This is a genomic window from Pseudomonas sp. TE3899, assembly GCF_056279105.1.
The window spans coordinates 5940985-6054743 of sequence record NZ_JBWBQR010000001.1 but is presented as its reverse complement, the minus strand read 5'-3'; the positions used below and the strand labels follow the sequence as shown (position 1 = coordinate 6054743).

Annotated in this window: 105 protein-coding genes, 4 tRNA genes and 1 pseudogene (2 of these 110 only partly in view); 54 read left to right on the top strand and 56 right to left on the bottom strand. The window is 60.5% G+C overall.

The genetic code is table 11. From position 1 onward, the window contains the following. The 3 genes from ACZ89E_RS27575 to ACZ89E_RS27565 form a co-directional block, all read left to right on the top strand. Position 1: a 1-nt sliver of a pentapeptide repeat-containing protein gene (locus ACZ89E_RS27575; protein ID WP_149661078.1), read on the top strand. The gene continues 344 nt to the left of window position 1, outside the view; just 1 of its 345 coding nucleotides falls inside the window; the start codon falls outside the window, past its left edge; the stop codon is cut by the window's left edge — 1 of its three bases falls inside, at position 1. A gap of 243 nt (positions 2–244) precedes the next feature. Then, positions 245–517 carry a TfoX/Sxy family protein gene (locus ACZ89E_RS27570; RefSeq protein WP_007971093.1) on the top strand — a complete coding sequence of 91 codons (273 nt, stop codon included), beginning with the start codon at positions 245–247 and terminating at the stop codon, positions 515–517. 15 nt (positions 518–532) lie between these two features. Beyond that, complete coding sequence (locus tag ACZ89E_RS27565) at positions 533–1333, top strand: Crp/Fnr family transcriptional regulator (protein ID WP_476256785.1); 801 nt, start codon at positions 533–535, stop codon at positions 1331–1333. A gap of 219 nt (positions 1334–1552) precedes the next feature. Here the strand turns inward: ACZ89E_RS27565 and ACZ89E_RS27560 are convergent, their stop codons facing one another. Genes ACZ89E_RS27560 through ACZ89E_RS27545 form a run of 4 tightly spaced genes read right to left on the bottom strand, consistent with a single transcriptional unit; the run spans position 1553 to position 5099 of the window. Beyond that, entirely contained in the window at positions 1553–2404 is an 852-nt protein-coding gene (locus ACZ89E_RS27560; RefSeq protein ID WP_476256784.1) for a ChaN family lipoprotein, read from the bottom strand. A 21-nt stretch (positions 2405–2425) separates the two neighbouring features. Beyond that, positions 2426–3193 (bottom strand): heme ABC transporter ATP-binding protein, encoded by a 768-nt coding sequence (locus ACZ89E_RS27555; protein ID WP_476256783.1) that lies wholly within the window; start codon positions 3191–3193, stop codon positions 2426–2428. Then, on the bottom strand, positions 3193–4176 hold the full coding sequence (locus tag ACZ89E_RS27550) for a FecCD family ABC transporter permease (protein ID WP_178129235.1): 984 nt from the start codon (positions 4174–4176) through the stop codon (positions 3193–3195). The genes ACZ89E_RS27555 and ACZ89E_RS27550 overlap by 1 nt, the downstream gene beginning before the upstream one ends. A 50-nt stretch (positions 4177–4226) precedes the next feature. Further along, positions 4227–5099 (bottom strand): heme/hemin ABC transporter substrate-binding protein, encoded by an 873-nt coding sequence (locus ACZ89E_RS27545; protein ID WP_476256782.1) that lies wholly within the window; start codon positions 5097–5099, stop codon positions 4227–4229. A 163-nt stretch (positions 5100–5262) separates the two neighbouring features. On the opposite strand from ACZ89E_RS27545, the gene ACZ89E_RS27540 reads away from it, so the two are divergent. Continuing rightward, positions 5263–5580 carry a Rieske (2Fe-2S) protein gene (locus tag ACZ89E_RS27540; RefSeq protein WP_149661072.1) on the top strand — a complete coding sequence of 106 codons (318 nt, stop codon included), beginning with the start codon at positions 5263–5265 and terminating at the stop codon, positions 5578–5580. Here ACZ89E_RS27540 and sfsA read toward each other — a convergent pair. Continuing rightward, on the bottom strand, positions 5577–6290 hold the full coding sequence (gene sfsA, locus ACZ89E_RS27535) for a DNA/RNA nuclease SfsA (RefSeq protein WP_476256781.1): 714 nt from the start codon (positions 6288–6290) through the stop codon (positions 5577–5579). The two genes, ACZ89E_RS27540 and sfsA, sit on opposite strands and share 4 nt — an antisense overlap. Beyond that, positions 6290–7462: a pyridoxal phosphate-dependent aminotransferase gene (locus ACZ89E_RS27530; RefSeq protein WP_133837726.1), complete on the bottom strand. Its 1173-nt coding sequence runs from the start codon at positions 7460–7462 to the stop codon at positions 6290–6292. The genes sfsA and ACZ89E_RS27530 overlap by 1 nt, the downstream gene beginning before the upstream one ends. A gap of 598 nt (positions 7463–8060) precedes the next feature. On the opposite strand from ACZ89E_RS27530, the gene dksA reads away from it, so the two are divergent. From dksA to ACZ89E_RS27450, 16 genes are all read left to right on the top strand, one after another. Next, complete coding sequence (gene dksA, locus ACZ89E_RS27525) at positions 8061–8501, top strand: RNA polymerase-binding protein DksA (protein WP_149661070.1); 441 nt, start codon at positions 8061–8063, stop codon at positions 8499–8501. A 206-nt stretch (positions 8502–8707) separates the two neighbouring features. Further along, entirely contained in the window at positions 8708–9598 is an 891-nt protein-coding gene (gluQRS, locus tag ACZ89E_RS27520) for a tRNA glutamyl-Q(34) synthetase GluQRS (RefSeq protein WP_476256780.1), read from the top strand. A 77-nt stretch (positions 9599–9675) separates the two neighbouring features. After that, positions 9676–9852: a hypothetical protein gene (locus ACZ89E_RS27515; protein ID WP_003176118.1), complete on the top strand. Its 177-nt coding sequence runs from the start codon at positions 9676–9678 to the stop codon at positions 9850–9852. Further along, entirely contained in the window at positions 9836–12790 is a 2955-nt protein-coding gene (locus tag ACZ89E_RS27510; RefSeq protein ID WP_185058163.1) for a sensor histidine kinase, read from the top strand. The genes ACZ89E_RS27515 and ACZ89E_RS27510 overlap by 17 nt, the downstream gene beginning before the upstream one ends. Before the next feature lie 22 nt (positions 12791–12812). After that, complete coding sequence (locus ACZ89E_RS27505) at positions 12813–14249, top strand: sigma-54-dependent transcriptional regulator (RefSeq protein ID WP_149661067.1); 1437 nt, start codon at positions 12813–12815, stop codon at positions 14247–14249. Between the two features lie 738 nt (positions 14250–14987). After that, positions 14988–16388, top strand: a complete 1401-nt coding sequence (locus ACZ89E_RS27500) for a polynucleotide adenylyltransferase PcnB (RefSeq protein ID WP_149661065.1) — start codon at positions 14988–14990, stop codon at positions 16386–16388. A gap of 3 nt (positions 16389–16391) precedes the next feature. Beyond that, positions 16392–16877 (top strand): 2-amino-4-hydroxy-6-hydroxymethyldihydropteridine diphosphokinase, encoded by a 486-nt coding sequence (gene folK / locus ACZ89E_RS27495; RefSeq protein ID WP_149661064.1) that lies wholly within the window; start codon positions 16392–16394, stop codon positions 16875–16877. A gap of 331 nt (positions 16878–17208) precedes the next feature. Further along, positions 17209–18009 (top strand): 3-methyl-2-oxobutanoate hydroxymethyltransferase, encoded by an 801-nt coding sequence (gene panB / locus ACZ89E_RS27490; protein WP_463258492.1) that lies wholly within the window; start codon positions 17209–17211, stop codon positions 18007–18009. Then, positions 18006–18863 carry a pantoate--beta-alanine ligase gene (panC, locus tag ACZ89E_RS27485; protein ID WP_476256779.1) on the top strand — a complete coding sequence of 286 codons (858 nt, stop codon included), beginning with the start codon at positions 18006–18008 and terminating at the stop codon, positions 18861–18863. The genes panB and panC overlap by 4 nt, the downstream gene beginning before the upstream one ends. Positions 18864–19056: 193 nt before the next feature. Further along, the gene (gene panD, locus ACZ89E_RS27480) at positions 19057–19437 is read left to right on the top strand and encodes an aspartate 1-decarboxylase (RefSeq protein WP_084323050.1); all 381 of its coding nucleotides are present in this window, start codon (positions 19057–19059) and stop codon (positions 19435–19437) included. Positions 19438–19666: 229 nt separating this feature from the next. Next, positions 19667–21331 (top strand): glucose-6-phosphate isomerase, encoded by a 1665-nt coding sequence (gene pgi / locus ACZ89E_RS27475; RefSeq protein WP_149661061.1) that lies wholly within the window; start codon positions 19667–19669, stop codon positions 21329–21331. A gap of 175 nt (positions 21332–21506) precedes the next feature. Beyond that, on the top strand, positions 21507–23444 hold the full coding sequence (acs, locus tag ACZ89E_RS27470; RefSeq protein WP_149661059.1) for an acetate--CoA ligase: 1938 nt from the start codon (positions 21507–21509) through the stop codon (positions 23442–23444). Positions 23445–23507: 63 nt separating this feature from the next. Continuing rightward, positions 23508–24380 carry an oxygenase MpaB family protein gene (locus ACZ89E_RS27465; RefSeq protein ID WP_463258495.1) on the top strand — a complete coding sequence of 291 codons (873 nt, stop codon included), beginning with the start codon at positions 23508–23510 and terminating at the stop codon, positions 24378–24380. 134 nt (positions 24381–24514) lie between these two features. Continuing rightward, a complete protein-coding gene (locus ACZ89E_RS27460) occupies positions 24515–25531 on the top strand; it encodes a class I SAM-dependent rRNA methyltransferase (RefSeq protein ID WP_149661057.1) in 1017 nt (338 codons plus the stop codon). 116 nt (positions 25532–25647) lie between these two features. Further along, entirely contained in the window at positions 25648–28590 is a 2943-nt protein-coding gene (locus tag ACZ89E_RS27455; RefSeq protein WP_476256778.1) for a DUF748 domain-containing protein, read from the top strand. Next, entirely contained in the window at positions 28590–28886 is a 297-nt protein-coding gene (locus ACZ89E_RS27450; RefSeq protein WP_149661055.1) for a DUF2845 domain-containing protein, read from the top strand. The genes ACZ89E_RS27455 and ACZ89E_RS27450 overlap by 1 nt, the downstream gene beginning before the upstream one ends. Before the next feature lie 242 nt (positions 28887–29128). Here the strand turns inward: ACZ89E_RS27450 and ACZ89E_RS27445 are convergent, their stop codons facing one another. Together ACZ89E_RS27445 and ACZ89E_RS27440 are read right to left on the bottom strand one after the other, a co-directional pair. Then, on the bottom strand, positions 29129–29479 hold the full coding sequence (locus ACZ89E_RS27445; protein WP_149661054.1) for a BON domain-containing protein: 351 nt from the start codon (positions 29477–29479) through the stop codon (positions 29129–29131). Positions 29480–29824: 345 nt separating this feature from the next. Next, positions 29825–30238, bottom strand: coding sequence for a pilin (locus tag ACZ89E_RS27440; RefSeq protein WP_149661053.1), 414 nt, complete (start codon positions 30236–30238; stop codon positions 29825–29827). A 225-nt stretch (positions 30239–30463) separates the two neighbouring features. Here ACZ89E_RS27440 and pilB point away from each other — a divergent pair, with 225 nt between their 5' ends. From pilB to yacG, 5 genes are read left to right on the top strand one after another with little or no spacing between them, the layout of a single operon-like run. Beyond that, on the top strand, positions 30464–32164 hold the full coding sequence (pilB, locus tag ACZ89E_RS27435; RefSeq protein ID WP_476256777.1) for a type IV-A pilus assembly ATPase PilB: 1701 nt from the start codon (positions 30464–30466) through the stop codon (positions 32162–32164). Between the two features lie 2 nt (positions 32165–32166). Then, positions 32167–33384 carry a type II secretion system F family protein gene (locus ACZ89E_RS27430; protein ID WP_149661051.1) on the top strand — a complete coding sequence of 406 codons (1218 nt, stop codon included), beginning with the start codon at positions 32167–32169 and terminating at the stop codon, positions 33382–33384. Between the two features lies 1 nt (position 33385). Continuing rightward, positions 33386–34258, top strand: coding sequence for a prepilin peptidase (locus tag ACZ89E_RS27425; RefSeq protein ID WP_476256776.1), 873 nt, complete (start codon positions 33386–33388; stop codon positions 34256–34258). Beyond that, positions 34255–34878, top strand: a complete 624-nt coding sequence (gene coaE, locus ACZ89E_RS27420; protein WP_429512516.1) for a dephospho-CoA kinase — start codon at positions 34255–34257, stop codon at positions 34876–34878. The genes ACZ89E_RS27425 and coaE overlap by 4 nt, the downstream gene beginning before the upstream one ends. Further along, complete coding sequence (gene yacG, locus ACZ89E_RS27415) at positions 34875–35075, top strand: DNA gyrase inhibitor YacG (protein ID WP_149661048.1); 201 nt, start codon at positions 34875–34877, stop codon at positions 35073–35075. The genes coaE and yacG overlap by 4 nt, the downstream gene beginning before the upstream one ends. A 9-nt stretch (positions 35076–35084) precedes the next feature. Here yacG and ACZ89E_RS27410 read toward each other — a convergent pair whose 3' ends face one another. From ACZ89E_RS27410 to ACZ89E_RS27400, 3 genes are all read right to left on the bottom strand, one after another. After that, entirely contained in the window at positions 35085–35300 is a 216-nt protein-coding gene (locus ACZ89E_RS27410) for a hypothetical protein (RefSeq protein WP_008033212.1), read from the bottom strand. A 63-nt stretch (positions 35301–35363) separates the two neighbouring features. Continuing rightward, positions 35364–36053, bottom strand: a complete 690-nt coding sequence (locus ACZ89E_RS27405) for an energy-coupling factor ABC transporter permease (protein ID WP_476256775.1) — start codon at positions 36051–36053, stop codon at positions 35364–35366. Next, positions 36050–36517 (bottom strand): FAD/FMN-containing dehydrogenase, encoded by a 468-nt coding sequence (locus ACZ89E_RS27400; protein WP_149661046.1) that lies wholly within the window; start codon positions 36515–36517, stop codon positions 36050–36052. Before ACZ89E_RS27400 ends, ACZ89E_RS27405 begins: the two co-directional genes overlap by 4 nt. Positions 36518–36644: 127 nt before the next feature. Between ACZ89E_RS27400 and ACZ89E_RS27395 the strand changes: the two genes are divergently transcribed. The 5 genes from ACZ89E_RS27395 to ACZ89E_RS27375 all read left to right on the top strand — a co-directional run bounded on the left by ACZ89E_RS27395 (position 36645) and on the right by ACZ89E_RS27375 (position 40076). Then, on the top strand, positions 36645–37271 hold the full coding sequence (locus ACZ89E_RS27395; protein WP_008154887.1) for a DUF1780 domain-containing protein: 627 nt from the start codon (positions 36645–36647) through the stop codon (positions 37269–37271). Further along, the gene (locus ACZ89E_RS27390; protein ID WP_476256774.1) at positions 37268–37795 is read left to right on the top strand and encodes an MOSC domain-containing protein; all 528 of its coding nucleotides are present in this window, start codon (positions 37268–37270) and stop codon (positions 37793–37795) included. The genes ACZ89E_RS27395 and ACZ89E_RS27390 overlap by 4 nt, the downstream gene beginning before the upstream one ends. Before the next feature lie 54 nt (positions 37796–37849). Then, on the top strand, positions 37850–38023 hold the full coding sequence (locus ACZ89E_RS27385) for a DUF3094 family protein (protein WP_054051322.1): 174 nt from the start codon (positions 37850–37852) through the stop codon (positions 38021–38023). A gap of 60 nt (positions 38024–38083) precedes the next feature. After that, entirely contained in the window at positions 38084–39382 is a 1299-nt protein-coding gene (locus tag ACZ89E_RS27380) for an NAD(P)/FAD-dependent oxidoreductase (RefSeq protein WP_149661044.1), read from the top strand. A gap of 295 nt (positions 39383–39677) precedes the next feature. Next, positions 39678–40076, top strand: a complete 399-nt coding sequence (locus tag ACZ89E_RS27375) for an HvfA family oxazolone/thioamide-modified RiPP metallophore (protein WP_149661043.1) — start codon at positions 39678–39680, stop codon at positions 40074–40076. A gap of 62 nt (positions 40077–40138) precedes the next feature. On the opposite strand, the gene ACZ89E_RS27370 is transcribed toward ACZ89E_RS27375, so the two are convergent. From ACZ89E_RS27370 to rluD, 9 genes and pseudogenes are all read right to left on the bottom strand, one after another. Further along, the gene (locus ACZ89E_RS27370) at positions 40139–41002 is read right to left on the bottom strand and encodes a methyl-accepting chemotaxis protein (protein WP_372242363.1); all 864 of its coding nucleotides are present in this window, start codon (positions 41000–41002) and stop codon (positions 40139–40141) included. Beyond that, a pseudogene (locus tag ACZ89E_RS27365) lies at positions 40994–41764 on the bottom strand (MCP four helix bundle domain-containing protein); the annotation flags it as partial. The pseudogene ACZ89E_RS27365 and the gene ACZ89E_RS27370, both read right to left, overlap by 9 nt. A 153-nt stretch (positions 41765–41917) precedes the next feature. Continuing rightward, a tRNA-Pro gene (locus ACZ89E_RS27360) sits at positions 41918–41994 on the bottom strand. A gap of 97 nt (positions 41995–42091) precedes the next feature. Continuing rightward, positions 42092–42167 (bottom strand) — tRNA-Lys (locus ACZ89E_RS27355). 5 nt (positions 42168–42172) lie between these two features. Beyond that, a tRNA-Pro gene (locus ACZ89E_RS27350) sits at positions 42173–42249 on the bottom strand. Positions 42250–42258: 9 nt separating this feature from the next. Next, positions 42259–42334: transfer RNA gene (locus ACZ89E_RS27345), tRNA-Asn, on the bottom strand. Positions 42335–42631: 297 nt separating this feature from the next. Next, the gene (gene clpB / locus ACZ89E_RS27340; protein WP_463258503.1) at positions 42632–45196 is read right to left on the bottom strand and encodes an ATP-dependent chaperone ClpB; all 2565 of its coding nucleotides are present in this window, start codon (positions 45194–45196) and stop codon (positions 42632–42634) included. Between the two features lie 131 nt (positions 45197–45327). Further along, positions 45328–46053 (bottom strand): peptidoglycan editing factor PgeF, encoded by a 726-nt coding sequence (gene pgeF, locus ACZ89E_RS27335; RefSeq protein ID WP_476256773.1) that lies wholly within the window; start codon positions 46051–46053, stop codon positions 45328–45330. Further along, a complete protein-coding gene (gene rluD, locus ACZ89E_RS27330) occupies positions 46050–47012 on the bottom strand; it encodes a 23S rRNA pseudouridine(1911/1915/1917) synthase RluD (RefSeq protein WP_007942311.1) in 963 nt (320 codons plus the stop codon). The genes pgeF and rluD overlap by 4 nt, the downstream gene beginning before the upstream one ends. Positions 47013–47163: 151 nt before the next feature. Here rluD and ACZ89E_RS27325 point away from each other — a divergent pair, with 151 nt between their 5' ends. The 4 genes from ACZ89E_RS27325 (at position 47164) to ACZ89E_RS27310 (ending at position 51467) form a co-directional block, all read left to right on the top strand. Further along, entirely contained in the window at positions 47164–48186 is a 1023-nt protein-coding gene (locus ACZ89E_RS27325; RefSeq protein WP_476256772.1) for an outer membrane protein assembly factor BamD, read from the top strand. Positions 48187–48311: 125 nt separating this feature from the next. Beyond that, a complete protein-coding gene (locus ACZ89E_RS27320) occupies positions 48312–48545 on the top strand; it encodes a PP0621 family protein (protein WP_133837696.1) in 234 nt (77 codons plus the stop codon). Further along, entirely contained in the window at positions 48535–50124 is a 1590-nt protein-coding gene (locus ACZ89E_RS27315) for a sensor histidine kinase (RefSeq protein ID WP_463258505.1), read from the top strand. The genes ACZ89E_RS27320 and ACZ89E_RS27315 overlap by 11 nt, the downstream gene beginning before the upstream one ends. A 2-nt stretch (positions 50125–50126) precedes the next feature. Next, the gene (locus tag ACZ89E_RS27310) at positions 50127–51467 is read left to right on the top strand and encodes a sigma-54-dependent transcriptional regulator (protein WP_463258506.1); all 1341 of its coding nucleotides are present in this window, start codon (positions 50127–50129) and stop codon (positions 51465–51467) included. Positions 51468–51601: 134 nt separating this feature from the next. Here the strand turns inward: ACZ89E_RS27310 and thiO are convergent, their stop codons facing one another. From thiO to ACZ89E_RS27275, 7 genes are read right to left on the bottom strand one after another with little or no spacing between them, the layout of a single operon-like run. After that, positions 51602–52702, bottom strand: a complete 1101-nt coding sequence (gene thiO, locus ACZ89E_RS27305; RefSeq protein ID WP_463258507.1) for a glycine oxidase ThiO — start codon at positions 52700–52702, stop codon at positions 51602–51604. Between the two features lie 56 nt (positions 52703–52758). Continuing rightward, positions 52759–53154: a type IV pilin protein gene (locus tag ACZ89E_RS27300; RefSeq protein WP_149661035.1), complete on the bottom strand. Its 396-nt coding sequence runs from the start codon at positions 53152–53154 to the stop codon at positions 52759–52761. A gap of 15 nt (positions 53155–53169) precedes the next feature. Beyond that, on the bottom strand, positions 53170–56277 hold the full coding sequence (locus ACZ89E_RS27295; protein ID WP_476256771.1) for a pilus assembly protein: 3108 nt from the start codon (positions 56275–56277) through the stop codon (positions 53170–53172). Beyond that, positions 56264–56728 (bottom strand): pilus assembly PilX family protein, encoded by a 465-nt coding sequence (locus ACZ89E_RS27290; protein WP_256672371.1) that lies wholly within the window; start codon positions 56726–56728, stop codon positions 56264–56266. Before ACZ89E_RS27290 ends, ACZ89E_RS27295 begins: the two co-directional genes overlap by 14 nt. A gap of 29 nt (positions 56729–56757) precedes the next feature. Further along, complete coding sequence (locus ACZ89E_RS27285) at positions 56758–57471, bottom strand: PilW family protein (protein ID WP_476256770.1); 714 nt, start codon at positions 57469–57471, stop codon at positions 56758–56760. Next, positions 57468–57917, bottom strand: a complete 450-nt coding sequence (pilV, locus tag ACZ89E_RS27280; protein WP_476256769.1) for a type IV pilus modification protein PilV — start codon at positions 57915–57917, stop codon at positions 57468–57470. The genes ACZ89E_RS27285 and pilV overlap by 4 nt, the downstream gene beginning before the upstream one ends. Beyond that, the gene (locus ACZ89E_RS27275) at positions 57914–58387 is read right to left on the bottom strand and encodes a GspH/FimT family pseudopilin (protein WP_463258512.1); all 474 of its coding nucleotides are present in this window, start codon (positions 58385–58387) and stop codon (positions 57914–57916) included. The genes pilV and ACZ89E_RS27275 overlap by 4 nt, the downstream gene beginning before the upstream one ends. A gap of 130 nt (positions 58388–58517) precedes the next feature. Between ACZ89E_RS27275 and ACZ89E_RS27270 the strand changes: the two genes are divergently transcribed. Beyond that, the gene (locus tag ACZ89E_RS27270; protein ID WP_463258513.1) at positions 58518–59075 is read left to right on the top strand and encodes a GspH/FimT family pseudopilin; all 558 of its coding nucleotides are present in this window, start codon (positions 58518–58520) and stop codon (positions 59073–59075) included. On the opposite strand, the gene ispH is transcribed toward ACZ89E_RS27270, so the two are convergent. The 6 genes from ispH to murJ form a co-directional block, all read right to left on the bottom strand. Next, complete coding sequence (gene ispH, locus ACZ89E_RS27265) at positions 59044–59991, bottom strand: 4-hydroxy-3-methylbut-2-enyl diphosphate reductase (protein WP_149661028.1); 948 nt, start codon at positions 59989–59991, stop codon at positions 59044–59046. The two genes, ACZ89E_RS27270 and ispH, sit on opposite strands and share 32 nt — an antisense overlap. Before the next feature lie 235 nt (positions 59992–60226). Continuing rightward, positions 60227–60664, bottom strand: coding sequence for an FKBP-type peptidyl-prolyl cis-trans isomerase (gene fkpB, locus ACZ89E_RS27260; protein WP_178129233.1), 438 nt, complete (start codon positions 60662–60664; stop codon positions 60227–60229). Positions 60665–60671: 7 nt separating this feature from the next. Next, positions 60672–61184: a signal peptidase II gene (gene lspA / locus ACZ89E_RS27255; RefSeq protein WP_149661026.1), complete on the bottom strand. Its 513-nt coding sequence runs from the start codon at positions 61182–61184 to the stop codon at positions 60672–60674. Further along, on the bottom strand, positions 61177–64008 hold the full coding sequence (gene ileS, locus ACZ89E_RS27250; RefSeq protein ID WP_463258514.1) for an isoleucine--tRNA ligase: 2832 nt from the start codon (positions 64006–64008) through the stop codon (positions 61177–61179). Before ileS ends, lspA begins: the two co-directional genes overlap by 8 nt. Then, a complete protein-coding gene (gene ribF, locus ACZ89E_RS27245) occupies positions 64009–64959 on the bottom strand; it encodes a bifunctional riboflavin kinase/FAD synthetase (protein WP_149661024.1) in 951 nt (316 codons plus the stop codon). A 129-nt stretch (positions 64960–65088) separates the two neighbouring features. Continuing rightward, positions 65089–66627, bottom strand: a complete 1539-nt coding sequence (murJ, locus tag ACZ89E_RS27240) for a murein biosynthesis integral membrane protein MurJ (RefSeq protein ID WP_149661023.1) — start codon at positions 66625–66627, stop codon at positions 65089–65091. Positions 66628–66879: 252 nt separating this feature from the next. On the opposite strand from murJ, the gene rpsT reads away from it, so the two are divergent. Then, complete coding sequence (rpsT, locus tag ACZ89E_RS27235; RefSeq protein WP_008154937.1) at positions 66880–67158, top strand: 30S ribosomal protein S20; 279 nt, start codon at positions 66880–66882, stop codon at positions 67156–67158. Between the two features lie 165 nt (positions 67159–67323). On the opposite strand, the gene ACZ89E_RS27230 is transcribed toward rpsT, so the two are convergent. From ACZ89E_RS27230 to rplU, 5 genes are all read right to left on the bottom strand, one after another. Further along, a complete protein-coding gene (locus tag ACZ89E_RS27230; protein ID WP_149661022.1) occupies positions 67324–67785 on the bottom strand; it encodes a CreA family protein in 462 nt (153 codons plus the stop codon). Between the two features lie 11 nt (positions 67786–67796). After that, the gene (gene proB / locus ACZ89E_RS27225; protein WP_476257074.1) at positions 67797–68915 is read right to left on the bottom strand and encodes a glutamate 5-kinase; all 1119 of its coding nucleotides are present in this window, start codon (positions 68913–68915) and stop codon (positions 67797–67799) included. Positions 68916–69052: 137 nt separating this feature from the next. Beyond that, positions 69053–70276, bottom strand: coding sequence for an Obg family GTPase CgtA (cgtA, locus tag ACZ89E_RS27220; protein ID WP_123514524.1), 1224 nt, complete (start codon positions 70274–70276; stop codon positions 69053–69055). 194 nt (positions 70277–70470) lie between these two features. Then, positions 70471–70746, bottom strand: a complete 276-nt coding sequence (rpmA, locus tag ACZ89E_RS27215) for a 50S ribosomal protein L27 (protein ID WP_007901871.1) — start codon at positions 70744–70746, stop codon at positions 70471–70473. Between the two features lie 34 nt (positions 70747–70780). Continuing rightward, the gene (gene rplU, locus ACZ89E_RS27210; protein ID WP_003176051.1) at positions 70781–71095 is read right to left on the bottom strand and encodes a 50S ribosomal protein L21; all 315 of its coding nucleotides are present in this window, start codon (positions 71093–71095) and stop codon (positions 70781–70783) included. A 240-nt stretch (positions 71096–71335) separates the two neighbouring features. On the opposite strand from rplU, the gene ACZ89E_RS27205 reads away from it, so the two are divergent. The 3 genes from ACZ89E_RS27205 (at position 71336) to ACZ89E_RS27195 (ending at position 73291) form a co-directional block, all read left to right on the top strand. After that, positions 71336–72304, top strand: a complete 969-nt coding sequence (locus ACZ89E_RS27205; RefSeq protein WP_133837677.1) for a polyprenyl synthetase family protein — start codon at positions 71336–71338, stop codon at positions 72302–72304. 181 nt (positions 72305–72485) lie between these two features. After that, positions 72486–72827, top strand: a complete 342-nt coding sequence (locus ACZ89E_RS27200; RefSeq protein WP_010467527.1) for a zinc ribbon domain-containing protein YjdM — start codon at positions 72486–72488, stop codon at positions 72825–72827. 206 nt (positions 72828–73033) lie between these two features. Then, complete coding sequence (locus ACZ89E_RS27195) at positions 73034–73291, top strand: PA4570 family protein (RefSeq protein WP_163911706.1); 258 nt, start codon at positions 73034–73036, stop codon at positions 73289–73291. Between the two features lie 153 nt (positions 73292–73444). Here the strand turns inward: ACZ89E_RS27195 and ACZ89E_RS27190 are convergent, their stop codons facing one another. From ACZ89E_RS27190 to ACZ89E_RS27180, 3 genes are all read right to left on the bottom strand, one after another. Beyond that, positions 73445–74062, bottom strand: a complete 618-nt coding sequence (locus ACZ89E_RS27190; RefSeq protein ID WP_149661019.1) for an FKBP-type peptidyl-prolyl cis-trans isomerase — start codon at positions 74060–74062, stop codon at positions 73445–73447. Positions 74063–74182: 120 nt separating this feature from the next. Continuing rightward, complete coding sequence (locus tag ACZ89E_RS27185) at positions 74183–74494, bottom strand: DUF6482 family protein (protein WP_149661018.1); 312 nt, start codon at positions 74492–74494, stop codon at positions 74183–74185. 213 nt (positions 74495–74707) lie between these two features. Further along, complete coding sequence (locus ACZ89E_RS27180; protein ID WP_133837673.1) at positions 74708–75196, bottom strand: TIGR00645 family protein; 489 nt, start codon at positions 75194–75196, stop codon at positions 74708–74710. A gap of 160 nt (positions 75197–75356) precedes the next feature. Between ACZ89E_RS27180 and ACZ89E_RS27175 the strand changes: the two genes are divergently transcribed. Beyond that, positions 75357–77186, top strand: a complete 1830-nt coding sequence (locus tag ACZ89E_RS27175; RefSeq protein ID WP_476256768.1) for a hypothetical protein — start codon at positions 75357–75359, stop codon at positions 77184–77186. On the opposite strand, the gene ACZ89E_RS27170 is transcribed toward ACZ89E_RS27175, so the two are convergent. Both ACZ89E_RS27170 and ACZ89E_RS27165 read right to left on the bottom strand, forming a co-directional pair. Continuing rightward, positions 77180–77521, bottom strand: coding sequence for a PA4575 family protein (locus ACZ89E_RS27170; protein WP_133837671.1), 342 nt, complete (start codon positions 77519–77521; stop codon positions 77180–77182). The genes ACZ89E_RS27175 and ACZ89E_RS27170 overlap by 7 nt on opposite strands. Positions 77522–77969: 448 nt before the next feature. Beyond that, positions 77970–80408 carry a Lon protease family protein gene (locus ACZ89E_RS27165; RefSeq protein ID WP_149661015.1) on the bottom strand — a complete coding sequence of 813 codons (2439 nt, stop codon included), beginning with the start codon at positions 80406–80408 and terminating at the stop codon, positions 77970–77972. 278 nt (positions 80409–80686) lie between these two features. Here ACZ89E_RS27165 and ACZ89E_RS27160 point away from each other — a divergent pair, with 278 nt between their 5' ends. The 4 genes from ACZ89E_RS27160 to ACZ89E_RS27145 all read left to right on the top strand — a co-directional run bounded on the left by ACZ89E_RS27160 (position 80687) and on the right by ACZ89E_RS27145 (position 84232). Next, complete coding sequence (locus ACZ89E_RS27160; RefSeq protein WP_054051400.1) at positions 80687–81175, top strand: DUF3015 domain-containing protein; 489 nt, start codon at positions 80687–80689, stop codon at positions 81173–81175. Positions 81176–81268: 93 nt separating this feature from the next. Further along, positions 81269–83122 (top strand): Lnb N-terminal periplasmic domain-containing protein, encoded by a 1854-nt coding sequence (locus ACZ89E_RS27155; protein WP_149661014.1) that lies wholly within the window; start codon positions 81269–81271, stop codon positions 83120–83122. 188 nt (positions 83123–83310) lie between these two features. Next, positions 83311–83667 carry a hypothetical protein gene (locus ACZ89E_RS27150; protein WP_463258517.1) on the top strand — a complete coding sequence of 119 codons (357 nt, stop codon included), beginning with the start codon at positions 83311–83313 and terminating at the stop codon, positions 83665–83667. 70 nt (positions 83668–83737) lie between these two features. Then, complete coding sequence (locus ACZ89E_RS27145; protein ID WP_476256767.1) at positions 83738–84232, top strand: GreA/GreB family elongation factor; 495 nt, start codon at positions 83738–83740, stop codon at positions 84230–84232. 263 nt (positions 84233–84495) lie between these two features. On the opposite strand, the gene ettA is transcribed toward ACZ89E_RS27145, so the two are convergent. Then, on the bottom strand, positions 84496–86160 hold the full coding sequence (gene ettA, locus ACZ89E_RS27140; protein ID WP_149661011.1) for an energy-dependent translational throttle protein EttA: 1665 nt from the start codon (positions 86158–86160) through the stop codon (positions 84496–84498). Positions 86161–86437: 277 nt separating this feature from the next. Here ettA and ACZ89E_RS27135 point away from each other — a divergent pair, with 277 nt between their 5' ends. The 5 genes from ACZ89E_RS27135 to ACZ89E_RS27115 all read left to right on the top strand — a co-directional run bounded on the left by ACZ89E_RS27135 (position 86438) and on the right by ACZ89E_RS27115 (position 94824). Continuing rightward, positions 86438–90286, top strand: a complete 3849-nt coding sequence (locus tag ACZ89E_RS27135) for a sensor domain-containing protein (protein ID WP_476256766.1) — start codon at positions 86438–86440, stop codon at positions 90284–90286. A gap of 210 nt (positions 90287–90496) precedes the next feature. Next, positions 90497–91750: a serine hydroxymethyltransferase gene (glyA, locus tag ACZ89E_RS27130; protein WP_123404839.1), complete on the top strand. Its 1254-nt coding sequence runs from the start codon at positions 90497–90499 to the stop codon at positions 91748–91750. A 287-nt stretch (positions 91751–92037) separates the two neighbouring features. Beyond that, positions 92038–93351 carry a C4-dicarboxylate transporter DctA gene (locus tag ACZ89E_RS27125; protein WP_149661009.1) on the top strand — a complete coding sequence of 438 codons (1314 nt, stop codon included), beginning with the start codon at positions 92038–92040 and terminating at the stop codon, positions 93349–93351. 54 nt (positions 93352–93405) lie between these two features. Then, on the top strand, positions 93406–94110 hold the full coding sequence (locus tag ACZ89E_RS27120) for a FadR/GntR family transcriptional regulator (protein ID WP_149661008.1): 705 nt from the start codon (positions 93406–93408) through the stop codon (positions 94108–94110). A 24-nt stretch (positions 94111–94134) separates the two neighbouring features. After that, positions 94135–94824 (top strand): GntR family transcriptional regulator, encoded by a 690-nt coding sequence (locus tag ACZ89E_RS27115; protein ID WP_476256765.1) that lies wholly within the window; start codon positions 94135–94137, stop codon positions 94822–94824. A gap of 99 nt (positions 94825–94923) precedes the next feature. Here the strand turns inward: ACZ89E_RS27115 and yjiA are convergent, their stop codons facing one another. The 3 genes from yjiA to ACZ89E_RS27100 all read right to left on the bottom strand — a co-directional run bounded on the left by yjiA (position 94924) and on the right by ACZ89E_RS27100 (position 98298). Beyond that, positions 94924–95895, bottom strand: a complete 972-nt coding sequence (gene yjiA, locus ACZ89E_RS27110; RefSeq protein ID WP_463258522.1) for a GTPase — start codon at positions 95893–95895, stop codon at positions 94924–94926. A gap of 123 nt (positions 95896–96018) precedes the next feature. Further along, positions 96019–96216, bottom strand: coding sequence for a YbdD/YjiX family protein (locus ACZ89E_RS27105; RefSeq protein ID WP_008154232.1), 198 nt, complete (start codon positions 96214–96216; stop codon positions 96019–96021). Between the two features lie 15 nt (positions 96217–96231). Then, on the bottom strand, positions 96232–98298 hold the full coding sequence (locus ACZ89E_RS27100; RefSeq protein WP_149661005.1) for a carbon starvation CstA family protein: 2067 nt from the start codon (positions 98296–98298) through the stop codon (positions 96232–96234). A 160-nt stretch (positions 98299–98458) separates the two neighbouring features. Between ACZ89E_RS27100 and ACZ89E_RS27095 the strand changes: the two genes are divergently transcribed. Further along, the gene (locus ACZ89E_RS27095) at positions 98459–98827 is read left to right on the top strand and encodes a PilZ domain-containing protein (protein WP_149661004.1); all 369 of its coding nucleotides are present in this window, start codon (positions 98459–98461) and stop codon (positions 98825–98827) included. A 146-nt stretch (positions 98828–98973) separates the two neighbouring features. On the opposite strand, the gene radA is transcribed toward ACZ89E_RS27095, so the two are convergent. Genes radA through ACZ89E_RS27080 form a run of 3 tightly spaced genes read right to left on the bottom strand, consistent with a single transcriptional unit; the run spans position 98974 to position 102543 of the window. After that, a complete protein-coding gene (gene radA, locus ACZ89E_RS27090) occupies positions 98974–100341 on the bottom strand; it encodes a DNA repair protein RadA (RefSeq protein ID WP_123404825.1) in 1368 nt (455 codons plus the stop codon). Between the two features lie 45 nt (positions 100342–100386). Further along, a complete protein-coding gene (locus ACZ89E_RS27085; protein ID WP_149661003.1) occupies positions 100387–100941 on the bottom strand; it encodes an ankyrin repeat domain-containing protein in 555 nt (184 codons plus the stop codon). A gap of 60 nt (positions 100942–101001) precedes the next feature. Then, positions 101002–102543, bottom strand: coding sequence for a catalase (locus ACZ89E_RS27080; RefSeq protein WP_476256764.1), 1542 nt, complete (start codon positions 102541–102543; stop codon positions 101002–101004). Positions 102544–102829: 286 nt separating this feature from the next. Here ACZ89E_RS27080 and mscL point away from each other — a divergent pair, with 286 nt between their 5' ends. After that, positions 102830–103243: a large-conductance mechanosensitive channel protein MscL gene (gene mscL, locus ACZ89E_RS27075; RefSeq protein WP_463258526.1), complete on the top strand. Its 414-nt coding sequence runs from the start codon at positions 102830–102832 to the stop codon at positions 103241–103243. Positions 103244–103287: 44 nt separating this feature from the next. Here mscL and ACZ89E_RS27070 read toward each other — a convergent pair whose 3' ends face one another. Continuing rightward, complete coding sequence (locus ACZ89E_RS27070; RefSeq protein ID WP_463258527.1) at positions 103288–104064, bottom strand: ferredoxin--NADP reductase; 777 nt, start codon at positions 104062–104064, stop codon at positions 103288–103290. Between the two features lie 348 nt (positions 104065–104412). Here ACZ89E_RS27070 and ACZ89E_RS27065 point away from each other — a divergent pair, with 348 nt between their 5' ends. Both ACZ89E_RS27065 and ACZ89E_RS27060 read left to right on the top strand, forming a co-directional pair. Then, on the top strand, positions 104413–105126 hold the full coding sequence (locus tag ACZ89E_RS27065; RefSeq protein ID WP_149660999.1) for an autoinducer binding domain-containing protein: 714 nt from the start codon (positions 104413–104415) through the stop codon (positions 105124–105126). A 176-nt stretch (positions 105127–105302) separates the two neighbouring features. Next, positions 105303–106427: a methyltransferase gene (locus ACZ89E_RS27060; RefSeq protein ID WP_476256763.1), complete on the top strand. Its 1125-nt coding sequence runs from the start codon at positions 105303–105305 to the stop codon at positions 106425–106427. A 69-nt stretch (positions 106428–106496) separates the two neighbouring features. On the opposite strand, the gene ACZ89E_RS27055 is transcribed toward ACZ89E_RS27060, so the two are convergent. The 3 genes from ACZ89E_RS27055 to ACZ89E_RS27045 all read right to left on the bottom strand — a co-directional run bounded on the left by ACZ89E_RS27055 (position 106497) and on the right by ACZ89E_RS27045 (position 109244). After that, positions 106497–106664, bottom strand: a complete 168-nt coding sequence (locus tag ACZ89E_RS27055) for a DUF2474 domain-containing protein (RefSeq protein WP_149660997.1) — start codon at positions 106662–106664, stop codon at positions 106497–106499. Positions 106665–106796: 132 nt separating this feature from the next. Next, a complete protein-coding gene (cydB, locus tag ACZ89E_RS27050) occupies positions 106797–107804 on the bottom strand; it encodes a cytochrome d ubiquinol oxidase subunit II (protein WP_149660996.1) in 1008 nt (335 codons plus the stop codon). A gap of 3 nt (positions 107805–107807) precedes the next feature. Beyond that, positions 107808–109244, bottom strand: coding sequence for a cytochrome ubiquinol oxidase subunit I (locus tag ACZ89E_RS27045; RefSeq protein WP_476256762.1), 1437 nt, complete (start codon positions 109242–109244; stop codon positions 107808–107810). Positions 109245–109814: 570 nt separating this feature from the next. Here ACZ89E_RS27045 and ACZ89E_RS27040 point away from each other — a divergent pair. Further along, the gene (locus tag ACZ89E_RS27040) at positions 109815–111053 is read left to right on the top strand and encodes an MFS transporter (RefSeq protein ID WP_463258531.1); all 1239 of its coding nucleotides are present in this window, start codon (positions 109815–109817) and stop codon (positions 111051–111053) included. On the opposite strand, the gene ACZ89E_RS27035 is transcribed toward ACZ89E_RS27040, so the two are convergent. Further along, on the bottom strand, positions 111050–113251 hold the full coding sequence (locus ACZ89E_RS27035) for a xanthine dehydrogenase family protein molybdopterin-binding subunit (protein ID WP_476256761.1): 2202 nt from the start codon (positions 113249–113251) through the stop codon (positions 111050–111052). The two genes, ACZ89E_RS27040 and ACZ89E_RS27035, sit on opposite strands and share 4 nt — an antisense overlap. Then, on the bottom strand, positions 113251–113759 hold the 3' portion of the coding sequence (locus ACZ89E_RS27030) for an FAD binding domain-containing protein (protein WP_463258533.1). Its footprint extends 478 nt past the window's final position; the window shows 509 of its 987 coding nt (coding positions 479–987); its start codon lies off the right edge, out of view — the gene reads right to left on this strand; the stop codon is at positions 113251–113253. The genes ACZ89E_RS27035 and ACZ89E_RS27030 overlap by 1 nt, the downstream gene beginning before the upstream one ends.

Here is a 113759-nt window from a genome sequence, read left to right as displayed (position 1 = left end):
AAAACGACCGTCACCTGACAAGTCCAGCGCTCTCGCCTTGCGCTGGACGCCGCGCGTTATCTGCCGTAATCACTGCTTCCCTGCACCTTCTCCTACTGCGTCCGCAGACCATTCTTGCGCGCCAAGCGCTTTCCTCTTAGAAGCTTTTGCCTCGAAACCGACCAATCAATCACGCTTTTCCTACTGATGGCTACACTCCTCAAAGGCTCGCCCACGCACCGTTCGGCTGTCGCAAGGAGGCTTGATGAATGATGAACTGCAACACCTGAAGAATCTTGGCAAGACGTCGGCACAGTGGCTGCATGCCGTGGGCATCCACAGCGCCTCGGACTTGCGTCGCCTGGGGGCGGTCGATGCTTATCGGGCCGTGCGCACACGCGGGTTCCGGGCGTCGAAGGTGTTGCTGTATGCAATCGAAGGCGCCCTGATGGACGTGCACTGGAACGACATTCCCGCTGAACGCAAGGAAGCCTTGAACAAACAACTGGAAGCCATCTCTTCACGCCACAAGAATTGAACAGGCGCCATCGCCATGTATCTGCTCGGGGAACAACCCGCTTACGCCGACACGCTGATCAATCGACTGCAAAACATGCCCGCGCGGTTGCTGGAGGGGTTATCGCCCTGCGGCCCGGCGCTGGAGTTTGCTGCCGTCGACGACCTCGCGACGCTGCTGCCCGGCAATCAGCTGTTTTTGCTCGACAACGGCCTGTTACATGGCTGCGTCGACCATCGCCCCTTGTTCTATTTGCATGAAGGCGATCTGGTTGGTCTGCGCCAGGATGTTGCGCTGCCGCATTGCCGCTTGCGCAGCGACGGCCCGCTGTCCTTGATGCCTTATCTGCGCGTCGAGGTGTTTCAGCATATTTATGCCGAGCCGCAGCGCTCGGAGCTATTGCTGCAATACCTGATCGGCCAGACCGCCCTGCTGTACGACGCGGTCGCCCGCCTGAAACAACCCGAGTACCGCAGCACCCACGGCTTTCAGCGCGTGCCCAGCGGCGAAGTGCTGATCAGGCAGGGCGATGAGGCCGACCATGTGTTCGTCATCATCGAAGGCCATGCAGAAGCATTTGTCGACGGCCATAAAGTCGGCGATGTGCCCAAGGATGAGATTTTCGGCGCCATGGCGGTGTTCACCGGCGAGAAACGCAACGCCAGCGTGATCACCAACGAACCTTGCACATTGATGCTGATTCCCAAGGACCAGTTTCTGAGCCTGACGCAAAACAATCCGAAGATCGCCCACAGCCTGATCGAGAGCATGGCGCGGCGCATTGATCTGTTGAACAAGCAGGTCACCCAACTGAGCGCAGCTAAAGCTTCAGGCTGAAGCTCAATGATTTCGGGGCCTACAGGCTAATCTGGAATAAATGAGAAATCAGCGGTTGACTTGGTAATGAGAATCGCTATGATTATCACAACTGGTCGCGAGACTGGTCGATATTCTGAAAAGCCCTTGGTTCGGACTCTCAGATTATCTCCTCATCAGGCTAATCACGGTTATTTGACCCGGCTCTTGCCGGGTCTTTTTTTGCCTGTGGAAAAGTGTTTACTGGCTCATCTGCTTGCGCATCTCTGCGCAATAATCCGGCGACGGCGTGGCAGGTGTGTACCAGACGTAATCGGCCATGCCCGCCGTGACCTCGCTGCCCTGCTGCGCCAGCATCAACACCGTGGGGGCTTCGGATTCGCCCAGGTCCAGCACATGCAGCGGCACGCCGACATCCTTGCGCGCATGGTAGGCACCGGCCAACAGCATTGATGGTGTGGGTGCCGCGATCAGCCGCTCAGCGATGCGCCGGTCACGCTGCTGCTGCACCGCCAGCATCGCCGGCATTTGCGATTGGGGCAGCAGGCCGCAATGGGAGCCGCTGATTTGCGCCAGCAGCTCTTTCTTGACCGATGGGGCATTGCTGCGCGAACCGCTCACGGCCGTAGGCTGGGTGTAGAAACCCCGAACTTCGCTGTTGTCGAGGTTGGCCGCCAGCAATGGATAAGGCTGGCCGAGGGCGAAACGCACAATCGGCCCGTACATTTCCCAATCCCAGCCCGATGGCCAGGCCAATGCGCCGGGCAGGTCAGTTGGAAGTGTCGAGGCATGGCGTGCGTTATCAACGCGCGGTTGTTGATCGGGCGTGAGCATCTCCAGCAGCAGGCTGCCTTGAGGCCGCTGCTGCCCCAGCGCCTGGAGCAACCACAATTGCAGTTGATGGTGATCGCGGTTGTCGTGCTGTTCACCAACAATCAGCCGTGACGGCTTGGCCAAGCGTATGACCAGTTCTTGCGCCGTCAACGACTGACCGCTGCGTAAATCGCGGATATCCCCGGTGATCGGTGGCGGCGCCGCCACATGCTGACAAGCACTCAGCAACAACGCCGCCAGCAGCAGAATCCCTCGCATGTTCTCACCTCGATGAATGACTCAGCGGGCGATGATCAGCGGATGCCCACGCTCCGGGTGCGGTTGCACCAGCACTTCCAGGCCGAACACCGCTTTGAGCGGTTCCGGCCGCAGCACCTGCTCCGGTGTATCCAACGCCACCGGGCGCCCGCCTTCGAGCAGCAAGATGCGGTCACAATAACGCGCCGCCAGATTCAGATCATGCAGGATCACCAACACCGCCGCACCGCGATCAGCAAACTCGCGCACCGCTTGCAACGTGGTGTGTTGATGCAGCGGATCAAGCATCGAAGTCGGCTCATCCAGCAGCAAGGTCTGCCCCACCTCCCCCGGCCAGAGTTGCGCCAGAACCCGCGCCAGATGCACACGTTGACGTTCGCCACCGGACAGCGCCAGATAACTGCGACCGCTCAGATGCCCGGCATCGGCGGCGCCCAATGCCGCGGCGATGATTTCATCATCGCGCACCCGGCCACTCTGATAAGGCAAGCGGCCCATGCCGACCACTTCCTCGACGCGAAAGGCGAAGTCCAGGGTCGACACTTGCGGTAACACTGCCAGTCGTTGGGCACGCTGGATACCGGCGCAGTGCCGCAACTCCTGTTGGTCGAGCCAGACGCGTCCCTCATCCGGATGCAGTTCGCCGCACAATGCGCCGAGCAACGTACTCTTGCCGGCGCCGTTCGGTCCCAGCACACCAAGGACTTCGCCCGGTTTGAGTTCAAGATTGATGTCCGCCAGCACGGTTTTGCCGCCGCGACGAACCAACAGGTTTTCCGTGCGCAGCATCAGGCAGGCCTCCTGAGCAGCAGGAACAGGAAGAACGGCGCGCCAATGAACGCTGTGACGATACCGATCGGCAATTCGGCCGGCGCCAGGGCCAGGCGCGCCACCAGATCGGCGAACAACAGCAGGCTCGCACCGGCCAACACCGAGGCCGGCAGCAACACTCGATGATCAGGCCCGGCCAGCAGCCGCACCAGATGCGGCACCACCAACCCGACAAACCCGATCATCCCCGCCGCCGCCACCGCTGCGCCGACACCCAACGCGGTGCAAAACACCAGTTCACGCTTGAGCCCTTCGACATCGATGCCCAAGTGACCCGCTTCCGATTCCCCGAGCAGCAACGCATTCAAAGCGTTGGCCCGGCGCGGCAACCACAGCGCCACCCCGACCGTGACCAGCAGCAACGGCCAGAGCCGCGCATAACTGGCGCCATTGAGACTGCCCAGGTTCCAGAACGTCAGCGTGCGCAGGGTCGCGTCGTCCGCCAGATACGTGAACAAACCCACGGCCGAGCCGGCCAATGCAGTCAGTGCGATCCCGGCCAGCAACATGGTTGCGACATTGGTTTGCCCATTGCGCCGCCCCAGTCGGTACACCAGCGCCGTCACACCGAGGCCACCGAGAAACGCACACAACGACAAAAGATAAGGCCCGAACGCCTCCGGCAAACCGCCAAACGCCGAGCCGCCGACAATCGCAATCGCCGCGCCCAACGCCGCACCACTGGACACCCCGACCAACCCCGGATCCGCCAATGGGTTGCGAAACAAACCCTGCATCGCCACGCCTGACAACGCCAACACACCGCCGACCGCCAAACCCAGCAGAGTTCGCGGCAGACGAATCTGCCCAAGAATCAATTCAGCCTGCTCCAACCCATCCGGGGCAATCGGCACACCGAGCAGCCGCAACGCCGCGCGCAAGGTGTCGAGCAGCGGCAGGCTCACGGGCCCAAGGGCCAGCGACAACCAGATCGCCAGCAAACACAGCAGGCTCAAGCCAATAAACAGCGCGCGAGGTTTAACCAGCGTGGTCATTGGCCGGTCGCGCCGGGATAGAAACCGTCAGACAGTTTTTTCAGCGCCTCGGGCAAGCGCGGCCCCAGACCGCCCACCAACAAGGTCGGATCAAGCTCCATGACCCGTCCGTCCTTGGCTGCACGGGTCGAGGACAGGATCGGATTTTCCTTGAACAACGCCGCACGGGCCGCGTCGCCGGTCAGTGCACGATCGGCGAACACCAGCACTTCGGGATTCAGACTGGCCAGGGATTCATTGGAAAACGGTTTGTAGCCGGTATGGGTCGCCAGGTTGTGGCCGCCGGCCTGTTGCAGCAGCCAATCGGCGGCGGTGTCCTTGCCGGCGATCATCGGCTTGCCGCCCATATGGCCGAGCAACAACAGCACGCCTGGCGCCTTCTGCTTGAGCTGCGCCTCGCTGACCCGCGCCTTCTGCTGATCCAGTTGCTGGTGATACGTCTGCAAAGCTTTCGAAGCCTGATCTTCCGCGCCAAGCAGCTTGCCCAGATGCTCCAGGTTACTTTGCAGCGCCGGCAAATCCGGCTGGGCCGAGAACAATTCAACCTGAACGCCAGCACTGCGAATCTGCGACAGCACCGGCGGCGGCCCCATTTCTTCGGTGCCGACCAGTATCTGCGGGCGCAGGCTCAAGATGCCTTCGGCCGACAATTGCCGCTGATAGCCGATGCTCGGCAACGCCTTGAGGGATTCGGGATGCTGGCTGGTGGTATCGACGCCGACCAGTTTCGACTCACCGCCCAACGCGCTCACCCACTCCGTCAAGGCACCACCGGCACTGACCCAACGTTGCGGCAATTCGACGGCGCTGGCCTCGTGACTGACCAGCAGTCCGACACACAGCGCGACAACGCGGGTACTCAGGCGCATAAACAGCTTCCTTGAAGGGTTTTCCCGGGCATCCGGCGGACAGGCCAAGTATCCTCGGCAGATCGCACGCGCCCCATGGGCGGGCGGCCATTTGATAATTGTTTGCATTTGCGCGTCAAGCCCGGACATATCTCGTCACGCGCCGCGACACTAGAGGATAGACATGAAGTTTCTTTGCCAAGGCTCAGAATTGGCCGACGCCAGCAGTCGCGGTTTCGACATCGACGGCCAGAAGCTCTTCGCCGTGCGCCGGGCGGGTCAGGTTTACGTCTATATCAACCGCTGCCCGCACCGGGGCGTCGGCCTGGAATGGAAGCCCGACCAGTTCCTGGACCCCAGCAACAGCCTGATCCAGTGCGCCACCCACGGCGCACTGTTTCTGATAGAGGACGGCGAATGCGTCGCCGGCCCCTGCGCCGGGCAATCCCTGACCGCTGTCGACTGCCGCGAAGACGCGCAAGGGATCTGGGTCAGCCTTTAACCGTTGAGCAGCACGTCCAGACGTCGATCCACCATCATCCCTTCGTGGCTAAGTTGCACGCCATAAGCCAGCACCTCAACGCCGCACGCCACCGCCTCACGCAATGCGGCGGCGTAGGCCGAATCGATTTCTTCTGCAGGACGCACGGCCTCGATACCGCTGAGATTGACGCAATACAACTGCACCGCACGAATCCCGTCCCGCGCCAGATGCGCCAGTTCCCGTAAATGCTTGGCCCCGCGCTGGGTCACCGCATCGGGAAACGCCGCCACCGCTGTCCCGTCATAACCCAGGGTGACGCTTTTGACTTCCACGTACGCCGGCCCGCTCGGGTAATCGAGGCGAAAATCGATACGGCTGCTTTCCTGACCGTAGGCCACTTCCCGTTTCAGTTCGGTAAAGCCGTTCAGCTCGCTGATCACACCTGCGCGCAGCGCTTCTTCGATCAAACCGTTGGCGCGCCCGGTGTTCACGCAAAACAGCCGGCCTTGCGGGGTTTCGCCGATTTCCCAGGTGCCGGGCAACTTACGCTTGGGGTCGTTGGAACGACTGAACCAGACCTTCCCGCCCTCGACCTGACAATTAAGCATCGAGCCAGTATTAGGGCAGTGAATAGTCAGCAACTCGCCGGTAACGGTTTCGATGTCGGCGAGAAAACGCTTGTAACGGCGGATCAAACGACCTTCTTCGAGGGGAGGATGAAAACGCATCAGCCTTGCCAGCTCTTCAAGCCGCGCGCGATGCGCTCCACCGCTTCTTGCAAGCGCGGCAGGCTTTGGGTGTAGGCAAACCGCACGTGATGCCCGGCCTGATACCGCCCGAAGTCCAGGCCCGGGGTGATCGCCACATGCTCGGTTTCGAGGAAGTGTCGGCAGAACGCGAAGGCATCGCCGCCGAATTGGCTGATATCGGCGTACAAGTAGAACGCGCCCTCAGGTTCCACGGCGATACCGAAACCGAGTTCACGCAGGGCCGGCAGCAGGAAATCGCGACGACGACCGAATTCGGCGCGGCGCTCTTCCAGGATGGCGATGGTGGCGGGCTCGAAGCAGGCCAGCGCGGCGTGCTGGGCCATGCTCGGCGCGCTGATGTAGAGGTTTTGCGCGAGTTTTTCCAATTCGCCGACCGCCGCTTCCGGCGCCACCAGCCAGCCGAGGCGCCAACCGGTCATGCCGAAATACTTGGAAAAACTATTCAGGACGAAGGCGCTGTCATCGACTTCCAGCACACTGGCCGCGTCAGTGCCGTAGGTCAGGCCGTGGTAAATCTCGTCGACCACCAGATGGCCGTGGCGCTGCTTGATCGCCGCCGACAGCCCGGCCAGCTCATCGCGGGTCAGGATGGTCCCGGTCGGATTGGCTGGCGAGGCCACCAGGGCGCCGACGCTGTCGTGATCCCAATGCCGCGCCACCAGGTCCGGGGTCAGTTGATAGCGCACGTCCGGGCCGACCGGCACCAACTGCGCCGCGCCTTCCACCAGGCGCAGGAAGTGTCGGTTACACGGGTAGCCCGGATCCGCCAGCAGCCAGTGTTTGCCGGGGTCGACCAGCAAGGCGCTGGCCAGCAACAATGCACCGGAACCGCCCGGCGTCACCAGAATTCGCTGTGGATCAATGTTCAGCCCGTACCGCTGCTGGTAAAAGCCGGAAATGGCCTCGCGCAGTTCAGGAATGCCCCGGGCCGCTGTGTAACGGGTCTTGCCCGCAGTCAGCGCAGCCTGGCCGGCCTGGATGATCGGCTCGGCGGTGGTGAAGTCCGGTTCGCCGATCTCCAGGTGGATCACATCGTGGCCGGCGGCTTGCAGTTCATTGGCCCGCGCCAGCAGCGCCATGACATGGAATGGTTCGATCGCACGACTGCGCGCACTGTAGGACTGAGCCATTAGCCTTCCTTCAACGGGGAAAAGAATCGATTCTACCTATCCGCTGGAACGAGGGAGAACCTAAAGCGGTCACAGCCGTATAACCGGGGCTGCAAACGACTCAAGCGAGTGTCTCAGCTTTGACTAAAATCAATATTTGATTAGGGTCTGTTGACGTTTGGTGGCGGGCCGCGACGGAGGCCCATTTGGCGCAGGGCAAGGCGCGAGGAACGCAGTTTGGTTGTTCCAAATAAGTTCCGAGTAACGCAGCCCTGCGCCAAATGGGCACCGTCCCTTCGGGTTGTGCGCCAAATTGCGCGAGGCTGCGTTGCGGGATTTGCCAAGGGAACAACCATGGGCGGCATCCCGCGCCTTGCCTCGCGCAATTTGGCGCGCAACGCGGCCCACCACCAAACGTCAACAGACCCTAGGCCTCCAACACCACCAGACAAGGCTTTGCAATCATTTGCAAGCACCCTGGGCCACTACCTCGACATCCGGGAGTAGCGCGGCCCGTTTTGATCTGGTAAGTTCGCCCGCTTGCAGCCGCAGGGCCGGCAGGTGTCGGTGATGGAGCAATCCTGCGCAATGGATTACAAGAGTAGAGGCGGTCCATTTCATGCCCACCCAAGCAAAGCAGCAAAACCAGTCGATCAGCGGCTTCGAACCCTACGTAGAAGTAAAGGGCGAGGAGTACATGGGCAAGCCCATGCGCGCTCACTTCACCAAGATCCTGAATAAGTGGAAACAGGACTTGATGCAGGAAGTCGACCGTACGGTTGATCACATGAAAGACGAAGCGGCCAACTTCCCTGACCCGGCAGATCGTGCCAGCCAGGAAGAAGAATTCAGCCTTGAATTGCGCGCCCGCGACCGTGAGCGCAAGTTGATCAAGAAGATCGACAAGACGCTGCAATTGATCGAAGACGAAGAATATGGCTGGTGCGAGTCCTGCGGCGTCGAGATTGGCGTCAAGCGACTGGAAGCCCGCCCTACCGCCGACATGTGCGTTGACTGCAAGACCCTGGCGGAAATCAAGGAAAAGCAAGTCGGCAAGTAATCTCGACTTGAATTAAAAACGGAGCGTGCGAACGCTCCGTTTTTGTTTCTGACAGTTGCTGGCGCCTATGGCGAATTCGAAATCGCTTTCGCGAGCAAGCTTCGCTCCTACACAGGCTTGCGCCGCCCTTTGTAGGAGCGAAGCTTGCTCGCGAAGGCGGCTTCAAGCCGTGCCCAAAACGATTGAACAGCCTAATATCGGCCCTTATGACTGCCTCCGCCCCCTACATCGGCCGCTTCGCCCCCACGCCCAGCGGCCACCTGCACTTCGGTTCGCTGGTCGCCGCGCTGGCCTCGTACCTCGACGCCCGCTCCGTGGGGGGGCGCTGGCTGATGCGCATGGAAGACCTCGACCCGCCCCGGGAAGAACCTGGCGCTCAGGCTGCGATTCTCAACGCGCTGGAAAGCTACGGTTTCGAGTGGGACGGTGAGCTGGTGCGCCAGAGCGATCGTCACGACGCCTACGCCGAAGTGCTCAATCGCCTGTTCAATCATGGCCTGGCCTACGCCTGCACCTGTTCGCGCAAACAACTGGAGCCGTATCACGGCATTTACCCGGGCCTGTGCCGCAATGCCGGGCATGGCACCGAAGACGCCGCGATTCGCCTGCGCGTGCCGGAGCTGGAATATCACTTTATCGACCGGGTACAAGGCGAATTCCGTCAGCACCTGGGCCGGGAGGTCGGCGATTTCGTGATTCGTCGCCGCGACGGGCTCTACGCCTATCAACTGGCCGTGGTCCTCGATGACGCCTGGCAGGGCATCACCGATATCGTGCGCGGCGCCGACCTGCTCGACTCCACGCCACGCCAGCTCTACCTGCAAGAACTGCTCGGCCTGCGCCAACCGCGCTACCTGCATGTGCCGCTGATTATCCAGCCCGATGGCAACAAGCTCGGCAAATCCTACCGTTCGCCGCCGTTGGCGGAAGATCAGGCCACGCCACTGTTGCTGCGGGCCTTGCGGGCGCTGGGGCAGAATCCGGGGGCTGAACTGGCCTACGCCACGCCCCGGGAAATGCTGGATTGGGGCATTGCCCACTGGGATGCATCGAAGATCCCGCGCACACTGACCCTGCCCGAAGCGCAACTGCAGTGATGGCACTTGCAGTCGCGCTGCCATCCGTTACCATCGCCGCACGTTTTCGGGCACGCGCATAAAAAAGAGAGGCCGGGATGTACATCTATCGCTTGGTCCTGCTTTTGGTAGTGGGGATTTACCTGTTCTCCCCGGCCATCATGGATTGGTGGATCGACGCCACGGGTGCCTGGTATCGGCCGTATCTGCTCTGGTTGATCCTGATTGTCGTGACCTTCATCCTGCAGAGCCAAAAAGATGCCGATGAGCTTTAGCCTGACCCAGATGATCCTGATCAGCGCCGCGTACCTGGCGGTGCTGTTCGGCGTCGCCTGGATCAGCGAACGGGGCATGATCCCGCGCGCGATCATTCGCCACCCGCTGACCTACACCCTGTCGCTGGGGGTTTACGCCAGTGCCTGGGCGTTCTACGGCACGGTCGGCCTGGCCTATCAGTACGGCTACGGCTTTCTCTCCAGCTATCTAGGTGTCTCCGGTGCATTCCTGCTGGCGCCGGTGTTGCTGTACCCGATTCTGAAGATCACCCGCACCTATCAACTGTCGTCGCTGGCGGACTTGTTCGCCTTCCGCTTCCGCAGCACCTGGGCCGGCGCGCTGACCACGATTTTCATGCTGATCGGCGTGCTGCCGCTGCTGGCGTTGCAGATTCAAGCGGTGGCCGACTCCATCGGCATCCTCACCCGCGAACCGGTGCAGCACCGCGTGGCCCTGAGCTTCTGCGCGCTGATTACCCTGTTCACGATCTTCTTCGGCTCGCGGCACATTGCGACGCGGGAGAAACACGAAGGCCTGGTGTTCGCGATTGCCTTTGAATCGGTAATCAAGCTGATCGCCATCGGCGGCGTTGGCCTGTACGCGTTGTACGGCGTGTTCGACGGCCCGCAACAGCTGGAACTGTGGCTGCTGCAAAACCAGACCGCCCTCGCCGCCCTGCACACGCCGCTGCAGGAAGGCCCGTGGCGCACGTTGTTGCTGGTGTTCTTCGCCTCGGCGATCGTGATGCCGCACATGTACCACATGACCTTTACCGAAAACCTCAACCCGCGCTCGCTGGTCAGTGCGAGCTGGGGCTTGCCGCTGTTCCTGTTGCTGATGAGTCTGGCGGTGCCGCTGATTCTCTGGGCCGGGCTGAAACTCGGCGCCACGACGAATCCGGAATACTTCACGCTGGGCATCGGCATCGCCGCCAACAACAAGGCGTTGGCGCTATTGGCCTATGTCGGCGGTTTGTCGGCGGCCAGCGGCTTGATCATCGTCACCACCCTGGCGCTGTCCGGGATGGCGCTCAACCATTTGGTGCTGCCGCTGTATCAGCCGCCGGCCGAAGGCAATATCTACCGTTGGCTGAAGTGGACCCGCCGGGCGCTGATCGTCGCGATCATCATGGCCGGCTACGGCTTCTACCTGCTGCTGGGCGCCGAGCAAGACCTGGCCAACCTCGGCATCGTCGCTTTCGTCGCCACCCTGCAATTCTTGCCGGGCGTTCTTTCGGTCCTGTACTGGCCGACCGCCAACCGTCGCGGCTTCATCGCCGGTTTGCTCGCCGGGATCCTGGTGTGGATGGTGACCATGCTGATGCCGCTGGTGGGCAATCTGCAGGGTTTCTACATTCCGCTGCTGAACATGATCTACGTGCTCGACGACACCAGTTGGCACATGGCGGCGATTGCCTCGCTGGCCGCCAACGTGCTGATGTTCACCCTGATTTCGCTGTTCACCAACGCCAGCCCGGAAGAGGCCAGCGCCGCCGAAGCGTGTGCGGTGGACAACGTTCGTCGCCCGCAACGTCGGGAACTGCACGCCGCCTCGCCACAGGAATTCGCCACCCAACTGGCCAAACCCCTGGGCGCCAAGGCTGCACAGAAGGAAGTCGAACAAGCCCTGCGCGATCTCTATCTGCCCTTCGACGAGCGCCGGCCGTATGCCTTGCGTCGTTTGCGTGACCGCATCGAAGCCAACCTCTCCGGCCTGATGGGACCGAGCGTCGCCCAGGACATGGTGGAAACCTTCCTGCCTTATAAGGCCGGCGGCGAAAACTATGTGACCGAAGACATTCACTTCATCGAAAGCCGTCTCGAGGATTACCACTCGCGCCTTACCGGCCTGGCGGCTGAACTCGATGCCCTGCGCCGTTACCACCGCCAGACCTTGCAGGAACTGCCGATGGGCGTCTGCTCCCTGGCCAAGGATCAAGAGATCCTGATGTGGAACAAAGCCATGGAAGAGCTGACCGGGATCGCCGCGCAGCGCGTGGTCGGTTCGCGCCTGAGCACCATTGGCGATCCGTGGAAAGAATTGCTCCAAGGCTTTATCAACCTGCCCGACGAGCACTTGCACAAACAGCACCTGGCCCTCGATGGCCAGACCCGTTGGCTGAACCTGCACAAAGCGGCTATCGATGAACCGCTGGCGCCGGGCAACAGCGGCCTGGTGTTGCTGGTGGAAGACCTGACCGAAACCCAGATGCTCGAAGACAAACTGGTGCACTCCGAGCGCCTGGCGAGCATTGGCCGGTTGGCGGCGGGCGTGGCCCATGAAATCGGCAACCCGATCACCGGCATCGCCTGCTTGGCGCAGAACCTGCGCGAAGAGCGCGAGGAAGATGCCGAGCTAACGGAAATCAGCGGACAGATTCTGGAGCAGACCAAACGCGTGTCGCGCATCGTCCAGTCGTTGATGAGCTTCGCCCACGCCGGTAGTCATCAGCACAGCGACGAGCCCGTCTGTCTGGCGGAAGTGGCCCAGGATGCCATCGGCTTGCTGGCCCTGAACCGGCGCAATTTCGAAGTCCAGTTCTATAACCTGTGCGACCCCGATCACTGGGTCGAAGGCGACCCCCAGCGGCTCGCCCAGGTGTTGATCAACCTGCTCTCCAACGCCCGCGACGCCTCACCGCCGCACAGTGCGGTACGGGTCAAAAGCGAAGCCGGCGAACACACGGTCGACCTGATCGTGGAAGACGAAGGCAGCGGTATTCCGAAGAACATCATGGATAGATTGTTCGAACCTTTCTTCACCACCAAGGATCCTGGCGAAGGCACCGGTCTGGGCCTTGCACTGGTCTATTCCATCGTTGAAGAGCATTATGGACAAATCACCATCGACAGCCCGGCTGATGTTCAAAGCCAACGCGGTACCCGTATCCGGGTGACTTTGCCGCGTCATGTCGAAGCGACGTCCGCTGTGAACTGAGACCGTCGAGAGTATCGAATCAATGCCGCACATTTTGATCGTCGAAGACGAAACAATTATCCGCTCCGCCTTGCGCCGTCTGCTGGAACGTAATCAGTACCAGGTCAGCGAAGCCGGATCCGTGCAGGAAGCACAAGAGCGTTTCAGCATTCCCTCGTTTGACCTGATCGTCAGTGACCTGCGCCTGCCTGGCGCACCGGGCACTGAACTGATCAAGCTCGGTCAGGGCACTCCGGTGCTGATCATGACCAGCTACGCCAGCCTGCGTTCGGCCGTCGATTCCATGAAGATGGGCGCGGTGGATTACATCGCCAAGCCTTTCGATCACGATGAGATGCTCCAGGCCGTTGCGCGCATCCTGCGTGATCGCCAGTCGTCCCCCGCCGCAGGTGAACCTGTGGTCGGCAAAGCTGCCAATGGCGCGGCGAAACCGGGCGTCGATAACAGCAATGGCGAGATCGGCATCATCGGCTCCTGTCCGCCGATGCAGGACCTGTACAGCAAGATCCGCAAAGTCGCCCCCACCGATTCCAATGTCCTGATCCAGGGCGAGTCCGGTACCGGTAAAGAACTGGTGGCTCGCGCCCTGCACAATCTGTCGAAACGCGCCAAGGCGCCGATGATTTCGGTGAACTGCGCGGCCATCCCGGAAAGCCTGATCGAGTCCGAACTGTTCGGCCACGAAAAAGGTGCGTTCACTGGCGCCAGCGCCGGGCGTGCCGGGCTGGTGGAAGCGGCGGACGGCGGCACCCTGTTCCTCGATGAAATCGGCGAACTGCCCCTCGAAGCCCAGGCCCGCCTGCTGCGCGTGTTGCAGGAAGGTGAAATCCGCCGGGTCGGTTCGGTGCAGTCGCAGAAGGTCGATGTGCGCCTGATCGCCGCCACCCACCGGGACCTCAAGAGCCTGGCGAAGATCGGCCAGTTCCGTGAAGACCTTTATTACCGTCTGCACGTGATTGCCCTGAAACTGCCGGCCCTGCGCGAGCGCGGTGCCGACGTCAACGAAATCGCCGAGGCCTTCCTGAAGCGGCAGAGCGCGCGGGTCAACCGCACCGACCTGAAGTTTGCCCCGGATGCCGAGCAGGCAATTCGTCACTACACCTGGCCGGGGAACGTGCGCGAACTGGAAAACGCGGTCGAACGCGCGGTGATCCTGTGCGAGAGCCCGGAAATCTCCGCCGAGTTGCTGGGCATCGACATCGAACTGAGCGATCTGGACGATGACGATTTCATTGGGCTGCCCCCACAACAGGGCAACGCCGCCGGTAACAACAGCCATGAGCCGACCGAAGACCTGTCGCTGGAAGACTACTTCCAGCACTTCGTCCTCGAGCATCAGGACCACATGACCGAAACCGAACTGGCCCGCAAACTCGGGGTCAGCCGCAAATGCCTGTGGGAACGGCGCCAGCGCCTGGGCATTCCACGGCGCAAGACCGGTGTCGCCAGCGAGAGCTGAACGTCACCTGTCAGGTGTGCGGGTAACACGTGATTGTGTGAAAAAACTGTTACCCCAGTCTTTTCACGTAACAGAAGCCGGGGCTTACGGTAACGAAGCCACGGTTTTTTTTGGCCCCGAAAAACCTTGTTACCTGGCCTAACCCCTTGTTTTGCTGGGCTTCACAAAAGTTGGCACGCACCCTGCTATATGTTTAGTACAAGAACAATAACAAGCAATGCACAAGACAATAAAAATAAGACGAATCGACTCACGCACAATAAAAACAAGACGGCGAGAGGCGCAGCTAACTGATTCTTTTGGAGAGGCGTTGTATTTGGGGCTTGCCCCACGACCAGGCCGAGAACAACAAAAACTGTCCTAAGACAGAGCCTGAACTGGTTGGATCGCAAGATCACTGCAACACAGCGACCAAAGCAATCCGTTTGCTCTTGGCTCCCGATTGGGAGGGTCATGAAGGAAAAACTTCATGACGAGGGCACTTAACAAAAACAAAAAGCCCGAAACCAATAATAAAAATAGAGCATGCAACTACTTCTTGGGGAGCTTCGGCTCCCCTTGTAGTTTCTGCGATTTGATAAAAACGCCCCAAGCGCCCGTCGCTGGCAGCTTAAAGCTTGCGGCTTACAGCTCATATTTGCTGTGTCCTACACCATCCCCCGACTAAATGCTAGAATCCCGGCCCATCATGCGGTCATTCTTCGTTATGGCCGAACATTCCTTCAAACAGTGCATCCCATGCTGAAGAAGCTGTTCCAGTCATTCCGTTCTCCCAAGCGTCATACGCAACACATCCGCAGCACGCCTGAAGTGCTTAACAGCGGCCAACATTCGCTGCAGAAGGCGCAATTCAGCCGTTACGCGGTGAATATCGTCGAACGCCTGCAGAACGCCGGTTACCAGGCTTACCTGGTCGGCGGTTGTGTGCGTGACATGATGCTCGGCATCACGCCGAAGGATTTCGACGTCGCTACCAGTGCCACCCCTGAACAAGTCAGGGCCGAATTCCGCAATGCGCGGATCATCGGTCGTCGCTTCAAACTGGTGCACATCCACTTCGGTCGCGAAATCATTGAGGTCGCGACGTTCCGCGCCAATCATCCGCAAAACGATGAAGAGGAAGACAGCAACCAGTCTTCCCGCAACGAGAGCGGGCGCATCCTGCGCGATAACGTCTACGGCACCCTGGAAGAAGACGCGCAACGCCGCGACTTCACCATCAACGCCTTGTATTACGATCCGGTCAGCGAGCGCATTCTCGACTACGCCAACGGCGTACACGACATCCGCAATCACTTGATCCGCCTGATCGGCGACCCGAAGCAACGCTACCAGGAAGACCCGGTACGGATGCTGCGGGCCGTGCGTTTCGCCGCCAAGTTGAATTTCGGTATCGAAAAACACAGCGCCGCGCCGATCCGCGACCTGGCGCCGATGTTGCGCGAGATTCCGTCGGCGCGCCTGTTCGAAGAAGTGCTCAAGCTGTTCCTCTCCGGCCATGCCGCGGACACTTTCGAGATGCTGGTCGACTTGCAGCTGTTCGATCCCCTGTTCCCGGCGAGTGCCGAGGCGTTGGAATACAACCCGACGTACACGCACACGCTGATCAGTGAAGCGCTGATCAACACCGACCTGCGGATCAAGCAGAACAAACCGGTGACCCCGGCGTTCCTGTTTGCAGCCTTGTTGTGGCCTGCCCTGCCGGCTCGTGTGTTGCGTCTGCAAGAGCGTGGCATGCCGCCAATCCCTGCGATGCAGGAAGCGGCCCACGAGCTGATCGCCGAACAGTGCCAGCGCATCGCAATTCCGAAACGCTTCACCATGCCGATCCGCGAAATCTGGGACATGCAGGAGCGTCTGCCACGTCGCAGCGGCAAACGCGCCGACCTGTTGCTCGACAACCCACGGTTCCGTGCCGGTTACGACTTCCTGCTGTTGCGCGAAAGCGCCGGCGAGCAGACCGATGGCCTGGGCGAATGGTGGACCGACTATCAGGACGCCAACGACAGCGAACGTCGCGACATGATCCGCGACCTCAGCGGCAAAGATGAAGGCACCGGCGCCCCGCGCAAGCGTCGTCGCAGTGGTGGCGCCAAGCGCAAACGCACGGCTGGCGCCCCGAGCACCACGGGCGAGTAAGTCATGGAACGCATCTACATCGGCATGGGCAGCAATCTGGCTGACCCCGCCGAACAGTTGCGCAGCGCCGTCGAGGCGCTGGCGCGGTTGCCGAAAACCGAACTGGTCGGCGTCTCCGCGTTTTACCAAAGCGATTCGCTGCTGCCCGGCCAACCCCGCTACACCAACGCCGTCGCCGCCCTCGACAGTGACCTCGCGCCACTGGAACTGCTCGATGCGCTGCAAGCCATCGAGAACGAACAGGGCCGCGAACGTCTTGAACGTTGGGGGCCACGCACGCTGGACCTCGACATCGTGTTGTTCGGTGATCGCCTGATCGACGAGCCTCGGCTCAAGGTGCCGCATTACCACCTGCAGGAACGTGCCTTCGTGCTGTATCCGCTGGCCGAACTGGCGCCTGTGGATTTGCGGTTGGCGGATGGCCGGACTCTCAGCGAATTGCTCGCCGCCTGCCCGTTCATCGGGTTGGAGCGCCTTTCCCAAAACTGACGCAAATCCCCCGTAGGAGCAAAGCTTGCTCGCGATTGCGGCCTGACATTCAGCCCCCATGCCGACTGACCGAACGCCATCGCGAGCACGCTTTGCTCCTGCAAGCGTCTATTTCCCCCGGTAACACCCCCACCGTAACAACGCGGTAACACACACAATTGACTTCCCGAGTCCTCCTCACGACTATAGGCGTCCCGCTGCCGCCAACGCGGCGCTAAAGGGCGCAATCCAGGCCTTATAAGCACGACAAAAGACCGTGCGCCTGAGTAAATGAAGAATCACGCGCGTTACTCGCAGTAGTTTCCATAGCGCCTGAACGAGGATTTTTTACATGCCAGCCATCACCCTGACCACGCTCCAGAGCCTCAAGCAGAAAGGTGAAAAAATCACCATGCTGACCTGCTATGACGCGACCTTCGCCCACGCCTGCAACGAGGCCGGTGTCGAAGTGCTGCTGGTGGGCGACTCCCTCGGCATGGTTCTGCAAGGTCACGACAGCACCCTGCCCGTTACCACCGCGGAAATGGCCTACCACGTGGCCTCCGTTAAACGCGGCAACAGCGACGCCCTGATCCTCGCCGACCTGCCGTTCATGGCCAACGCCACCCTCGACCAAACCATGATCAACAGCGCCACGTTGATGCAGGCCGGCGCGCACATGATCAAGGTTGAAGGCGCCCTGTGGCTGGCGGACTCGATCCGCCTGCTGGCCGAACGTGGTGTGCCGGTGTGCGCGCACATGGGCCTGACCCCGCAAGCGGTCAACATCCTGGGCGGCTACAAAGTCCAGGGCCGCAGCGAAAACCAGGCCCGGCAGATGCGCGCCGACGCCATCGCCCTGGAACAGGCCGGTGCCTCCATGCTGCTGCTCGAATGCGTACCGAGCGAGTTGGCGCTTGAAATCACTCAGGCCGTGGGCATTCCGGTGATCGGCATTGGCGCTGGCAGCGGCACCGACGGCCAGGTCCTGGTGCTGCACGACATGCTCGGCCTGTCCATCACTGGGCGCGTGCCGAAGTTCGTGAAGAACTTCATGAATGGCCAGGCCAGCATTCACGCAGCCTTGAGCGCTTATGTCGCTGAAGTCAAAGCCGTCTCTTTCCCAGGTATCGAACACGGATTCTCTGCATGAACACCGTCAAAACCGTCCGCGAACTGCGGGCTGCCATCGCCCGTGCCCGCGGTGAAGGCAAGCGAATCGCCTTCGTCCCGACCATGGGCAACCTGCACAGCGGCCACGTCGCGCTGATCACCAAAGCCGCGCAACGGGCGGATTTCGTGGTCGCGAGCATCTTCGTCAACCCGCTGCAATTCGGCGCCGGCGAAGACCTCGACAAGTACCCGCGAACCCTGACAGCCGACCAGGAAAAACTGCTCCAGGCCGGTTGCCACTTGCTGTTTGCCCCCACTGTCGAAGAAATGTACCCCGACGGCATGGCCGGCCAGACCCGGGTCAGCGTGCCGCAACTGTCCGAAGGCCTGTGCGGCGCCAGCCGTCCGGGGCATTTCGAAGGCGTGGCGACCGTAGTCAGCAAGCTGTTCAACATGGTCCAGCCGGACCTGGCGATCTTCGGCCAGAAAGATTTCCAGCAATTGGCGGTGATTCGCGCGCTGGTGCATGACTTGAACATGCCAATCCAGATCATCGGCGAACCGACCGTACGGGCCGCCGATGGCTTGGCGCTGTCGTCGCGCAATGGCTTCCTCAGCCAAGAACAACGTGCGACCGCGCCGGTGGTGTACCGCACGCTGGCGACGATTGCCGAGGCCATTAAACAGGGTGAGCGCGATTATCCTGCGCTGATCGACGGGCAGGTTAAACAGCTCGAAGCGGCGGGTTTGCGTAGCGACTACCTGGAAATCCGCCATGCCGTGACCTTGCGTCCGGCGACCCCGGAATATCGGGACCTGGTGATTCTGGTGGCGGCGTTCCTCGGCACGACGCGGTTGATCGACAACCTGCACCTGAACCTCGACGCGTCCTGACACCGCAGAAACCTGTAGGAGCGAAGCTTGCTCGCGAAGGCGTCCTATCCGTCGATGAAGATGTCGAACGTGACGGCCTCTTCGCGGGCAAGCCTCGCTCCTGCACGCTCCCGCGCGGCTTCGCCCTGTATTGCCGCCCCTCAAGCCTTCGGGCAATATGCCCGCCGTTCGATTCCGACCTGGGACACCACTCATGCACGCCATCATGCTCAAGGCCAAGCTTCACCGCGCCGAAGTCACCCACGCAGTTCTCGATTACGAAGGTTCTTGCGCCATCGACGGCGAATGGCTGGACTTGTCCGGCATCCGTGAATACGAACAGATCCAGATTTATAACGTCGACAACGGCGAACGTTTCACCACCTACGCGATTCGTGGCGAAGCAGGCTCGCGCATGATCTCGGTCAACGGCGCTGCGGCGCACAAAGCCAAGGTGGGCGACCGGGTGATCATCTGTGCCTACGCGCATTACAGCGAGGCCGAACTGCTCAACTTCAAGCCGCGCATGTTGTACATGGCGCCGGGCAATGAGCTGAGCCACACCAGCAACGCCATCCCGGTTCAAGTGGCCTGATCGCAGCCTCCGTCCGTCTGTCGGGGGATTTGCGGTTTGAATGTTAAAAAAGTACAGAAAACCAGTCATACAAAGCGAAGACAGATCCACACGCGAGGTTTACTGTTACCGCCCTGCGCTATTTAATCGTGTCCACGCAGATTGACCGGACGTAGCCCTCCCAATGGACGGGACATTCCGGGATCTTCAGTGTCTTAAAGGCAGTTCAAGTAAAAGGAAAATCGCAGCGATGGCGTACTACCGCACTCCTCACGACGTTACCGCTCTGCCCGCCTGGCAAGCGTTGAAAGACCACCGCCAAGCCATGCAGGATTTCAGCATGCGCGAAGCCTTCAATGCCGACCCGCAGCGCTTTACCCAATTCACCCTCAGCAGCTGCGGTCTGTTTCTCGATTATTCGAAGAACCTGATCAACGCCGAGACCCGCAACCTGTTGGTGGGCCTGGCCAACGAAGTCGACCTCAAGGGCGCAATCAAAGCGCTGTTCGACGGCGAAATCGTCAACTCCTCCGAAGGTCGCCCGGCGCTGCACACTGCATTGCGTCGTCCGGTGGGCGACAAGTTGTCGGTCAACGGCGTCAACGTGATGCCGGAAGTGCACAAGGTACTGAACCAGATCACCGACCTTGTGGGCCGTATCCACGACGGTCTGTGGCGCGGCTACACCGAGAAGCCAATCACTGACGTGGTGAACATCGGCATCGGTGGCTCGTTCCTCGGCCCTGAGCTGGTGTCCGAAGCACTGCTGTCCTACGCCCAGAAAGGCGTGCGTTGCCACTACCTGGCGAACATCGACGGCAGCGAGTTCCACGAGCTGACCATGAAGCTGCGCGCCGAGACCACGCTGTTCATCGTCTCGTCGAAATCCTTCAACACCCTCGAAACCCTGAAGAATGCCCAGGCCGCACGTGCCTGGTACCTGGCCCAGGGTGGTTCGGAAGCCGAGCTGTATCGCCACTTCATCGCGGTATCGAGCAACAACGCCGCAGCCGTGGCGTTCGGTATCCGTGAAGAGAACATCTTCCCGATGTGGGACTGGGTCGGCGGGCGTTACTCGCTGTGGTCAGCCATCGGTTTGCCGATTGCCCTGGCCATCGGCATGTCGAACTTCAAGGAACTGCTCTCCGGTGCCTACACCATGGACCAGCATTTCCAGAGCGCGCCATTCGAACAGAACATGCCGGTGCTGCTGGCGTTGCTCGGTGTCTGGTACGGCAATTTCTGGGGCGCGCAAAGCCACGCGATCCTGCCGTACGACCACTACCTGCGCAACATCACCAAGCACCTGCAACAGCTGGACATGGAATCCAACGGCAAGAGCGTGCGCCAGGACGGCACGCCCGTGTCCACCGATACCGGTCCGGTGATTTGGGGTGGTGTGGGCTGCAACGGTCAGCACGCCTACCACCAGTTGCTGCACCAGGGCACCCAGCTGATTCCGGCGGACTTCATCGTGCCGATCGTCAGCTTCAACCCGGTGTCCGACCACCATCAGTGGCTGTACGCCAACTGCCTGTCGCAAAGCCAGGCCCTGATGCTCGGCAAGACCCTCGCCGAAGCCGAAACCGAGCTGCGCGACAAGGGCCTGAGCGAAGAAGAAGTGCACAAACTCGCACCGCACAAGGTGATCCCGGGCAACCGCCCGAGCAACACCCTGGTGGTCGAGCGCATCAGCCCGCGTCGTCTCGGCGCATTGGTGGCGTTGTATGAGCACAAAGTCTTCGTGCAAAGCGTGGTCTGGGGCATCAACGCCTTCGACCAGTGGGGCGTGGAGCTGGGCAAAGAACTGGGCAAAGGCGTTTACAACCGCCTGGTCGGCAGCGAAGAAACCCCGGCTGACGATGCTTCGACCCAAGGCCTGATCAACTACTTCCGTGGGCGTCACCGCGGTTGATTCTGTAGGAGCCAAGCTTGCTCGCGAAGAACGATGACGCGGTGTATCTGATACACCGCGTCGTCTGCTTCGCGAGCAAGCTTGGCTCCTACACGGCTCGCTTGTCTGCGCTCTTGAACCCATTCGTCACTCGGCGCATCTTAATCTTGTCGCAAAACAAGAATAAGGAACCGTCATGTTCGATATCAGCACGTTCCCCAAAGCCGATGCCGTGCGCCGGGCTGCCAATCTGAGTCAGGACGACTACCATCGCCTGTACCGACAATCCATCGAACACCCCAGCACCTTCTGGGCCGAACAGGCCACGCGCTTTCTCGACTGGAGCACGCCGTGGCAAACCGTCCAGCGCTATAACCTGAAAACCGGCGAAGCCAGCTGGTTTGCCGGGGGCAAGCTGAACGTCAGTTACAACTGCATCGATCGTCACCTGGAAAAACGCGGCGATCAGACTGCAATCATCTGGGAAGGCGATGACCCCGTCGAATCCGCCCAGATCACCTACAAAAAACTCCATCACAACGTCTGCCGCCTGGCCAACGTGCTGAAAAGCCGTGGCGTGAAGAAAGGCGATCGGGTGTGCATCTACATGCCGATGATCCCCGAAGCCGCCTACGCCATGCTCGCTTGTGCGCGGATCGGCGCGATTCATTCGGTGGTGTTTGGCGGATTTTCCCCGGACTCCGTGCGCGACCGCATCCTCGACGCCGACTGCCGCACCGTGATCACCGCCGATGAAGGTGTGCGCGGCGGCAAGTTCGTGCCGCTCAAGGAGAAGGTCGACAAAGCGCTCGAGAGCTGCCCGAACGTCAGCACGGTGATTGTGGTCGAGCGCACCCAGGGCGAAGTGAACTGGGTCGAAGGCCGGGACATCTGGTATCACCAGGCCCTGCGCGATGTCAGCGACGATTGCCCGCCGGAACCGATGGACGCCGAAGACCCGCTGTTCATCCTCTACACCTCCGGCAGCACCGGCAAACCCAAAGGCGTGCTGCACACCACCGGCGGTTACCTGCTGCAAGCGGCGATGACCTTCAAATACGTGCTCGACTACCGCGACGACGAAGTGTTCTGGTGCACCGCCGACGTCGGCTGGGTCACCGGCCACAGCTACATCGTCTACGGGCCATTGGCCAACGGCGCGACCACGCTGATCTTCGAAGGCGTGCCGAGTTACCCCACCAGTTCACGCTTCTGGCAGGTCATCGATAAACACCACGTCAACATTTTCTACACCGCGCCGACCGCCCTGCGCTCGCTGATGCGCGAAGGCGCCGAGCCGTTGAAGGAAACGTCGCGCGCGAGCCTCAGATTACTCGGCAGCGTCGGTGAGCCGATCAACCCGGAAGCGTGGGATTGGTACTTCAACGTCGTGGGCGAGCAGCGTTGCCCCATCGTCGATACCTGGTGGCAGACCGAAACCGGCGGGATCATGCTCAGCCCGCTGGTCAGTGCCCAACGGATCAAACCGGGTTGCGCCACACAACCGATGTTCGGCGTGCAACCGGTATTGCTCGATGAAACGGGCAAGGAAATCAAAGGCGCCGGCAGCGGCGTACTCGCCATTAAATCAAGCTGGCCGGCGCAGATCCGCAGCGTCTACGGCGATCCGCAACGCATGGTCGACACCTACTTCAAGCCCTACCCCGGCTACTACTTCACCGGCGACGGCGCACGGCGCGACGAGGATGGCGACTACTGGATCACCGGGCGCATCGACGATGTGATCAATGTTTCCGGACATCGCATCGGCACCGCCGAAGTGGAAAGCGCCCTGGTACTGCACGACAGCATCGCCGAGGCTGCCGTGGTCGGTTACCCCCATGACGTCAAGGGCCAGGGCATCTATGCCTTTGTTACGCCCATGAACGGCGCCGAACCCAGCGACGAACTGAAGAAAGAGCTGCTGGCCCACGTCAGCAAGGAAATCGGCAGCTTCGCCAAACCGGACCTGATTCAATGGGCGCCGGCCTTGCCTAAAACCCGTTCGGGCAAGATCATGCGCCGGATTCTGCGCAAGATCGCCTGCAACGAACTGGACAGCCTGGGCGATACCTCGACCCTGGCCGATCCGAGCGTGGTTCAGGACCTGGTTGATAAACGCCTGAACCAATAACACGCGGACTTGGAACGCCTACAGAGGCATTCCAGGTCCGCCTTTTTTCACCACTGAGTCGCCATGGAATTCATTCGCAGCCGCATCGAAACCCAGCTCATGAGCCTGACCGGCCTGTCCTTGGGCAAGCTTGACCTGGAGAACCCCAAGGGCGATCCCGGCCTGTTCGGGCCCGATTCGGTGAGTTGGCAGGTCCATGGCGATTTCAGCAGCATGCTGATCGGCGGCATCAGTGCGCTGATGCTGCAAGCCCTGCACCCACTGGCCCTGGCCGGGGTCTGGGATCACTCGAATTTTCGCGAAGACATGCTCGGCCGCTTGCGCCGCACCAGTCAGTTCATTTCCGGAACCACGTTCGGTTCGCGCAAGGACGCCGACTGGCTGATCGAAAAGGTCCGCACCATTCACCTGCAGGTGATCGGCACCGCGCCGGATGGCCGACCTTATGCCGCCAGCGATCCGGACTTGCTGACCTGGGTGCATGTGGCCGAAGTCAGCAACTTCCTCGCCGCGCACCTGCGGTATCGCAATCCGCAGTTATCCGTGGCAGATCAGGACCGTTACTACGCTGAAATCGCGGTGATCGCCGAGCGCCTGGGCGCCCGTGATGTGCCGCGCAGCCGTCAGGAAATCGCTGATTACCTTGAGCGAATCCGTCCACAGTTGCTGTGCGATGCCCGCAGTCGAGAGGTGTTGCGCCTGCTGCTCAACGCGCCCGCCCCCAGCCGTATGGCCAAGCCGTTCGGCGGTTTGATGATGCAGGCCGGGATCGACCTGCTGCCGGACTGGGCCAGCGACATGCTCGGCGTCCGCCAGAACCCGCTGCAACGCCAGTTGATCCGCGCCAGCGTCAAACGCAGCGCGCCGATGCTGCGCTGGGCGATGAGGAATGGCTCGGTGCAACGGGCGCAGCGGCGGATGGGGTTATTGGAATAGAGCGTCAAGCTTCAAGCTTCAAGCTTCAAGCTTCAAGCTTCAAGCTTCAAGCTTCAAGCTTCAAGCTTGCGGCTTGCAGCTCAGTAACTGCTAAACTCCCGCGCCAAATTCCCTCCTCCTGCAAGGCGCCCAGCATGTCTTCCTTGAATCAGGCGCTGCGCGCCGCCCTCGATCATCGCCAGGACCTGCTTGCCGAACTGCATCAGCAGGGCACCGATTGCTATCGCCTGTTCCACGGCAGCCAGGAAGGCGCCGGCGGCTTGACCATCGACCGCTACGGCCCGCAACTGCTGGTGCAAAGCTTTCACCAAGCCCTGGAACGGGATGCCCTGCTGGAACTTCACGGCCTCATCAATCAACACTTGGGCTTCGACACGCTGCTGGTCTACAACGACCGCTCCCGGGGCAATTCGCGCATTGACCGTGAAGACACCGTCTACCGCGCCGACGACGCCGCGTTGCAGGACCTGATCGGCCACGAATGGGGCCTCAACTACCGGGTTCGCGGCCGTCACGCCGGGCAAGACCCGCTGCTGTTCCTCGACCTGCGCAACACCCGTGGCTGGGTCAAGGCCCACAGCCAGAACAAAAGCGTGCTCAACCTGTTCGCCTACACCTGCGGCGTCGGCCTGAGTGCGGCGGCCGGTGGCGCCAGTGAGGTGTGCAACCTGGACTTCGCCGAAGGCAACCTGGCCGTCGGCCGCGAAAACGGCCTGCTCAACCCGCAGTTGCCGACGATGGAATTCATCCAGTCCGATTACTTCCCGGCGATCCGCCAATTGGCGGGCCTGCCGATCAGTCAGCGTCGCGGGCAGAAACTGCCGAGCTATGAGCGCCTGGAACAACGTCAATACGACCTGGTGCTGCTCGACCCACCGGCCTGGGCCAAGAGCGCCTTCGGCACCGTCGACCTGCTGCGCGACTATCAGAGCCTGCTCAAGCCGGCACTGCTGACCACCGCCGACAACGGCGTGCTGATCTGCTGCAACAACCTGGCGAAAGTCAGCATGGACGACTGGCGCGAGCAGGTTTTGCGCTGCGCCGAAAAGGCCGGACGGCCGGTGCGGGAATGGTCGGTGATGACCCCGGGCGCGGATTTTCCGTCGATGGATCAGCAGCCACCGTTGAAAACCCTGATCCTGCAACTTTGATCACGCGGGAAATTTCCTACACTTTTTTCTGAACAATCCTTAACAGGGCGTGTACTTCGGAACCGAAAACGCGTGCCATACTCCAAGGCACTCCGATCAGACAAATGAAGCCGCACATGCCCAAAGGATTGATCCGCGCTATCGGCGCTCTGTTGACTGCTCTGGCCCTCTACAGCCTGCTGGGTTTTCTGATTTTGCCGGGCATCGCCTTGCGGGTCGCCAACCAGCAGTTGGCCAACTACGCCACGACCCCCGCCCATATCCAGCGGATCGAACTCAATCCGTTCAGCCTTGAAGTGACCCTGTGGGGCCTGATCATCGGTGAACCGGGCAAGGAACAGGTCGGCTTCGAACGGCTTTACGCCAACCTGCAGATCGACAGCCTGTGGACCAAGGCCCTGCACTTGTCCGATATCGAACTGGACAAGCCCAAGACCGAAATCCTCTTTGGCAAGGACGGCAAGCTCAACTTGCTCGGCCTGTTCAAGATCCCCGCCAGCGAACCGACCCCGGCCGACCCGAACGCCAAACCGTTCCCCCTGCGGGTCGAGCGGATCAAACTGGCCGGCGGCTATGTGCACTTCCAGGATGCGCGCCCCAGCGAGCCCATCGAATTCCTTTACAACAAACTCGATTTCGAGCTGAAGAACCTCAGCACCCTGCCCGATGACAACGCCGACATGACCCTGGTCGCGGCCGGCCCGTCGGGCGGGCAGATCGACTGGACCGGCAACTTCAGCCTGATCCCGATCGCCTCCGAAGGTAAGTTGAAAGTCACCGACGGCCAGATGAAAGTCTGGTGGCCGTACGTGCGCGACGCGCTGCCGCTGGCCCTGGAAAACGGCGTGCTGAACCTGAGCACCGACTACAAGCTCAACCTGGCCAAGGAAACCGAACTGCTGCTGAGCAACGTCGCAGTCAGCGTCGCACCGTTTGCTATCAATGCACCGGACGGTCGGCCATTGGTGCGGCTTGAACGCCTGGATGTCAGCGACACCAGCATCGACCTGGCCAAGCAGCAAGTGGTGGTCGGCAAGATCCGCAGCAACAAACTGGAAACCTGGGCCGCCCTCGAAGCGGACGGCCAACTGGACTGGCAGAAACTGTTCGCCAGCCAACCGTCCAAGGCAACGGTGAAGGCCAATAAAGAACCCGCCACGGCCCCAGCCGCAGCGGATTCACCGCCTCCGGCACCCGCCGCGCCAAGCAAACCGTGGCAAGTGCTGCTCAAAGACGTGCAACTGCGCAATTACCAGGTGCACCTGGCGGACCGCAAGGCACAACCGCCCGTGGCCCTGGAAGTCGGCCCGTTGAACGTTGACCTACAGAACTTCGACAGCCTCAACGGCTCGCCTTTCAACCTCAAGCTCGACACCGGCCTGGGCAAGCAAGGCAAGATCACGGCGGACGGCCAGGTCAATCTGGCCCCGGTCAGCGCCAAGCTGAAAGTGCAGACCAAGGACATCGACCTGCGCGTCGCCCAGTCCTACATCACCCCGTTCATTCGCCTGGAACTGCGCAGCGGCATGCTCGGCAGTGACCTCGCGGTGGACCTGAAAAGCACCGATCCGCTGGCGTTCAGCGTCACCGGCCGCGCCCAGGTCGATCAGTTGCACACCCTCGACACCCTGAAAACCCGCGACTTCCTCAAGTGGCAGCAACTGGTGCTCGAAGGCCTGAACTATCAGCACGGTGACAGCCTGTCGATCGACAAGGTCAACCTGTTCCAGCCCTATGCGCGTTTCATGATCAACGATGACCGCACCACCAACATCGATGACCTGCTGGTGCCGCAACCGCCTGACGCCGGCGCCAAGACCGCCGCTGCCAAACCAGCGGCCGGCAAGGACAAACCGCTGGGCATTCACGTGGGCGGCATTGCGATCAATGATGGCTCGGCCAACTTTGCCGACTTCAGCCTGACCCCGAACTTCGCCACCGCCGTGCAAGAACTCAACGGTGCAATCGGCACCATCGACAGCCGCCAGGCGAAACCGGCCAGTGTCGACATCAAGGGCAAGGTCGACCGCTATGCGCCGGTGACGATCAAGGGCGCGGTCAACCCGTTCGACCCGATGGCCAGCCTCGACATTGCTACCAGTTTCAAACGTGTCGAGCTGACGACGCTTACGCCCTACTCCGGCAAGTTCGCCGGTTACCGCATCCGCAAGGGCCGCCTCAATCTCGACCTGCATTACCTGATCACCAAGGGCCAGTTGAAGGCTGAAAACAAAGTGGTGGTCGAGCAACTGCAACTCGGCGAAAAAGTCGACAGCCCGGACGCCACAAGCCTGCCGCTGAAGTTGGCGATCGCCCTGCTCAAGGACGTCGACGGCAAGATTTCCATCGAGCTGCCGGTGACCGGCGACTTGAACAACCCGCAGTTCAGCGTGATGCCGATTGTCTGGCAGACCCTGCGCAACCTGATCGTCAAGGCGGCCGCCGCGCCGTTCAAAATGATTGGCGGGCTGATCAGTGGTGGCGGTTCGGAAGATCTGGGCACCGTGTCGTTCGCACCGGGTTCGAGTGACCTGACCAAAGACGCCGAAGCGTCGCTGATCAAACTCTCCAGCGCGCTCAAGGAACGCCCGGCCCTGCGCCTGGAAATCGAAGGCACGGCGGCACAAAGCAGCGATGGCCCCTTGATCGCCGAGCAACGCCTGGAGCGCGAATACCAGTACAACTACTACAAGATGCTCCAGCGCCGTGGCGACAAGGTCCCGGCCCAAGCGTCCCTGCTGCAAGTGCCGGAGGGCGAGAAAGGTCCGCTGCTGGAAGGGATTTATCGCACGCGCCTCAAGACCCAGCCACCGGCCGAATGGAAGGATCTGGGCAAGGAAGAACGCACCGCCAAAATGCGTGCGGACGTGATCAAGTTCTGGAGTTCCAGCGACGTGCTGTTGCGTCAACTGGGCCAGGAACGGGCCAGCAGCATCAAGGACTTCCTGGTGGACAAGACGCAAATGGCCGATGACCGCGTGTACTTTGTCGACGCCAACCTTGGCGAAGCGCAAAGCGACGGTCGGGTGGTTACCCCGATGCACCTGGACGCCGAGTGATGGGCGCGCGCTGGTTGCTCAGCCTGGCCCTGGCACTCGCGGCGGGCCAGGCCGCAGCTGCCGATACCCTGCGCTGTGGCAGCCAGTTGATCAGCGTCGGCGACAGGTCCAGCGAAGTACTGCAGAAATGTGGACAACCCGTGGCCCGGGATGCGCTGGGCTACAAGCGCAGCGCCAACCGCCGGGAAGAATTCCAGGTCGAGGAATGGACCTACGGACCCAACAGCGGGATGTACCAATACCTGCGGTTTGAAGGGAATCGGCTAGTGCAGATCACCAGCAAACGCGGCAATTAAAGAGCAAAAGATCGCAACCTTCGGCAGCGCCTACGGGGTGAATACATCACTTGTGCAGGAGCTGTCGAAGGCTGCGATCTTTTGCTTTTATGACCCGGAATAAAACAGGCCCCCGACACGAATGTCGGAGGCCTGTAATGGCCACATCCTTGTGGCCTTCGCATGAACTCTCCAGAGGCGGCAGACGTATGGCTCGGCTCGTCTGCCACGCCTTCTCCCGGTTCAAGCGGAGAAGTCTTGCCTTACTCGGCTTTCAGGCCGTCAGCGGAGACCGCTTTAACGCCTTTGATTTTCTTGGTGATCGCAACAGCGGTGGTTTTCTGAGCGTCGGTAATGGCTACAGTCGACGACAGGGATACAACACCTTTGTTGGTTTCTACTTTGATGTCAGTGCCTGGAATGCCTTTCTCGGTTACCAGGTCGCTTTTGACTTTGGTAGTGATCCAGGTATCGGAAGTGGTTTCCTTGGCCTTGGTCATTTCACCGGCCGCCAGAGTCATCGGGGCTTGGGTGGTGGTAGTGGTCTGTGCAAAAGCTGCACCGGCCATGGTCAGGGTCAGCGCGGTAGCAGTAGCAATAGCGAACTTCTTCATACGAGTAACTCCTGTTTTTCTATAAAGTCTGCTGCGTGTCTTCTCAGCAGGGTTACTGGGTATATTGCGAACGCTGTGCCAACTTTGAGACAGACAATAAATCGTTATAAAACAACAACTTATAAAATATGCGAAATTCCGGAATCATGCAAAATGCATGAGCCGGACGTTATCGACATGCAAGTTGCGGGTTTTGAAGCAGGCCTAAGGCCATGAATTGCCGGGAATTTCCTTGTTCACCCGGTAGAGGGTGAAATGGATTTAACGAATGCGCGTTTTCGGCAGCGTTCAGACAAAAAAATACCCCGCCATCAAGGGCGGGGTATTGATTCTGCTAAAGGAATATCAAGCGCCCGGGCAGCTCGGCGTCGAGTAATCCTTCAGGGCAGTGGTCGCACACGACCACCCCGCAGCCGCCGTGCGAGTCAAGGTAATCACCTTGCCCAACACAGGCGCCGGCGCTTGAATCAGCGTGCAGGCAATGGTCCCTGCACCGGAGGCAACGGTGCCAGTGACTGTCAGGGTGCAGTTTTGCGAAGCGAAACTCGGCGCGACAGTAGCGGCCGTCGGGTCAGCCGAACCTGCATTGATAATGTCTTCATACGCCACCTTGAGCGCGGAGACTTCCGCGATCCCGGCCGTCACCTTGGCCCGCGCCTGGTACTTGGTATAAGCCGGAATCGCAAACGTCGCCAGAATCCCGATGATCGCCACCACGATCAACAGCTCGATCAACGTAAAACCTTTCTGAATATTCATAGACAAGCTCCATGCATGAGTCGGAATCTCATGATCTGAATAAGCCCCAGCAGGGTCCGTGCCAAGCCTCGCATGCCCTGTACACAGGGCGCCGGGCAAAGGCAGCGCCCTTTCCTACCCCCTGAATCCGCACTATCTGACACTTTTTGTCACCTCAACACCGCTGGTTTGGTTCCTCGCCTTGACTAGGCTATAAGTCATGAACTGTCTGCGTCCGGTATCCCCATGAACGACATCGCCCTTAGTGGCCTGGCCAAGCAATTGGTGCTGGCCGAACTGCTCACTGAAAAAAGCGCGCAACAGGCGTATCAGCAAGCCCAACGCAATCGCATCTCCCTGGTCAGCTACCTGGTGCAGAACAAACTGGTGCGAAGCCGGCAGGTGGCGGAGATTGCCTCGGAGCACTTCGGCATGGCCTTGCTGGACCTCAATTGCCTGGACAAGGAAACCCAGCCCAAAGGGCTGGTCAGCGAGAAACTGGTTCGCCTGCACCACGCCCTGCCCCTCTGGCGACGTGGCAATAAATTGTTCGTGGGGATTTCCGACCCCACCAACCATCAAGCGATCAACGACATCCAGTTCAGCACCGGGCTGAGCACCGAAGCCATTCTGGTGGAGGACGACAAGCTCAGCGACGCCATCGAAAAATTCTTCGACACCCACACCACCGGCCTGGAAGAAATGGCCGACGTTGACCTGGATGGCCTGGACATCGAGTCGCCCGACGACAAAAACCACGATTCCATCGCCGGGCAGGATGCCGACGACGCGCCCGTGGTGCGCTTCGTCCACAAGATGCTGCTGGATGCGATCAAAAGCGGCTCGTCCGACCTGCACTTCGAACCCTACGAAAAAACCTACCGGGTGCGGATGCGCACCGACGGCATTCTGCGCGAAGTGGCCAAGCCACCGATTCAGTTGGCCAACCGGATCGCGGCGCGGTTGAAAGTCATGGCCAGCCTCGACATTTCCGAGCGACGCAAACCTCAGGACGGGCGGATCAAGATGCGCCTGTCCAAGAGCAAGTCCATCGACTTCCGGGTCAACACCCTGCCGACGCTGTGGGGCGAGAAAGTGGTGATCCGGATCCTCGACCCGTCCAGCGCGCAAATGGGCATCGACGCCCTCGGCTACGAGCCCGACCAGAAAGCCCTGTTCATGGCCGCGCTTAAGCAGCCGCAGGGGATGATTCTGGTCACCGGCCCCACCGGTTCGGGTAAAACCGTGTCGCTGTATACCGGGCTGAATATTCTCAACACCGTGGACATCAACATCTCCACCGCCGAAGACCCGGTGGAGATCAACATGGAAGGCATCAACCAGGTCAACGTCAATCCCAGGCAGGGCCTGGATTTCGCCCAGGCCTTGCGCTCGTTCCTGCGTCAGGACCCGGACGTGATCATGGTCGGCGAGATCCGCGACCTGGAAACCGCAGAAATCGCGATCAAAGCCGCCCAGACCGGGCACCTGGTGCTGTCGACCCTGCACACCAACAGCGCCGCCGAAACCCTGACCCGCCTGCACAACATGGGCATCCCCGGCTTCAACATCGCCACCTCGGTCAGCCTGATCATCGCCCAGCGCCTGGCGCGCAAATTGTGCAGTCATTGCAAGACGCCGATCGAGATTCCCCGGGAGGCCCTGATCAAGGAAGGCTTCCCCGAGGAACGCATCGGTTCTTTCACGATCTATGAGCCCGTCGGTTGCGATCACTGCAACAACGGTTACAAAGGGCGAATCGGGATATATGAAGTGGTGAAGAACACCCCGGACCTGCAACGGCTGATCATGGCCGAGGGTAACTCCCTGGAAATCGACATCCAGATGCGCAAGGACGGCTTCAACGATCTGCGTACGTCGGGGCTGATCAAGGCCATGCAAGGCATCACCAGCCTTGAAGAAATCAACCGGGTCACCAAGGACTGAACATGGCGGTCAAGGCAGCAAAAATCAGCGTCTACGCCTGGGAAGGCATGGACAAGAAAGGCACGAAGATGAGCGGCGAGTTGAGCGGTCAGAACCCGGCGCTGATCAAGGCACAGCTGCGCAAGCAGGGGATCAACCCGGGCAAGGTGCGCAAGAAATCCGCGTCTATTTTCAGCCTGGGCAAACGCATCAAGGCCCAGGACATCTCCCTGTTCACCCGGCAGATGGCGACCATGATGAAGGCCGGTGTGCCGCTGCTGCAGTCGTTCGACATCATTGGCGAAGGCTTCGACAACCCGGCCATGCGCAAGCTGGTGGATGAGGTGAAACAGGAGGTCGCGGCCGGTAACAGCTTCGCCGCCTCCCTGCGCAAGAAGCCGCAATATTTTGATGAGTTGTACTGCAACCTGGTGGACGCCGGTGAACAGGCCGGCGCCCTGGATACGCTGCTGGATCGGGTCGCGACCTATAAGGAAAAGAGCGAGAGCCTCAAGGCCAAGATCAAGAAAGCCATGACCTACCCGCTGGCCGTGGTGTTCGTCGCGATCATCGTCACCGGGATTTTGCTGGTCAAGGTGGTGCCGCAGTTCAAGACTGTGTTCGCCGGGTTTGGCGCCGAACTGCCGGGCTTCACCTTGATGGTGATCAACCTGTCGGAGTTCATGCAGGAATGGTGGTGGGTGATGCTCGGCGTCATGGCTGCGGCGATCTACGGTGTGCGTCGCGCCTTCAAAAAATCCCAGGTCTTTCGCGATCGGGTGGACACCTGGCTGTTGAAACTGCCCTTGGTGGGCACGCTGATGTACAAGTCCGCCGTGGCCCGCTACGCCCGCACGCTGTCGACCACGTTCGCCGCCGGGGTGCCGCTGGTGGATGCCCTGGAATCGGTGGCCGGCGCCACCGGCAATATCGTGTTCAAACGCGCGGTGCTGCGCATCAAGCAGGACGTGTCGACCGGCATGCAGCTGAACTTTGCCATGCGCACTTCGGGCGTGTTCCCGAACATGGCGATCCAGATGGCAGCCATCGGCGAGGAGTCCGGCGCCCTCGACGACATGCTCGACAAGGTCGCCAGCTTCTACGAGGACGAAGTCGACAACATGGTCGACAACCTGACCAGCCTGATGGAACCGTTCATCATGGTGGTGCTGGGCGTCGTCGTCGGCGGTCTGGTGGTTGCCATGTACCTCCCCATTTTCCAACTCGGCTCAGCGATCTGACATGCCCTTGATCGACTACTTGACCCTCTATCCGCTGGCCTTCGTGATCTTTGCGCTGGTGCTCGGCCTGGTGATCGGCAGCTTCCTCAACGTGGTGGTCTGGCGCCTGCCGAAGATGCTCGAACGGGAATGGCGCGTGCAGGCCCACGATGTCTTGGGCTTACCCGGTGAGACGCCCCTGCCGACCTATAACCTGATGCTGCCCCATTCCCAATGCCCGCACTGCGCCCACCGGATCCGTGCCTGGGAAAACATCCCGCTGCTCAGTTACCTGTTGCTGCGCGGGCGCTGTTCGAACTGCGCCGCACCGATCAGCAAGCGTTACCCACTGACCGAACTGGCCTGCGGCTTGCTCTCGGCGTTCGTCGCCTGGCATTTCGGTTTCGGCTGGCCTGGCGGCTTGATGTTGGTGCTGAGCTGGGGCCTGTTGGCCATGAGCCTGATCGATGCCGAGCATCAACTGTTGCCCGACGTGCTGGTGTTGCCGTTGTTGTGGCTGGGGCTGATCGTCAACAGCTTCGAACTGTTCGTGCCCTTGCACGATGCCTTGTGGGGCGCGGTGGCCGGCTACATGGCGCTGTGGTCGGTGTTCTGGCTGTTCAAGCTGATCACCGGCAAGGACGGCATCGGCCATGGCGACTTCAAGCTGTTGGCGATGCTGGGGGCCTGGGGCGGTTGGCAGATCCTGCCGCTGACCATCCTCCTGTCATCGCTGGTGGGGGCGATTCTCGGGGTGATTTTGCTGCGCTTGCGGAACGCGAAAACCTCGACGCCCATCCCCTTCGGTCCCTATCTGGCGATTGCTGGCTGGATTGCATTGCTCTGGGGTGGTCAAATAACCGGCTTCTATTGGCAGTTTGTCGGTTTGAAATGAATACCCCTGTGGAAAAACCCTGGATTCTCGGCCTGACCGGCGGCATCGGCAGCGGCAAAAGCGCGGCGGCCCAGCACTTCATCGACCTCGGCGTGCACGTGGTGGACGCCGATCATGCGGCGCGGTGGGTGGTGGAACCGGGGCGTCCGGCGCTCGCGAAGATCGCCGAGCACTTCGGCCCCGGCGTACTGCAAGCCGATGGCCAACTCGATCGCGCGGCGCTGCGCAAACTGATCTTCGAAGTCCCGGAGGAACGCCGCTGGCTCGAAGCGTTGCTGCATCCGCTGATCGCCGAGGAAATCGTTACTCACTTGGCCAAGGCACAATCGCCTTACGCGATTCTGGTGTCGCCGCTGTTGATCGAGTCCGGGCAGTACGCCATGACCCAACGGGTGCTGGTGATCGACGCGCCGGAACAACTACAGATCGAACGCACCCTGCAGCGTGACCAGACCAGCGAGCAACAGGTCCAGGCGATCCTCAAGGCCCAGTCCAGCCGCCAGGATCGCGTGAGCCATGCCGACGATGTGGTGGTCAACGACCGCGACCTCGCCTGGCTGCACAGCGAGGTCGAACGCCTGCATCACTTTTACCTTACTTTGCGTGGAGGCCAGTCATGAGCCCAATCTCGACCGTCGAATGCCCGACTTGCGGCGCACCTGTGGAATGGAAACCGGAAAACGTCTTCCGGCCCTTCTGTTCGGACCGTTGCAAACTGATCGACCTGGGCGCCTGGGCGTCGGAAGAACACAAGATCCCGGTGAGCCCGGATGCCGAGGACGACCTGTTCAGCGAAGACTTCGAGCCGCGTCACTGATCACTAACATCAGGGCCGCATGAAACCGTAGTCCTGCCCGTCATCGAGGTTCTCGGCGAGAAACTGCAACTCATCCGCCAGGTCCTCGACACTGCGCACCGCCTTGCTCTGTTGCACCACCGCACTGAGCAAGGCGCGCAGGCTCAACCCCGGATCAAACCCGACTTCCTGCGCCGCATCCAGGCTGTGACGCAACTCCTGCCTTGCCCACTCGTAAACGCTCATATCGGTGCTCCTGAAGGTTTCGCCGAGCATGAGTTCGCGAGCACCTGACCGATTTGATGTGGATCAAGACTTGGGATCGTCGTCTTTCCAGGGCGCCGAAAGGTAGCGGGTGCGGTTGAAAGTCTCCAGCCACTCAGGACTGAACACCACCAGCGCACTGATGATCATGCCGTTGATAAACGCCTCGGGGAAAATCAGCAGCCACAAGTAACCGACAAAATCTTCCAGCCAGTACGGCATCGCAAAGCGTTCGTCCCACCACAGCAACGTGAGCGCCAGCAGCAGGCACAACAACGCCGACAGCGCCGCCGCAAAGAAACCGGAAACGAAGATATACACAAAGGGATTACGCGGCTGGGCCCGCTCGACGAGGATCGCGCAGCATTCCGTCACCAGCACCGGCAGCAGAATCAACAGCGAGCCATTCACCCCGACGGCCATCAGGTCCTGTCGCCCAAGCAGTACCAGCCCCATCTGCGCGATCAAGCCACCGACAATCGCCAGCGGCCAGTCCAGCAGCAACGTCACCGCGGTCATGCCGATAAAGTGATACGACACGCCGGTATCGAAATCCCGTCGCACCAGCCACAACATGAACAGCGCGAACACCGTGCCGAACAACAGATGCTGGCGACGACTGTCGGTGAACAGCTCGACCCAGGGCGCACGGCAGATCGCCCAGATCAGCACGGGCAAGTAAATCCCCCAGCCGACCACCAGGCTCTCCGGTGACAGGAGCTCGGCACCGATCATGGCCGGGCTTTCTCCAACGCCTCTCGCAATTGCGCTGCCGTGGCGTACTCGTGCTGCTCAACCAAGCGACCCTCCTTGAGCTGCAGCCACAGCACGTTGTCCACAGCCCCTGGATAGCGCGGCGCTACGCGGCCATCGCGGTCGAGCATGACCCGGTAGGCATAGTCGCGCATCTTGGGTACAGCGAACATTTTTGCAATCAGCCGGGGCATGCGCTGGATGTCCGCGACAAATACCGTCTGGCGCGACTCCAGATAGCCCTTGGGCTGGCCTTGCAACGCGGCATCGACCAGCTTCGCGGCGTCCATGCTGCGCGCCACCAGCAACGTCTGCGTCTGGTTGTCGAGGCTGTAGGCCTGATCGAATTGATCCAGCAAGGTCCAGGGCGCCAGGCGCTCGCCCACCTCCAACGCCTGGGCCCACAAGGGCAGAAGACTGAGCAACAACACCGGCCAATATTTCACATTCAACTCCTCGATAGCGGATACGCACGATGGATATCAGTCTACACCGCCGGTTCTGGCCGCCCAGTAACGTCGTTTACCGGTAAAGGCTTTCTGCTTGTCGCATTTGAACGCTAAGCTTGGGCCTATGGATGACTCAGATTATTTACGCCTGCTGACCATCGCGGCCGAGCAAGCCAACGCGTTCCTGTCCAATGCCCGCAAATGGGAGCGTGAGCGTTGGGTCTGCCAGCGCCTGCTGCAAGGCCTGAACATTCCCTACCGCGCCGACGAATTCGCCCCCGCCGGGGAGCCGCCGGACGTGCTGTTCCGCGACGCCAGTTTCGAGGTGTTCTTCGTGCTCGACGAAGGCCGACGCCTCAACGACGAATGGCGCGACGAACTGCAACGAAGGCGCAGCGCGTTTTCCCTCAGTTCCCTGGTACGTCGCGAGGCCAAGCCCCGACGCATCCCGGCCAATGAATTCCTGCTGCGACTGGCGCCGACCCTGCGCAAAAAAGCCCACAACTACAAAGAACGCGGCATGGACCTGGGCGAGCTGGACATCATCGCCTTCGCCAGCCTCAAGCGCGAAGTGCTGGACCTCAACAGCCATTTCCCGCCGCCTACCGAGTACTTGCGCCAGGGTTGGCGCTCGTTGTCGCTGGTCGGGCCGACCTTCGCCCGGGTGTTGTTCGCCCATCCGGATGCGCCAGACTTTTTGCGCAGCAACCTCGGTCGCAGCATCGTCTTCGATGTCGGGATCAGCCTGTGAGCCCTTTGCAGGAATTGATGGCCGAAGTCCCGCAAGTTGGCCGCGTGCGCTGGATTGGCGTGCGCCCGGCGTCCCATGTGCCGATGATTGAACTGGACGTCGTGGAAGCGCGACTCGAGGCCGGTTTGACCGGTGACAAGGCCCGCCCCGGCGTACGCAATGCGCGGCAGGTGACGCTGATCCAGTGGGAACACTTGGCCGTGATCAGCTCGCTGATGGGCCGCCCGGATGATCAACCGGTGCTGCCGGGTGAATTGCGGCGCAATCTGGTGATCAGCGGGATCAACCTGTTCAGCCTCAAGGGCCGGCGTTTCAAGATCGGCCAGGCGATTTTCGAAACCACGGGTTGGTGCCAGCCCTGCGCACGCCTGCAAAACGCCCTCGGCCCCGGGACCTTTCAGGCCGTGCGCGGACATGGCGGAATCACCGCCCGAGTGTTACAAAGTGGAATCATTCGCCTGGACGATACGGTGAGCGTCGAGCCCATTCCCGACACCGGCTATGCTCCGTTCAACGTTCGTTAAATCAGCCTGTAGCTTCTACACATTCAGCAACGTCTACCCCTGACGAGGCCCAATATGACCAGCCGCCTGAACCCCGACGACCAGAAGCATGTCGAAGAGTACCTGCACTTGTCCCAACACCGAGTCGAGCGCCGGCCCTTCCGGCCGTGGATGCTCCTGGTGCTGGTGCTGGCAGTGACCATTGGTTTGGGCTTGCTGAGCCGCCTTATCGGTTACCTGACGCTATGAGCTGCCTTGCGCTCGCTCGGGTAATCGCACCGATTTCTTTTAGCCTTGCGAGATATCCCCATGACTCACCGTATTGTTATCGTTGGCGGCGGCGCCGGCGGTCTGGAGTTGGCTACCCGTCTGGGTAAGACTCTGGGCAAGCGCGGCACGGCCAGTGTGATGCTGGTCGACGCGAACCTGACCCACATCTGGAAACCGCTGTTGCACGAAGTGGCGGCCGGGTCGCTGAACTCTTCCGAAGACGAACTCAACTATGTTGCCCAGGCCAAATGGAACCACTTCGAGTTCCAGCTAGGGCGCATGAGCGGGCTCGACCGCACGCAGAAAAAAATCCAGTTGGCGGCGACCTACGACGAAGCCGGCATTGAACTGGTCCCGGCGCGCGAGGTGGGTTACGACTCGCTGGTGATCGCGGTCGGCAGCACCACCAACGATTTCGGCACCCAGGGCGCGGCACAGCATTGCCTGTTCCTCGACACCCGCAAACAGGCCGAGCGTTTCCATCAGCAATTGCTCAACCACTATCTGCGCGCCCATGCCGGGCAAACCGATGTCGTGGAGCAGATCAGCGTGGCCATCGTCGGCGCCGGTGCCACTGGCGTGGAGCTGGCGGCGGAACTGCACAACGCGGCCCATGAATTGGCGGCCTATGGACTGGACCGGATTAAACCGGAAAACATGCACATCACCCTGATCGAAGCCGGGCCACGGGTGCTGCCTGCCCTGCCGGAACGTATCGGCGGGCCTGTGCATAAAACCCTGGAGAAGCTCGGGGTCAACGTCATGACCAATGCGGCGGTCAGTGAAGTGACGGCCGAGAGCCTGATCACCGCCGACGGCAAGGTGATCAACGCGAGCCTGAAAGTCTGGGCGGCCGGGATTCGTGCGCCGGGGTTCCTCAAGGACATCGACGGCCTGGAAACCAACCGCATCAATCAACTGCAAGTGCTGCCGACGCTGCAAACCACCCGCGACGAGAACATCTTCGCCTTCGGTGACTGCGCCGCCTGCCCGCAACCGGGCACCGACCGCAACGTGCCGCCACGCGCCCAGGCTGCGCATCAGCAGGCGTCGTTGCTGGCTAAATCGCTGAAACTGCGGATCGAAGGCAAGACCCTGCCGGAGTACAAGTACACCGACTACGGCTCGCTGATCTCGCTGTCGCGTTTTTCGGCTGTGGGTAACTTGATGGGCAACCTCACGGGCAGCGTGATGCTGGAAGGCTGGCTGGCGCGGATGTTCTATGTGTCGCTGTACCGGATGCACCAGATGGCGTTGTATGGCGCGTTTCGCACGGCGATGTTGATGCTCGGGAGCAAGATCGGGCGTGGGACTGAGCCGCGGCTCAAGCTGCATTAAGATCTTTAGCGCCGCTTAGGGCCTCATCGCGGGCAAGCCTCGCTCCTGCAGGAGCGAGGCTTGCCCGCGAATGGGGCAACGCGGTCCAACATGTTCATTCATATGTGTCCCACTGTATCCCGCCCCACCTTTTCCCCCCTTCGCTTACAAACTCCCCCCTTGCACGACACAGAAGCGATACACCCGCCCCGTTAAATGGCCACACCCGAGCAAGGCACCGCCTGCTTCGGTTAACGCCGTAATCACGCGGCATCCTTTATCGAGCGGTTGTGTCGTGCAACCCAGGAGAGTTGAAATGTCCCGTACCACTAAAAACACTATTGGTCTGTTCGGCGCTGTTTTGGCTGGCGGCATGATGTTGACCGGCTCCGTATTCGCTTCCCAGCCACTGACCCAAGGCTACCTGCTGGCCTCCGCCGAACAGGTTGTGAAAACCCCGGAAGGCAAGTGTGGCGAAGGTAAATGCGGCGATGCGTCAATGGCCAAGACCGACACCGATGGCGACGGTAAGGTCTCCCGCGCCGAGTTCCAGGCTGTCGCGCCGAAGTCTAATTTCGACAAGATCGACAAAAACCACGATGGCTTCATCGACGAACAAGAGGCTTTCGACAACGTGAAAGCCAACTTCGAGGCCAACGGCAAGAAAATGCCAAAAGGCCTGTTCGAACACCTGAAAGACCAAGACGGCGCCTAAGCCCCAGAACAAACAAGCCGCGTATTCTCAAGGGAAGCGCGGCTTTTTTGTGCCTGGCGGATTTACACCCGAAAGCGCCGCACCATGCCTTGCAGGGCACTGGCCAGTTTGGTCAGTTCATGGCTGGAGGCGCTGGTCTGATCGGCGCCCGCGGCAGAACGCACTGACAGGTCGCGGATGTTCACCAGGTTGCGGTCGACTTCCCGCGCCACTTGCGCCTGTTCTTCAGCGGCGCTGGCGATCACCAGGTTGCGTTCGTGAATCTCGTGTACCGACGCAGTGATGGTCTGCAACGCTTCGCCGGCGCGTTCGGCCAGGACCAGCGTACTGGCGGCACGAGAAGCGCTGGCGTGCATGGAGTCCAGTGCCAGGGTCGAGCCGCTGCGCATGCCCTGGACCATCTGCTCGATTTCCTGGGTCGATTGCTGGGTGCGATGGGCCAGCGCCCGCACTTCATCGGCCACCACGGCGAATCCGCGACCGCTCTCCCCCGCCCGCGCCGCTTCAATGGCGGCGTTGAGCGCCAACAGGTTGGTTTGCTCGGCGATGGCGCGAATCACGTCCAGCACCTTGCCGATGTCCTGGGATTGATTGGCCAGGGACTGCACCAACTCGCCGGTGTGTTGCACATCGTTGGCGAGGGCGCTGATGGCGCTGGCGGTTTCGCTGACCCGTTCCTGGCCCTGGTGCGCCGATTCGCTGGACTGGCGCGTGGCGTCGGACGTCGACACCGCGTTGCGTGCGACTTCTTCCACAGCAGTGGTCATCTCGTTGACGGCTGTGGCGGCCTGCTCGATCTCGTTGTTTTGCTGTTGCAGGCCTTGGGTGCTGTCGAGGGTGACGGCGTTCAGTTCATCGGCGGCGGTGGCCAGTTGCGTGGCCGAGCCGCTGATGCCCTGCAGGGTTTCGCGCAAATTCTGCTGCATGGTCGCCAGGGCTTTGAGCAGGCGACTGACTTCGTCGCTGCCGTGGGTTTCGATGGGGTTGGTGAGATCGCCACGGGCCACGTTTTCTGCGGCATTCAAGGCTTCATTCAGCGGACGTACGATGCTGCGGGTCAGCAGCATCGCCAGGCCGACGGTGGCCAGCGCCGCCAGGGCGATGAACAGGCCGACAATCGTGCGCGATGTTTCATAGTGCGCGGCGGACTTCTGGCTTTCGGCGGCGACTTGTTTGGCAAACATATCTGCCAGGTCAGTGAGCTGTTTGCCGGAGCCATCGACCACGGTCTTCATGTCGATCAGCAGCAATTTGGTCAGCTCGTCGCGACGGCCCTGTTCAGCCAGGATGAACGACTGTGCGATGCCCGTGCGATAAGCGGCGAAGGTGCTTTTGAACTGGTCATACAACTGCTGGCCCTCAACGGTGTTGACCAACTTGTCGTAGGCGGCAATCTTGTCGCTCAGCTCCTTGTCCCGTGTGTCCATCTGGCTGCGGTACTGCGCGATGTTCTTCGGGTCCTGGTCCAGGGCCATACGCAGGGAAATGGTGCGGATGCGCAACATGATCTCGCGGATCTCGTCGCCGCCACGGATGCTCGGCAGCCATTGGCTTTCAACCGCTACCTCGCTGTCACGAATACTCGACATCTGCCCCAGCGCAAACACCCCGAGCAACGCCACCAACACCGCAATCAGGGCAAAACCCAGCGCAGCACGGGGGGCAATATTCAGCTGACGAAGAAACATAACGAGCGCCTTTTGTTTTTATGGGCGGGAGGGAGACGCGGCTTTGCGCTCCGATGGCTCGTTATCGGCAAGTTGTACGATGACTTGAAGCTAGACTGCACTTTTCAAAGACAAAAAAAATCCCCGTATCTTTCGATACGAGGATTTTTAATATGGTCGGGGTAAGGGGATTCGAACTCCTGACATCCTGCTCCCAAAGCAGGCGCGCTACCGGACTGCGCTATACCCCGGTAAAAAAAAGGCGACCTTTCAGTCGCCTTCTTCTTCGATCAGCGCTTTTGGCCTCTGATCTTAAGATCTGATCCCAGCGTTAACTGGTTTCAAAAATGGTGGGTCGTGTGGGATTCGAACCTACGACCAATTGGTTAAAAGCCAACTGCTCTACCAACTGAGCTAACGACCCAAAAATGGTCGGGGTAAGGGGATTCGAACTCCTGACATCCTGCTCCCAAAGCAGGCGCGCTACCGGACTGCGCTATACCCCGGTTTGAAATTGGCTCCGTGACCAGGACTCGAACCTGGGACCCAATGATTAACAGTCATTTGCTCTACCGACTGAGCTATCACGGAACTACATATTTCAATTTACAACGGTGAAACTTGCTGCATCTCTTGACCCGTTCGCATCGCTGCGTTCGTGTGTCTGAGGCGCGCTATTCTACAATCTTAAGCACCTCTGTCAACCCCCTAATTTGCATTCAAGTTAATGATTTGCAACTTATTTCAGATTTCTACTTGGGGAGTAGAAACCCTGACGGGTGACTTACTGCGGGGCGCACTTTACAAGCCTTTTCCTTTCAGTTCAACAGCCTGGCGAAAAAAAGGCCTCGCAATGCGAGGCCTTGTTTATTTCACAGGCATTACGGCTCAGCCAAAAACGATTTCGTCGTTTTCCACCTTGCCGAAAGCGGTCTCGCCCGGCAGGAAACGACCGGACAGAATCAGCTGCGCCAATGGGTTCTCGATCCAGCGCTGGATCGCTCGTTTGAGCGGCCTTGCGCCATACACCGGGTCGTAACCCACCGCGATCAACTTATCCATCGCCTCAGGGCTCAGCTCCAGCTTCAGCTCGCGCTCGGTCAGGCGACTGCGCAGGCGACCCAACTGGATCTCGGTGATGCCCGCGATCTGATCCCGCGCCAATGGCTCGAAGATCACCACTTCGTCTACCCGGTTGATGAACTCCGGACGGAAGTGGGTGGAAATCGCATCCATCACTGCCGCCCGTTGCGCTTCACGATCACCGACCAGTTCCTGGATCTGTACCGAACCGAGGTTGGAAGTCATGACAATCACGGTGTTCTTGAAATCCACCGTGCGGCCATGGCTGTCGGTCAACCGGCCATCTTCCAGCACTTGCAGCAAAATGTTGAACACGTCCGGGTGGGCCTTCTCGACCTCGTCCAGGAGGATCACCGAGTAAGGCTTGCGACGCACCGCCTCAGTCAGATAACCGCCCTCTTCATAGCCTACGTAGCCTGGTGGCGCGCCGATCAAGCGAGCCACGGAATGTTTCTCCATGAACTCGGACATGTCGATCCGCACCATCGCCTCTTCGGTATCAAAGAGGAACTCGGCCAGGGCCTTGCACAGCTCGGTTTTACCGACGCCGGTCGGGCCGAGGAACATGAACGAACCGCTCGGGCGATTCGGGTCGGACAACCCGGCACGGGAACGCCGCACCGCATTGGAGACCGCGATCACCGCTTCGTCCTGGCCGATCACACGCTGGTGCAACAGGCTTTCCATCTTCATCAACTTGTCGCGCTCGCCTTCGAGCATTTTCGACACGGGGATGCCGGTCCACTTCGACACGACTTCCGCAATCTCTTCTTCCGTCACTTTGCTGCGCAGCAACTGGTTTTCGCTCTTGCCATGCTGGTCGACCATTTGCAGGCTGCGCTCCAGGTCCGGGATGATCCCGTATTGCAGCTCGGCCATGCGGTTCAAGTCACCTTTACGGCGTGCGGCTTCCAGTTCCTGACGGGACTGTTCGATTTTCTGCTGGATCTGGGCCGAACCCTGGACTTCGGCTTTTTCCGCGTTCCAGATTTCTTCGAGGTCCGAGTACTCCCGCTCGTGGCGGACGATTTCTTCCTGGAGTTTTTCCAGGCGTTTCTTCGCCGCGTCGTCGCTTTCTTTTTTCAGTGCCTGGGATTCCACCTTCAATTGGATCAACCGGCGCTCCAGACGATCCAGCACTTCCGGCTTGGAGTCGATTTCCATGCGGATACGGCTGGCGGCTTCGTCGATCAGGTCGATGGCCTTATCCGGCAATTGACGGTCCGTAATGTAGCGATGGCTCAGTTTGGCCGCCGCAATGATCGCGCCGTCGGTGATCGCCACCTTGTGGTGCACCTCGTAACGCTCCTTGAGGCCACGCAGGATGGCGATGGTGTCTTCTTCGCTCGGTTCTTCCACCAGCACTTTCTGGAAGCGCCGCTCGAGGGCCGCGTCCTTCTCTATATATTGGCGGTACTCGTTGAGCGTGGTTGCGCCGACGCAGTGCAACTCGCCACGGGCCAGGGCTGGCTTGAGCATGTTGCCCGCATCCATCGAGCCTTCGCCTTTACCGGCGCCGACCATGGTGTGCAGTTCGTCGATGAACAGAATGATCTGCCCTTCCTGCTTGGACAGTTCGTTGAGCAGGGATTTCAGGCGTTCTTCGAACTCGCCGCGATACTTGGCGCCGGCAATCAGCGCGCCCATGTCCAGGGACAACAGGCGCTTGCCCTTGAGGCCATCCGGCACTTCGCCGTTGATGATGCGCTGGGCCAGGCCTTCGGCGATCGCGGTTTTACCCACGCCAGGCTCGCCGATCAGCACCGGGTTGTTCTTGGTACGGCGTTGCAGGACTTGAATGGTCCGGCGAATTTCGTCGTCACGGCCGATCACGGGGTCAAGCTTGCCTTCTTCAGCGCGCTTGGTCAGGTCGACGGTGTACTTATCCAGAGCCTGACGCGACTCTTCGTGGTTGGCATCATTGACGGCTTCGCCGCCGCGCAGGTTATTGATGGCGTTTTCCAGGGCTTTCTTGCTGACGCCCTGGCCGAGCAGCAACTTGCCGAGCTTGCTGTTCTCGTCCATGGCAGCGAGCAACACCAGCTCGCTGGAGATGAACTGGTCGCCCTTCTGCTGGGCCAGGCGATCGGCCTGGTTGAGCAGGCGCGCCAAATCCTGCGACATGTTCACGTCGCCGGTCGGGTTCTGGATTTTTGGTAGTTGGTCGAGCTCTTTGGTCAGCTCTTTGCGCAGGCTGTTGACGTCAAAGCCGACTTGCATCAACAGGGGTTTGATCGAACCACCCTGTTGTTCAAGCATGGCTTGCATCAAGTGCGCCGGTTCAATGCCCGGATGATCGAGGCCGACGGCCAGGGATTGGGCATCGGATAGGGCTAACTGCAATTTGCTGGTTAAACGGTCTATACGCATGGGTCACCTTCCTTTTGAGCAGGCCGGACCTAAAAAACCATCCTGAGTGAAGAAACCTGCCAGATACCTCACTAGATGCGGTCGATTCTGGGAGTTTCAAGCGTCATACAGTTGATGTAGATCAGGGAAGCTTAGTCTTCGAGCCAGACCAGGGAGGCAAACCGACCAGTGCGCGGACTGCGGCGGTAAGAAAAGAAGCGCGGATCGGTCACGGTGCAGAAACCACCACCATAAACAGCGGTGACACCGCGAGCGGCCAGACGCAAACGCGCCAGCTCATAGATGTCGGCCATGAACTTGCCGGCGTTCTGGCTCGGCACGAAGGCTTTAGTGGCTTCCGGCAATTGCTGGATGAAGACTTCCCGGACTTCCGGGCCGACTTCGAAGGCCTGCGGGCCAATTGCCGGACCGAGCCAGACCAGCACGTCGGCGGGCGGTACGGCCAGGCTATCGAGGGTCGCTTCCAGCACGCCCGCCGCCAACCCGCGCCAACCGGCATGGGCCGCGGCAACGCGCGTGCCGGCACGGTCGCAAAACAATGCAGGCAGGCAGTCGGCCGTCATCGCCGCGCAGGCGACACCGGGTGTTTGCGTCCAACTGGCGTCGGCAGTGGCCACCTGACTTGGGTCTGCATCGGCCACGACAATGCCGTGAACCTGTTGCAGCCAGGCCGGTTGAATAGAGAAATGATCGGTAAGGCGCCGGCGATTTTCGGCGACGGCTTCAGGGCTGTCGTCGACGTGATCGCCGAGGTTGAGGCTGTCGAACGGCGCCAGACTGACGCCGCCCGCACGGGTGGTCACACAGGCTTTCACCCCGGCAGGCGCAGGCCAGTCGGGAATCAGCCAGTCACTCATCCGATGAACGCCTCACGGTCTTGCTTGAGCAGGGTCAGCAACCAGACGAAATCGTCCGGCAGCGGCGATTCCCAGCTCATGCGTTTACCGGTGGTCGGATGATCCAGCTCCAGGAACCGCGCATGCAGGGCCTGACGCGGGAACGCCTTCAACGATTCGACCATGGTCACACTGGCTGCCGGCGGGATGCGGAAGCGACCGCCGTAGGCAGGGTCTCCGACCAACGGGTAGTTGATGTGGGCCATGTGCACGCGAATCTGGTGCGTACGACCGGTTTCCAGCTTCACCCGCACGTGAGTGTGGGAGCGGAAACGCTCGAGCACGCGGTAGTGGGAGACGGCCTGCTTGCCACCTTCCATCACCGCCATGCGCTGGCGCTGCTGGCCGTGACGACCGATCGGCGCATTAATCTTGCCACCGGCAGTCACTACGCCAATCACGATGCACTCGTAGATCCGGCTGACGCTGCGGCTCTGCAACTGTGTAACCAGCTGCGTCTGCGCTTGAATGGTCTTGGCCACCACCATCAGACCGGTGGTGTCCTTGTCCAGACGATGCACGATACCGGCGCGGGGCACATTGATGATGTCCGGCACGTGATGCAGCAAGGCGTTGAGCAGGGTGCCATCAGCGTGACCGGCAGCCGGATGCACCACCAGACCCGCAGGTTTGTTGATCACCAGGATGTCGTCGTCTTCATAGACGATGTCCAGCTCGATGTCCTGAGCGATCCATTCGCCCTGAGCTTCCTGCTCGGCAGTGAGTTCAAGAATGGCACCACCATGAACGATGTCTCGCGGGCGGATAACCGCCCCATCCACAGTCAGGCGGCCGTCTTTGATCCAGGCGGAAAGGCGCGAGCGCGAGTGCTCAGCGAATAATTGTGCGGCGACTTGATCGAGGCGTTGGCCGCCCAATTCGGACGGCACCTCTGCGCGAAGTTCAATTTTATCGGACATGCTCAGACTAGGCGTCGGCACAGCCTTTGGTTTCGGCTGCGCGCTTGTGGTTAAATACGGCGTCTTTTGCCCCGAGGCTATTCAACGGGGCGCTCATCATAACAGGACGGCCCCGCCCAAGACAGCGGCCGTCATAGGGACGCAAGCCGCCATGCAAGTGAAACACCTGCTGCTGATCGCCATCCTCGCATTGACCGCTGCTTGCTCATCGAAGGAAGTCGTAGACGAAAACCTTAGCGAAGTCGAGCTGTACCAGCAGGCTCAGACCGACCTGGACAACAACAGCTACACCAGCGCCACAGCCAAGCTGAAGGCCCTGGAGTCGCGTTATCCGTTCGGGCGCTACGCTGATCAGGCTCAACTCGAGCTTATCTACGCCAACTACAAGAACGCCGAGCCTGAGGCTGCCAAGTCTGCCGCCGAGCGTTTCATTCGTTTGCACCCACAGCATCCGAACGTGGATTACGCGTATTACCTCAAGGGTCTGACCTCCTTCGACCAGGACGTCGGCCTGCTGGCGCGCTTCCTGCCGCTGGACATGACCAAGCGTGACCCGGGCGCTGCCCGCGACTCGTACAACGAGTTCGCCCAGCTGACCAGCCGCTACCCGAACAGCCGCTACTCGCCGGATGCCAAGCAGCGCATGATTTACCTGCGCAACCTGCTGGCTTCCTACGAGATTCACGTTGCCGACTACTACCTGACCCGTCAGGCCTACGTTGCCGCCGCGAACCGTGGTCGTTATGTGGTGGAAAACTTCCAGGAAACCCCTTCGGTCGGTGACGGCCTGGCGGTGATGGTCGAGTCCTATCAGCGTCTGCACCTGGACGAACTGGCCAACACCAGCCTCGAAACCCTGAAGCTCAACTACCCGAACCACCCAAGCCTGGTGGACGGTCAGTTCAAGCCATCGGTCGACGAAGCGGACAACCGTTCGTGGCTGAGCAAGGCTACTCTGGGCCTGATCGAATCCCGTCCACCGCTGCCGCCGGGCGAAACCCGCGCCAACCAGGACGTGCAGAAGCAGTTCCAGGACGCGAAAGATGCGATTCCGAACGATCTCAAGCCTAAAGATGAAAACGGCGACGTGATCGAGGAAGAGCAACACGAAGCGGAAGGCAACAACAGCGACCGTTCGTGGTTCAGCTACATGACCTTCGGCGTCTTCGACTGACACCCAAGGCTGTGCAAAAAGGGAGACCCTCGGGTCTCCCTTTTTCATGGCGGCGATTTATTACGCTGTGCGCCCGTCATGTCCTTGGCTAAACTGCCTGATCATCATTCTTTAAGCAGCCCACCATGCTCCGTTTATTGTTCTGGATCGCCCTGATTGCCGCTGCGGTATGGTTCTGGCGCAAGTACAAGGGCCAGGCTTCAGCGCCCCGCTCCTCCGCCGAACTGGAAGCCGCCCCCATGGTGCGCTGCGCCCATTGCGGCGTGCACCTGCCCCGCGATCGCGCGTTGAGCCTTCAACAACAGTGGTATTGCAGCCAGGCTCACCTCGAGCAAGGCCCGGGCTCCAGTGATCGCTGAGGCTTCCGGCCCCGGCAGCAAACAGGCCCAGCGACTGCTGCGCCTCTACCATCTATACCGTTTAAGTGTCGGCATCACCTTGGTGCTGCTGATCTCCAGCAACATGGACAACCAGTTGCTGACGCTCGCCAATAACGATCTGCTGCGCAGTGGCAGCTGGTTGTATCTGGTGCTGAACATCCTGCTGGTGGTGTTCCTGGAGAACACCCGGCGCCCGGCGCAGCTGTTCAGTTTGACCCTGGTCGACGTCTTGCTGTTATGCGGCCTGTTCTACGCCGCCGGCGGTGTAGCCAGCGCCATCGGCAATTTGCTGATCGTGTCGGTGGCGATCGGCAACACCTTGCTGCGCGGGCGTATCGGCCTGTTGATTGCGGCGGTCGCGGCCCTTGGCATCGTCGGCTCAAGCTTCCTGCTGAGCTTCAGCCACCCCACCAGCCCCAGCGACTATCTGCAAGCCGGCACCCTTGGCGCGCTGTGCTTTGCCGCCGCGTTGCTGGTGCAAGGCTTGATCCGGCGCCTGGAAGTCAGCGAACACCTCGCCGAACAGCGGGCCAGCGAAGTGGTCGGCCTTGAGGCCCTCAACGCATTGATCCTGCAACGCATGCGCACCGGCATCCTTGTGCTCGACGACCAGCGCCGTGTGCAACTGGCCAACCACAGCGCCCTGTCCTTGCTGGGGCAGGAACGTCTGGATGGGGAACTGATCGATGATTACTCGCCAACCTTGGTCGAACGCCTGCAACTGTGGCTGAACAACCCGACCTTGCGCCCCCAGAGCCTGAAAGTCGCCCATTCCGGCCTGGAGTTGCAGCCGAGTTTTATTGCCCTGGACCAAAGCCCGCACCATCAGACCCTGATCTTTCTCGAAGACCTCGCCCAGATTGCCCAACAAGCCCAACAACTGAAGCTCGCCGCCCTCGGTCGCCTGACCGCCGGTATCGCACACGAAATCCGCAATCCGTTGGGCGCCGTTAGTCACGCCGCGCAGTTGCTGCAGGAATCCGAGGAACTGAACGGCGCGGATCGACGTCTGACCCAGATTATTCAAGACCACTCTCAGCGAATGAATCGGGTTATCGAAAACGTCCTGCAACTGTCCCGCCGCCAGCAAACCGCACCGCAACGGCTCGACCTGAAGCCTTGGCTAATGCAGTTCGTCGAAGAGACCCGTGAAGCCGCGAGCGAACGCCAGCACATTCACCTGCGCATCGGCCTGGGCCACTTCACAACGCTGATGGACCCGAACCAACTGACGCAAATTCTCGACAACCTGTTGCGCAACGCCTGGCGGCACAGCGCCTTGACCCATGACAGGGCCGAGGTCTGGCTTGAGCTGTTTATCGACGCCGACAGCCAGTTACCGGTGCTCGAAGTGCTGGACAACGGTCCCGGTGTGGCGCCGGACCAGCAAGTGCACCTGTTCGAACCGTTCTTTACCACCAGCACCCAAGGCACCGGCCTTGGGCTCTATCTGTCCCGTGAGCTGTGCGAAAGCAACCAGGCCCGCCTAGACTTCAAACCACGCCAAGGCGGCGGCTGCTTTCGCATCACCTTTGCACACGGACGGAAACAACGTTGAACATGAGCCCACAGCAGAAAGTCCTGATCGTCGACGACGAGCCGGATATTCGCGAACTCCTGGAAATCACCCTGGGACGGATGAAACTCGACACCTTCAGTGCCCGTAACCTCGGCGAAGCCCAGGCCCTGCTGGGCCGGGAGACGTTCGATCTGTGCCTGACCGACATGCGCCTGCCCGATGGCACTGGCCTGGAGCTGGTGCAACACATCCAGCAACGTTACCCCCAAGTGCCGGTGGCGATGATCACGGCCTACGGCAGCCTGGAAACGGCGATCAACGCCCTCAAGGCCGGCGCCTTCGACTTCCTGACTAAACCGGTGGACCTCACCCGCCTGCGAGAGCTGGTCACCAGCGCCCTGCGCCTGCCCGCACCGGGTGGCGCCAGCACCGCGATTGATCGCCGCTTGCTCGGCGATTCACTGCCGATGCGCAGCCTGCGTAAACAGATCGATAAACTGGCCCGCAGCCAGGCCCCGGTGTACATCAGCGGCGAATCCGGCAGCGGCAAGGAACTGGTCGCCCGCCTGATCCACGAACAAGGCCCACGCGCCAGCCGACCTTTCGTCCCGGTCAATTGCGGGGCGATACCGTCGGAACTGATGGAAAGTGAATTCTTCGGCCATCGCAAGGGCAGTTTCAGCGGCGCCATCGAAGACAAGCCCGGACTGTTCCAGGCGGCCCATGGCGGCACCCTGTTTCTCGACGAAGTGGCTGATCTGCCACTGGCCATGCAGGTCAAGCTGCTGCGGGCGATTCAGGAAAAAGCGGTGCGCAGCGTCGGCGGGCAACAGGAAACCGTGGTCGATGTGCGCATCCTCTGCGCCACCCATAAAGACCTCGACGCCGAAGTCAGTGCCGAACGTTTTCGCCAGGATTTGTACTATCGCCTGAACGTGATCGAATTGCGGGTCCCGCCCTTGCGCGAACGCCGGGACGATATCGAGACCCTGGCCAGCCACGTGCTCAAGCGCCTGGCGGCCGGCACCGGCCAACCCGCCGCCAAGCTGCACCCGCAAGCCGTCGAAGCGCTGAAAAGCTACCGCTTCCCGGGCAATGTGCGGGAGTTGGAGAACATGCTCGAACGCGCCCACACCTTGTGCGAGAACAAACAGATCGAAGCCGCCGACCTGCGCCTGGCCGAAGGTAACTGCGCCGCCGAGGCCGGTGTGCCGGACCTGACGCGGATCGACAATCTGGAGGACTATCTGGAAAACGTCGAACGCAAACTCATCCTCCAGGCGCTGGAAGAAACCCGCTGGAACCGCACGGCGGCGGCACAGCGGTTGAATCTGTCGTTTCGGTCGATGCGCTATCGGCTCAAGAAACTGGGATTGGATTGACCGCTTAAAAGATCGCAGCCTTCGCCAGCTCCAGGAGCACAGGTTTCCCCCGATGGCTGCGATCCTGTGACGCCTTCGCGGGCAAGCCTTGCTCCTACAAGGTTTGTGGCGTCCGCGGTATTTTGCTCTTCGCCTTAAATCCGCCCTACCGGCGCATACGGCGCCGGATCAATGATCGGCGCCCTGCCCAGCATCACATCCGCAAACAACTGGCACGACGCCGGCGCCAGCACCAATCCGTTGCGGTAATGCCCGCAGTTGAGCCACAGCCCGGCAAACCCCGGCACCCGGCCAATATACGGAATACCTTCCGGCGAACCCGGCCGCAGCCCGGCCCAATGCCCCACCACCTCGGCCTCCGCCAACGCCGGGATCAACTCCACGGCCGAGGCCTTCAGGCTTTCCAGCGCCGACTCGGTCGGGGTCTTGTCGAATCCTTCGTGCTCCAGCGTGCTGCCGATCAGGATATGCCCGTCGCGGCGCGGAATCGCATAACGGCCCTTGGCCAAGACCATGCTCGGCAAAAAGTCAGCCGCGCACTTGTAGAGAATCATCTGGCCTTTGACTGGCTCGACCGGCAGTTCCAAACCGAGACTCTTGAGCAGATCACCGCTCCAGGCACCCGCCGTCAGCACCACCTGGTCGCCATGAATAGCGCCCGAGGACGTCTGTACCCCGACCACCGCGTCGCCGTCACGGATAAACCCGCTGACTTCGCACTGTTCATGGATCGTCACGTTCGGCAGCGCCAACAGGGCTGCCTTCAGGGATTTCACCAGCCGCGGGTTGCGCACGTTGGCGACATCGGCCATGTAGATGGCCCGGGAGAAACCGCCGCCCAGAACCGGCACTGCGTCATGGGCCGCCGAGATATCCACAGCCCGCAACGGCCGGTTCTCGCGCTTGGCCCACGCCAACGCCTCGGCTTCATCATCGAGGTCGAGCCAGTACAGGCCGGTGGTGTGCACTTCGGGGTCGACGCCGGTGGCGGCAAACAGCCGCTCACCCAGCTGTGGATAAAAGTCCTGGGACCAGTGAGCCAGCGCGGTGACCGCCGGGCTATAGCGCCACGGGTACAGCGGCGAAACAATGCCGCCGCCGGCCCAGGACGATTCCTGGCCGACGTTCGAGCGATCCAGCAGCACAACGCTCTGCACTTCGGACGCGAGATTGAACGCGGTCAGCAGGCCAATCACCCCGCCGCCGACAATCACCACTTGCTGTTGCCTGCTCATGTTCTGATCCAACCGTTCAATAGACAGGGGACGCAAAAGGCGCCCGAAAAGGAAACTCAGCGGCCCCAGCAATCCTTGGTGGTGGCCGTGGCGTTGAGCATGCTTCTGACGCCGGTGTTGGTGATCGTGAAATCCCCACACTTGTCGGTCGCCATGCTCGTACCCGACTTGCGCACCGCCGTCAGCGTAAAGGCCTGATCGGTAAGGGTCGGGGTGATAGTGTAAAAGTCGTTACCTGCGCTCAGGCCGGTGGCGCCGGTATAGACATTGCTCTTGGAATAGAACCGCTCAAGAATTTGCGCCTGTTCGGACAGCAGCCCGGTCACCTCGGCGCGCCGGCCCTTTTTCATGTACTCGGTGAAGCTCGGATAGCCAATGGTGATAATGATTCCGATGATCGCAATCACGATCATGATTTCGATCAGGGTAAAACCTCGGTTGGATCTGCGCATTGCCTCAACTCTCACTTACTGTATTTGTCGCCACATGATGCGACGGCTGCCGCCACCGCCGGGTTTTTCCACCAGGGAGGTAATGCCACCACTGGAGTCGTTCACAATTTTGCGGGACGCATTGTTGACGATCGCGTTCAGCGTCGGAATACCACCGGTGAAAATCACCCCGCTGGAAATCGAGTCAGTGCTGTCGACCAGCCCGTCGCCATTGGTGTCGAGCACCGCGTAGTTGAGCATCTTACCGCTGAATGCATCCAGCTCGACCAGCTTGCCGGTGCCGAAACTGGCGCAAGGGTCGGTGGTGTCGACGCTGGCCGTGGTGAACACGACCCGACCGGCCACCAGGCTGGCCTGATTGATCACCCGCTCACCGGTCAGCACGTTGTTGTACACCAATGGCAGATACCAACCCTTCTCTGCCGGGTAGGTCGTGTCATTCTGGCTGGTGGTAATGAATTGCCCGCCAGTGCTGCCGCTGGTAACACCGGTCACGGCCTGGGCCTGCAGGCTCGACACGGTCAACTGACCCGATCCGCCATCGGCGTCCCATACCGAATAAAACGCCTGAAGATCCTTGTTGGTCTTGTCGATGGCCTCATTGAACTTCCCGGTGCCGAAAAACACTTGCTTGCCACCCAGAGAGTTGTCGGCCAGCAACGGTTGCGCGGTAATCGGCTGCGTGGCACCCCCCGGCGCCGTGAACAACGGCTTGCCGGAAAAGGCGACGCCCCAGGTGTCCGTCGTGGCGCCGCTCAGGTCGAACTTCCACAGACGTCCTTTCAGGTCGCCGCCATACGCTGCCTGCACTACGTTCTGCGAGTTGACCCTGAGCTTCACCGAAGACAGACCATTGGTGGTTTCCGTGCTGTCGATAACGATTTTCCTGATCAGCGAGCCGTCGCGCACATCCACCACATACAATGCCGCCACCCCCGAATTGCTCCCGTAGCCATTGGAGATGAAGGCCGCCCAGCGCCCATCGGCCAAGCGTGCCACTTCCGGGCGCGCATAGGCATAACCCAGGTCATTGAAAGCGTTCGCCGTGTTCGCCGTGGCCGGTGCGCTGATTTCCCACAATGCCTTGAAGACGTTGCCCGCCGACGCATCGAACAACTGCACCGCGTAGAACGTCTTGCCGCCCGCCCCTACCCCGCCCAGGGCCAGGGTTTTCCAGGTGCTACTCAATTGCGCATCGAACACCCCGACCTGACCGTCCACCAGAAACTTGTGGCTCACGCCGTTGATGTAGGTGGGATCGGCGATGTAGCGCAACGACGGCAGCACGCTGGAGGGCATGTAGGCATACCGCCGGGCACCGTTGGCGGCGTTGATGACATTGAGGAAGCCATCATTGGCGTTGACCACCAGACTGGGGCTCATGTTGGCGGCTTTGGTCGCCAGGTAGGTGGTGTAGGTGGAATCGCCCACCAGGTCCGACGCGGTCTGATCCGTGGGAGAAGCCAGCGCCAGCGGCGAGTTGATGATGTCACCGAGTAAAACCGAGCGTACTTTCAAGCCAGTCTTGTTGGTGCCCTTGCTCCACTCCACCAGGTCATTGCCGACAATCCCGGTCGGCAGGCTCTGGCTGAGTGAAGTTTGCTGGGCCGGGGAAAAGTTGCTGTAGGCCAGGGTTATCGCGGCGTTGGTCAGGGTGTTCCAGGACTGGTAAGTCGGCGCCGTGGCACCGGGCACGATGGCGGTGTCGGTGGTCCATAACACCGAGGCGGTGTTGACCGAACCGTTGGCCGTGAAGCCGTAGGACTTGATAGTGCCGCGCCAGTCCTTGGGATCGTAGCTGGTCTGGAAGTAACTCGAACCATTGGCCACCGTAGTGCCGCTGGTGACACCGCTACCGCCCGATCCGGCCTTGGAGGTGATGTTGCTCAAAGCGGAAGACAGCGCCGTGTTCAGGCCGGCGGCATCGTTAGCCTGGTAATACAGGCCCTGGCCGTAAGCGGCGGCATCCGACAGCATCGGGTTGGCCGCGGTGAAACCCACGGTGTACGTGTTCATGTACTGCTTGGGAAAATCCGCCGCCGTCCAGCTTTTGCCGGCCAGGTCGGTGCCGGTCGAACGCATGTCGATATCGAAGGCAAACTTGGCGATGTCGTCCAGGTACAGGGTATCGCCTTCATCATCGCCTGCGATGTTATTGCCGTCGTTGTTGATTCCGTCCCAGTTGGGCAAGCGAGTGCCACCCAGTGGATCGCTGGTCGGGAACGTGCGGTCGTAGGTCGGCAAACCGTCGGTGACGACCACGCCGTAGTTCTTCTGGCAGCGGTACTGGATCGGGCTGGTGTAGGTCGTCGGCGTGGTGTTGTAGTACGGCGCCATGCCGCGAAAGTAGCGGGTGATTTCGTAATAGGTTTCGGCCAGCGGCGTGTTGGCCACGGCGCCGAGGCCGTTGATCGAGCTGATCAGGGCGTTGTAGTTGGTGTCCGCCTGGGCCTGGGTGACGCTGCCGGTGACGACCGCCAGGTCACTGACGGCGCGGGCGATGTAACCACCGTTTCCGGAGTTGGTGCTGGTGGGCGGGTTGAACGTGGCCAAGCCAATCCGCAAGCCGCGGTTGCTCGTCACCAAGGCGCTGGAGACGTTGCGCGCCACGTTGATGCGGTAATCGTTGGGAATCGAGCCGTTAGTGAAATCCCGGTTACTGCCGTTTGCCAGTCCCACCAGGTAGGAGAGGTAGTCGTCGGTGTAACGGGTATTTTCATTGCCGACAGGATCCGGAAGCTTGATGCATTGCGGGGTCAGGCTGTTGTTGTAGAACGCGTAGGCTCCCCCGGAACAGCCGGAGGTCGGCAGGCTGGAGAGGAAGATCGAGTTGCCGACGATGTCCGAGGAGCTCAGGCACAGGCCGATAAACGCATTACATTGCCGGGCCGGCGTGCGATTGACGGTCGGATCGAACCCCGCCGCGAAGATGATGGTGTTCATGCTCCCCGAATCGTCGATCAACAACATGACGTTCGGTGGTACCGCCGCCGCGCTCAACAACGGTGAGTCCGAGGGCGTGAAGGCGTAGGCCGGCGCCGCCAGATAGAGGCTCAGCAAACCGCCGAAAAGCACCTGCGCCCACCCTCGGCGCCAGCCACCGCGAGCATCAATACTTGGCATAGATGCTCTCCACCACACTGCGAATGTTATTACCGACGATGCCGACGGCGGTGACCCGATACAGCGTCGCCGAGGAGTTGCTCGGGATGTTGACGGCGCCCGTGGTGGTGCCGATGTTCTGTACCCCATAAAAACCGCCGCCCGCGGCAATCCAGGTGACCCCGGACGTGGAATTGAGCCCGGCACCGGTCACGGTCGAGGATTCCGCCGGCGGCGCGCATTGCGCCGTGGTGCCGCACACCGCCAGGGTGTAGGTCGCCAGTTGCACCGCGCTTTCACCCATACGCAAGGCCGCCTCAGCCAGTTGGAAGGACTGATTGCGCAGGGTCACGCTACCGGCCATTTTTTCCTGGAGGGTCGCGTTCTGCATCGACGAAATGCCGATCACCGTCAGCAGCAACAGAAATACCAGGCTGACCAGCAAGGCCATGCCTTGTTGGCGTGTTTGCATGTTTGTCGGGGCTCTCATCCTGCGCTCACTTACTGCAGCCGGTTGCGCAAAGCGGCAACGGCGGTGAAGGTCTGGTTGTGCACGCGATTGTTCGGATCGAATAACGTCAGGGTTAGACGCACACTGCGGATCAGCGCGGGATTGCTCGGGTTGGCGGTGTAACTGGAGGCGGCCACATCCGTGGTGCTCGTGGCGACGCCGAACAACAAGCTGAATGCACTGACGTTATTGATCAAAACGGCTTGGGTCGGCGTGCCGTGCCCAGAGCCCATCAACAGCTGATTGGCTGTGAAGCTGTAAATCAAGCGACGTATCGGGAACGCCATCTGCCCGGACGCCGGGGTTCGCAAGTCCGTGTACGCCGTGGCACTGGTTTTACAGTCAGTGAGCACGGTCCAGGTTGGCGTACCGCCACCGCTCCCGACGTCAGCCGTGATCAGCGTCAGCTTGAGATTGGCGTTATCCCAACTGATCGGCGCCAGCTGGCTGGCGTTGAAGTCACCTGCGGTACTGGCATCCGTCACCGCCCCCAGGCAGCCAAACATCCCGACCATGCGGATTTCCTGAATCATCTTGCTCAACACGAACCGCGCGTCTTCCTGCATCCCGGCGGCGATGTTCTGGCTGACGTAGGTGTTCTTGGCCGAGATGAACACCTGCGCCACGCCCAGCACCACGATCAGGCTCAGCGCCAGGGCGATCAACAACTCGATCAGGCCGAAACCTCGGCTGGATTGCTTCATGGGGTCGCCACTGGATCGGCTACAGCACGACTGGTCAGGACAAAAACACGACGCGTGTTGGCGACATTGGCGGCTCGCGAGTCATCCCAGGTAATAGTGATGGTGTACACCCGCTGGTTCAGCGCCACGCTGCCGGTGGCAGTCGCCCCGCCAAAATTGACGATATTGGTGGTGAAATCGAAGAGGTCCTGGTCCCGCGCGACGCTCAGGTTGCCCGAGGTCGGAGGCGTGACGGTGTAATCGGCGCCGGAGTTGGCACGGATGCGATCCATCATGTCATAGGCGATAAAGCTCGCCTGAGTGGTCATTCGCGCGCTGTCGGTGTACTTGAGCGCATTGAGCTGAATCGCCGCCGCCCCCAACAGCCCCACGGTCAGAATCAACAACGCGACCAATACCTCGATCAGCGTCATGCCCTCCTGTGCTCCCTTGCTCCGTTCCCTCATCCGCAACTTCCACCCAATAGAATCCGTCCGTTCAAGCACACATTCAGCGTCCTGCTTTGCGCCCCCAACCCATAAGTGATCACCACCGCCGTGGACGGTGCCGACAAACCGCCCAGATTGTTGAAATCGATGGCGGTCACTCCTGAGGTTAGCGCCAGAGTGGCGCCGCCGCTCATCGCTGGAACAACCCGTAATATATTGGCCGGAGTGCCAGTACTGTCGTAGACCGCCAGTTCGCCGGTCCAGACGCTGCCACCCGCCGTCGGCCGCAGGCGTGTGGTCACGCCACGGTCGATGGCCTCCAGCCGTGCGTAATTGAGCGCGCGCTGCAAGTCGCCAATGTCGGTATCAGCCCGGGTGCCCTGTATCGAACGGGTAAACATCGGCACCGCCATCGTGATCAGGATCAGAAAAACCGCGAGGGTGACCAGCACCTCGACCAGCGTGAAACCTTTTGTACGATGATCCATCGGTGCCCTCCGTTGCCGTCGGCTATACCTGCTTCTACACGCTAGAACATTCGACCGGCAGATGTACGGTTGTTTTGCCATTACTCGCGCACGGATGGCGCGAACCGCACCGCTCCACGGAGGGAAATGCATGCATCAACGAGGCTTCAGCCTGATCGAACTGCTTATGGGACTGGCAATTGCCGGGATTGTTCTGCTGTTGGTCAGTCCGGCGTTCGGAGCGCTGGTGGAATCCAATGATCGAGAGGTGGCCGCTCAGTCACTGATCAGTGGCATTCGCAACGCCAGGACGGCGGCCCTCACGCACAACCAGAACGTGGTGATCCATGGCATCAATGGCGACTGGAGCCAGGGTTGGCGGATTATTCTGGATATCAGTGGCAAGGGGCCTGAAGACAGCAGCAATCCTCTGCTGATGGAGCACGGGAGTGGCGCTCAAGTGCCGATTGTCGGCAATTGGCATGTCCAGCGCTTTGTACGCTTCAGCCATCTAGGCCAACCGTTGATGCCCGGCCGGGCCTTTCAAGCAGGGACATTGCACCTGTGCGCGGCCCGGGAGCCGGTCAGTCACCTGCGGGTGGTGCTGGCCGCGACGGGCCGCGTGCGCCTGGACAGCAAAAAGACTGAGCAGGCGCTGTGTGCGCAGGAGAAAAGGCTTAAAGCAAAGAACGCACGCGCAACTCTTTAGGCATGGAGAAGGTGATGTTCTCCTCGCGACCGGACAGTTCATCGGCACCGGTAGCGCCCCAGGCCTGCAACTGCTGGATCACGCCACGCACCAGTACTTCCGGTGCGGAGGCGCCAGCGGTGATGCCGATACGCTCGACGCCATCGAACCAGCTCTTTTGCAGGTCTTCGGCACCGTCGATCAGGTACGCCGGCGTAGCCATGCGTTCGGCCAGTTCACGCAGGCGATTGGAGTTGGAGCTGTTCGGGCTGCCGACCACCAGCACCACGTCGCATTCGTCGGCCAGTTGCTTGACCGCGTCCTGACGGTTTTGCGTGGCGTAGCAAATGTCGTCCTTGCGCGGGCCACCGATGGCCGGGAAGCGCGCACGCAGGGCGTCGATCACGCGGCTGGTGTCGTCCATGGACAGGGTCGTCTGGGTCACGAACGCCAGTTTGTCGGGGTTGTGCACTTGCAGCGTGGCGACGTCTTTTTCGTCTTCGACCAGGTAGATCGCGCCGCCATTGCTGCCATCGTACTGGCCCATGGTGCCTTCGACTTCCGGGTGACCGGCGTGGCCGATCAGGATGCACTCGCGACCGTCACGGCTGTAGCGCGCGACTTCGATGTGCACTTTGGTCACCAGCGGGCAGGTGGCGTCGAACACTTTCAAGCCACGGCCGGCCGCTTCGGTACGCACAGCCTGGGAAACGCCGTGGGCACTGAAGATCACGATGACGTCGTCCGGCACCTGATCCAGTTCCTCGACGAAGATCGCCCCGCGGGAACGCAGGTCTTCGACGACGAATTTATTGTGGACCACTTCGTGGCGCACGTAGATCGGCGGCCCGAAGACTTCCAGGGCGCGGTTGACGATTTCGATCGCCCGGTCCACGCCGGCGCAGAAGCCACGGGGGTTGGCGAGTTTGATTTGCATGCTGTGCCTCGTGTCTTGCGCGCAAGAGATAGCGAAAACAATGAAAAACTACTGTGGCAACCGGCTTGTTGTGGCGAGGGGGCTTGCCCCCGTTCGATTGCGCAGCAATCGTAAATCAGTCATCGCAAGCTCATTCAAGATTGCGGCGGCTGGTTTTAGGGGCGCTTCGCACCCCAACGGGGGCAAGCCCCCTCGCCACACAAGCCCGCTCCTACAGTTGACCGTGTTGGGTCAGTTACAGCGATTTGACGTCGATGATCTCGACGTCAAAGGTCAATGTCTTGCCCGCCAGCGGGTGATTGAAGTCGATGGTGACCTGGTCGTCATCGAATTCTTTCACGATACCGGGCAATTCAGTATTGGCCGCATCGTTGAAGATCACCAGTAAACCCGGCGACAGGTCCATGTCCTTGAACTGCGAACGCGGGATGACCTGCACGTTTTGCGGGTTGGGCTGGCCAAACGCGTTTTCCGGCGCAATGGCCAGAGTACGTTTGTCGCCTGCCTTGAAGCCGAACAGTGCCGCTTCGAAACCTGGCAACAGGTTGCCGTCACCGACCTTGAAGGTCGCCGGGGCTTTATCGAAGGTGCTGTCGACCGTGTCGCCGTTCTCCAGGCGCAATGCAAAGTGCAAGGTGACTTCCGTGTTCTGGCGGATGCGTTGCTCAGCCAATACCTGTTCAGTCATGAACGGTTTCTCCGGTTTTCTTGCTTTTGAACATATCCAGCGCAAGCATTACCGCACCGACGCTGATGGCGCTGTCGGCAAAGTTGAACGCCGGGAAATACCAGCGGTTCTGCCAATGCACAAGAATGAAATCGATCACATGGCCCAGGGCGATGCGGTCATACAGATTGCCCAGCGCCCCGCCCAGCACCAGCGCCAAAGCGATGGCCAGCCAGGTTTCGTTGCGGCCCAGGCGTTTAAGCCAGACCACCAGCACCGCACTGACCACTACCGCGATCAACGCAAACAACCAGCGCTGCCAGCCGGAGCTGTCGGCCAGGAAGCTGAACGCCGCGCCGGTGTTGTAGGCCAGGGTCCAACTGAACAAATCGGGGATCACCACGATTTGCTGGTACATCTCGAGCTTGCCTTCGAAGTAGAACTTGCTGGCCTGGTCAATGACCAGGACCAGCACGCTCAACCAAAGCCAGCTCAGCCGTCCGAAACGGCCAGCCGCGTTAGGCATAGTGACGAACCTCGCCCGCGCCGCTGATGTTGTCGACGCAACGACCGCAGATTTCCGGATGCTCCGGGTTCACGCCGACGTCTTCACGGCAGTGCCAGCAACGGGCGCACTTGGCGAAGGCCGACTTGACGATCTTCAGCTTCAGGCCGCTGACTTCGGTGACTACAGCATCGGCCGGAGCCTGTACGAATGGCGCAACGCTGGCGGTCGAAGTGATCAGGACAAAGCGCAGTTCGTTGCTCAGCTTGGCCAGGTCGGCGCTCAGCGCCTCTTCGGCGAACAGCGTCACTTCGGCTTGCAGGTTGCCACCGACGGCCTTGGCCGCGCGCTGGATTTCCATTTCCTTGTTGACCGCGACCTTCACCGCCATGATCCGCTCCCAGTAGGCGCGGCCCAGCTCGACGTTGTCCGGCAGTTCGGTCAGGCCTTCGTACCAGGTGTTGAGCATCACCGATTCGTTGCGCTCGCCCGGCAGGTATTCCCACAGTTCGTCAGCGGTGAAGGCGAGGATCGGCGCGATCCAGCGCACCAGCGCTTCACTGATGTGGTACAGCGCGGTTTGCGCCGAACGACGGGCCTTGCTGTTGGCGCCAGTGGTGTACTGGCGGTCCTTGATGATGTCGAGGTAGAAACCGCCCAGCTCCTGCACGCAGAAGTTGTGGATCTTGGAGTAGACGTTCCAGAAGCGGTATTCGCCGTAGTGCTCTTGCAACTCGCGTTGCAGCAGCAGGGTGCGGTCCACGGCCCAACGGTCCAGGGCGAGCATTTCTTCGGCCGGCAGGATGTCGGTGGCCGGGTTGAAACCGGTCAGGTTCGAGAGCAGGAAGCGCGCGGTGTTACGGATCCGCCGGTAGGCGTCCGCACTGCGCTGCAGGATCTGGTCGGAAACCGCCATTTCACCCGAGTAATCGGTGGAAGCGACCCACAGACGCATGATGTCGGCGCCGAGTGTGTCATTGACCTTTTGCGGCGCGATCACGTTGCCCAGGGACTTGGACATCTTGCGACCGGACTCGTCCACGGTGAAACCGTGGGTCAGCAGTTCGCGGTACGGCGCGTGGTTGTCGATGGCGCAACCGGTCAGCAACGACGAGTGGAACCAGCCACGGTGTTGGTCCGAGCCTTCCAGATACAGGTCGGCACGCGGGCCGGTCTCGTGGCCCATCGGGTGCGAACCGCGCAGGACGTGCCAATGCGTGGTGCCCGAGTCGAACCAGACATCGAGGGTGTCGCTGATCTTGTCGTACAGCGGCGCTTCGTCACCGAGCAGCTCGGCCGCGTCCATCTTGAACCAGGCTTCGATGCCTTCGACTTCGACGCGTTTGGCGACTTCTTCCATCAGCTCGGCGGTGCGCGGGTGCAACTCGCCGCTTTCCTTGTTCAGGAAAAACGGGATCGGCACGCCCCAGTTGCGCTGGCGGGAGATGCACCAGTCCGGACGGTTGGCGATCATCGAATGCAGGCGCGCCTGGCCCCAGGCCGGGACGAACTTGGTTTCTTCGATGGCTTTGATCGCGCGCTTGCGCAGGGTTTCACCCGACGTCGGCTCTTTGTCCATGCCGATGAACCACTGCGCGGTGGCGCGGTAGATCAGCGCGGACTTGTGGCGCCAGCAGTGCATGTAGCTGTGGCTGATGATGGCGGTGTGCAGCAGCGCACCGACTTCGGTCAGTTTGTCGACGATGACCGGGTTGGCCTTCCAGATGAACTGGCCGCCAAAGAATTCCAGCGACGGCACGTACACACCGTTGCTTTGCACTGGATTGAGGATGTCATCGTTGACCATGCCATAGGCTTTGCAGGTCACGAAGTCGTCCACGCCATAGGCCGGGGCGGAGTGAACCACGCCAGTGCCAGCGCCCAGTTCGACGTACTCGGCCAGGTAAACCGGCGACAGGCGATCGTAGAACGGGTGACGGAAGTTGATCAGCTCCAGCGCTTTACCGGTGGTGGTCGCAATGACCGAACCTTCCAGGTTGTAGCGGGCCAGGCACGACTCGACCAGCTCTTCAGCCAGCACCAGCAGTTTGTCGCCGACATCGACCAGGGCGTAGTTGAATTCCGGGTGGACGTTCAGCGCCTGGTTGGCCGGGATGGTCCACGGGGTGGTGGTCCAGATCACGATCGACGCCGGTTTGGCCAGGGACGACAGACCGAAAGCGGCAGCCAGCTTGGCTTCGTCGGCGATCGGGAACGCCACGTCGATGGTCGAGGAGTCTTTGTTCTCGTATTCGACTTCCGCTTCAGCCAGGGCCGAGCCGCAGTCGAAGCACCAGTTCACAGGCTTGAGACCCTTGAACACGAAACCGCCCTTGACGATTTCGGCCAAGGCACGGATTTCACCGGCCTCGTTCTTGAAGTCCATGGTCTTGTACGGGTTGGCGAAATCGCCCAACACGCCCAGACGGATGAATTCGGATTTCTGGCCTTCGATCTGCTCGGTGGCGTACGCACGGCACAGTTCGCGGGTTTTATCCGCGCCCAGGTTCTTGCCGTGGGTCACTTCGACTTTGTGCTCGATCGGCAGGCCGTGGCAGTCCCAGCCCGGAACATAAGGCGCATCGAAACCCGACAGGGTCTTCGAGCGGATGATCATGTCCTTGAGAATCTTGTTCAGTGCGTGACCGATGTGGATCGTGCCGTTGGCGTACGGAGGGCCGTCGTGCAGAACGAACTTCGGACGATCCTTGCCAATCTCGCGCAACTTACCGTACAGGCCAATACTGTCCCAGCGCTGCAGAATCTGCGGTTCGCGCTGTGGCAGGCCGGCCTTCATTGGGAAGGCGGTGTCCGGAAGGTTTAGCGTGGCTTTATAGTCGGTCATTTAAGGCTCTTCATTAGCGATTGGCGCTAGGTGCGACAGGGCACGGGCGGCGGCGACATCCGCATTGATCGCCGTCTTAAGCGCCTCCAGAGAGGCGAAACGCTGCTCTTCACGCAGCTTGTGGTGGAAAACCACCGTCAAACGCCGGTCATACAGATCGCCGGCAAAATCTAAAAGATGTACTTCGAGGTGGGCCTTGCCATCCCCCTGGACCGTGGGCCGTACGCCGATATTGGCAACGCCGGGCCAGGTCTTGCCGTCGATGTCGACATTGACCAGGTACACCCCGGACAACGGCACGCGACGACGCTTGAGCTGGATGTTGGCGGTCGGTGTTCCGAGCTGGCGCGCCAGCTTCTGGCCATGCAGCACCCGCCCGGTAATCTGGAACGGCCGCCCCAGCAGGCGCTCGGCCAAGGCAAAGTCGGCAGCGGCCAAGGCGTTACGCACCTGGGTGCTGCTGACGCGAATACCGTCCAGCTCGACGGTTTGCGCCGCTTCGACGGTAAAACCCTGGAGAACGCCGGCCTGTTGCAGGAAATCGAAATCCCCGACACGGTCGCAACCGAAACGGAAATCGTCACCGACCTCCAGGTGTTGCACGCCCAGGCCATCCACCAGAATCGTATCGACGAATTCGGCGGCGCTGAGTTTGCTCAGACGATGGTTGAACGCCAGGCACAGGACCCGGTCGACGCCTTCGTCGGCCAGCAGCTGCAGTTTGTCCCGCAGCCGGGCCAGACGGGCCGGCGCCGTGTCGGGCGCAAAAAATTCCCGCGGCTGTGGCTCGAAAATCACCACGCAGCTGGGCACGCCCAACTCGAGCGCACGCTCACGCAGCCTGACCAGGATTGCCTGGTGACCACGGTGAACACCGTCAAAGTTGCCAATAGTGGCGACACAGCCCCGATGCTGGGGGCGCAGATTGTGGAGGCCTCGAACCAGCTGCATAACGCGCTTCTTGCTCATAAAGTGGTCGATTATAACCACACCCGGCGGCCGACGACAGGCAACACCGTAACCCAAAGTGATCGAGCCGACAAAACTGCCGGCCCGCCCGTGTTTATTCAGGCTTGCGCCTCAGCTCAACGCCTTGCGATTGAAGTCGCGCAAACGGAAGCCCATCAGCAGCAGCATGCCGAAATACGCCACCACGCCAGCCACCACCAAGGCGCCCAGGCGCAGGAAACGCTCAAGCATGTGCCCCTGATCCCAGGCCGGCATGAAATGCATCCCGGCGAGCAACACCGCCGACATCACCAACACCGCAACGACAAGCTTGAGCCCGAACTTCCCCCAGCCCGGTTGCGGCTGGTACATCTGCTGTTTGCGCAGTTGATAGAACAACAGCCCGGCATTGATGCAGGCGCCGATGCTGATGGCCAGGGCCAGACCGGCATGGGCCAGCGGGCCGATCAGCACCAGGTTGAACAATTGCGTGACGATCAGGGTGAAGATCGCGATTTTTACCGGCGTGCGGATGTTTTGTTGCGCATAAAAGCCCGGCGCCAGCACTTTGATCACGATAATCCCGAGCAAACCGACCGAATAAGCGATCAATGCCCGCTGGGTCATAGAGGCGTCAAGCGCGCTGAATGCGCCGTACTGGAACAGCGAAACCGTCAGAGGCTCGGCCAGAATCCCCAACGCAAGCGAGCACGGCAGCACCAGCACGAAGCACAGGCGAAGGCCCCAATCGAGGATGCGTGAGTATTCCTGGCGATCCTTGCCGGCGTAGGTCTTGGCCAGGGTCGGCAGCAAAATCGTGCCCAGCGCCACGCCCAGCACGCCGGACGGCAATTCCATCAGGCGATCGGCGTAATACATCCAGGACACGGAGCCGGCCACCAGGTACGAGGCAAAGATCGTGTTGATGATCAGGGAAATCTGGCTGACGGAAACGCCAAGAATGGCCGGCAACATCTGCTTCATCACCCGCCAGACGCCCGTATCGCGCAGGTTCAGGCGCGGCAGCACCAGCATGCCGATCTTTTTCAGGTGTGGCAGCTGATACAGCAATTGCGCCAGGCCACCGGCCAGAACGGCCCAGCCAAGCGCCATCACCGGCGGATTGAAGTACGGCGTCAGGAACAGCGCAAAAATAATCATGCTGACGTTCAGCAGCGTCGGCACAAAGGCCGGCACCGAGAAACGGTTATAGGTATTGAGGATCGCCCCGGCCAATGAAGACAGGGAGATCAGCAATATATAAGGGAACGTCACCCGCAACAGGCTGGACGTCAGCTCGAATTTCTCCGGGGTATCGGTAAAACCCGGCGCCGTGGCCCAGATCACCCAGGGCGCGGCGATCATCCCCAGTGCCGTGACCAAGGCCAGCACCAGGGTCAGCAGGCCCGAGACGTAGGCAATGAACGTTCGCGTCGCCTCCTCGCCCTTCTGGCTTTTATATTCGGCAAGAATCGGCACGAAGGCCTGGGAAAAGGCGCCCTCGGCGAAGATCCGCCGCAGCAGATTGGGCAGTTTAAAGGCGATAAAGAAGGCGTCGGTCGCCATCCCCGCACCAAATGTACGTGCGATAAGCGTGTCACGAACGAACCCCAAAATCCGGGAAAGCATCGTGATAGAGCTGACGGCGGCCAACGATTTGAGCAGATTCATTGAAAGAGTTTGTGCCTGTCGATAAACAGCAGGCGAACAAAGCGCCTACTTATGCGATACTCCGCGCCGCAGCAGCACAGAGCCAAAGCTCGCGAGTTTACAGGTCAAGCGCCGGAAATAAATATCCCGCCTCTTTATACCTACCACTTAGCGGAACGTCTCAACCGCCCTTGACAAGACATCAACTCATCGGCATGATTCGCGGCCTATTTTGTTTGCTATTTCCTAAAAAGTCTTTCGAGGAGCTCGACGGTGGCCAACACACCTTCCGCCAAAAAACGTGCAAAACAGGCTGAGAAGCGTCGCAGCCACAACGCCAGCCTGCGTTCCATGGTTCGTACCTACATCAAGAATGTAGTTAAAGCCATCGACGCAAAAGACGCTGAAAAAGCTCAAGCTGCTTACGTTCTGGCCGTGCCAGTTATCGACCGTATGGCCGATAAAGGCATCATCCACAAGAACAAGGCTGCTCGTCATAAGAGCCGCCTGAACGGTCACGTCAAGGCTCTGAACCTTGCTGTTGCCGCTTAAGCTACAAGCTTGTTAAAAAACCGACCTCAGGGTCGGTTTTTTATTGCCTGCGATTTGGTTTTTATTTCAGTGAGTATTGCGGCGGCCGACCTGACGCCTTCGCGGGCAAGCCTCGCTCCTACTGGGTTGTGTCGCATACCCGTAGGAGCGAAGGCGATTTTCAGATCACTGATGAGGCCACGGCAGAATCGGAATCGCCGTCACCGCATTCTGCGGACTGCCTTCAATCAAGCGGTCGCTGTAGACCAGATACACCAGCGTATTGCGCTTCTTGTCCAGGAAACGCACCACCTGCATGGTCTTGAACACCAGCGAAGTGCGCTCCTTGAACACCTCATCGCCATCCTTCAGCTCGCCCTTGAAGTTGATCGGCCCCACCTGACGACACGCCAGGGATGCCTCGGCACGATCTTCAGCCAGCCCCAAACCACCCTTCACGCCGCCGGTCTTGGCCCGCGACAGGTAGCAAGTCACGCCTTCGACTTTCGGATCGTCAAACGCCTCGACCACAATTCGGTCATTCGGGCCGACAAATTTGAACACTGTCGACACCTGACCAATTTCTTCTGCCGAAGCCAGCAACGGCATCGCCAGCAACAAGCCCAATAATCCCTTTGCAACGCGCATTCAGTTTTCCTTCAGACCAGGATCAGGTTATCGCGGTGAACCAGTTCCGGTTCCGCCATATAACCCAACAGACCGACAATCGCCTCAGACGACTGCCCGATGATTTTTTGTGCTTCCAGAGCGCTGTAATTGGCCAGACCGCGGGCGATTTCCCGACCGTCCGGCGCCACGCACACCACCATTTCGCCACGACGGAAGCTGCCCTGAACCAATTTGACGCCGACCGGCAGCAAACTTTTATTGCCCTTGGACAATGCCGTGACAGCGCCCGCATCCAGCACCAGGGTGCCACGGGTTTGCAGATGCCCGGCCAGCCATTGCTTGCGCGCCGCCAGCAGGCCGCGCTCAGGCGACAATAACGTGCCGATGCGCTCGCCCGCCTTGAGGCGATCAAGCACGCGCTCCAGGCGCCCGCCGACGATGATGGTGTGCGCCCCGGAACGCGCTGCCAGCCGCGCCGCGCGCAACTTGGTCTGCATCCCGCCACGACCCAGCGCACCACCGGTGCCACCGGCCACTGCGTCCAGCGCCGGATCATCGGCACGGGCTTCGTAAATCAGGTTGGCGTCGGGGTTGTTGCGCGGATCAGCATCGAACATGCCGTCGCGATCGGTCAGGATCACCAGCAAATCAGCCTCGACCAGGTTGGCCACCAGCGCCGCCAACGTGTCGTTGTCGCCGAAACGGATTTCATCGGTGACCACGGTATCGTTTTCGTTGATCACCGGGATGACCTTGAGCTCGACCAGCGCGCGCAAGGTGCTGCGGGCGTTCAGGTAGCGCTTGCGGTCGGACAGGTCGTCGTGGGTCAGGAGAATCTGCGCGGTATGCCGGCCATGCTCGGCAAAGCTCGATTCCCAGGCCTGCACCAGGCCCATCTGACCAATGGCGGCAGCCGCCTGCAACTCATGCATTGCACTGGGTCGTACGGTCCAGCCCAGACGGCTCATGCCGGCCGCCACGGCCCCGGAGGACACCAGCACCAGCTCGACGCCCGCCTCATGCAAGGCCACCATCTGTTCAACCCAGACACCCATTGCCGCGCGATCCAGGCCCTTGCCGTCCGCCGTCAGCAAAGCGCTGCCGATCTTCACGACCCAACGCTGCGCACCTGTCACCTTGCTCCGCATCATCTTCAACCTTAGTTTGAGGGCAGTGCGACCTGGCACTGCCCGTAACGTTATTCGTGGTTATTCGTGACCAACTATCGATTTCCAGATACTAAAACGCCGCTCGATTGAGCGGCGCTTAAGTTTATCGCAACGGATCAGTCACGCACGTAAATGATTTCCGGACCGTCTTCGTCATCCACATCTTCTTCATCCCAATCATCGTCGCCGATGTCATGGACCGACTTCACGCCGCTACGGCGCAGGGCACGCTGGTCATCCAGGGCCTGCAGCTGAGCACGGGCTTCGTCTTCGATGCGCTGATCGAGCTCGGCCAGCTCTTCCTTGTAGGCCGGGTCGGCTGCCAGGCGATCGGCACGATCTTCCAGATAACGCATGATGTCGTGGCACAGACGCTCGGTGCCGAGCTTGGAGATCGCGGAGATCACATAGACCGGACCGGTCCATTCCAGGCGATCAACGATTTCCTTGACGCGCTCATCGTGCTCTTCTTCAAGGATCTGGTCGCACTTGTTCAGTACCAACCAACGATCGCGCTCGGCCAGGGACGGACTGAACTTGGTCAGCTCGCTGACAATCACTTCCGCCGCATCCGGGGCGCTGGTGTCATCCAGTGGCGCCATGTCCACGAGATGAAGCAGCAGGCGGGTACGGGACAAGTGCTTGAGGAAGCGAATCCCCAGGCCGGCGCCGTCGGAAGCGCCCTCGATCAGGCCCGGAATGTCCGCGACCACGAAGCTTTTCCAGCGATCGACACTGACCACACCCAGGTTCGGCACCAGGGTAGTGAACGGGTAGTCGGCAACTTTCGGCTTGGCGGCCGAAACAGCGCGGATCAGCGTGCTTTTGCCGGCGTTCGGCAAACCGAGCAGGCCGACGTCAGCCAATACTTTCATTTCCAGCTTGAGATCACGCGCCTCACCCGGCTTGCCCGGAGTGGTCTGACGTGGAGCCCGGTTGGTACTGGATTTGAAACGGGTGTTGCCAAGACCGTGCCAGCCGCCATGGGCCACCAGCAGACGCTGACCAGCCTTGGTCAGGTCGCCGATGATTTCCTGGGTAGCGGAGTCGATCACCGTGGTGCCGACCGGCACGCGCAGCACCAGCTCTTCACCTTTCTTGCCGGTGCAGTCGGTGCTGCCGCCGTTGGAACCGCGCTCGGCATCGAAGTGCCGGGTGTAACGGTAATCCACCAGGGTGTTGAGGTTTTCGTCGGCAACCATGTAGACCGAGCCGCCATCACCGCCATCACCGCCGTTCGGGCCGCCGTTTTCAATAAACTTTTCGCGACGGAAGCTCATGCAACCGTTGCCGCCGTCGCCGGCCTTTACTCGAATCGATACTTCATCAACAAACTTCATAACAAAACGCCTCTCGCCATACGGACGAGCCGAAAAAACCAAGACATAAGACTCTTGCAAAAATGAGCGCAGCGACCTCAAGCAACAACCTCAAACCCAGCTGCTTTCGCCCATCACAAACAGCTTTGCAAGAGACTCACCCCACAAACGAAAAAGCCCCGTCGCGAGACAGGGCTTTTCCAGCAACTACGTAATTATGCCGCGACGACGTCAGTCTTCGGAACAATGCTTACGTAACGACGACCGAAGGCGCCTTTTACTTCGAACTTGATCACGCCGTCGATTTTAGCGAACAGAGTGTGATCTTTGCCCATACCAACGCCGTAGCCAGCGTGGAATTGGGTGCCGCGCTGACGCACGATGATGTTGCCCGGAATGATAACCTGGCCACCATACATCTTCACGCCAAGGCGTTTGGCTTCTGAGTCGCGACCGTTACGGGTACTACCACCAGCTTTTTTGTGTGCCATGAGTCAATTCTCCTAGTGAGGAATTAGGCTGAAATTAAGCCTGAATACCTGTGATTTTGATCTCGGTGTACCACTGGCGGTGGCCCATACGCTTCATGTGGTGCTTACGACGACGGAACTTGATGATGCGGACTTTATCGTGACGACCTTGGGAGATCACTTCAGCCACAACGGTAGCGCCAGCAACAACTGGAGCGCCGATGTTCACGTCATCGCCATTGGCGACCAACAGAACGCGATCAAAAGTAACGGATTCGCCGGTAGCGATTTCCAGTTTTTCGATCTTCAGGTATTCACCTGGGGCGACCTTGTATTGCTTGCCACCAGTAACAATTACTGCGTACGACATGGTATTTCTCCGATAATCCTGCTCACCCAGCTCTTTATAAGAAGAGGTATTGGCTGGCATGGCTGCATAAGGCTGGAAGGCCTGATTGCAATTGCGTAAGGCAGGTGCTGCCCAGGAAGTTCAGGGTGCGCGATTGTACGCAAGCTGCCGGAGTGATGCAAGAGGCCGTCCATCGCGCCTTGACAGGTCCGGACGTGGGTCCTAGCATGCCGCGCAACCCTTCTGGAGCAACTGTCGCTGATGCAACCCCAAGCTTTCTACCGCGCGGTGGCGGACGATTTTAGTGCCGTCGACGGCATCATCAAGAAGCAGCTGACTTCTCGAGTGCCGCTGGTATCGAAAATCGGCGACTACATTACCTCGGCCGGCGGTAAACGCCTGCGTCCTCTATTAGTGTTGCTGTGTGGCAAGGCCCTGGGGCGCGAAGGCGATGACCTGCGCCTGCTGGCTGCCACCATCGAGTTCCTGCACACCGCCACCCTGCTGCATGACGACGTGGTCGACATGTCCGGCATGCGCCGTGGCCGCTCGACGGCCAATGCGATGTGGGGCAACGCGCCAAGCGTGCTGGTCGGCGACTTCCTGTATTCGCGTTCTTTCGAAATGATGGTCGAACTGGGTTCCATGCCGGTGATGAAGATCCTTTCGCAAGCCACGCGCATCATTGCCGAAGGCGAAGTGCTGCAACTGTCGAAGGTTCGTGACGCCAGCACCACTGAAGAAACCTACATGGAAGTCATCCGCGGCAAGACCGCGATGCTCTTCGAAGCCTCGACCCACAGCGCCGCGGCCCTGTGCGAAGCCTCGCCGGAACAGAGTGAAGCGCTGCGTACGTTCGGCGATCACCTGGGCGTGGCCTTCCAACTGGTCGACGACCTGCTGGATTACAAAGGCGACGCGGAAACCCTGGGCAAGAACGTCGGTGACGATCTGGCCGAAGGCAAGCCGACCCTGCCGCTGATCTACACCATGCGCGAAGGCACCCCTGAGCAGGCCGCATTGGTACGCCAGGCGATCCAAAAGGGTGGCATCGAAGACCTGGAAAGCATCCGCGAGGCCGTTGAAGCGTCCGGTTCGCTGGAGTACACCGCGCAACTGGCCCGTGACTACGTGGCTCGCGCGATCAAGTGCCTCGACGCGTTGCCAGCCAGCGAATATCGCGATGCGCTGGTGGAGTTGAGTGAGTTTGCGGTAGCCCGCACGCACTAAAACGCTACCTGTGTAGGAGCGTGGCTTGCCCGCGAAGGCGATCTATCAGCCGACATTTGTCTCGACTGACACGACGCCTTCGCGGGCAAGCCTCGCTCCTACAAAGTCACGTGTCGCCCCTCTCCCGTATAAACCCTATATAATGTGCGACTTTTAGCGATCCTCAATCCAAGGAGCTTTAGTGAGCACGTTGCCACCCTGCCCGAAATGCAATTCCGAATACACCTACGAAGACGGCGCACAGCTGATCTGCCCTGAGTGCGCCCATGAGTGGTCCGCCAGCGGCGAAGCTGAAGCGGCGTCCGATGACACCGTGAAGAAGGATTCGGTGGGCAACGTCCTGCAAGACGGCGATACCATCACCGTGATCAAGGACCTCAAGGTCAAGGGCACGTCCCTGGTGGTCAAGGTCGGCACCAAGGTCAAGAACATCCGCCTGTGCGATGGCGATCACGACATCGACTGCAAGATCGACGGTATCGGCCCGATGAAGCTCAAATCCGAGTTCGTCAGAAAAGTCTGAACCTGCTGTCCTCCATCCTGCGCCCGGCGTGGGATGGTGCTTCGCCCTCCCCCGCTTCGCCCCGTAATCCCGCGCAGTAGCCAAACGCCAGCCGTTTTGACCTTACGCAACCTTTACCCTGAAAAAAACACAAACAGCCAATAGGTCCTTGCTATTTGATGAATAAGAATTATTCTCATTGAACCCCATCAATGGAGATGAGACCCATGACTTATTTGATCGATGCCTGGCTGGACCGCCCACACCCTTACCTCAGGATCCTGCATCGGGAAACCGGGGAAGTCTGTGCGGTGCTTGAAGAAGAAGCCTTGAACGAGCTGCAGGATCAGGGCGACCTGGACGTCAGCGGCTTGAGTTCCAGCGAGCCGGTGGTGCTCAAGGAACTGGTGCGCAATCTGTTTCTGTTCTGCTATGCCCGGGCGTTGCGCCCGACCAGCGATCTGAACCATAAGATCGAACTATGAAACACGCCGCAAAACCCTGTAGGAGCGAGGCTTGCCCGCGAAGAGGCCATCACATTCAACATCATCGTTGACTGACGCACCGCCTTCGCGAGCAAGCTTCGCTCCTACAGGATCACGTTAATCACGCGACCGCAGGATCACGCGATCACGGTCTTACAGAACGTCAAGCAGCTCAACGTCGAACACCAGTACGCTGTGTGGCGGAATGCTGCCAACGCCTTGAGCGCCGTAAGCCAGTTCGCTCGGCACGTACAGGCGCCATTTGCTGCCGGCATTCATCAGTTGCAGGGCTTCGGTCCAGCCAGCGATCACGCCGCCAACCGGGAATTCTGCAGGCTCGCCGCGCTCGTAGGAGCTGTCGAACACAGTGCCGTCGATCAGGGTGCCGTGGTAGTGAGTGCGCACTTGATCTTCACGGGTCGGCTTGGCGCCTTCACCTTGAGTCAGTACTTCGAATTGCAGGCCGGACGCCAGGGTAGTGATGCCATCACGCTTGGCGTTTTCAGCCAGGAAGGCCAGGCCTTCGCCAGCAGCGGCTTCAGCTTTGGCAGCCGCTTCGGCTTGCATGATCTCGCGGATCACCTTGAAGCTGGCGGACATTTCTTCCTGACCCACACGGCTCGGCTTGCCGGCGAATGCGTCAGTCAGGCCAGCCAGGATCGCATCCAGGTTAACGCCCGGTGGCGGGTTGTCGCGCAGTTGGTCGCCCAACTGACGGCCGATACCGTAGCTGACGCGGGTTTCGTCGGTGGACAGATTTACTTCGGACATGACACTGCTCCGCTGTGCGGACGGCCCTGGAACTTGCCGTGCGGACACAGCGCATCCCGGAGCGCCCGGAATCAAAAGGGCGAGCAGACTAGCACAGAAGCCATGGTGTTGATCAGGGGCTCAGCGCTGCCAGGTTGAGCGGAACGCGATCGGCACCTTCAGGGTTTCTTCCTCAATGGCGCCGAGCCCGCACATCTCGTCATGCACCGAGGTATGCACCAGATTGAATTGCAGCTTGGGGAAAGCGTGCAGGACTTCACGGGCATGCTCGACCGAGCGCAGATGAAACGACTGGCCATGGGTATCGTTCAGTGGATAAGCCGCCCCATGCATCCGCGCTTCCAGCAGATAGATCCCGCCTTCCAGCGAAATCAGGTTCAGTTCATCGATCTTCCCGGCGATGGCGTAGGCATTGAGCTCTTGCAGGTTCATCAGCGCACCTCAGACAGTGGCGGACCAAGACCCTTACAGGCATATGCCTCGACGCTGCAAAGCACAACCCACAAACCCAACCGCCCGTCTGTTTCACATCAATCCCAACACAACCTGTAGGAGCAAAGCTTGCTCGCGATAGCGGACTTATAAACACCCGGGATACCGAATCGCTGCAATCGCGGGCAAGCCTTGCTCCTACAAGTTTCTGCTTCAGTGCTTAGTGAGCTTATCCAGATAGCCCATCGCAAACGCCGAGATCACGAAGGTCATGTGGATGATCACGTACCACTTCAAATGCTCGGGATCGACGTTCTTGGCGTCCATGAAGATGCGCAGCAAGTGGATCGACGAAATCGCCACGATCGAGGCCGCGACTTTCATCTTCAACGAAGACGAATCCATGGTCCCCAGCCAATGCAGCTTCTCTTTGTCCTCGTCGATGTCCAGTTGCGAGACGAAGTTCTCGTAGCCGGAGATCATCACCATCACCAGCAGGCCGCCCACCAGCGCCATGTCGATCAGCGACAGCAGCACCAGGATCAGGTCCGATTCCGCCATCGAGAAGACGTTGGGAATGACATGAAAGACTTCCTGGAAAAACTTCAACGCCAGCGCCAGCAGGCCCAAGGACAGACCGAAGTAGATCGGCGCCAGCAGCCAGCGGGAGGCGTACATTGCATTTTCGATAAAGCGTTCCATTGAATCTCACACAAGGGCTGGTAAATGGCGGCGAGTATATCAGCCGCTTGTAACACCCAGAAACCGCCCGCAAATCCGCAACCTGCGTGTGTGTGACAAAGTTTTTCTGCTAGTGTCCAAACCATTGACAGGTTAGCGACACCGGACAGGAAGACAGGAAATGGATGTGCGATTGCCATTAACGAGTGCCGGACTTTGCCTCGCGTTGCTGCTCGGCGGTTGTTCACCCAGCGATGAGAAACGCCAGGTCAGCCTCGAAGAAAAAACCGCGCAGTTTGAAAAGTCCCTCGATGCCATTGCGGACCCGAAACTCAAGGACGCCGTCGCCGAACTGGGCGGCTCGCTGCTGTTGCTCGAACGGGCGCAGCTCAAGCTCGACAGCAAGCCGCTGCAAACCGAATACAGCGAAGACGCCCTGGCGGTGCTCAAGCACTACCCCACGCCCCAGGCGCTGGTGGATACCTACATCAACGGTCTGTTTGTGCTGCACAAGGATTCCAGCTCCGACTACCTGACCGACCTGCAGCCGGTGTTCCCCTTCAACTTCAGCATTCCCGCCGCCTTCCTCTTTCCCCACGGCCTGGAATGGCAATCGGTGACCCTGAGCAACAAGCGCGTCATCCCGTTCCAGCCGGAATGGTCGGAAACCGATCCGGGCATTCAACTCAGCCCTTCCAGCTCGAACCTGACCAACCCCGATGACCTGACGGTGACCTACCCGTTCATCGATGGCCTTGACGTTGAAAACAAAAACCAGCCGCAACCGGTAAGCCTGCAAGGCAAGGTCGAGGTCATCGCGCCGCGGCGGCTGTACAGCTTTGACCTGACCAAAAAGGACGTCGGCCAGACGCGCACCAACGACAACCTCAGCGTCACCCTCTTGAGCCTGACGAACAACCACGCCGAGGTCGAGTTCACCAACAGCCTGCCCATGGCCGCCGAAGTCAGCGAGACGCCGCTCAATCCGCTGATCGTGCAGGCCAAAGACAACACCGGACAATTCCTCTCGCGCTCGGGCTCGATCAACGAAACCGCAGCGCAAATCGCCTTCTATCAAAAACAACTGGCGCAGATGCAACAGCAGAAAGCCTGGAGCGAGGCGTTCGAAAAGCAGCTGGATGAAGACCAGCGAGCGTTCGAGAAACAGCAGACCCGGCATTACACCAAGGTGTATTTCAACGGCCCGATCGAGACGCTCGAAGTCAGCGTGCTGGACTTTTCTTCCGCCACCGTGACCCGCAAGGATCTGGATCTGCCGGTCCGCCGCTTTGATCACAACACCACCGAGAAGGCCATCCAGCCACTGAACTTGCCGGTGGTGGTGTACGACGATCAGGCGCCGATCTGGCTCAAAGGCGCGACGCTCGGTGAAGAACAACTGAAAAAGAGCGTCAACATCACGCAATCGGTGGATGACCCCAGTGCGGCGCGCATCGAGTTCGATCATCCGCGCGGCTTCAACGACGAACTGCTCGGCTCCTCCTTCAGCCCTGGCGACAGCCCGGTAACGTTCTTTACCGCAGGCGATAACGGCAAGCGTGATGAGCCGATCGAACTACCGCCGGAGGCTTATCAGGTCGACCCGTTGCGCGGCGTCATCACTTACGATTTGAACCTGTTTCCGGAAACACCGGCCTTCGCGGTGGGCTCCATGCCGCTGTTCCTGGCCACGGTCGAACAGAAAAGCCTCGACGCGCACCAACTGCCCAAGGGCCTGGAACTCAAAGGCAACGCGCTGGTGGTCGATCTGAAGCTGTTTCCCGCCCAGGACTGGCGTTTTTTCGCCAAGGACGACAGCGGTAACTATCTGAAGGAGATCCTTTCGGTCAGTCATGACGCGAGCGCAGAAGGTCCTGCGCTATTTGGCGTGCATTACTTCTATGGCCAGCCGACCCGGCTGGAAACCTACCAACGAACCGACCTCGTCACCGTGCAATATGGCTTCGAGGTCAAACTCGACAAAGCCGATGTGCCCGACCCGACTCAGTGATCGGGGCGAAACTCGAAGCCACCCAGGCTTCGAACACGGCCACCGTTGATTTCCCGCAGCTGGGCTTGCAGGTGCAGGCTCCAGATTTGCGGGTCATCGGCCAGCTCGTAACCGTGCAAGGTCAGGCTTTCAACAATGGTGTCGAGGATCGATTCAGCCACGAAGGGGCCATGGAACGGGCCTTGGGCCTTGATGGCCGAAGGTTGCTCGCCGGCCATTCCGGCGGCGAAGAGTAAGGTCCACATGCCCGTATCTCCCGCCAATGGGCGGATGGCGCACTCGATACGGGTCACAAGACCCAGGCATTGACGGGTGAGGCAGAGGTTGCGCGACATGGCGGCGACCCTCGGTAGATCCGGTATTCAGCCCTCATGGGAAGGCTGTTTCGATCCAGTGATTGCTGTCCCTATCCTTGAGCTGAGAATAGAAGAAAAGTTCGCCTCGCAAGCAATGCGAGACCAGAAGGCGCCGAGCGGTCATTGTGTGAATATTGACGTCAGACTGATGGCACTTTTTCCCGCGAATGTCGATTTCGCCAATACCCAAAACCCGTGTAGGAGCGAGGCTTGCCCGCGAAAGCGGTGTATCAGCCAACATCAATGCCGGCTGACAGATTGCATTCGCGGGCAAGCCTCGCTCCTACAAGGGATCTATGTTGATAGATCGTTCCCACGCTCTGCATGGGAATGCAGCCCGGGACGCTCCACGTCCCATAACGACGTGACGCGGAGCGTCACAGGAGGCATTCCCACGCAGTAGCGTGGGAACGATCATCACCTCAGGTCAGGCCGGTTTGGCCTCGACCAACGCTTCCAGCGCCATCTCCTTCTCGGCTTCCTTGAGATCTTCTTCGCTGATCATTTCCGCGATCACCCGCAAGCGCTCCACCACCCGCGCATTGACGCTGCCTTCCGGGAACTGGCCATCGGCATCCGGCGAACCGGCGGGCTCGCCCACCAGCAGGCTCAGGGCCTCGTCAGCCTGGCGCACGGCGTAGACATGGAACTGCCCCGCCCGCACCGCCGACAGCACTTTCTCGTCGAGCATCAACGTCGCGACGTTGGCCTGAGGAATGATCGCCCCCTGCTCGCCGGTCAACCCACGGGCTTCACAGAGACGGAAGAAGCCTTCGATCTTCTCGTTGACCCCGCCCACCGCCTGCACTTCGCCGAACTGGTTGATCGAGCCGGTGATCGCAAAGCACTGCTTGAGTGGCGTCTTCGACAACGCCGAGATCAGCGTGCACGCCTCGCCCAGCGACGCACTGTCGCCATCGACGTAACCGTAGGACTGCTCCAGCGCGATGCTCGCAGAAATCGCCAGCGGGAATTCCTGGGCGTAACGGCTGCCCAGATACCCGGTGAGAATCATCACACCCTTGGAGTGAATCGGCTGGCCGAGGTTAACTTCACGCTCGATGTCGACGATGCCGCTGCCGCCCGGATACACCGTGGCGGAAATCCGCGCCGGCACACCGAATGCCGAGTCACCGACTTCCAGCACCGTCAGCCCGTTGCACTTGCCGACCGCCGCGCCATCGGTGTCGATCAGGATGATCCCCGCCAGCATGTCGTCGAGAATCCGCGCCGATACGCGTCCGGTGCGGGTGGCCTTGGCCTTGAGCGCCCGTTCGATGTGGCCGGCGTCGGTCATTTCATCGCCGGCCAGATGACGGATAAAGTCCGCCTCGCTGACCAGCTGGAACAGATCGCCGATCCGCGCCGACAAACGCCCCTGGTGTTCCGCCAGGCGAGCGCTGTAGGTCGCCAGACGCGCTACCGCATCGGCAGTCAGTGGCGCCATGCCTTCTTCCGAGGTGCGGGTTTTGAGCAACTGGGCGAACTGCTCCAGGCTCTCCTCGACCATCGGGATGTCTTCGTCGAAGTCCACCAGAACGCGGAACATCTCCTGGAAGTCCGGATCGAGGTCTTGCAGCGTGTAGTAGAGCTGCCGGGCGCCGATGATGATGACTTTGACCTGCAACGGAATGTGTTGCGGGGTCAGGGTCACGGTGGCCAGACGGCCCAGTTCACCCAGCGGCGATTCCATTTTCAGTTTGCGCGATTGCAGGGCGCGTTTGAGCGCATCCCACACGAACGGCTCGCTGAGCATTTTTTCCGCTTCAAGGATCAGGAAGCCGCCGTTGGCCCGGTGCAATGCACCCGGACGCAGCTGCCGGTAAGTGGTGTAAAGCGCGCCCTGATCGGTGCTGTACTCGATACGGCCAAACAGGTTTTCGTAAGTCGGGTGGGGTTCAAACACCACCGGCGCACCGCCGCTGGCCGAATGACCGACCACCAGGCTTGGCGCGTATTGCTCTTCGAGCATCTTGCGCGCAACGGCGTCGACCTTGCTGTCGTCGACCAGTTGCTCGACCACGGTTTTCAGCAAGTACACCTGCATCGCTTGCAGGTAACCGCACACGGCGGCGTTCTCGGCGTATTTCTCCGACAACGGCGACAGCAACGGCTGCAAGGCCAGGGTGATGGTTTCTTCGTTGAGCTGGCGCAGTTGATTGCTCGACTCGCGCTTCCACTGCGGCAGGCTGGCGAGTTCTTCGTTCAGGCGCTCTTCGAGGCCAGAGATGTCTTCGTGAAAGCGCTCGCGATCGGCTTCCGGCAATTGTGCGAACTCGGCCTCGTCCAGCGCCTTGCCATCAGCCATCGGGGTGAAGGCGATGTTGCTGGCGTCGCGGTACAGCGCGACTTCTTTCTCCAGCGCCAGGCGCTCGATGATGTCCAGCGCCTTGTCATAGCGCTGGTTGAAGGCGCGGTCGATCGCGCTTTTCTTCTGCTGGTAGGACGGGTGTTCGAACACTGCCGGAAACGTCGCCAGCAGATTGTCGATCAAACCGTTGATATCGCCGATGAACGCCCCGGCGGTGCCCGATGGCAATTCCAGGGCGCGCGGTTCGCGGGGCTCATCGAAATTATTGACGTAGACCCAGTCCGCCGGGGTCTGCAGGCGTTTGCCTTCGGCCTTCAGGTAGCGTTTGACGAACGAGAAGCGGCCAGTGCCCGGCTCGCCCATGACAAAGACGTTGTAACCGGGACGTGGCATCGCCACACCGAATTGCAGGGCTTCAACAGCACGTTCCTGGCCAAGCACACCGCGGAAAGGCTCCAGATCATTGGTGGTAGAGAAGCTGAACTGTTCAGCGGAAAACGGACGGGTCAGCGCGTCGGGCGCTAGACGCAAGCTGGCAGCAACAGGATCAGGCATCGGGCTTCCTTACATCAGGCGGGGCAGATAGCGGCATTCTGGCGCTGCCCATACCCGACTGGCAAGGCGCGCCTCAAGCCAAAGCATAGACAAACCGCTATCTCCACGCGGGGCGGGGCCAAATCAATGTTTTGCGCGAATGTTTTGCAAAAAATCACGGAACCCTTGGAACGTGCCTAAACTCCAAACTGCGCGGCTGGAACTAATAACCGGCCCGATGGCGTCGAGACGACGCTAAACCCCTTGTCCATTGGTATGCACACAAAGAGAACAAAGCTATGAAACGGATTCTTCTCGGTACTCTCTTCACCGTTGTATCCCTCAATGCCATGGCTCAGGCGCCAGGCGGCCCGGATTGTGGTTGGGGCAACATGCTGTTCGAAGGACAGCGCGGCACCCCGGCTCACTTCCTGGCATCCACCACTAACGGCACCTCCGGCAACGCCACATTCGGTATGACTTCCGGCACCAACGGTTGCTCGACCAATGCAGCGCTGACCTATGGCGGTAAATCCTGGATTGCCATGAATGGCATGATGAACGAGCTGTCCGAAGACATGGCCAAAGGTAATGGCGAAGCGCTGACTACCTATGCCGTGGTACTGGGCGTGGCGCCGGAAGACCGTGCGCACTTCGCCGCCGTGACTCACGAGCACTTCCAGCAGATCTTCAGCAAGGCTGACGTGACCGCTGACGACGTGCATACCAACACCCTGGCCGTCCTGAAGAGCGATCCTCGTCTGGCCAAGTACGCCACTCAAGCTTAAGCTCGACCCAACCGCTCCTTTCGGGGAGCGGCTTTTGTTTTTTGGACCTAACCCTCTTTGGGTCTTTGTTTATTCCGACTTAAGTTGCCCACTATGCTCAAACGCCTTGCCTGGCTGGCGCTCTGTGTCTGCGCCCCGCTGTCCGCCGCGCCACACATCGACGATCAACGTTTGCAGCAACTGGCCAACGACCCCTTCTGGATTTCCCTGGGCCATTACGAAACCGCCAAGCTCGGCGGCTGGCGCAGCTATGTCAGCGACAAGAAATTCTTCCTCGCCCCCGATGGCAATGAACACCCGGACCGTGAACTGGCGGCAACCGTGCAGGCGCTGTATGCCCCGGCCAGCGCTGGCGAAAAGCATGCGCAATGCGTCTACCCGGCCCGTACTCGCTGGCTCAAGGCACAACTGAACCTCACCGACCTGCCGAAGCTGGATTGCGCCGAGTTCACCCAGTGGTTCAAGGATGTCGCGCCCCACAGTGCGGTGATGATCTTCCCGGCGGCGTACCTGAACAGCCCGTCATCGATGTTCGGCCACACGCTGCTGCGCATCGATCAGGCCAATGTGCAAAGCGACCAGACCGCACTGCTCAGCTACGCGATCAACTTCGGCGCCTACATCGAAGGTTCGGACAACAGCATCCTCTACGCCTGGAAAGGCTTGATGGGCGGTTATCCGGGCCTGTTCGCCCTCGTGCCTTACCAGGAAAAACTCTCGGAATACCGCAGCCTGGAAAACCGCGACCTGTGGGAATACCGGCTGAACCTGACCCAGCAGGAAACCGAGCGCATGGTCGAGCACGTCTGGGAACTCAAGCAGATCCAGTTCGACTACTTCTTCTTCGACGAAAACTGCTCCTATCGCCTGCTGGAACTGCTGCAAGTGGCGCGGCCGAGTCTGCGGCTGACCGAGCAATTCCCGCTGACAGCGATCCCCACCGACACGGTCAAAGCCGTGAAAGAAGCCGGGCTGGTGGAATCGATCCAGTATCGCCCGTCCCGCGAGCGTGAACTGCTGAGCCGCGCCGAGCCGTTGAATCCTGAAGAGCAGCAATGGGTGCTGAAAGTCAGCGCCGATCAGAAGCAATTGCAGGCACCTGAATTCAAAGCCCAGCCACGCGACCGGCAAGCACTGATCGTCGACGCTGCTTATCGCCTGGAACGCTACCGCGCCAACGGCCAGGAGCGCGATCCGGCCCGAGCCCAGCGCAGTTTCGAACTGTTGCGGGCGATCAATCAGAACCCGCCGCCGGAGTTGGATATCCCGCGTCCGGGCTTGCCCGAGGACGGTCACGAATCCCGCACCTGGCAGGCCGGCCTCGGCACCCGGGGCGACAAGGCGTTCGGCGAGTACGGCTTGCGCATGGCCTATCACGACCTCAACGACAACGCCGAGAGCTTCCCGCTGGGTGCGCAGATCGAAATCCTGCAAATGAAACTGCGCCAATACGAAGGCAATCACTGGCAATTGCAGCAATTGGACCTGGCGACCATCCGCTCCCTGACCCCGCGCAATGAGCTGTTGCAGCCGCTGTCGTGGCAAGTCACCGGCGGCCTGGAGCGGGTGCCGGGCAAGCATGACGATGAAACCCTGGTCAGCCATGTCAACGGCGGTGCCGGCGGGACCTGGGCGTTGGGCGAGGATGTGCTCGGTTTTGCTCTGGGCACCGTGCGCATCGAACACAACAACGACTTCGCCGGGTTCGTCGCCCCGGCAGCCGGGTTCAACAGCGGCGTGTTGTGGAAAAACCCGCTGGGCAATTTCAGCCTGGAAACCAAGGGCGATTTCTTCACCAACGGCGAAGTACGCCGCAGCGTGAGCCTGAACCAGCAGTGGGAGTTGTCGCGCAACCTCGGCCTGCGCTTGAGCGCCCAGCGCGAATTCAGCCACCTCGCCTCCCCCGAGAATGAAGTGATGCTTGAGGTGAAGTGGTATCACTACTGACCAACACACGCCCCCGCAGGAGCAAAGCTTGCTCGCGAAGGCATCACCTCGGTCTTCCTGAATAACCGCGGTGATGCCATCGCGAGCAAGCTTTGCTCCTACGGATCTTTTGATCTTTCTTTCACATCCCGACAACGAATCGACTTCTAGACTTGCTACATAGGCCGTCAACCGGCCGGGAGTCTGAGATGTGGCGTTGCGTGGGTGTGTTGGGGTTGCTGCTGTTGTGCGCGGGTTGCCAGTCGACCCACGAAGATCTGATCGCCAAGGGTTACCCGCCGGCGTTCGCCGACGGTTTCGACGACGGTTGCGTCAGTGGTCGTCAAGCCGCCGGGGCAATGACCGGTGAATTCCGCAAGAACGTGCCGCGCTACCTCAAAGACAAGCAATACGCCGAGGGCTGGGGCGATGGCTTCCGCCAGTGCCAGGCAATGCTGGAAAACCGCGACCGCGAGGACTATCGCAGCCACCATTGGGATGATCGCGACAGAGCGTGGCAACAGCAGAAAGACCAGGACGCTGCCCGGGCGTTTCGCTCGCCATAGGTCGCTGCCAGACATCCATCGAAACTAATCCCCTGCGACCATGGCCCAAACCCTATAACGGGAGAAAACCATGAGCCGTGCCTTCGTCAATGAAGATAACGCCGCCGCGCAAGCCGACCAGCCCGTCGAACGGCAGGTCAGCGCGCAGCCCAACTACGTCACCCCGACCGGTCTTGCCCAGTTGCAGGCGAAACTGGCCGAGGTGCAAAACCTGCTCAATGAACAGAGCGCCAACGGTGAACTGGCGGACAAACAACGCCAGGCTGACCTGGAGCGTGACTGGCGGTATTTCAATCAGCGATTGCAAAGCGCCCAGGTCGTCACTCCCGCCTCCTCGACCGACAAGGTGCAGATTGGCGCCTGGGTGACGTTTGCCGATGAACAGGGCAATGAGCAGCGGGTGCAGTTGGTCGGCGAGGATCAGGCGGAGGCTGCCAGTGGGTTGATCAATTGGGGTTCACCGCTGGGTCGGGCCTTGTTGGGCGCGCAGGTTGGGGATGAGGTGTTGTGGAAGCGGCCGGCGGGGGATTGGGTGATTGAGGTGTTGGGCATCGATATTCAGTGACCATACGGACGCTTTCGCGGGCAAGCCTTGCTCCTACGGGGGCAGGGTCGGGCGCAATATTTCGGCACACCACAACATCGCCATCGCCATCGCGGGCATGCCTTGCTCCTACGGGGCGGGGTCGGGCGCAATATGTCGGCACACCACAATACTGTAGGAGCGAGGCTTGCCCGCGAAGGCCACACCGCGGTCTACCTGAATACCACCCATAAAAAAAAACGGAGCCCCGAAAGGCTCCGTTTTTTCATGCAACCAACCCGATATCAGGCCAGTTTCTTGTGCCGTACACGGTGCGGCTGGGAAGCCGCTTCGCCGAGACGCTTTTTACGATCAGCTTCGTACTCGGTGTAGTTACCTTCAAAGAAGATCGCTTGCGAGTCGTCTTCGTACGCCAGGATGTGGGTCGCGACGCGGTCAAGGAACCACCGATCGTGAGAGATCACAATGGCGGCGCCCGGGAAGTCCAGCAGGGCTTCTTCCAGGGAACGCAGGGTTTCAACGTCGAGGTCGTTGGACGGTTCGTCGAGCAGCAGGACGTTGCCGCCCTCTTTCAGGGTCAGCGCCAAGTGCAAGCGACCGCGCTCACCACCGGACAGGTCCTTGACGAACTTCTGCTGATCGCCGCCCTTGAAGTTGAAGCGACCGACGTAGGTCCGCGACGGGATCTCGTAGTTGCCGATGCGAATCTGATCGGAACCGTCGGAGATTTGCTGGAACACCGTCTTGCTGCCGTCCAGGTCTTCGCGGCTCTGATCCACACAAGCCAGTTGCACGGTTTCGCCGACTTCGATGCTGCCCGAATCCGGCTGTTCCTTGCCCATCAGCATGCGGAACAGGGTCGATTTACCGGCACCGTTACCGCCGATCACGCCAACAATGGCGCCTTTCGGCATGGAGAACGACAGGTTGTCGATCAGCACGCGATCGCCGTAGCCCTTGGAAACGTTCTTGAACTCGATGACCTTGTCACCCAGGCGCGGACCGGCCGGGATGTAGATCTCGTTGGTTTCGCTGCGCTTCTGGAATTCCTGCGATTGCATTTCTTCGAAGCGTTGCAGACGAGCCTTGGATTTGGACTGGCGGGCCTTGGCGCCTTTGCGCACCCACTCCAGTTCTTCCTTCATGGCTTTTTCATGGGCCGACTGCTGCTTGGATTCGGCAGCCAGACGATCGGACTTGGCTTCGAGCCAACCCGAGTAGTTGCCCTCGTACGGGATACCGGCGCCGCGGTCGAGCTCGAGGATCCAGCCGGCGACGTTGTCCAGGAAGTAACGGTCGTGCGTGATCGCAACCACGGTGCCCGGGAAATCGTGCAGGAAGTGCTCCAGCCAGGCGACGGAATCGGCGTCCAGGTGGTTGGTCGGTTCGTCGAGCAGCAGCATGTCGGGGGCGGACAGCAGCAGGCGGCACAGGGCCACGCGACGCTTTTCACCACCGGACAGGAATTCGACCTTGGCATCCCACGCCGGCAGACGCAGTGCATCGGCGGCGACTTCCAGTTGGCGATCCAGGTTGTGACCGTCGCTGGCTTGCAGGATGGCTTCGAGCTTGGCCTGTTCAGCAGCCAGTTTGTCGAAGTCGGCGTCTTCATCGGCGTAGGCCGCGTAGACCTCGTCCAGGCGCGCCTGGGCGTTCTTGATCACGCTGACCGCTTCCTCGACCACTTCACGCACGGTCTTGGTCGGGTCCAGGATCGGTTCCTGCGGCAGGTAGCCGATGTTCAGCTCCGGCATCGGTCGGGCTTCGCCCTCGAACTCGGTGTCGACGCCGGCCATGATTTTCAACAGCGTGGACTTACCCGAACCGTTGAGGCCGAGTACGCCGATCTTGGCGCCGGGGAAGAACGACAGCGAAATGTTTTTCAGGATTTCCCGCTTCGGCGGAACAACTTTGCCCAGCCGATGCATGGTGAAGACGTATTGAGCCATGGAGAACCTTGGGTCAGTGACAGATGAATGATTGGAGCGCAGGCGATGCCCGGGCCAGGCTGTGCGCGTCGTCCGCCGGACGTATCAGGCGTGCACGCTAAAAAAGCCTAGGAGCTGGAACGCTCCCACGTAACCGGCAAAGCTACCTGAATGACCGATGGCAGTCCAGCCGTCAGGGGCTGGCACTTCGCCACAACTCAAGGCATGCTAGCCGCCCTCCGGGCGTCCGGCTTATAGTGCACGTCGCGCCAGTCCAGCCAAACCGCAGGATTTCAGTTTGTCTAATGTCACGCCGCCTCTTTCTACCCGTGCACCGGCTGCCGCGCTCGGCTCCCCCCTGCGCGGAACCCTGAAGGGCGCACTGGCGACACTCGTGCTGTTGCTGCTCGCGCTGCTGTTTTGGCAACTGCTGGATCAACTGAGCGAAACCCAGAAAAACCAGCGCCAGTACACCATCGACTACACCGCCGACCTGGCCTCCCAAGTCAGCCTGAACATGGCGCTCAACGCGCAGATAGCCCTGAACCTGCTACCGATCGTCGAGCAACCGCAATCCGCCGACGAACAGCAGGTGCTGTTGCGCAAGTTGCAGCAATCGCTGCCCGACCTGCGCAGCCTGGCGTTACTCAGCCCATCCGGCAAAATCCTCAGTGACAGCGCCGCCGACAGCCAGGACGCCGACTACCTGGTCGATCTGGTGCGCCGCAGCCGTTCGCAAGCCCACTATTTCAGCAACGCCGACGATGGCTCGGTGGTGCACTTGCTGCTGCATCAGGCCAGCGGCAGCACGCGTGGCTATTGGGCGTTGCGCCTGACCCCGACGTTTTTCTCCTCCCTGACCAAACAGAGCGAAGCCGGCATCCGCCCGCTGTGGCTGGTGGAAAACCGCGTCAATCATCAAATCGTCAGCCGCGATGAAGCCCTGCCCGCCGTCAAGCCGGGCACGCTGAGCGAGGATGACCTGGCCAACAGCGTGCTGACCGTGCCCCTGAGCAGCAGCGACTGGCAACTGCGCGGGCTGTTCGACCGCCAACAGGTGCTCGAACAACTGCTGCCGGCGTTCATCGGCAAATGCCTGCTGGGCCTGGCCTTCTCCCTGCTGCCGTTTATTGCGCTGCTGAGCATGCGCCGCCGTCAGCGCCAGCTGCATGAGGGGCGTCGGCGCTATCAGGACATTTTCGAAGGCACCGGCGTCGCGCTGTGCGTGCTCGACCTGTCCGGGCTGAAAGGCTTCTTCGACAAGGCTCAGCTCCACAGCAGCGAACAACTGAAAACCTGGCTTGAAGTGCCTGAGCAACGCCAGCAACTGCTGCAAGAATTGCGCATCACCGAGGTCAATCAGGTCGCCCTGCAACTGCTCAACGTCAATTCATGCGAGCAGGCCTGGAAGTTGCTGATCGAGGGTTGTCCCCTGGAATGCACCGCCATCGGCAACCAGATACTGGAGGCCGTGCTCAACCAGCAGAAACAACTCGAACTGGAAATCAAGCTCCAGGACACCAACGGTCGCGACCAACACCTGTGGCTGGTGCTGCGCCTGCCGCAAGAGCAGCACGACTACAAAGCGGTGATCCTGAGCATCAACGACATCACCAGCCGCAAGCTGATCGAACTGTCGCTGCTGGAACGTGAAGGCTTCTGGTCTGATGTGGTGCGCACCGTACCGGATCACCTGTACGTGCAGGACGTGATCAGCCAGCGCATGATTTTCAGCAACCATCACCTGGGGCAGACGCTGGGCTACAACCGCTCCGAACTGCACCAGATGGGCGAGTACTTCTGGGAAATCCTGCTGCACCCCGAAGACGCCGACTATTACCACCGCTCGCGCCAGACCCAGCGCCAGGCCGGCTACTCGCAATTGCTGCAATGCCAACTGCGGTTCCGTCATCGCGATGGCAACTGGCGGCGCTTCGAAATTCGTGAACAGGCCCTGGCCCGGGACAGGAATGATCAGGTCACGCGGATCATCGGCGTAGCCAAAGACATCACCGAACAGATCGAGGCCAGCGAATCCCTGCGCGACAGCGAGCAGCGCTACCGCATGCTCGCCGAAAGCATCAGCGACGTGATTTTCTCCACCGACAACAAGCTCTCGCTCAACTACGTCAGCCCCTCGGTGCAAGCCGTGCTGGGTTATGACGTTGACTGGATTTTCCAGAACGGCTGGCAATCGACCATCGCCAACCCGCAGCAACTGAGCGGCATCTACGGTTTGATGGACCGGGTCAGCAAAGCCCTGGATAAACCCGATCAACTGGCGTTGTTGCGCAGCCAGGTGCAGACCCAGTTGTTCCTGTTCGACTGCCTGCGGGCCGACGGGCGCAAGATCCCGATCGAACTGCGGCTGGTGCTGGTGTGGGACGAACACGGGGCTTTCGAAGGCGTGCTCGGGGTCGGTCGCGACATCAGCCAGCAACGCCGCGCCGAGAAAGACCTGCGCATGGCCGCCACGGTATTCGAGCATTCGACGTCGGCGATCCTGATCACCGACCCGGCTGGCTACATCGTCCAGGCCAACGAAGCGTTCAGTCGCGTCAGCGGTTATGCGGTGTCGCAGGTTCTCGACCAGTTGCCGAACATGCTCACCGTCGATGAGCAGCAGGAAGCGCATCTGCGTTATGTGCTCAAGCAATTGCACCAGCACAGTACCTGGGAAGGCGAAGTCTGGCTCAAGCGCCGCAATGGCGAGCATTACCCGGCGTGGGTCGGCATCACCGCGGTGCTCGACGATGAAGGCGACTTGGCCAGCTACGTGTGCTTCTTCAGCGACATCAGCGAGCGCAAGGCCAGTGAACAACGGATTCACCGTCTCGCCTACTACGACGCCCTGACTCACCTGCCCAACCGCACGCTGTTCCAGGACCGCTTGCACACCGCGCTGCAATCGGCTGAACGGCAGAAGTCGTGGGTGGTGCTGATGTTCCTCGACCTCGACCGCTTCAAGCCGATCAACGACTCCCTGGGTCACGCCGCCGGCGACCGCATGCTCAAGGAAATGGCCACGCGCCTGCTCGGTTGCGTCGACGATGACGACACCGTGGCGCGCATGGGCGGCGATGAGTTCACCTTGCTCCTGCAACCGCGCATCAACCGTGAAGTGGCGCTGAACCGGGCGATTCACGTGGCGGAACAGATTCTCGCCAGCCTGGTGAAGCCGTTTGTGCTGGAAGGCCGCGAGTTCTTCGTCACGGCCAGTATCGGCATCGCCCTGAGCCCCCAGGACGGCAACGAACTCAGCCAGTTGATGAAAAACGCCGACACCGCGATGTACCACGCCAAGGAGCGCGGCAAGAACAACTTCCAGTTCTATCAGGCCGACATGAACGCCAGCGCCCTCGAGCGTCTGGAGCTGGAAAGCGACCTGCGCCATGCCCTGGAGCAGAACGAATTCGTGCTGTATTACCAGCCGCAGTTCAGCGGCGACGGCAAACGCCTGACCGGCGCCGAAGCCCTGCTGCGCTGGCGCCATCCCCGTCGCGGGCTGGTGCCGCCGGGGGATTTCATTCCAGTGCTCGAAGAGCTCGGGCTGGTGGTGGACGTTGGCGACTGGGTGATCAGCGAGGCCTGTCGGCAGCTCAAGACCTGGCACCAGGCCAAGGTCCGGGTGCCGAAGGTGTCGGTGAACATCTCGGCGCGGCAGTTCTCCGACGGTCAGCTCGGCACGCGCATCGCCAACATCCTCAAGGACACCGGCCTGCCGCCGGCGTGCCTGGAGCTGGAACTGACCGAAAGTATCCTGATGCGCGAAGTCAGCGAGGCGATGCAGATCCTCGCCGGGTTGAAAAACCTCGGCCTGAGCATCGCGGTCGACGACTTCGGCACCGGTTACTCATCGCTCAACTACCTCAAGCAATTCCCGATTGATGTACTGAAAATCGACCGCACCTTTGTCGATGGCCTGCCGTCCGGCGAGCAGGATGCGCAGATTGCCCGGGCCATTATCGCCATGGCCCACAGCCTCAATCTGGCGGTGATCGCCGAAGGCGTGGAAACCCACGAGCAACTCGACTTCCTGCGCGAGCATGGGTGTGATGAGGTTCAGGGGTATCTGTTCGGGCGGCCGATGCCGGCGAGCCGGTTTGAGGCGCAGTTCAGCAATGATGCGCTGTTCATGTTCGATTGATCGGAGCTGTTGGCTCCAATCAATCGAACATGAACAGAGCTGCAAGCTTCAAGTGGCAAGCTACAAGTAAGAGCAAATCGGCTTTTGCTTGCCGCTTGGGGCTTGCTGCTTGAAGCCCGCTTATCCACAACCTGACTGCGTTTCATATCCCTTCTAAAAGCGGTTGGGTTAGAATGCCCCCCTTTTCTGCCCCGATCCTTGAGGACCGCCATGTTCAGCCGTGATTTGACTATTGCCAAGTACGACGCCGATCTCTTTGCCGCCATGGAGCAAGAAGCTCAGCGCCAGGAAGAACACATTGAGCTGATCGCTTCGGAAAACTACACCAGCCCTGCGGTGATGGAAGCTCAAGGCTCGGTACTGACCAACAAGTACGCCGAAGGCTACCCGGGCAAGCGCTACTACGGTGGTTGCGAGTTCGTCGACGTGGTTGAACAACTGGCCATCGACCGTGCAAAAGAGCTGTTCGGCGCCGATTACGCCAACGTCCAGCCACACGCCGGCTCCCAAGCCAACAGCGCCGTTTACCTGGCCCTGCTGCAAGCCGGTGACACCATCCTGGGCATGAGCCTGGCCCACGGCGGTCACCTGACCCACGGTGCCAGCGTTTCGTCCTCCGGCAAGCTGTACAACGCCGTCCAGTACGGTATCGATGCCAATGGCCTGATCGACTACGACGAAGTCGAGCGCCTGGCCGTTGAGCACAAGCCGAAAATGATCGTGGCCGGTTTCTCTGCCTACTCGCAGATTCTGGACTTCCCGCGCTTCCGTGAAATCGCTGACAAGGTTGGCGCCTACCTGTTCGTCGACATGGCCCACGTGGCCGGTCTGGTCGCCGCTGGCGTCTACCCGAACCCGGTTCCATTCGCTGACGTCGTGACCACCACCACCCACAAGACCCTGCGCGGTCCACGTGGCGGTCTGATCCTGGCGCGCGCCAACGCCGACATCGAGAAGAAACTGAACTCCGCCGTTTTCCCGGGCGCCCAGGGTGGCCCGCTGGAGCACGTGATCGCCGCCAAAGCGATCTGCTTCAAGGAAGCGCTGCAGCCTGAGTTCAAGACTTACCAGCAACAAGTGGTGAAGAACGCCCAGGCCATGGCCGAAGTGTTCATCGCGCGCGGTTTCGACGTGGTGTCCGGCGGTACCAAGAACCACCTGTTCCTGCTGTCGCTGATCAAGCAGGACATCTCCGGTAAAGACGCCGACGCCGCTCTGGGCAAAGCGTTCATCACCGTGAACAAGAACTCCGTGCCAAACGACCCACGCTCCCCGTTCGTCACCTCCGGCCTGCGCTTCGGCACTCCGGCTGTGACCACTCGTGGCTTTAAAGAAGCCGAGTGCAAAGAGCTGGCTGGCTGGATCTGCGACATCCTGGCTGACCTGAACAACGAAGCGGTGATCGACGCCGTTCGTGAGAAGGTCAAGGCCATCTGCAAGAAGCTGCCGGTGTACGGCGCTTAATTGCACCGCTAAATCGCAGCGATAAAAAAACCGGTCAGTGATGGCCGGTTTTTTTTCGCCTGCACTTTTTCATCGCATTTTTTCAAATCAGGAAAGGCTCAAGGTCGGGGCATTGCGCCCAACTGGTAAGACCGGTCATGCCAATAGATGAATTTTCACTTGCGATCAATGAAAAACAGCGCCTAGACTGCGCCTGCACTGGACATACCGGTAAGACCACAATAATTAAGTCCTGAATCTGATGCGCTCAGCGCACGGCAGCCAGGACACCGACCAGGATTCCTCCCATGCTCAGATGGTGCTCGCGTTCAATCTTCCTTCAAGTGGTTCTCGGACTGGTGCTCGGCATCGTCTGTGGGCTGACCCTTCCCGAATACTCCGCACAGCTCAAACCCTTGGGCGATGGCTTTATCAAACTGATCAAGATGCTCATCGGCCTCATCGTGTTCTGCGTGGTGGTCAGCGGCATCAGCGGCGCCGGCGATCTGAAGAAGGTCGGGCGCATCGGCCTCAAGTCGGTCATCTACTTCGAAGTGTTGACCACCATCGCCCTGGTGATCGGCCTGGTGTTCGCGTTCAGCACCGGGATTGGCAGCGGCGCGAATATTCATCTGGACCAACTGGCCAAAGCCGACATGGGCGATCTGGCCCAGCGCGGCCAGCAGATGCACACCACCACGCAATTTCTGATGGACCTGATCCCGACCTCGGTGATCGGTGCCTTTGCCGACAACAACATCCTGCAAGTGCTGCTGTTTTCGGTGCTGTTCGGCAGCGCGCTGAACCTGGTGGGCGAAGCGGCTTCGGGCATCTCGCGGCTGATCAACGAACTCAGCCATGTGATCTTCCGCATCATGGGCATGATCGTGCGCCTGGCGCCGATTGGCGTGTTCGGCGCCATCGCGTTCACCACCAGCAAATATGGCCTGGACTCCCTGCAACACCTGGGCAGTCTGGTGGGCCTGTTCTACCTGACCTGCGCCGCATTCGTGTCGCTGATTCTCGGCCTGGTGATGCGCCTGTCCGGCCTGCGCATGTGGCCATTGCTCAAGTACCTGCGTGAAGAGTTGCTGATCGTGATGGGCACCGCCTCTTCCGACGCCGTGCTGCCACAGATCATGCGCAAGCTGGAACACCTGGGCATCGGCAGTTCCACGGTCGGGCTGGTGATTCCAACCGGGTATTCCTTCAACCTCGACGGGTTCTCGATCTACCTGACCCTGGCCATCGTCTTTATCGCCAACGCCACCGGCACGCCGCTGGCCATGACCGATTTGCTGACGATTCTGCTGGTGTCGCTGATCACCTCCAAAGGTGCCCACGGCATCCCCGGCTCGGCGCTGGTGATTCTGGCGGCCACCCTGACCGCGATCCCGGCGATTCCGGTGGTCGGCCTGGTGCTGGTGTTGGCGGTGGACTGGTTCATGGGCATCGGCCGGGCGCTGACCAACCTGATCGGCAACTGCGTCGCCACCGTGGCCATTGCGCGCTGGGAAAAAGACATCGATATCCAACGGGCGAACAAGGTGCTTTCCGGCCAGGTGGGGTATACCTTCCAGCCGAGAAAACCGGTGGCGCCGGCCCATCAACAGGAATTTTGAAGCATGCGGAGCCTGCCATAGGGCAGGCTCCCGGCCTTATCCATGGAGCAAACCGTGATTACCACTTCAACGGTCGTCAACTCAGTTGTAGAAAAACTCCGGGCCGCGCTGGCCCGTGGCCAGTGGCGCTCCGGCGAAATGCTACCGGGCCAGCGCGAACTGGCCGAACAACTGGGCATCAGCCGCCCGAGCCTGCGCGAAGCCGTGATCGTCCTCGAAACCCTCGGGCTGGTGCGCTCGATGCCGGGCAAAGGCGTGGTGGTGCTGGAGGCCAACCTCAGCGACAGCCAACATCACGACAGCGCAGTGGCCGGCGCCAGCCTGGAAGACGTGCTGCAACTGCGCTACACCCTTGAGCCGTTCATCGTCGGGTTGGTAGCGCAATCGATCAGCAGCAAGGAAGTCGGGCAACTGCGCCTGACCCTGATGGACATGCGCGAAGCCCTGGAGGCCAACGACGCCGAAGCTGGGGTCAACGCCTACATCGCGTTCCACGAAGAGCTGTTCACCCTGACCTCGAACCCGATTTTCCAGAGCGTGGTGCAGCAGACCAGCAACGCCCTCAAGCAAAGCGCCGAAGTGCTGCGCAATTCGCCGGAGCACCTGGCCGAACGCCTGGAAGAAAACGAAGCCGTGGTGCGGGCGATCCGCAGCAAGAACAGCGCCCAGGCCAGCGCCGAAATGCGTCGGCACATCCTGCGTGAAGGCCAACGGATGGGCATCGAACTGAATATTCCGGACGACCACCTCGGCAGTTGAACTGCTTCGAACTGGAGACAGGCCATGAACAGCTTCGCCCCAGCGCCAACCCTCAGCGCCCTGCCCTTTCCCCGGCGGGCGGATGACCTTTATTCGCGGGTCTTCGACGCAATTCTGGAACAGCGCATCGATGCGGCCAGTCGTTTTACCGAAGAAAGCCTGGCGCAGATGTTCAGCGCCCGGCGCAGTGACATTCGCGGTGTGCTGACGCAATTGTCCCATCAGCAGATCATCGTCCTGCGGGCCAACCACCGTCCCCGCGTCGCCGCGCTCGACAGCGAGCAGACCCGGCAAATGTTGCATGCACGGCGGCTGACGGAAATCACCCTGGTACGCCTGGCCTGCCAACCATCTGGCGCGCAAGACCTGCGACCGCTGCAAGCCTTGATCGACAACGAGCGCCAATGCACCGCCCGTGGACCGGCGATCCGGTTATCGGGGGAATTTCATTTGCGGCTGGCTGAAATCGCTGGGAATGCACCGCTGACGCATTTTCTGGGCAGTCTGGTGCCGCTGACCTCATTGGCGATTGCGCAGTTTGAGGTGGAATTAGAGGGCTATTGCGTTTGGAAAAAGCATCAGGCGATTCTGGAGGCTGTGGAACGCCGGGATGCAGGTATGGCTGAGCGCTTGCTGGGCCGGCATCTGGATTATTTGGAAGAGACGTTGCTCAATGCTGGACCGACATTCAGCGAGAATCGTGTTGCCGGTTAGATCGCTTTCGCGGGCAAGCCTCGCTCCTACAACGGCAACCCCATACCTGTAGGAGCGAGGCTTGCCCGCGAAGGCGTCATCACTGACGAACGCAACAATTCAATCCGCCGCCACCCGCGCAAACCCCTCGCGAATCTTCTCTTCCGGCAAATCATCGGCAATAAACACCATCACACTTTCCCGCGTCTCGCCCTCGGCCCATTCGGTGTCCCAATCGAAGCCGTACAACTTCAACACGCCCTGAAACACCATGCGTCGCGCCTCGCCCACGATGTTCAACACACCCTTGTAGCGCAGCAGTTGCTTGCCGTGGTCTTCCAGCAGTTCGTTCATGAATTCGCTGAGCTTGTCGAGATCCAGCGGCTTATCGGTGCGCAGCACCAGGCTGGAAATGCGGTCAATGGACGGCGCCTTGCTCACCGGCCGCAAACTCATGCCACCGCCGAGGTCGGCATTGAGGTTGAAACCGCGTACGTCGAGCAATTCCGCCAGGTCGATCTCGCCGTGCTTGACCACGCGGATCGGTGCGCGACGGTTGATGCGGGTCAGGCGTTCACTCAACGCGGTGAAGGTCGGCTCGTCCACCAGATCGCGCTTGCTCACCAGCAAGCGGTCGGCGAAACCGATCTGCGCCTGGGCGATGGTCTGGGTCAGGTGCGTCTCGGCATGGGCCGCGTCCACCAGGGTGATGATGCCGTCGAGGATGTAACGCTCGCGCAGTTCTTCATCGATGAAGAAGGTTTGCGCCACCGGGGCCGGGTCGGCCAGGCCGGTGCATTCGATCACCAGACGGTCGAAGGCGATCTCACCGCTGTCCAGGCGTTCGAGCAGCAGGTACAGGGCCTTGGTCAGGTCGGTGTGAATGGTGCAGCAGACGCAGCCGTTGGACAGCGTCATCACTTGCACCGGTTCGTCGCCCAACAGTTGGGTGTCGATACCGGCATCACTGAATTCGTTTTCGATCACGGCGATTTTCAGGCCGTGCTCGGCTTTGAGCAGGTGGCGCAACAGCGTGGTTTTACCCGCGCCGAGGAAGCCGCTGAGGATGGTGACAGGGATAGGGGCTAACAAAATAACGTCTCCCGGACGCAAAAAAAAACCGTAGGAGCGAGGCTTGCCCGCGATGGCATCCGAAAGATCACCATCGCGGCCAAGCCATGCTCCTACAGTGCGGTGTTGCCTAGACCGCGTGCCTCAACAGCACTTCGGCCCACCCTTGCCACCGTAACGCGCCTCCTGACGTTCCCGGAAGAACATCTCGTAGGTCATCACCGGTTTGTCCGGGTGCTTGGTTTGCATATGCTCGACGTAGTTGTCGTAGTCGGGCATGCCGACCATCAGGCGCGCGGCCTGACCGAGGTATTTACCGAGGCGACTCAGGTCATTGAACATCTTTGCAATCCTCAGTTACGCGTCCGGCACAGCCTGGAATGGCGCTTCTTTATCCGTACGTTCCTTGCTGCCCCAGGCCGAGATACCGACCTTGAGCGCATAGAACAGGATGCTGAACACCACGAACAGGAACAGCGCCGTCAGCGTTGCGTTGGTGTAGGCGTTGAAGATCACGTGTTGCATCTGCGTAATGTCCTTGGCCGGGGCGAGGATCTGGCCGTTGGCCAGGGCATCGCTGTATTTTTTCGCCAGGGACAGGAAGCCGATCGCAGGATTCGCGTCGAACAGCTTGATGAAACCGGCAGTGGTGGTGCAGATCAGCAACCACGCGGCGGGCAGCAAGGTCACCCAGATGTAGCGTTGGCGTTTCATTTTGATCAGCACCACCGTGGCAAGCATCAGCGCGATGCCGGCGAGCATCTGGTTGGAGATGCCGAACAGCGGCCACAAGGTGTTGATCCCGCCCAACGGGTCGATCACGCCCTGGTACAGCAACCAGCCCCACATCGCCACACAACCGGCGGTGGCGATCAGGTTGGCGGTCCAGGATTCCGTGCGTTTGAGCGACGGCACGAAGGAGCCGAGCAAGTCCTGGAGCATGAAGCGTCCGGCCCGGGTACCGGCATCGACGGCGGTCAGGATGAACAGCGCTTCAAACAGGATCGCGAAGTGGTACCAGAACGCCATGGTGTTTTCACCTGGCAACACGCTGTGCAGGATCTGCGCGATACCGACCGCCAGGGTCGGGGCGCCGCCAGCGCGGGCGAGGATGGTGGTTTCACCAATGTCATGGGCCACCGCCTGCAGGGCTTCCGGGGTAATCGCAAAACCCCAGCTGCTGACGGTTTGCGCCACGGCCACCACGTCACCGCCGACGACTGCCGCCGGGCTGTTCATGGCGAAGTACACGCCTGGCTCGATCACCGAAGCGGCAACCATGGCCATGATGGCGACGAAGGATTCCATCAACATCGCGCCGTAGCCGATGTAGCGGGCATTGACTTCGTTATCCAGCAGCTTCGGCGTGGTGCCGGAAGAGATCAGCGCGTGGAAACCCGAAACCGCGCCACAAGCGATGGTAATGAAGAGGAACGGGAACAGACCGCCCTTCCACACCGGACCGGTGCCGTCGATGAACTGGGTCAGCGCCGGCATTTTCAGCTCAGGCATGGTGACCAGAATGCCGATCGCCAGGGCGATGATGGTGCCGATTTTCAAGAACGTGGAGAGGTAGTCACGGGGCGCCAGGATCAGCCACACCGGTAACGAGGCAGCGACGAAACCGTAACCGACCAGCATCCAGGTAATCTGCACGCCCGTGAAACTGAACGCCTTGGCCCAGTACGGGTCGGCGGCAATCTGCCCGCCCAGCCAGATCGAACCCAGCAGCAGCAACACGCCGACCACCGAGATTTCACCAATGCGACCCGGGCGGATGTAGCGCATGTAGATGCCCATGAACATCGCGATCGGGATGGTCGCCATCACCGTGAAAATACCCCACGGACTTTCGGCCAGGGCTTTGACCACGATCAGCGCCAGCACCGCGAGGATGATGATCATGATCAGGAAGCAACCGAACAGCGCGATGGTACCGGGAACGCGGCCCATTTCTTCCCGGACCATATCGCCCAGGGAGCGGCCATTACGGCGGGTGGAAAGGAACAGGACCATGAAGTCCTGCACCGCACCGGCCAGCACCACGCCGGCGATCAGCCACAGCGTACCGGGCAGATAACCCATCTGCGCCGCCAACACCGGACCGACCAGAGGCCCCGCGCCAGCGATGGCCGCGAAGTGGTGACCGAAGAGGATGTGTTTGTTGGTCGGGACGTAGTCCAGGCCATCATTGTTGAGCACGGCGGGGGTGGCCCGGCGCGGGTCGAGCTGCATCACATTGTTGGCGATAAACAGACTGTAGTAACGATAGGCAACCAGATAAATGGCCACGGCTGCGACCACAATCCACAAGGCGTTGATCGCCTCGCCTCGGCGCAATGCCACTACGCCAAGGGCGCACGCTCCTACGATTGCCAGCAGCAGCCAGGGTAGATGGCGTAGCAGGCTATTATTATTTTTCATTTTTTTAATCCAGCCAGGGTGGACAAGAAAGACAGCCACCCCGAGTTTAGCTCTACTGGCGACAAAGACCATAGTCCGACATTGGTCGAGCGCCATCACTGTGCTGGCAGCCTTTATCAATGCGGGTCTATAGTCAGCCAACCTTCACGAGGATTGCGCCATGAGCGACCAACCTGCAGATCGCCGCCGCTTCAAACGTTTTGCGTTCGACGCCCGAACCGAGCTGAGCCAGGACGGACTCACCTGGCCGGTGAAGCTGATCGACCTCTCGCTCAAGGGGGCGCTGATCGAAAAACCCGAGCCGTGGCTGGGCAATCCGGATTGGCATTTCCTGCTCGATATTCATCTCAATACAGACGTCGAGATCAAGATGGATGTGCTGCTGACCCACGACGATCATGGCCAGCTCGGCTTCGTCTGCAAACACATCAGCCTGGAATCCATCGAGCGCTTGCGGCGGTTGATCGAGTTCAACCTGGGGGATCCCGAGGAACTGGAACGCGAGCTGGGTGCCTTGATCGAGGTCTAAAGTACTTGCGCAAACGAGCTTGTGTGGCGAGGGAGCTTGCTCCCGCTGGGCTGCGAAGCAGGCCCAAAATCTGGTGAGCGCTTCGCGCTCAAGCGGGAGCAAGCTCCCTCGCCACAACAAGCCCGCTCCCACAGGGGAATTGTGGTTTATTCGAATAAGGCATCGAGGGCCTGCTCCAGCCGGGTGACCGCAATGATCTGCAACCCCGGCGGTGCTTCTTTCGGCGCGTTGCCCTTGGGCACGATGGCGCGCTTGAAGCCGTGCTTGGCCGCTTCCTTCAGGCGCTCCTGACCACTCGGCACCGGGCGCACTTCACCGGACAACCCGACTTCGCCAAACACCAGCAGATCATGGGGCAGCGGTTTGTTGCGCAAGCTCGACATCACGGCCGCCATCAGCGCCAGGTCCGACGCTGTTTCCAGTACCTTGACCCCGCCGACCACGTTGAGGAACACGTCCTGATCGTGGGTCGGAATGCCACCGTGGCGGTGCAACACCGCCAGCAACATGGCCAGCCGATTCTGATCCAGCCCCAGCGTCACCCGGCGCGGGTTGGCCAGGTGACTGTCATCCACCAGCGCCTGCACTTCGACCAACATCGGTCGCGTGCCTTCCCACGTCGCCATCACCACACTGCCCGGGACTTCTTCCTGAGCACGCGTGAGAAAAATCGCCGAAGGGTTGGAGACTTCTTTCAGGCCCTTGTCGGTCATGCCGAACACGCCCAGCTCATTCACCGCGCCGAAGCGGTTTTTCACCGCCCGCAACAGCCGCAAACGCCCATCGGATTCGCCTTCGAAATACAGCACGGTGTCGACCATGTGCTCCAGAACACGCGGGCCGGCCAACGCGCCTTCCTTGGTCACGTGGCCGACCAGGAAAATCGCCGTGCCGCTCTGCTTGGCATAACGCACCAGCAACGCCGCACTTTCGCGCACCTGGGACACGCCGCCCGGCGCCGATTGCAGTTGTTCGGTGAAAATCGTCTGGATCGAGTCGATCACCATGACCTTGGGCTTTTCCTGCCGGGCCGTGGCGATGATGGTTTCGATGCAGGTTTCGGTCATCACCCGCAGCTTGTCCTGGGGCAAACCGAGACGACGGGCGCGCATGGCCACTTGTTGCTGGGATTCTTCGCCGGTGACGTACAGCGCCGGCATGCTCTTGGCGAGGTTGCACAAGGTTTGCAACAAAATGGTCGACTTGCCGATGCCGGGATCACCGCCGATCAACACCACCGAGCCGTCCACCAGGCCGCCACCCAGCACACGATCGAGTTCACTGGAGGCCGTGGAGAACCGTGGAATCTCTTCGACACTGACTTCGGCCAGGGTCCTGATCTGGGCCTGCTGGCCGGTCCAGCCGGTGCGACCGCTGGGCGCCGCCGCCCCGCCGCTCTCGACCATGGTTTCGGTCAGCGTGTTCCAGGCCCCGCACTCGCCGCACTGGCCGGCCCACTTGGGGAAGGTGGAGCCGCACTCGGTGCAGCCGTACATGCGCTTGGCCTTGGCCATCTGAACTCCCGGCAAAAACCGCGATGATAGCGCAGCCGGACCGGATCAGCGCGGCGTGGCGTTACGGATTTCGCCGCTGGCCAGACGCGCGGCGCTGTTGCCCAGCGGATCCTCGGCATTCAGGTCGGCGCCCTTGGCCTTGAGCGCGTCCAGCAACTCCACGCGATGAAACAATCCGGCGTACATCGCTGCCGTCTGCCCGGCCCCGTTACGTTGGTCGGGGCTGCAATTGGCGGCCAGCAGGGTTCGGGCGATCTGCACTTCGCCTTTGAAAATCGCTCCCATCAACGCTGTGTTGCCCCGCTGATCCTGGGCGCAGGCATCGGCGCCAGCGGCGAGCAGACGGTCCACAGCAGCGCTTTGGCCGTGATACGCCGCCAGAATCAGCGCGGTGTAACCCTTGCTGTCGCGGGTATCGAGGGCGTAACCGGCCTCGATGAAAGTCTCGAGCATCGGCACATCGCCACGGCGGGCGGCATCGAAGTAGTAATCCTGCAATTGCGCTTTGAGCGCGGCGGGGTCTTGCGCGACGTGTGCCGCAGGTTCAGCAAACGCACTGGACGACAGTGCCGCCAGCAACAGGAAGAAATAGAAACGCATGGGAGGGTTCCTTGGTCAGACGGGACCCCGTGCGGGGCCCCGCGTTTCAGGCAAACGGGATCAGTCGACCAGTTTGGCCGCCAGCGCTTTCACCCGCACCAGATCACCCTTGGCGACCTTGGTCACACCGGTGCCGTATTCCGGGTCGGCCTTATAAAGGAACGACAGCATGATGTGCTTGCTCTCGTCGTCGGTGTCGGCCAGGGAGCCGCCGAAGTTGTCGATCAGGTCCTGGCGTTCCTTCGGGCTGAACGAGCGATACAGGTCGCCCGCCTGCTTGAAGTTCTGCTCACGCTGGATCTTCGCCTGCTGGGTGCTGCCCGCCAGCGCCGACTGGCTGTAGCGTGCGGTTTGCGGCTCCTCACGCGCCAGCAAACGGCTTGGCTGATAATTCACGCCGCTGCTACTGGCGCCGCTGTTCATGGCGCCATCCTGGTTACCGTTGTTCACCGCCACCTTGGGCGCGTTGATCGGCAGTTGCAGGGCATTGGCACCCAGGCGATACATTTGAGTATCGGCATAAGAGAACACTCGACCTTGTAACAGGCGATCTTCCGAAGGCTCGATTCCGGGAACCAGATTGGCCGGCGCCATGGCGACTTGTTCGGTTTCCTGGAATACATTCGCCGGATTACGGTTCAACACCATTTGTCCAACTTTGCGTTCAGGTATACCTGGCCAAATCTTGGTGGCATCCAAAGGATCGAAATCAAACTTGTACAAGTCTTGAGGATTTACAACTTGCACGTACAAGTCCCACTTCGGGAAGTCGCCTTTGTTTATATGAGTCACCAAATCGTTGGTCATATGACTGTAGTCCTGACCTTGAACTTTGACGACAGCCTTTGGATCGAGATTGTTAATCCCCTGCAAACTTTTCCAATGAAACTTCACGTAGTGCACTTCGCCTTTGGCATTCACCAACTTATAGGCATGCACGCCATTACCATCCATCTCCCGATAACTGGCCGGGGTCCCGGAGTTGGAATACAACTCGGTCAGGGTGCGGGTGGCTTCCGGTACGTGGGAAAAGAAATCGAAGCGTCGGGAATCGTCGTCGAGGTTGGTGCGCGGGTCAGGCTTGAAGGCGTGGACCATGTCCGGGAACTTGATGGCGTCGCGGATGAAGAAGGTCGGGAAATTGTTGCCGACCAGGTCCCAGTTGCCGTCCGCGGTGTAGAACTTGGTGGCGAAGCCGCGGGGGTCACGCAGGGTTTCCGGGGAGTGGTTGCCATGCACCACCGCTGAGAAGCGCACAAACACCGGCGTGCTCTGGCCGCCGGCGAACACCTTGGCCTTGGTCAGGTCGCTGAGGTCGTCGGTCACCGTAAAAGTGCCATGGGCCCCGGTACCACGGGCATGCACCACCCGTTCAGGAATGCGTTCGCGGTCGAAACGCTGGAGTTTCTGGATCAGTTGCACGTCTTGCAACAACACCGGGCCCGTGGCGCCGGCGGTTTGCGAGTTCTGGTTATCGCCGACGGCGGCACCGTTATCGCGGGTCAGGGTGGCTGCATTCACGGAAAAGGACAGCAGGCCGGCGCTCAAGACGCCCAGGGCGCGGCGATGGGGAAAAGCCCCGAGGCCAAGGGAAGTAGTCATAGGAGTTTCCTCTGATTTTATAAAGCGCATCCAGGTGCGCTCAGCAGAGGCTAGTGACCGACAGCGCAAAACCTAAATAGAAATGCCACACCGGGCCGATAGGCAAAAGATGCTGGAAGGGCCGGTCTAGAGGGGGTAACCGCGCGCGAATGCTGGCCTTTTGTAAACTTTCCGGCGCCGGGCCGGTCGATAGCAGGCAAGCGATGTAAGCAGTTGTGTCGAGCGAGATGCGTTTTGCTGATTTACACTGCCTTCACCAACCTCATCTGTAACAAGGAAATAACCTATGGGCGTGCTTAACGAGTTCAAGGCCTTCGCGGTCAAAGGCAATGTGGTCGATATGGCCGTCGGTATCATCATCGGCGCCGCGTTCGGCAAGATCGTCTCGTCGTTTGTCGGCGATGTGGTCATGCCGCCGATTGGCCTGCTGATCGGTGGGGTGGATTTCAGCGACCTGGCCATTACGCTAAAAGCCGCGAATGGCAACATCCCGGCGGTGGTGCTGGCGTATGGCAAGTTCATCCAGAGCATGATCGACTTCATCATCGTCGCGTTTGCGATCTTCATGGGCGTCAAGGCCATCAACCGCCTGAAGCGCGAAGAGGCCGTGGCACCGACCCTTCCACCGGTTCCAACCAAGGAAGAAGAGCTGCTGAGCGAGATCCGTGATCTGCTCAAGGCCCAGAACGACCGGCCTTAAGGGCTATGTGGCTATGAAAACGGCGCCTTCGGGGCGCCGTTTTTTTACCAGTAGTTTTCCACCGCCACTTGCCCGGGCCGGCGGCTGAGGCTCAGGTTCATGTCCCGTTGCTTGAGCAACTGGCGGGTGTCATCGATCATCTGCGGGTTGCCACAGATCATCACCCGCGAATGCTCGGGCGTCAGCGCCAGCCCGGCCGCGCGCTCCAGCTCGCCATTTTCAATCAGGTCGGTGATCCGTCCCTTGAGGACGCCGGGCACCTGCTCGCGCGTGACCGTGGGGATGAACTGCAGCTTGTGGGCGTACTGCGCCAGGTAATCACGCTGCGCCAGCCCCGCAATCAAGTCCTGATAGGCCAGCTCCCGACCTTCGCGGGCGCTGTAGACCAGGATGATCCGTTCGAATTTTTCCCACACCTCGAAATCCTGCAGGATCGACAGGAACGGTGCCACCCCGGTACCGGTGGATAACAACCACAGATCGCGGCCATCGACGAAACGGTCCAGAGTCAGGTAGCCCGTGGCCTGCCGCTCGATCAGCAACGTATCCCCCACCTCCAGGCGGCTCAACTCACTGGTGAACTCGCCACCCGGCACGACTATGGAGAAGAACTCGAGAAACTCGTCATACGGCGAAGAGACCATGGAGTAGGCGCGCCACACCGTGCTGCCATCGGGCTTGGTCACCCCCAGCCGAGCAAATTGCCCCGCACGAAAACGGAAGCCCGAATCCCGGGTAGTGCGCAGGGTAAACAGGCTCGGGGTCAGTGGCTGGACGTCGAGCAGGGTCTGGCGGGTGAATTTTTCTGCACTGGCGGTCATGGGGCACTCCATCGGACAGGTGAGCCCAGTGTCCCGCAAAGCAGGCGACTTAAACACCGGTGGTTTGTAGTGGCTTTAGCGACGGTTACTGTTCATTAGTTGTTCTTATTTAATATCGGCGGTCGGTGACATTAATTAGCCAGTAAGCATTTGTGAAAAAATTGTCAGTTAATTATCCATGAGCGTGTTACTCAACAGTGACACTCCTTATAAACCGACCTCGCACTTCCAACAGTTATAAAGAGCAAAAAAATCGGAGCACCTGCGTAGGATTCGTCCTACACTCGTGACGTGCCGGATCTTGGATCCAATGGGCACCCCAGAGGAACACGCATATGGAGAACGGCAATGGAAATATGGAAGGAGTCTCAGCTAACGCAACTGTCTTATGCCAAGGAAATGGATACCGCCTACCAGATCTCACTTAACTTCGCAAAAAATCTCGGCTTCAAATTCTGTGCTTTTTCAATAACTTCAAATACGCCAGGTACTCATGACACCACCCAGAACCGGAACAATTTCCCCCAAGCCTGGAACACCGAATATGAACAAAACCAATTTCGCGCCATTGACCCAGTAGTAGCCCATTGCAATCAATCCATGCTGCCGATTTTATGGACTGAAGACGTTTTCTCCCGGACGCCGTGGCTGTGGCAAGCCTTGCAACAACAAGGCCTGCAACACGGCTGGTCGCAATCCTTCCATGACGAGGAAAGCGGTCTGTGCAGCATGCTGAGCCTGGCGAGAAGCCACTGCCCGATTACCGCGTATGAGCTGTATGAAAACCTCGGCTTCACGGTGTTCATTGGTCGTCATTTGCACACTCTGGCAGCCAAGGGCCTGCCGAAAAAAATACCGAGACCGAGTACGCCGCCGTTGTCGGTCCGTGAAGTCGAGGTTTTGCGACTGTCCGCCGACGGCAAGACCGCGTACGAAATCTCCAGAATCCTTAACCTGAGCGAGCGTACGGTGAATTTCCACGTGCACCGTGCCATCGAGAAACTGGGGGTCTGCAACAAGATTGCCGCGGTGTGCGCAGCGACAAGGGCCGGCGCCATCTGAAACCGCTTGATCCCGGGAAAACCTGCGGGTAATCCACTGGAAAAAAACGTACCATTTGCGATCCTTCCTGAGTGTTGACGTGTGAAACTTCACGCCGCAGTCCACTCGGTCGGTTCCGCCCGCTACATCGCCCCAGGGCCGCGGGATACCCGTTGATTTTCCAGAGCCCCCGCCCCATGCCCTTGCTCGAAACACCCTTCGCCCGACTCGACCTCATCCGCCAACCCGAACAGCAGAACGAACCGCTGCAAGCCTTCGATGCGGCTGACGAATACCTGCTCAATCATCTGGCCGAACAGCAACCGACAGCCGATGCGCGGGTACTGGTGCTCAACGACAGCTTTGGCGCGTTGGCTGCCAGCCTGGCGGGCAAGGTTCGGGTCACCAGCAGCGGCGACTCGTTCCTGGCGTTCCAGGGACTGGAAAAGAACCTGATCCGCAACGGCCTGGCTTTCGACGCCGTACCGAGCGTGCCAGCCAATGAAGCCTTCGTCGGACCATTTGACCGGGTGTTGATCCGGGTGCCAAAAACCCTCGCCCTGCTCGAAGAACAACTGATTCGTCTGCAAGGCCAACTGGCCCCGGGCGCCCAGGTGATTGCGGCGGCGATGGTCAAGCACTTGCCCCGCGCCGCCGGGGATTTGCTGGAGCGCTACATCGGCCCGGTTCAAGCCTCGTTGGCGGTGAAGAAGGCGCGGTTGCTGATCGCCACGCCCGAAGCCAAAACACCGGCCGTCTCGCCCTACCCTTCGCGCTACTTGCTCGATGATCCGGCGATTGAACTGCTCAACCACGCCAACGTGTTCTGCCGCGAAGGACTGGACATCGGCACCCGCGCCTTTCTCCCGCACTTGCCGAAGAACCTCGGCGCGGCGCGGGTGGCGGATCTGGGTTGCGGCAACGGCGTGTTGGCCATCGCCAGCGCCCTGCAAAACCCTGAAGCCCATTACACGCTGGTGGACGAGTCGTTCATGGCGGTGCAATCGGCCCGCGAAAACTGGCTCGCGGCGTTGGGTGAACGCGAGGTGATCGTGCGCGCCGGCGATGGCCTGGCCGGGCAGGAACCGCAGTCGCTGGACGTGGTGCTGTGCAACCCGCCGTTTCACCAACAACAAGTGGTCGGCGATTTCCTGGCCTGGCGCATGTTCCAGCAAGCCCGGGAGGCGCTGGTGGTCGGTGGCGCGTTGTACATCGTCGGCAATCGCCACCTGGGTTATCACAGTAAGCTGGCGCGGTTGTTTCGCGGCGTCGAACAAGTGGCGGCGACGCCGAAATTCGTCATTCTCAAGGCCCGCAAATAATCGCGCGCAAAAAAAAGCCCTCCGTCAGGAGGGCCACACAACCGTGCCGCGAGGCAACGGGATGGGAATTCAGTGGGTGGTCAGACCGGCGGCATTCATGAACATGCGCATCAGGCTGGCCACGATGAACAGCGCCACGACGCTGCCGGTCCAGATCATCGCCAACCATCCGAGCCGCTGCCACAGCGGCTTTTTTTCGGCCTGTTGAATGTCGTGCAGGGTGGGTTTGGTGGACATGCTGTCGATCCTCTCTTGAAGTGATGGCGTCTGTGAGGACGCCTTCGCAAGCAAGCTGTGCTCCTACAGGGGTTCCTGGCGTGGCGCCTGGGCTGGCGCCATCGCGAGCAAGCTTTGCTCCTACAGGGGTTCCTAGTGGTAACCGTCTTCGTGGGTGACCTTGCCGCGGAACACGTAGTAGCTCCAGAAGGTGTAGCCCAGGATGAACGGGATGATGAACAGCGTGCCCACCAGCATGAAGCCCTGGCTTTGCGGCGGTGCGGCGGCGTCCCAGATCGAGATCGACGGCGGCACGATGTTCGGCCACAGGCTGATGCCCAAGCCGCTGTAGCCGAGGAAGATCAGCACCAGGGTCAGCAGAAATGGCGTGTAGTGGGCGTTGCGGGCCACCGCGCGGATCAGGCCGTACATGGTCACCAGCACCAGGATCGGCACCGGCAGGAACCAGAACAGGTTCGGCAGGGTGAACCAGCGCGCCGCAATCTCGGCGTGGGCCAGCGGGGTCCAGATGCTGACGATGCCAATCACCGCCAACACCACGAACGCCAAGGGCCGCGCCAGGTTGTGCATCTGTTCCTGCAACTTGCCTTCGGTCTTCATGATCAGCCAGGTGCAACCGAGCAACGCGTAGGCAATCACCAGCGCCAGGCCGCAGAACATCGTGAATGGCGTCAGCCAGTCCAGTGAACCACCGGCAAACTGGCGATTGACCACCGGCAGCCCATCAATGAACGCCCCCAGCGCCACGCCCTGGAAGAAGGTTGCAGCCACCGAGCCACCGATAAAGGCCTTGTCCCACAGGTGACGCTTGTCGTCCTTGGCCTTGAAGCGAAACTCGAACGCCACGCCGCGGAAAATCAGCCCGATCAGCATGAAGATCAGCGGCAGGTACAACGCCGAGAGCACCACCGAATAGGCCAGCGGGAAGGCGCCGAACAACGCCGCGCCGCCCAGTACCAGCCAGGTTTCGTTGCCGTCCCAGACCGGTGCGACGGTGTTCATCATCACGTCACGGTCGGTCTTGCCAGGGATGAACGGGAAGAGAATCCCGATGCCCAGGTCGAAACCGTCCATGACCACGTACATCATGATGCCGAAGATGATGATCACGGCCCAGATCAGCGGAAGATCAATACCCATGATTCAAATCTCCTTTGTCGCGGTGTGATCAGCATCGGCGTGATCGTCGTCAGCCGCGGACAACGGACGGGCCGGCGTGCGTTTCTGGCCAGGCCCCCCCTCGTTGGTTTCCTTGCCTTCGTCGATCTTCGGCCCTTTGCGCACCAGGCGCATCATGTAGCCAAGACCGGCGCCGAACAGCGCGAAATACACCACCACAAACAGCACCAGCGTAATGCTCATCTGCGCGAAGCTGTGATTGGAGGACGCATCCGCCGTGCGCATTAACCCGTAGACCACCCACGGCTGCCGCCCGATTTCCGTGGTGAACCAACCGGCGAGGATCGCGATCAGGCCGGACGGGCCCATCCACAACGCCAGGTACAGGAACGGCCGCGAGGTGTACAACTTGTCGCGTTTGCGCAGCCACAGGCTCCACAAACCGGTGAAGATCATCAGGAAACCGAGGCCGACCATGATCCGGAACGACCAGAACACGATGGTCGAATTCGGCCGGTCTTCGGGTGGGAAGTCCTTGAGTGCCGGCACCTGTTTGTCCAGGGAGTGGGTCAGGATCAGGCTGCCCAGGTAAGGAATCTCGACCGCGTATTTGGTCTTCTCGGCTTTCATGTCCGGCCAGCCGAACAGGATCAGCGGGGTCGGTTCATCGCCGACGTTTTCCCAGTGCCCTTCGATCGCGGCGATTTTCGCCGGTTGATGCTCAAGGGTATTGAGACCGTGGAAGTCACCGATGACGGCCTGGATCGGCGCGACGATCAAGGCCATCCACATGGCCATCGAAAGCATGGTGCGGATCGCCGGGTTGTCTTTGCCGCGCAGCAAGTGCCAGGCTGCCGAGGAGCCGACGAAGAATGCAGTCGCCACGAACGCCGCCGTCGCCATGTGCATCAGGCGATAGGGGAACGACGGGTTGAAGATCACCGCCAGCCAGTCGACCGGAATCACTCGGCCGTCGATGATTTCAAAGCCTTGTGGCGTCTGCATCCAGCTGTTGGACGCGAGAATCCAGAACGTCGAGATCAGCGTGCCGACGGCCACCATGACGGTGGAGAAAAAGTGCAGGTTGCGTCCGACCTTGTTCCAGCCGAACAACATCACGCCGAGGAAACCGGCTTCGAGGAAGAACGCGGTGAGCACTTCATAGGTCAGCAACGGCCCGGTGACGGCGCCGGCGAAGTCCGAGAAACGGCTCCAGTTGGTGCCGAACTGATAGGCCATGACGAGGCCGGAGACCACGCCCATGCCGAAGTTCACGGCAAAGATCTTCGACCAGAAGTGGTACAGATCGCGGTAGGTGTCGTTGTTGGTTTTCAGCCACAGCCCTTCGAGTACCGCCAGGTAACTCGCCAGGCCAATGGTGATGGCCGGGAACAGGATGTGGAACGAGATGGTGAACGCGAACTGCATCCGGGCGAGATCAAGTGCCTCCAAACCGAACATAAGTCTTCCTCTGTCAGGTAATACCGGCTGTAGGGCTTATGACCCTGCACCCACTCTGCCCCCACGGATATGGAGTGTGGCGAATTCCAATTCGTTCTTTTTTTAGAAACATCACAACGTAGGGAGTCTGGCCATCAGGCCGCCGGATCAATTCCTTGCGGGGTCTTGATCTGGATCAAGCAACGTAGAAAGAGTAGTCCCATTTTTGGCGATGGACGGTGTGGTCTTTTGACGCGTGACAGGTTGCCTCATTGCTCTGCTTACGTGCTGAAACACATTCACTGTGGTGAGTGAATACTTGTGGCAAGGAGGCTTGCTGTGGCGAGGGGGCTTGCCCCCGTTCGACTGCGAAGCAGTCGTAAAAAGGTGAATGCGCTATTTCTGCCTGAATGAAGCCGCAACCATTGGGGGCTGCTACGCAGCCCAGCGGGGGCAAGCCCCCTCGCCACAGGAGATCGGCACAGTATTTTTGAGATCGATGTCTAGCTACCTAAAATTTTTGTCAGCGCAACTTCTTGTTACAGCTTGGTGATAGTCTCAACCCTCCCCTCGCTCAAGACCTGCCGTCAGATGCCCAGCCAAGCGCCCCTGCTGTTACGTCATCACCGTCCTTTCATTGCGTTCTGGCTGGCTCGGGTGTTTACCGCCAGCGGTTTCCAGATGCTCACCGTGGCCATCGGCTGGAACCTGTACCAATTGACCGGCAACGTGCTGGACCTGGGCCTGGTGGGTTTGGTCGAGTTCGCCCCGCGGGTGCTGTTCATGTTGCACACCGGGCATGTCGCCGACCGTTACGACCGACGCAAGGTCGCGGCGATCTGCCAGTCCCTGCAAGCCTTGATCGCCCTGTCCCTGGCCATCGGCAGCGCCACCGATCACGTCACCCGGGAAATGATCTTCATCCTCGCGTTCCTGCTCGGTGCCGCGCGCTCGTTCGAGATGCCGACCACCCAGGCCCTGCTGCCGAGCATCGTGCCCAGCGCCCTGTTCCCCCGCGCCGTGGCCGCCGCCCAATCGGCACAGCAATCGGCCACCATCGTCGCTCCGGCACTTGGCGGTTTGCTCTACGCGTTCGGCAGCGTCTGGGTCTACGGCCCGACGGTCATTCTGTACATCATCGCCTGCTGCTTGATGCTCAACCTGCCGGCCCGGCAAACGCCACTGAACAAGGGCAAGGCGACGATGGATTCGCTGCTGGCCGGGATTCGTTTCATCCGCAGCCGTCCGGACATTCTCGGGGCGATTTCCCTGGATCTGTTCGCCGTGCTGTTGGGCGGCGCGACGGCGTTGCTGCCGGTATTCGCCAAGGACATTCTGCTGACCGGCCCTTGGGGCCTGGGCCTGCTGCGTTCGGCACCCGCGGTGGGCGCGCTATTGATGTCGTTGTTCCTGGCTCGATTTGCCGTGGAACGTAAAGTCGGGCGGGTGATGTTCACCGCCGTCGGCATCTTCGGCGTCGCGACCATCGCCTTCGGCCTGTCCACCTCGTTCTGGTTCTCGCTGGCGGTGCTGGTGGTGCTGGGCGCGGCGGACATGATCAGCATGGTGATCCGCGCCTCCTTCGTGCAACTGGAAACCCCGGATGAAATGCGCGGCCGGGTCAGCGCCGTGAACGGCCTGTTCATCGGCGCTTCGAACCAGTTGGGCGAGTTCGAATCCGGCCTCACCGCCCATTGGTTCGGCACCGTGCCGGCCGTGGTCATGGGCGGCATCGGCACGCTGGTAGTAACCGGCACCTGGATCAAACTGTTCCCGACCCTGGCCAACCGCGACCGCATGCATGTGGCCAAGGAAGAAGCCAAGGTCTAGAGCAACTTATCGAGGGTGATGGGGAAGTCCCGCACCCGTTTGCCGGTGGCGTGATAGATCGCATTGGCCACCGCCGCCGCCACGCCGACGATGCCGATCTCGCCGACGCCCTTGGACCCGAGGGCGTTGACGATCTCGTCGTTTTCTTCGACGAACAGCACCTCAATGTCGCCGATATCGGCGTTAACCGGGATGTGGTACTCGGCCAGGCTGTGGTTCATGTGCCGGCCCAGGGCGTGGTCGGTTTGCGTCTCTTCGTGCAACGCCATGCCGATGCCCCACACCACGCCGCCGAGAATCTGGCTGCGGGCCATTTTCGGGTTGACCACCCGGCCGGCGGCGATGGCGCTGACCACTCGGTTGACCTTCACCGTGCCTAAATCCTCATCCACCAACACCTCGACGAACACCGCCGAGTGGGTGGCCGTGGCGTAGGCGTCGCGTTTCTGGTCGGGTTGGGCGTCAACCTGGACCTCCAAAGTTTCTTCGCCGCTGTCTCTGGCGAGTTCCGCCAGCGAAACCCGCGCGTCACCGAAGGACAACTGCCCTGCCTCGAACGTCGCCTGCTCCAGCGTGACACCGCCGAAGGCCGGACAGGTCTGGCGTGCCACCGCCAACAGTTTTTCCTTGAGTGCTTCACACGCCTGCTGCACCGCTGTTCCGACCGACGACACGGTGAACGACCCACCCTGCAACGGCGCGGTGGGCAATGAAGAGTCGCCGAGGATAAAGGTGACGTCCTTGTGCGAAACGCCCGACGCCTGGGCGGCGATTTGCGTCATCACCGTGTAGGTGCCGGTGCCGATGTCCGTGGTCGCGCTGCTGACGGTGAGTTTGCCATTGTGATCAAGCGATGCCTTCGCGCTGGCTTTCTGTTGCATCGCTTCCCAGACCCCGCCGGCCATGCCCCAGCCCACCAGTTGTCGGCCTTGGCGCATGCTGCGCGGCTCCGGATCACGCGCTTCCCAGCCGAAACGCTTCGCACCTTGGGCATAGCATTCGCGCAGTTCTTTGCTGGAATAGGGTTTGTCTTCGTTCTGATTGCGCTCTGAATAGTTGATCAGGCGCAGTTGCACCGGATCGATCGCCAGGGCGCAGGCCAGTTCGTCCATCGCACATTCCAGCCCGATCAGCCCCAGCGCCGCACCCGGCGCACGCATGTCGAGCGGGGTGAACACGTCGAGTGGCACCAGTTTGTAGGTCAGTTGCACGTTGTCGCAGTGATAGAGCATGCCGCTCCACTCCACCACATGTTCGGTGAAGTCCTCGAAGCGCGAAGTCTGGCCGATGGCGGTGTGGGCCACCGCGAGCAAGCGTCCGTTGGCCGCCGCGCCCAGTTGCAGACGCTGCAAGGTGCGGGGGCGATAGCCGAAGGTGAACATCTGCTGGCGCGTCAACGTCACTCGCACCGAACGTTTGAGGTGCAACGCCGCCATCACCGCCAGCGGCAGCTGATATTGCGGGCGCAGCCCGGAACCGAAAGCGCCGCCGACATAGGCGGCGAAAATCCTGACCTGCTCTTTTTGTAATCCGAAGACCTTTTGCACGTAGGACTGACAGTTCTGCGGGCCTTGGGTCTTGTCATGGATGTGCAAGCTGCCATCGGCCTGGAACAACACCGTACTGGCGTGGGGTTCCATCGGATTGTGGTGTTCGATGGGGGTGCTGTAGCTCAGGTCCAGGCCCATGGCCGCGCCGGCAAACTCGGCCTGAAAATTCCCACGGGGTTTCGGGAGTTCGGCGGGTGCCGGATGGGCTTCGTCTTGCAGGCTCAGCAGATCGGTCTGATGCGGCTCGGCCTCGTACTCGATGTCGATCAATGACCCGGCGTAACGCGCCAGCTCAAGGTTATCCGCCACCACCAGCACCAGCGGCTGACCGCTGTACAGCACCCGATCGTTGTACAAAGGACGAAACGGCGAGCCCTCGGCCGAGTCGGCGTCTTCGTAGTCTTTGTCGTAACTGGCGATCTTCGGGCGGTTGCCGTGATCGATCACCGCGACCACGCCGGGCAGCGCGAGGGCTTTGGACGCGTCGATGCGGGCGACCCGACCGCGGGCAATGCGGCTGGACACTACACTGCCGTGCAGCAGGCCGTCCTCGGGAAACTCCCCGGCATAACGCGCCTGGCCGGTGACTTTGAGATGACCGTCGACGCGATCCAGCGGCTGGCCCATGGGCTTGGTGAAGGTAGACATCAGGCTTGCACTCCCGGCGCGGCATCGCTCAAGGCGCGGATGATGGCCCGGCTTGCCAGTTTGACTTTGAACCCGTTGTGTTCGAGGGGCTGCGCGTTTTGCAGTAACGCGTCGGCAGCAGCAGTGAAGGTTTCGCGGCTGGCCGGTTTGCCCACCAACCATTGCTCGACCGCTTCGTCACGCCACGGTTTGTGGGCGACCCCGCCGAGGACAAGACGTGCCTCGCGAATCACCGGCCCGTTCATTTCCAGCGCCGCGGCCACCGACACCAACGCGAACGCGTAGGACGCACGGTCGCGAATCTTCAGGTAATGGCAATGTTCGGCGAAACCGGCGGCGGGCAGTTCAATGGCGGTGATCAGCTCATCGTCGGCCAATTGGTTGTCGCGCTCGGGGTGGTCACCGGGCAGGCGATGAAAGTCAGCAAACTCGATGGTTCTTGCGCCATTGCGCCCGTGCACATGGACCACCGCCTCCAAAGCCGCCAGTGCCACGCACATATCGGAAG

Excerpts from the sequence above, each read along its gene's own strand:
- ACZ89E_RS27285 (WP_476256770.1), bottom strand. The coding sequence starts at position 57,471 with ATGAAGCAATCCAGCCGAGGTTTCGGCCTGATCGAGTTGTTGATCGCC.
- ACZ89E_RS27290 (WP_256672371.1), bottom strand. The coding sequence starts at position 56,728 with ATGCAAACACGCCAACAAGGCATGGCCTTGCTGGTCAGCCTGGTATTT.
- ACZ89E_RS27300 (WP_149661035.1), bottom strand. The coding sequence starts at position 53,154 with ATGCGCAGATCCAACCGAGGTTTTACCCTGATCGAAATCATGATCGTG.
- ACZ89E_RS27040 (WP_463258531.1), top strand. The coding sequence starts at position 109,815 with ATGCCCAGCCAAGCGCCCCTGCTGTTACGTCATCACCGTCCTTTCATT.
- ACZ89E_RS27555 (WP_476256783.1), bottom strand. The coding sequence starts at position 3,193 with ATGCTGCGCACGGAAAACCTGTTGGTTCGTCGCGGCGGCAAAACCGTG.
- ACZ89E_RS27080 (WP_476256764.1), bottom strand. The coding sequence starts at position 102,543 with ATGACTACTTCCCTTGGCCTCGGGGCTTTTCCCCATCGCCGCGCCCTG.
- gluQRS (WP_476256780.1), top strand. The coding sequence starts at position 8,708 with ATGACTGCCTCCGCCCCCTACATCGGCCGCTTCGCCCCCACGCCCAGC.
- pilV (WP_476256769.1), bottom strand. The coding sequence starts at position 57,917 with ATGAGGGAACGGAGCAAGGGAGCACAGGAGGGCATGACGCTGATCGAG.
- ACZ89E_RS27515 (WP_003176118.1), top strand. The coding sequence starts at position 9,676 with ATGTACATCTATCGCTTGGTCCTGCTTTTGGTAGTGGGGATTTACCTG.
- ACZ89E_RS27150 (WP_463258517.1), top strand. The coding sequence starts at position 83,311 with ATGTGGCGTTGCGTGGGTGTGTTGGGGTTGCTGCTGTTGTGCGCGGGT.
- ACZ89E_RS27055 (WP_149660997.1), bottom strand. The coding sequence starts at position 106,664 with ATGTCCACCAAACCCACCCTGCACGACATTCAACAGGCCGAAAAAAAG.
- yacG (WP_149661048.1), top strand. The coding sequence starts at position 34,875 with ATGAGCCCAATCTCGACCGTCGAATGCCCGACTTGCGGCGCACCTGTG.
- ACZ89E_RS27570 (WP_007971093.1), top strand. The coding sequence starts at position 245 with ATGAATGATGAACTGCAACACCTGAAGAATCTTGGCAAGACGTCGGCA.
- ACZ89E_RS27505 (WP_149661067.1), top strand. The coding sequence starts at position 12,813 with ATGCCGCACATTTTGATCGTCGAAGACGAAACAATTATCCGCTCCGCC.
- ACZ89E_RS27195 (WP_163911706.1), top strand. The coding sequence starts at position 73,034 with ATGACTTATTTGATCGATGCCTGGCTGGACCGCCCACACCCTTACCTC.
- ACZ89E_RS27385 (WP_054051322.1), top strand. The coding sequence starts at position 37,850 with ATGACCAGCCGCCTGAACCCCGACGACCAGAAGCATGTCGAAGAGTAC.
- panD (WP_084323050.1), top strand. The coding sequence starts at position 19,057 with ATGCACGCCATCATGCTCAAGGCCAAGCTTCACCGCGCCGAAGTCACC.
- ACZ89E_RS27105 (WP_008154232.1), bottom strand. The coding sequence starts at position 96,216 with ATGTTCAATGACCTGAGTCGCCTCGGTAAATACCTCGGTCAGGCCGCG.
- ACZ89E_RS27155 (WP_149661014.1), top strand. The coding sequence starts at position 81,269 with ATGCTCAAACGCCTTGCCTGGCTGGCGCTCTGTGTCTGCGCCCCGCTG.
- ACZ89E_RS27170 (WP_133837671.1), bottom strand. The coding sequence starts at position 77,521 with ATGTCGCGCAACCTCTGCCTCACCCGTCAATGCCTGGGTCTTGTGACC.
- ispH (WP_149661028.1), bottom strand. The coding sequence starts at position 59,991 with ATGCAAATCAAACTCGCCAACCCCCGTGGCTTCTGCGCCGGCGTGGAC.
- ACZ89E_RS27270 (WP_463258513.1), top strand. The coding sequence starts at position 58,518 with ATGCATCAACGAGGCTTCAGCCTGATCGAACTGCTTATGGGACTGGCA.
- ACZ89E_RS27430 (WP_149661051.1), top strand. The coding sequence starts at position 32,167 with ATGGCGGTCAAGGCAGCAAAAATCAGCGTCTACGCCTGGGAAGGCATG.
- pilB (WP_476256777.1), top strand. The coding sequence starts at position 30,464 with ATGAACGACATCGCCCTTAGTGGCCTGGCCAAGCAATTGGTGCTGGCC.
- rpmA (WP_007901871.1), bottom strand. The coding sequence starts at position 70,746 with ATGGCACACAAAAAAGCTGGTGGTAGTACCCGTAACGGTCGCGACTCA.
- ACZ89E_RS27230 (WP_149661022.1), bottom strand. The coding sequence starts at position 67,785 with ATGCGCGTTGCAAAGGGATTATTGGGCTTGTTGCTGGCGATGCCGTTG.
- ACZ89E_RS27450 (WP_149661055.1), top strand. The coding sequence starts at position 28,590 with ATGGGCGCGCGCTGGTTGCTCAGCCTGGCCCTGGCACTCGCGGCGGGC.
- ACZ89E_RS27375 (WP_149661043.1), top strand. The coding sequence starts at position 39,678 with ATGTCCCGTACCACTAAAAACACTATTGGTCTGTTCGGCGCTGTTTTG.
- ettA (WP_149661011.1), bottom strand. The coding sequence starts at position 86,160 with ATGGCTCAATACGTCTTCACCATGCATCGGCTGGGCAAAGTTGTTCCG.
- panC (WP_476256779.1), top strand. The coding sequence starts at position 18,006 with ATGAACACCGTCAAAACCGTCCGCGAACTGCGGGCTGCCATCGCCCGT.
- ACZ89E_RS27565 (WP_476256785.1), top strand. The coding sequence starts at position 533 with ATGTATCTGCTCGGGGAACAACCCGCTTACGCCGACACGCTGATCAAT.
- rplU (WP_003176051.1), bottom strand. The coding sequence starts at position 71,095 with ATGTCGTACGCAGTAATTGTTACTGGTGGCAAGCAATACAAGGTCGCC.
- ACZ89E_RS27440 (WP_149661053.1), bottom strand. The coding sequence starts at position 30,238 with ATGAATATTCAGAAAGGTTTTACGTTGATCGAGCTGTTGATCGTGGTG.
- ACZ89E_RS27530 (WP_133837726.1), bottom strand. The coding sequence starts at position 7,462 with ATGGCTCAGTCCTACAGTGCGCGCAGTCGTGCGATCGAACCATTCCAT.
- folK (WP_149661064.1), top strand. The coding sequence starts at position 16,392 with ATGGAACGCATCTACATCGGCATGGGCAGCAATCTGGCTGACCCCGCC.
- ACZ89E_RS27035 (WP_476256761.1), bottom strand. The coding sequence starts at position 113,251 with ATGTCTACCTTCACCAAGCCCATGGGCCAGCCGCTGGATCGCGTCGAC.
- acs (WP_149661059.1), top strand. The coding sequence starts at position 21,507 with ATGTTCGATATCAGCACGTTCCCCAAAGCCGATGCCGTGCGCCGGGCT.
- lspA (WP_149661026.1), bottom strand. The coding sequence starts at position 61,184 with ATGCCTAACGCGGCTGGCCGTTTCGGACGGCTGAGCTGGCTTTGGTTG.
- ACZ89E_RS27445 (WP_149661054.1), bottom strand. The coding sequence starts at position 29,479 with ATGAAGAAGTTCGCTATTGCTACTGCTACCGCGCTGACCCTGACCATG.
- pgi (WP_149661061.1), top strand. The coding sequence starts at position 19,667 with ATGGCGTACTACCGCACTCCTCACGACGTTACCGCTCTGCCCGCCTGG.
- ACZ89E_RS27370 (WP_372242363.1), bottom strand. The coding sequence starts at position 41,002 with ATGCAGCAGAATTTGCGCGAAACCCTGCAGGGCATCAGCGGCTCGGCC.
- ACZ89E_RS27295 (WP_476256771.1), bottom strand. The coding sequence starts at position 56,277 with ATGCCAAGTATTGATGCTCGCGGTGGCTGGCGCCGAGGGTGGGCGCAG.
- radA (WP_123404825.1), bottom strand. The coding sequence starts at position 100,341 with ATGGCCAAGGCCAAGCGCATGTACGGCTGCACCGAGTGCGGCTCCACC.
- ACZ89E_RS27160 (WP_054051400.1), top strand. The coding sequence starts at position 80,687 with ATGAAACGGATTCTTCTCGGTACTCTCTTCACCGTTGTATCCCTCAAT.
- coaE (WP_429512516.1), top strand. The coding sequence starts at position 34,255 with ATGAATACCCCTGTGGAAAAACCCTGGATTCTCGGCCTGACCGGCGGC.
- panB (WP_463258492.1), top strand. The coding sequence starts at position 17,209 with ATGCCAGCCATCACCCTGACCACGCTCCAGAGCCTCAAGCAGAAAGGT.
- ACZ89E_RS27180 (WP_133837673.1), bottom strand. The coding sequence starts at position 75,196 with ATGGAACGCTTTATCGAAAATGCAATGTACGCCTCCCGCTGGCTGCTG.
- ACZ89E_RS27045 (WP_476256762.1), bottom strand. The coding sequence starts at position 109,244 with ATGTTCGGTTTGGAGGCACTTGATCTCGCCCGGATGCAGTTCGCGTTC.
- thiO (WP_463258507.1), bottom strand. The coding sequence starts at position 52,702 with ATGAGCAGGCAACAGCAAGTGGTGATTGTCGGCGGCGGGGTGATTGGC.
- ACZ89E_RS27275 (WP_463258512.1), bottom strand. The coding sequence starts at position 58,387 with ATGGATCATCGTACAAAAGGTTTCACGCTGGTCGAGGTGCTGGTCACC.
- ACZ89E_RS27125 (WP_149661009.1), top strand. The coding sequence starts at position 92,038 with ATGCTCAGATGGTGCTCGCGTTCAATCTTCCTTCAAGTGGTTCTCGGA.
- clpB (WP_463258503.1), bottom strand. The coding sequence starts at position 45,196 with ATGCGTATAGACCGTTTAACCAGCAAATTGCAGTTAGCCCTATCCGAT.
- cgtA (WP_123514524.1), bottom strand. The coding sequence starts at position 70,276 with ATGAAGTTTGTTGATGAAGTATCGATTCGAGTAAAGGCCGGCGACGGC.
- ACZ89E_RS27405 (WP_476256775.1), bottom strand. The coding sequence starts at position 36,053 with ATGATCGGTGCCGAGCTCCTGTCACCGGAGAGCCTGGTGGTCGGCTGG.
- ACZ89E_RS27060 (WP_476256763.1), top strand. The coding sequence starts at position 105,303 with ATGCCCTTGCTCGAAACACCCTTCGCCCGACTCGACCTCATCCGCCAA.
- ACZ89E_RS27465 (WP_463258495.1), top strand. The coding sequence starts at position 23,508 with ATGGAATTCATTCGCAGCCGCATCGAAACCCAGCTCATGAGCCTGACC.
- ACZ89E_RS27115 (WP_476256765.1), top strand. The coding sequence starts at position 94,135 with ATGAACAGCTTCGCCCCAGCGCCAACCCTCAGCGCCCTGCCCTTTCCC.
- ACZ89E_RS27460 (WP_149661057.1), top strand. The coding sequence starts at position 24,515 with ATGTCTTCCTTGAATCAGGCGCTGCGCGCCGCCCTCGATCATCGCCAG.
- ACZ89E_RS27540 (WP_149661072.1), top strand. The coding sequence starts at position 5,263 with ATGAAGTTTCTTTGCCAAGGCTCAGAATTGGCCGACGCCAGCAGTCGC.
- ACZ89E_RS27190 (WP_149661019.1), bottom strand. The coding sequence starts at position 74,062 with ATGTCCGAAGTAAATCTGTCCACCGACGAAACCCGCGTCAGCTACGGT.
- ileS (WP_463258514.1), bottom strand. The coding sequence starts at position 64,008 with ATGACCGACTATAAAGCCACGCTAAACCTTCCGGACACCGCCTTCCCA.
- ACZ89E_RS27145 (WP_476256767.1), top strand. The coding sequence starts at position 83,738 with ATGAGCCGTGCCTTCGTCAATGAAGATAACGCCGCCGCGCAAGCCGAC.
- ACZ89E_RS27395 (WP_008154887.1), top strand. The coding sequence starts at position 36,645 with ATGGATGACTCAGATTATTTACGCCTGCTGACCATCGCGGCCGAGCAA.
- pgeF (WP_476256773.1), bottom strand. The coding sequence starts at position 46,053 with ATGAGTGACTGGCTGATTCCCGACTGGCCTGCGCCTGCCGGGGTGAAA.
- ACZ89E_RS27100 (WP_149661005.1), bottom strand. The coding sequence starts at position 98,298 with ATGAAAAATAATAATAGCCTGCTACGCCATCTACCCTGGCTGCTGCTG.
- murJ (WP_149661023.1), bottom strand. The coding sequence starts at position 66,627 with ATGAATCTGCTCAAATCGTTGGCCGCCGTCAGCTCTATCACGATGCTT.
- ACZ89E_RS27410 (WP_008033212.1), bottom strand. The coding sequence starts at position 35,300 with ATGAGCGTTTACGAGTGGGCAAGGCAGGAGTTGCGTCACAGCCTGGAT.
- dksA (WP_149661070.1), top strand. The coding sequence starts at position 8,061 with ATGCCCACCCAAGCAAAGCAGCAAAACCAGTCGATCAGCGGCTTCGAA.
- proB (WP_476257074.1), bottom strand. The coding sequence starts at position 68,915 with ATGCGGAGCAAGGTGACAGGTGCGCAGCGTTGGGTCGTGAAGATCGGC.
- sfsA (WP_476256781.1), bottom strand. The coding sequence starts at position 6,290 with ATGCGTTTTCATCCTCCCCTCGAAGAAGGTCGTTTGATCCGCCGTTAC.
- ACZ89E_RS27175 (WP_476256768.1), top strand. The coding sequence starts at position 75,357 with ATGGATGTGCGATTGCCATTAACGAGTGCCGGACTTTGCCTCGCGTTG.
- ribF (WP_149661024.1), bottom strand. The coding sequence starts at position 64,959 with ATGCAGCTGGTTCGAGGCCTCCACAATCTGCGCCCCCAGCATCGGGGC.
- mscL (WP_463258526.1), top strand. The coding sequence starts at position 102,830 with ATGGGCGTGCTTAACGAGTTCAAGGCCTTCGCGGTCAAAGGCAATGTG.
- ACZ89E_RS27510 (WP_185058163.1), top strand. The coding sequence starts at position 9,836 with ATGCCGATGAGCTTTAGCCTGACCCAGATGATCCTGATCAGCGCCGCG.
- rluD (WP_007942311.1), bottom strand. The coding sequence starts at position 47,012 with ATGTCCGATAAAATTGAACTTCGCGCAGAGGTGCCGTCCGAATTGGGC.
- cydB (WP_149660996.1), bottom strand. The coding sequence starts at position 107,804 with ATGGGTATTGATCTTCCGCTGATCTGGGCCGTGATCATCATCTTCGGC.
- ACZ89E_RS27560 (WP_476256784.1), bottom strand. The coding sequence starts at position 2,404 with ATGCGAGGGATTCTGCTGCTGGCGGCGTTGTTGCTGAGTGCTTGTCAG.
- ACZ89E_RS27205 (WP_133837677.1), top strand. The coding sequence starts at position 71,336 with ATGCAACCCCAAGCTTTCTACCGCGCGGTGGCGGACGATTTTAGTGCC.
- ACZ89E_RS27320 (WP_133837696.1), top strand. The coding sequence starts at position 48,312 with ATGCTCCGTTTATTGTTCTGGATCGCCCTGATTGCCGCTGCGGTATGG.
- ACZ89E_RS27325 (WP_476256772.1), top strand. The coding sequence starts at position 47,164 with ATGCAAGTGAAACACCTGCTGCTGATCGCCATCCTCGCATTGACCGCT.
- ACZ89E_RS27070 (WP_463258527.1), bottom strand. The coding sequence starts at position 104,064 with ATGACCGCCAGTGCAGAAAAATTCACCCGCCAGACCCTGCTCGACGTC.
- ACZ89E_RS27185 (WP_149661018.1), bottom strand. The coding sequence starts at position 74,494 with ATGAACCTGCAAGAGCTCAATGCCTACGCCATCGCCGGGAAGATCGAT.
- ACZ89E_RS27310 (WP_463258506.1), top strand. The coding sequence starts at position 50,127 with ATGAGCCCACAGCAGAAAGTCCTGATCGTCGACGACGAGCCGGATATT.
- ACZ89E_RS27425 (WP_476256776.1), top strand. The coding sequence starts at position 33,386 with ATGCCCTTGATCGACTACTTGACCCTCTATCCGCTGGCCTTCGTGATC.
- ACZ89E_RS27165 (WP_149661015.1), bottom strand. The coding sequence starts at position 80,408 with ATGCCTGATCCTGTTGCTGCCAGCTTGCGTCTAGCGCCCGACGCGCTG.
- ACZ89E_RS27095 (WP_149661004.1), top strand. The coding sequence starts at position 98,459 with ATGAGCGACCAACCTGCAGATCGCCGCCGCTTCAAACGTTTTGCGTTC.
- ACZ89E_RS27455 (WP_476256778.1), top strand. The coding sequence starts at position 25,648 with ATGCCCAAAGGATTGATCCGCGCTATCGGCGCTCTGTTGACTGCTCTG.
- ACZ89E_RS27085 (WP_149661003.1), bottom strand. The coding sequence starts at position 100,941 with ATGCGTTTCTATTTCTTCCTGTTGCTGGCGGCACTGTCGTCCAGTGCG.
- ACZ89E_RS27500 (WP_149661065.1), top strand. The coding sequence starts at position 14,988 with ATGCTGAAGAAGCTGTTCCAGTCATTCCGTTCTCCCAAGCGTCATACG.
- ACZ89E_RS27545 (WP_476256782.1), bottom strand. The coding sequence starts at position 5,099 with ATGCGCCTGAGTACCCGCGTTGTCGCGCTGTGTGTCGGACTGCTGGTC.
- glyA (WP_123404839.1), top strand. The coding sequence starts at position 90,497 with ATGTTCAGCCGTGATTTGACTATTGCCAAGTACGACGCCGATCTCTTT.
- ACZ89E_RS27065 (WP_149660999.1), top strand. The coding sequence starts at position 104,413 with ATGGAAATATGGAAGGAGTCTCAGCTAACGCAACTGTCTTATGCCAAG.
- ACZ89E_RS27380 (WP_149661044.1), top strand. The coding sequence starts at position 38,084 with ATGACTCACCGTATTGTTATCGTTGGCGGCGGCGCCGGCGGTCTGGAG.